The 112,683-nt window shown below is 63.9% G+C and carries 102 protein-coding genes and 1 tRNA gene (2 of these 103 only partly in view); 61 read left to right on the top strand and 42 right to left on the bottom strand.

The genetic code is table 11. The features are described 5' to 3' along the window. Nucleotides 1-11, top strand: the final stretch of a protein-coding gene (locus ACEWPL_RS10795) for a DegQ family serine endoprotease (protein ID WP_393934307.1). 1,468 nt of this gene lie to the left of the window's left edge; 11 of the gene's 1,479 nt are visible here — the last part of the coding sequence; its start codon lies off the left edge, out of view; its stop codon occupies nucleotides 9-11. A 39-nt stretch (nucleotides 12-50) separates the two neighbouring features. Here ACEWPL_RS10795 and ACEWPL_RS10790 read toward each other — a convergent pair whose 3' ends face one another. Beyond that, entirely contained in the window at nucleotides 51-1,496 is a 1,446-nt protein-coding gene (locus ACEWPL_RS10790) for a dihydrolipoyl dehydrogenase (protein WP_393934309.1), read from the bottom strand. A 204-nt stretch (nucleotides 1,497-1,700) separates the two neighbouring features. On the opposite strand from ACEWPL_RS10790, the gene ACEWPL_RS10785 reads away from it, so the two are divergent. Beyond that, entirely contained in the window at nucleotides 1,701-2,303 is a 603-nt protein-coding gene (locus tag ACEWPL_RS10785; RefSeq protein WP_393934310.1) for a TetR/AcrR family transcriptional regulator, read from the top strand. Between the two features lie 6 nt (nucleotides 2,304-2,309). On the opposite strand, the gene ACEWPL_RS10780 is transcribed toward ACEWPL_RS10785, so the two are convergent. Next, nucleotides 2,310-3,188 (bottom strand): MurR/RpiR family transcriptional regulator, encoded by an 879-nt coding sequence (locus ACEWPL_RS10780; RefSeq protein ID WP_393934312.1) that lies wholly within the window; start codon nucleotides 3,186-3,188, stop codon nucleotides 2,310-2,312. Nucleotides 3,189-3,305: 117 nt separating this feature from the next. Between ACEWPL_RS10780 and ACEWPL_RS10775 the strand changes: the two genes are divergently transcribed. The 7 genes from ACEWPL_RS10775 to ACEWPL_RS10745 all read left to right on the top strand — a co-directional run bounded on the left by ACEWPL_RS10775 (nucleotide 3,306) and on the right by ACEWPL_RS10745 (nucleotide 11,198). Next, nucleotides 3,306-4,103: an N-formylglutamate amidohydrolase gene (locus ACEWPL_RS10775; protein WP_393934313.1), complete on the top strand. Its 798-nt coding sequence runs from the start codon at nucleotides 3,306-3,308 to the stop codon at nucleotides 4,101-4,103. Next, a complete protein-coding gene (locus ACEWPL_RS10770; protein WP_393934315.1) occupies nucleotides 4,096-4,692 on the top strand; it encodes a TRAP transporter small permease subunit in 597 nt (198 codons plus the stop codon). Before ACEWPL_RS10775 ends, ACEWPL_RS10770 begins: the two co-directional genes overlap by 8 nt. After that, entirely contained in the window at nucleotides 4,692-6,011 is a 1,320-nt protein-coding gene (locus tag ACEWPL_RS10765) for a TRAP transporter large permease (protein WP_393934317.1), read from the top strand. Before ACEWPL_RS10770 ends, ACEWPL_RS10765 begins: the two co-directional genes overlap by 1 nt. A gap of 58 nt (nucleotides 6,012-6,069) precedes the next feature. Beyond that, complete coding sequence (locus ACEWPL_RS10760) at nucleotides 6,070-7,110, top strand: TRAP transporter substrate-binding protein (protein WP_393934319.1); 1,041 nt, start codon at nucleotides 6,070-6,072, stop codon at nucleotides 7,108-7,110. Between the two features lie 81 nt (nucleotides 7,111-7,191). Further along, entirely contained in the window at nucleotides 7,192-8,574 is a 1,383-nt protein-coding gene (locus ACEWPL_RS10755) for a glutamine synthetase family protein (protein ID WP_393934321.1), read from the top strand. Nucleotides 8,575-8,673: 99 nt separating this feature from the next. Next, a complete protein-coding gene (locus ACEWPL_RS10750) occupies nucleotides 8,674-10,056 on the top strand; it encodes an aldehyde dehydrogenase family protein (RefSeq protein WP_393934323.1) in 1,383 nt (460 codons plus the stop codon). Further along, nucleotides 10,053-11,198: an iron-containing alcohol dehydrogenase gene (locus ACEWPL_RS10745; protein ID WP_393934324.1), complete on the top strand. Its 1,146-nt coding sequence runs from the start codon at nucleotides 10,053-10,055 to the stop codon at nucleotides 11,196-11,198. The genes ACEWPL_RS10750 and ACEWPL_RS10745 overlap by 4 nt, the downstream gene beginning before the upstream one ends. Nucleotides 11,199-11,280: 82 nt before the next feature. On the opposite strand, the gene gltB is transcribed toward ACEWPL_RS10745, so the two are convergent. The 5 genes from gltB to ACEWPL_RS10720 form a co-directional block, all read right to left on the bottom strand. Further along, on the bottom strand, nucleotides 11,281-15,810 hold the full coding sequence (gene gltB, locus ACEWPL_RS10740; RefSeq protein WP_393934326.1) for a glutamate synthase large subunit: 4,530 nt from the start codon (nucleotides 15,808-15,810) through the stop codon (nucleotides 11,281-11,283). Continuing rightward, nucleotides 15,807-16,241 (bottom strand): GFA family protein, encoded by a 435-nt coding sequence (locus ACEWPL_RS10735; RefSeq protein WP_393934328.1) that lies wholly within the window; start codon nucleotides 16,239-16,241, stop codon nucleotides 15,807-15,809. Before ACEWPL_RS10735 ends, gltB begins: the two co-directional genes overlap by 4 nt. After that, a complete protein-coding gene (locus ACEWPL_RS10730; RefSeq protein ID WP_393934330.1) occupies nucleotides 16,238-17,671 on the bottom strand; it encodes an NAD(P)-dependent oxidoreductase in 1,434 nt (477 codons plus the stop codon). The genes ACEWPL_RS10735 and ACEWPL_RS10730 overlap by 4 nt, the downstream gene beginning before the upstream one ends. 155 nt (nucleotides 17,672-17,826) lie before the next feature. Continuing rightward, nucleotides 17,827-18,627: an undecaprenyl-diphosphate phosphatase gene (locus ACEWPL_RS10725; RefSeq protein ID WP_393934331.1), complete on the bottom strand. Its 801-nt coding sequence runs from the start codon at nucleotides 18,625-18,627 to the stop codon at nucleotides 17,827-17,829. Between the two features lie 90 nt (nucleotides 18,628-18,717). Further along, nucleotides 18,718-19,713, bottom strand: coding sequence for a complex I NDUFA9 subunit family protein (locus ACEWPL_RS10720; RefSeq protein WP_393934332.1), 996 nt, complete (start codon nucleotides 19,711-19,713; stop codon nucleotides 18,718-18,720). Between the two features lie 149 nt (nucleotides 19,714-19,862). On the opposite strand from ACEWPL_RS10720, the gene ACEWPL_RS10715 reads away from it, so the two are divergent. Continuing rightward, nucleotides 19,863-19,948 (top strand) — tRNA-Leu (locus tag ACEWPL_RS10715). A 341-nt stretch (nucleotides 19,949-20,289) separates the two neighbouring features. Here the strand turns inward: ACEWPL_RS10715 and ACEWPL_RS10710 are convergent. After that, nucleotides 20,290-21,693, bottom strand: coding sequence for a sensor histidine kinase (locus ACEWPL_RS10710; protein ID WP_393934333.1), 1,404 nt, complete (start codon nucleotides 21,691-21,693; stop codon nucleotides 20,290-20,292). After that, entirely contained in the window at nucleotides 21,680-22,357 is a 678-nt protein-coding gene (locus ACEWPL_RS10705) for a response regulator transcription factor (RefSeq protein WP_393934334.1), read from the bottom strand. Before ACEWPL_RS10705 ends, ACEWPL_RS10710 begins: the two co-directional genes overlap by 14 nt. A gap of 189 nt (nucleotides 22,358-22,546) precedes the next feature. On the opposite strand from ACEWPL_RS10705, the gene ACEWPL_RS10700 reads away from it, so the two are divergent. Further along, complete coding sequence (locus ACEWPL_RS10700; RefSeq protein WP_393934335.1) at nucleotides 22,547-23,104, top strand: DUF308 domain-containing protein; 558 nt, start codon at nucleotides 22,547-22,549, stop codon at nucleotides 23,102-23,104. A gap of 48 nt (nucleotides 23,105-23,152) precedes the next feature. Here the strand turns inward: ACEWPL_RS10700 and ACEWPL_RS10695 are convergent, their stop codons facing one another. Beyond that, complete coding sequence (locus tag ACEWPL_RS10695) at nucleotides 23,153-24,421, bottom strand: NAD(P)/FAD-dependent oxidoreductase (protein WP_393934336.1); 1,269 nt, start codon at nucleotides 24,419-24,421, stop codon at nucleotides 23,153-23,155. Nucleotides 24,422-24,733: 312 nt separating this feature from the next. Between ACEWPL_RS10695 and ACEWPL_RS10690 the strand changes: the two genes are divergently transcribed. The 9 genes from ACEWPL_RS10690 (at nucleotide 24,734) to cyoD (ending at nucleotide 33,115) form a co-directional block, all read left to right on the top strand. Then, complete coding sequence (locus ACEWPL_RS10690; protein ID WP_393934337.1) at nucleotides 24,734-25,873, top strand: patatin-like phospholipase family protein; 1,140 nt, start codon at nucleotides 24,734-24,736, stop codon at nucleotides 25,871-25,873. Further along, the gene (locus ACEWPL_RS10685; RefSeq protein WP_393934338.1) at nucleotides 25,860-26,603 is read left to right on the top strand and encodes an acetoacetate decarboxylase; all 744 of its coding nucleotides are present in this window, start codon (nucleotides 25,860-25,862) and stop codon (nucleotides 26,601-26,603) included. Before ACEWPL_RS10690 ends, ACEWPL_RS10685 begins: the two co-directional genes overlap by 14 nt. A 35-nt stretch (nucleotides 26,604-26,638) precedes the next feature. Beyond that, complete coding sequence (locus ACEWPL_RS10680; protein ID WP_393934339.1) at nucleotides 26,639-27,421, top strand: 3-hydroxybutyrate dehydrogenase; 783 nt, start codon at nucleotides 26,639-26,641, stop codon at nucleotides 27,419-27,421. A 45-nt stretch (nucleotides 27,422-27,466) separates the two neighbouring features. Further along, a complete protein-coding gene (locus tag ACEWPL_RS10675) occupies nucleotides 27,467-28,693 on the top strand; it encodes an NAD(P)/FAD-dependent oxidoreductase (RefSeq protein ID WP_393934340.1) in 1,227 nt (408 codons plus the stop codon). Between the two features lie 86 nt (nucleotides 28,694-28,779). Continuing rightward, nucleotides 28,780-29,100 (top strand): YidH family protein, encoded by a 321-nt coding sequence (locus ACEWPL_RS10670; RefSeq protein ID WP_393934341.1) that lies wholly within the window; start codon nucleotides 28,780-28,782, stop codon nucleotides 29,098-29,100. Between the two features lie 58 nt (nucleotides 29,101-29,158). Further along, nucleotides 29,159-30,088 (top strand): cytochrome ubiquinol oxidase subunit II family protein, encoded by a 930-nt coding sequence (locus ACEWPL_RS10665; RefSeq protein WP_393934342.1) that lies wholly within the window; start codon nucleotides 29,159-29,161, stop codon nucleotides 30,086-30,088. After that, nucleotides 30,088-32,190 carry a cbb3-type cytochrome c oxidase subunit I gene (locus ACEWPL_RS10660; protein ID WP_393934472.1) on the top strand — a complete coding sequence of 701 codons (2,103 nt, stop codon included), beginning with the start codon at nucleotides 30,088-30,090 and terminating at the stop codon, nucleotides 32,188-32,190. The genes ACEWPL_RS10665 and ACEWPL_RS10660 overlap by 1 nt, the downstream gene beginning before the upstream one ends. After that, on the top strand, nucleotides 32,190-32,807 hold the full coding sequence (locus tag ACEWPL_RS10655; RefSeq protein ID WP_393934473.1) for a cytochrome c oxidase subunit 3: 618 nt from the start codon (nucleotides 32,190-32,192) through the stop codon (nucleotides 32,805-32,807). Before ACEWPL_RS10660 ends, ACEWPL_RS10655 begins: the two co-directional genes overlap by 1 nt. Continuing rightward, nucleotides 32,804-33,115 (top strand): cytochrome o ubiquinol oxidase subunit IV, encoded by a 312-nt coding sequence (gene cyoD, locus ACEWPL_RS10650; protein WP_393934343.1) that lies wholly within the window; start codon nucleotides 32,804-32,806, stop codon nucleotides 33,113-33,115. Before ACEWPL_RS10655 ends, cyoD begins: the two co-directional genes overlap by 4 nt. 47 nt (nucleotides 33,116-33,162) lie before the next feature. Here cyoD and ACEWPL_RS10645 read toward each other — a convergent pair whose 3' ends face one another. The 4 genes from ACEWPL_RS10645 to ACEWPL_RS10630 all read right to left on the bottom strand — a co-directional run bounded on the left by ACEWPL_RS10645 (nucleotide 33,163) and on the right by ACEWPL_RS10630 (nucleotide 35,655). Next, entirely contained in the window at nucleotides 33,163-33,630 is a 468-nt protein-coding gene (locus ACEWPL_RS10645; protein ID WP_393934344.1) for a hypothetical protein, read from the bottom strand. A gap of 84 nt (nucleotides 33,631-33,714) precedes the next feature. Next, the gene (locus ACEWPL_RS10640; RefSeq protein ID WP_393934345.1) at nucleotides 33,715-34,254 is read right to left on the bottom strand and encodes a YSC84-related protein; all 540 of its coding nucleotides are present in this window, start codon (nucleotides 34,252-34,254) and stop codon (nucleotides 33,715-33,717) included. A gap of 140 nt (nucleotides 34,255-34,394) precedes the next feature. Next, the gene (locus tag ACEWPL_RS10635) at nucleotides 34,395-34,715 is read right to left on the bottom strand and encodes a molybdate ABC transporter substrate-binding protein (protein WP_393934346.1); all 321 of its coding nucleotides are present in this window, start codon (nucleotides 34,713-34,715) and stop codon (nucleotides 34,395-34,397) included. A 262-nt stretch (nucleotides 34,716-34,977) separates the two neighbouring features. Further along, complete coding sequence (locus tag ACEWPL_RS10630) at nucleotides 34,978-35,655, bottom strand: hypothetical protein (RefSeq protein WP_393934347.1); 678 nt, start codon at nucleotides 35,653-35,655, stop codon at nucleotides 34,978-34,980. 334 nt (nucleotides 35,656-35,989) lie between these two features. On the opposite strand from ACEWPL_RS10630, the gene ACEWPL_RS10625 reads away from it, so the two are divergent. Then, a complete protein-coding gene (locus ACEWPL_RS10625; protein WP_393934348.1) occupies nucleotides 35,990-37,261 on the top strand; it encodes an MFS transporter in 1,272 nt (423 codons plus the stop codon). Here the strand turns inward: ACEWPL_RS10625 and bhcR are convergent. After that, nucleotides 37,249-38,103: an HTH-type transcriptional regulator BhcR gene (gene bhcR, locus ACEWPL_RS10620; protein WP_393934474.1), complete on the bottom strand. Its 855-nt coding sequence runs from the start codon at nucleotides 38,101-38,103 to the stop codon at nucleotides 37,249-37,251. The two genes, ACEWPL_RS10625 and bhcR, sit on opposite strands and share 13 nt — an antisense overlap. A 168-nt stretch (nucleotides 38,104-38,271) precedes the next feature. Here bhcR and bhcA point away from each other — a divergent pair, with 168 nt between their 5' ends. The 4 genes from bhcA to bhcD all read left to right on the top strand — a co-directional run bounded on the left by bhcA (nucleotide 38,272) and on the right by bhcD (nucleotide 42,661). Next, the gene (gene bhcA, locus ACEWPL_RS10615; RefSeq protein WP_393934349.1) at nucleotides 38,272-39,462 is read left to right on the top strand and encodes an L-aspartate--glyoxylate aminotransferase BhcA; all 1,191 of its coding nucleotides are present in this window, start codon (nucleotides 38,272-38,274) and stop codon (nucleotides 39,460-39,462) included. 11 nt (nucleotides 39,463-39,473) lie between these two features. Next, a complete protein-coding gene (gene bhcB / locus ACEWPL_RS10610) occupies nucleotides 39,474-40,424 on the top strand; it encodes a beta-hydroxyaspartate dehydratase BhcB (RefSeq protein ID WP_393934475.1) in 951 nt (316 codons plus the stop codon). A gap of 14 nt (nucleotides 40,425-40,438) precedes the next feature. Next, nucleotides 40,439-41,602, top strand: coding sequence for a 3-hydroxy-D-aspartate aldolase BhcC (gene bhcC, locus ACEWPL_RS10605; protein WP_393934350.1), 1,164 nt, complete (start codon nucleotides 40,439-40,441; stop codon nucleotides 41,600-41,602). A 93-nt stretch (nucleotides 41,603-41,695) separates the two neighbouring features. Next, the gene (gene bhcD / locus ACEWPL_RS10600) at nucleotides 41,696-42,661 is read left to right on the top strand and encodes an iminosuccinate reductase BhcD (protein ID WP_393934351.1); all 966 of its coding nucleotides are present in this window, start codon (nucleotides 41,696-41,698) and stop codon (nucleotides 42,659-42,661) included. A gap of 70 nt (nucleotides 42,662-42,731) precedes the next feature. Here the strand turns inward: bhcD and ACEWPL_RS10595 are convergent, their stop codons facing one another. After that, nucleotides 42,732-43,427 (bottom strand): GntR family transcriptional regulator, encoded by a 696-nt coding sequence (locus ACEWPL_RS10595; protein ID WP_393934352.1) that lies wholly within the window; start codon nucleotides 43,425-43,427, stop codon nucleotides 42,732-42,734. Further along, nucleotides 43,424-46,333, bottom strand: a complete 2,910-nt coding sequence (locus tag ACEWPL_RS10590; RefSeq protein WP_393934353.1) for an FAD-binding and (Fe-S)-binding domain-containing protein — start codon at nucleotides 46,331-46,333, stop codon at nucleotides 43,424-43,426. Before ACEWPL_RS10590 ends, ACEWPL_RS10595 begins: the two co-directional genes overlap by 4 nt. A 140-nt stretch (nucleotides 46,334-46,473) precedes the next feature. Here ACEWPL_RS10590 and ACEWPL_RS10585 point away from each other — a divergent pair, with 140 nt between their 5' ends. From ACEWPL_RS10585 to ACEWPL_RS10510, 16 genes are all read left to right on the top strand, one after another. Next, the gene (locus ACEWPL_RS10585; RefSeq protein WP_393934354.1) at nucleotides 46,474-47,631 is read left to right on the top strand and encodes a pyridoxal-phosphate-dependent aminotransferase family protein; all 1,158 of its coding nucleotides are present in this window, start codon (nucleotides 46,474-46,476) and stop codon (nucleotides 47,629-47,631) included. A 58-nt stretch (nucleotides 47,632-47,689) separates the two neighbouring features. Beyond that, entirely contained in the window at nucleotides 47,690-48,670 is a 981-nt protein-coding gene (locus ACEWPL_RS10580) for a TRAP transporter substrate-binding protein (protein ID WP_393934355.1), read from the top strand. Nucleotides 48,671-48,794: 124 nt separating this feature from the next. After that, nucleotides 48,795-49,361: a TRAP transporter small permease gene (locus tag ACEWPL_RS10575; RefSeq protein WP_393934356.1), complete on the top strand. Its 567-nt coding sequence runs from the start codon at nucleotides 48,795-48,797 to the stop codon at nucleotides 49,359-49,361. Beyond that, nucleotides 49,361-50,641, top strand: a complete 1,281-nt coding sequence (locus ACEWPL_RS10570) for a TRAP transporter large permease (RefSeq protein WP_393934357.1) — start codon at nucleotides 49,361-49,363, stop codon at nucleotides 50,639-50,641. Before ACEWPL_RS10575 ends, ACEWPL_RS10570 begins: the two co-directional genes overlap by 1 nt. After that, nucleotides 50,638-51,423 (top strand): enoyl-CoA hydratase/isomerase family protein, encoded by a 786-nt coding sequence (locus ACEWPL_RS10565; protein ID WP_393934358.1) that lies wholly within the window; start codon nucleotides 50,638-50,640, stop codon nucleotides 51,421-51,423. The genes ACEWPL_RS10570 and ACEWPL_RS10565 overlap by 4 nt, the downstream gene beginning before the upstream one ends. Further along, nucleotides 51,420-52,649 carry a CaiB/BaiF CoA transferase family protein gene (locus ACEWPL_RS10560; RefSeq protein WP_393934359.1) on the top strand — a complete coding sequence of 410 codons (1,230 nt, stop codon included), beginning with the start codon at nucleotides 51,420-51,422 and terminating at the stop codon, nucleotides 52,647-52,649. Before ACEWPL_RS10565 ends, ACEWPL_RS10560 begins: the two co-directional genes overlap by 4 nt. 16 nt (nucleotides 52,650-52,665) lie before the next feature. Beyond that, the gene (locus ACEWPL_RS10555; RefSeq protein WP_393934360.1) at nucleotides 52,666-53,091 is read left to right on the top strand and encodes a GlcG/HbpS family heme-binding protein; all 426 of its coding nucleotides are present in this window, start codon (nucleotides 52,666-52,668) and stop codon (nucleotides 53,089-53,091) included. Nucleotides 53,092-53,287: 196 nt separating this feature from the next. Beyond that, the gene (locus tag ACEWPL_RS10550) at nucleotides 53,288-53,929 is read left to right on the top strand and encodes a paraquat-inducible protein A (protein WP_393934361.1); all 642 of its coding nucleotides are present in this window, start codon (nucleotides 53,288-53,290) and stop codon (nucleotides 53,927-53,929) included. Further along, nucleotides 53,926-54,591 (top strand): paraquat-inducible protein A, encoded by a 666-nt coding sequence (locus ACEWPL_RS10545; protein WP_393934362.1) that lies wholly within the window; start codon nucleotides 53,926-53,928, stop codon nucleotides 54,589-54,591. Before ACEWPL_RS10550 ends, ACEWPL_RS10545 begins: the two co-directional genes overlap by 4 nt. Then, nucleotides 54,588-56,681 (top strand): PqiB family protein, encoded by a 2,094-nt coding sequence (locus ACEWPL_RS10540; RefSeq protein WP_393934363.1) that lies wholly within the window; start codon nucleotides 54,588-54,590, stop codon nucleotides 56,679-56,681. Before ACEWPL_RS10545 ends, ACEWPL_RS10540 begins: the two co-directional genes overlap by 4 nt. Before the next feature lie 4 nt (nucleotides 56,682-56,685). Then, the gene (locus tag ACEWPL_RS10535) at nucleotides 56,686-57,249 is read left to right on the top strand and encodes a PqiC family protein (protein WP_393934364.1); all 564 of its coding nucleotides are present in this window, start codon (nucleotides 56,686-56,688) and stop codon (nucleotides 57,247-57,249) included. Between the two features lie 163 nt (nucleotides 57,250-57,412). Then, on the top strand, nucleotides 57,413-58,645 hold the full coding sequence (locus ACEWPL_RS10530) for an efflux RND transporter periplasmic adaptor subunit (RefSeq protein WP_393934365.1): 1,233 nt from the start codon (nucleotides 57,413-57,415) through the stop codon (nucleotides 58,643-58,645). Nucleotides 58,646-58,699: 54 nt separating this feature from the next. Continuing rightward, nucleotides 58,700-61,804: an efflux RND transporter permease subunit gene (locus tag ACEWPL_RS10525; protein WP_393934366.1), complete on the top strand. Its 3,105-nt coding sequence runs from the start codon at nucleotides 58,700-58,702 to the stop codon at nucleotides 61,802-61,804. A gap of 114 nt (nucleotides 61,805-61,918) precedes the next feature. Then, on the top strand, nucleotides 61,919-62,368 hold the full coding sequence (locus ACEWPL_RS10520; protein ID WP_393934476.1) for a (2Fe-2S)-binding protein: 450 nt from the start codon (nucleotides 61,919-61,921) through the stop codon (nucleotides 62,366-62,368). Nucleotides 62,369-62,371: 3 nt separating this feature from the next. Then, nucleotides 62,372-64,534 carry a xanthine dehydrogenase family protein molybdopterin-binding subunit gene (locus ACEWPL_RS10515; RefSeq protein ID WP_393934367.1) on the top strand — a complete coding sequence of 721 codons (2,163 nt, stop codon included), beginning with the start codon at nucleotides 62,372-62,374 and terminating at the stop codon, nucleotides 64,532-64,534. Nucleotides 64,535-64,551: 17 nt separating this feature from the next. Then, nucleotides 64,552-65,142, top strand: a complete 591-nt coding sequence (locus tag ACEWPL_RS10510) for an Isoquinoline 1-oxidoreductase subunit (RefSeq protein ID WP_393934477.1) — start codon at nucleotides 64,552-64,554, stop codon at nucleotides 65,140-65,142. Here ACEWPL_RS10510 and ACEWPL_RS10505 read toward each other — a convergent pair. The 3 genes from ACEWPL_RS10505 to ACEWPL_RS10495 all read right to left on the bottom strand — a co-directional run bounded on the left by ACEWPL_RS10505 (nucleotide 65,139) and on the right by ACEWPL_RS10495 (nucleotide 67,942). Beyond that, nucleotides 65,139-66,137 (bottom strand): LLM class flavin-dependent oxidoreductase, encoded by a 999-nt coding sequence (locus ACEWPL_RS10505; RefSeq protein ID WP_393934368.1) that lies wholly within the window; start codon nucleotides 66,135-66,137, stop codon nucleotides 65,139-65,141. The two genes, ACEWPL_RS10510 and ACEWPL_RS10505, sit on opposite strands and share 4 nt — an antisense overlap. 69 nt (nucleotides 66,138-66,206) lie before the next feature. Further along, nucleotides 66,207-67,013 (bottom strand): metallophosphoesterase family protein, encoded by an 807-nt coding sequence (locus ACEWPL_RS10500; protein WP_393934369.1) that lies wholly within the window; start codon nucleotides 67,011-67,013, stop codon nucleotides 66,207-66,209. Further along, nucleotides 67,010-67,942, bottom strand: a complete 933-nt coding sequence (locus tag ACEWPL_RS10495; RefSeq protein ID WP_393934370.1) for a diacylglycerol/lipid kinase family protein — start codon at nucleotides 67,940-67,942, stop codon at nucleotides 67,010-67,012. Before ACEWPL_RS10495 ends, ACEWPL_RS10500 begins: the two co-directional genes overlap by 4 nt. Nucleotides 67,943-68,139: 197 nt before the next feature. On the opposite strand from ACEWPL_RS10495, the gene ACEWPL_RS10490 reads away from it, so the two are divergent. The 5 genes from ACEWPL_RS10490 to ACEWPL_RS10470 all read left to right on the top strand — a co-directional run bounded on the left by ACEWPL_RS10490 (nucleotide 68,140) and on the right by ACEWPL_RS10470 (nucleotide 73,371). After that, nucleotides 68,140-69,681, top strand: a complete 1,542-nt coding sequence (locus ACEWPL_RS10490; protein WP_393934371.1) for a bifunctional aminoglycoside phosphotransferase/ATP-binding protein — start codon at nucleotides 68,140-68,142, stop codon at nucleotides 69,679-69,681. Between the two features lie 67 nt (nucleotides 69,682-69,748). Beyond that, the gene (locus ACEWPL_RS10485) at nucleotides 69,749-70,084 is read left to right on the top strand and encodes a carboxymuconolactone decarboxylase family protein (protein ID WP_393934372.1); all 336 of its coding nucleotides are present in this window, start codon (nucleotides 69,749-69,751) and stop codon (nucleotides 70,082-70,084) included. Nucleotides 70,085-70,185: 101 nt separating this feature from the next. Beyond that, a complete protein-coding gene (locus ACEWPL_RS10480) occupies nucleotides 70,186-71,448 on the top strand; it encodes an efflux RND transporter periplasmic adaptor subunit (protein WP_393934373.1) in 1,263 nt (420 codons plus the stop codon). Then, a complete protein-coding gene (locus tag ACEWPL_RS10475) occupies nucleotides 71,445-72,170 on the top strand; it encodes an ABC transporter ATP-binding protein (RefSeq protein WP_393934374.1) in 726 nt (241 codons plus the stop codon). The genes ACEWPL_RS10480 and ACEWPL_RS10475 overlap by 4 nt, the downstream gene beginning before the upstream one ends. Next, complete coding sequence (locus tag ACEWPL_RS10470) at nucleotides 72,160-73,371, top strand: ABC transporter permease (protein ID WP_393934375.1); 1,212 nt, start codon at nucleotides 72,160-72,162, stop codon at nucleotides 73,369-73,371. The genes ACEWPL_RS10475 and ACEWPL_RS10470 overlap by 11 nt, the downstream gene beginning before the upstream one ends. A 5-nt stretch (nucleotides 73,372-73,376) precedes the next feature. On the opposite strand, the gene ACEWPL_RS10465 is transcribed toward ACEWPL_RS10470, so the two are convergent. The 11 genes from ACEWPL_RS10465 to ACEWPL_RS10415 form a co-directional block, all read right to left on the bottom strand. After that, on the bottom strand, nucleotides 73,377-74,228 hold the full coding sequence (locus ACEWPL_RS10465) for an ABC transporter permease (RefSeq protein WP_393934376.1): 852 nt from the start codon (nucleotides 74,226-74,228) through the stop codon (nucleotides 73,377-73,379). After that, the gene (locus ACEWPL_RS10460) at nucleotides 74,228-75,085 is read right to left on the bottom strand and encodes an ABC transporter permease (protein WP_393934377.1); all 858 of its coding nucleotides are present in this window, start codon (nucleotides 75,083-75,085) and stop codon (nucleotides 74,228-74,230) included. The genes ACEWPL_RS10465 and ACEWPL_RS10460 overlap by 1 nt, the downstream gene beginning before the upstream one ends. A 3-nt stretch (nucleotides 75,086-75,088) precedes the next feature. Further along, the gene (locus ACEWPL_RS10455) at nucleotides 75,089-76,189 is read right to left on the bottom strand and encodes an ABC transporter ATP-binding protein (RefSeq protein ID WP_393934378.1); all 1,101 of its coding nucleotides are present in this window, start codon (nucleotides 76,187-76,189) and stop codon (nucleotides 75,089-75,091) included. Between the two features lie 63 nt (nucleotides 76,190-76,252). Then, a complete protein-coding gene (locus ACEWPL_RS10450; RefSeq protein ID WP_393934379.1) occupies nucleotides 76,253-77,320 on the bottom strand; it encodes an extracellular solute-binding protein in 1,068 nt (355 codons plus the stop codon). A gap of 276 nt (nucleotides 77,321-77,596) precedes the next feature. Further along, a complete protein-coding gene (gene phoB / locus ACEWPL_RS10445) occupies nucleotides 77,597-78,286 on the bottom strand; it encodes a phosphate regulon transcriptional regulator PhoB (RefSeq protein WP_393934380.1) in 690 nt (229 codons plus the stop codon). Further along, a complete protein-coding gene (phoU, locus tag ACEWPL_RS10440; RefSeq protein WP_393934381.1) occupies nucleotides 78,283-79,005 on the bottom strand; it encodes a phosphate signaling complex protein PhoU in 723 nt (240 codons plus the stop codon). Before phoU (ACEWPL_RS10440) ends, phoB (ACEWPL_RS10445) begins: the two co-directional genes overlap by 4 nt. Nucleotides 79,006-79,015: 10 nt before the next feature. Next, entirely contained in the window at nucleotides 79,016-79,840 is an 825-nt protein-coding gene (pstB, locus tag ACEWPL_RS10435) for a phosphate ABC transporter ATP-binding protein PstB (RefSeq protein WP_393934382.1), read from the bottom strand. Continuing rightward, nucleotides 79,834-81,126: a phosphate ABC transporter permease PstA gene (gene pstA / locus ACEWPL_RS10430; protein ID WP_393934383.1), complete on the bottom strand. Its 1,293-nt coding sequence runs from the start codon at nucleotides 81,124-81,126 to the stop codon at nucleotides 79,834-79,836. Before pstA ends, pstB begins: the two co-directional genes overlap by 7 nt. A gap of 11 nt (nucleotides 81,127-81,137) precedes the next feature. Beyond that, complete coding sequence (gene pstC, locus ACEWPL_RS10425; protein WP_393934384.1) at nucleotides 81,138-82,514, bottom strand: phosphate ABC transporter permease subunit PstC; 1,377 nt, start codon at nucleotides 82,512-82,514, stop codon at nucleotides 81,138-81,140. 69 nt (nucleotides 82,515-82,583) lie between these two features. Further along, entirely contained in the window at nucleotides 82,584-83,636 is a 1,053-nt protein-coding gene (locus ACEWPL_RS10420) for a substrate-binding domain-containing protein (protein ID WP_393934385.1), read from the bottom strand. Between the two features lie 278 nt (nucleotides 83,637-83,914). Beyond that, a complete protein-coding gene (locus ACEWPL_RS10415) occupies nucleotides 83,915-84,643 on the bottom strand; it encodes a GntR family transcriptional regulator (protein WP_393934386.1) in 729 nt (242 codons plus the stop codon). A gap of 198 nt (nucleotides 84,644-84,841) precedes the next feature. Between ACEWPL_RS10415 and ACEWPL_RS10410 the strand changes: the two genes are divergently transcribed. The 12 genes from ACEWPL_RS10410 to ACEWPL_RS10355 all read left to right on the top strand — a co-directional run bounded on the left by ACEWPL_RS10410 (nucleotide 84,842) and on the right by ACEWPL_RS10355 (nucleotide 98,936). Next, the gene (locus ACEWPL_RS10410; RefSeq protein ID WP_393934387.1) at nucleotides 84,842-85,837 is read left to right on the top strand and encodes an NAD(P)H-quinone oxidoreductase; all 996 of its coding nucleotides are present in this window, start codon (nucleotides 84,842-84,844) and stop codon (nucleotides 85,835-85,837) included. Between the two features lie 71 nt (nucleotides 85,838-85,908). Continuing rightward, nucleotides 85,909-87,114 carry an ABC transporter substrate-binding protein gene (locus tag ACEWPL_RS10405; protein WP_393934388.1) on the top strand — a complete coding sequence of 402 codons (1,206 nt, stop codon included), beginning with the start codon at nucleotides 85,909-85,911 and terminating at the stop codon, nucleotides 87,112-87,114. Between the two features lie 87 nt (nucleotides 87,115-87,201). Further along, entirely contained in the window at nucleotides 87,202-88,086 is an 885-nt protein-coding gene (locus ACEWPL_RS10400; RefSeq protein WP_393934389.1) for a branched-chain amino acid ABC transporter permease, read from the top strand. Beyond that, nucleotides 88,083-89,888: a branched-chain amino acid ABC transporter ATP-binding protein/permease gene (locus ACEWPL_RS10395; protein ID WP_393934390.1), complete on the top strand. Its 1,806-nt coding sequence runs from the start codon at nucleotides 88,083-88,085 to the stop codon at nucleotides 89,886-89,888. The genes ACEWPL_RS10400 and ACEWPL_RS10395 overlap by 4 nt, the downstream gene beginning before the upstream one ends. Continuing rightward, nucleotides 89,881-90,585, top strand: coding sequence for an ABC transporter ATP-binding protein (locus ACEWPL_RS10390; protein ID WP_393934391.1), 705 nt, complete (start codon nucleotides 89,881-89,883; stop codon nucleotides 90,583-90,585). Before ACEWPL_RS10395 ends, ACEWPL_RS10390 begins: the two co-directional genes overlap by 8 nt. 1 nt (nucleotide 90,586) lies before the next feature. After that, nucleotides 90,587-91,393 carry a 3-oxoacyl-ACP reductase FabG gene (gene fabG, locus ACEWPL_RS10385; RefSeq protein ID WP_393934392.1) on the top strand — a complete coding sequence of 269 codons (807 nt, stop codon included), beginning with the start codon at nucleotides 90,587-90,589 and terminating at the stop codon, nucleotides 91,391-91,393. Nucleotides 91,394-91,423: 30 nt separating this feature from the next. Then, nucleotides 91,424-92,218 carry a shikimate dehydrogenase family protein gene (locus tag ACEWPL_RS10380; RefSeq protein ID WP_393934393.1) on the top strand — a complete coding sequence of 265 codons (795 nt, stop codon included), beginning with the start codon at nucleotides 91,424-91,426 and terminating at the stop codon, nucleotides 92,216-92,218. Then, a complete protein-coding gene (locus ACEWPL_RS10375) occupies nucleotides 92,218-93,606 on the top strand; it encodes an FAD-binding oxidoreductase (protein WP_393934394.1) in 1,389 nt (462 codons plus the stop codon). Before ACEWPL_RS10380 ends, ACEWPL_RS10375 begins: the two co-directional genes overlap by 1 nt. Continuing rightward, nucleotides 93,599-95,197 carry a GMC family oxidoreductase gene (locus ACEWPL_RS10370; protein ID WP_393934395.1) on the top strand — a complete coding sequence of 533 codons (1,599 nt, stop codon included), beginning with the start codon at nucleotides 93,599-93,601 and terminating at the stop codon, nucleotides 95,195-95,197. The genes ACEWPL_RS10375 and ACEWPL_RS10370 overlap by 8 nt, the downstream gene beginning before the upstream one ends. Before the next feature lie 6 nt (nucleotides 95,198-95,203). Continuing rightward, a complete protein-coding gene (locus ACEWPL_RS10365) occupies nucleotides 95,204-96,001 on the top strand; it encodes an SDR family NAD(P)-dependent oxidoreductase (RefSeq protein WP_393934396.1) in 798 nt (265 codons plus the stop codon). A gap of 1 nt (nucleotide 96,002) precedes the next feature. Next, nucleotides 96,003-96,746, top strand: a complete 744-nt coding sequence (locus ACEWPL_RS10360) for an SDR family NAD(P)-dependent oxidoreductase (RefSeq protein WP_393934397.1) — start codon at nucleotides 96,003-96,005, stop codon at nucleotides 96,744-96,746. A gap of 12 nt (nucleotides 96,747-96,758) precedes the next feature. Then, on the top strand, nucleotides 96,759-98,936 hold the full coding sequence (locus ACEWPL_RS10355; protein ID WP_393934398.1) for an alpha-ketoacid dehydrogenase subunit alpha/beta: 2,178 nt from the start codon (nucleotides 96,759-96,761) through the stop codon (nucleotides 98,934-98,936). A 1-nt stretch (nucleotide 98,937) separates the two neighbouring features. Here ACEWPL_RS10355 and phoB (ACEWPL_RS10350) read toward each other — a convergent pair whose 3' ends face one another. The 11 genes from phoB (ACEWPL_RS10350) to ACEWPL_RS10300 form a co-directional block, all read right to left on the bottom strand. Further along, the gene (gene phoB / locus ACEWPL_RS10350) at nucleotides 98,938-99,642 is read right to left on the bottom strand and encodes a phosphate regulon transcriptional regulator PhoB (protein WP_393934399.1); all 705 of its coding nucleotides are present in this window, start codon (nucleotides 99,640-99,642) and stop codon (nucleotides 98,938-98,940) included. Then, nucleotides 99,639-100,352: a phosphate signaling complex protein PhoU gene (gene phoU, locus ACEWPL_RS10345; RefSeq protein WP_393934400.1), complete on the bottom strand. Its 714-nt coding sequence runs from the start codon at nucleotides 100,350-100,352 to the stop codon at nucleotides 99,639-99,641. The genes phoB (ACEWPL_RS10350) and phoU (ACEWPL_RS10345) overlap by 4 nt, the downstream gene beginning before the upstream one ends. A 110-nt stretch (nucleotides 100,353-100,462) precedes the next feature. Beyond that, nucleotides 100,463-101,494, bottom strand: a complete 1,032-nt coding sequence (locus tag ACEWPL_RS10340; RefSeq protein WP_393934401.1) for a sensor histidine kinase — start codon at nucleotides 101,492-101,494, stop codon at nucleotides 100,463-100,465. Between the two features lie 69 nt (nucleotides 101,495-101,563). Continuing rightward, nucleotides 101,564-101,923, bottom strand: coding sequence for a cupin domain-containing protein (locus ACEWPL_RS10335; RefSeq protein ID WP_393934402.1), 360 nt, complete (start codon nucleotides 101,921-101,923; stop codon nucleotides 101,564-101,566). Nucleotides 101,924-101,950: 27 nt separating this feature from the next. After that, entirely contained in the window at nucleotides 101,951-103,051 is a 1,101-nt protein-coding gene (locus tag ACEWPL_RS10330) for a mandelate racemase/muconate lactonizing enzyme family protein (RefSeq protein ID WP_393934403.1), read from the bottom strand. A 6-nt stretch (nucleotides 103,052-103,057) separates the two neighbouring features. After that, the gene (locus ACEWPL_RS10325; RefSeq protein WP_393934404.1) at nucleotides 103,058-104,659 is read right to left on the bottom strand and encodes a GMC family oxidoreductase; all 1,602 of its coding nucleotides are present in this window, start codon (nucleotides 104,657-104,659) and stop codon (nucleotides 103,058-103,060) included. Between the two features lie 5 nt (nucleotides 104,660-104,664). Then, nucleotides 104,665-105,483, bottom strand: a complete 819-nt coding sequence (locus ACEWPL_RS10320; RefSeq protein WP_393934405.1) for an ABC transporter permease — start codon at nucleotides 105,481-105,483, stop codon at nucleotides 104,665-104,667. Further along, nucleotides 105,483-106,379 carry an ABC transporter permease gene (locus ACEWPL_RS10315; protein ID WP_393934406.1) on the bottom strand — a complete coding sequence of 299 codons (897 nt, stop codon included), beginning with the start codon at nucleotides 106,377-106,379 and terminating at the stop codon, nucleotides 105,483-105,485. Before ACEWPL_RS10315 ends, ACEWPL_RS10320 begins: the two co-directional genes overlap by 1 nt. Next, nucleotides 106,380-107,507, bottom strand: coding sequence for an ABC transporter ATP-binding protein (locus tag ACEWPL_RS10310; RefSeq protein ID WP_393934407.1), 1,128 nt, complete (start codon nucleotides 107,505-107,507; stop codon nucleotides 106,380-106,382). It lies immediately after the preceding gene. A gap of 26 nt (nucleotides 107,508-107,533) precedes the next feature. Further along, nucleotides 107,534-108,574: an ABC transporter substrate-binding protein gene (locus ACEWPL_RS10305; protein ID WP_393934408.1), complete on the bottom strand. Its 1,041-nt coding sequence runs from the start codon at nucleotides 108,572-108,574 to the stop codon at nucleotides 107,534-107,536. Between the two features lie 58 nt (nucleotides 108,575-108,632). Continuing rightward, nucleotides 108,633-109,955, bottom strand: a complete 1,323-nt coding sequence (locus ACEWPL_RS10300; protein ID WP_393934409.1) for an NAD(P)/FAD-dependent oxidoreductase — start codon at nucleotides 109,953-109,955, stop codon at nucleotides 108,633-108,635. A gap of 123 nt (nucleotides 109,956-110,078) precedes the next feature. On the opposite strand from ACEWPL_RS10300, the gene ACEWPL_RS10295 reads away from it, so the two are divergent. From ACEWPL_RS10295 to ACEWPL_RS10285, 3 genes are all read left to right on the top strand, one after another. Then, on the top strand, nucleotides 110,079-110,981 hold the full coding sequence (locus ACEWPL_RS10295) for a LysR family transcriptional regulator (RefSeq protein WP_393934410.1): 903 nt from the start codon (nucleotides 110,079-110,081) through the stop codon (nucleotides 110,979-110,981). A 213-nt stretch (nucleotides 110,982-111,194) separates the two neighbouring features. Further along, nucleotides 111,195-112,292: an LPS export ABC transporter permease LptG gene (gene lptG / locus ACEWPL_RS10290; protein ID WP_393934411.1), complete on the top strand. Its 1,098-nt coding sequence runs from the start codon at nucleotides 111,195-111,197 to the stop codon at nucleotides 112,290-112,292. Nucleotides 112,293-112,438: 146 nt separating this feature from the next. Then, nucleotides 112,439-112,683, top strand: partial view of a PepSY domain-containing protein gene (locus ACEWPL_RS10285; RefSeq protein WP_393934412.1) — the 5' portion only. The gene runs 7 nt beyond the window's last position; the window shows 245 of its 252 coding nt (coding positions 1-245); it begins with the start codon at nucleotides 112,439-112,441; its stop codon lies off the right edge, out of view.

Genomic DNA, 112,683 nt, shown 5'->3' with positions numbered 1-112,683 from the left:
AGGACGAGTGATCCAGATGCGCCCGGCCCCGTAAGGCCGGGCGCATTTCGCTAAGATCCGGGGCCGCAATCGATGCTGCGCAGCGGCGGCGGCGGTCCCATTCCCAGCGCCTCGGCCGTGTTGCGCAGCGCCGTGCGCAGCCCTTCCTCCAGCGTCGGATGGTAGAACGGGCGGGCCAGCATCTGGTCCACAGTCAGATCGCTCTCGATCGACCAGGCTAGCAGATGGCCGATATGCTCGGCCGCGGGACCGACCATTTCAGCCCCCAAAAGGCGACCGCTATCCATATCGGCATAGAGTCTCAGCAGACCCTGATTGACGCCCATCACCCGCGCGCGGCCCTGATCCGCAAAATCGACCGAGCCGGTGGCAAACTCCGCGCCGCAATCGGTCAGCTCCCTATGGCTGGCCCCGGCCATGGCGATCTGTGGCTCGCAAAAGATGATGCTCAGCGGCGTGCGCCGTGCATTGCGATATGGGTTGGGCATGAGCGCGGCGTTCTCGCCGGCAATGCGCCCCTCATCTGCAGCCTCATGCAGAAGGGGCAGATCGGCATTGGCATCTCCCGCCATGAAGACGTGGTTTTCGCCGACCCGCATCGACAATGAATCGAAGATCGGCGTGCCGCGCTCGTCCAGCGGCAGCGTTGTGTTTTCCAGCCCCAGCTTGTCGATGTTCGGCCGCCGTCCGGTGGCCGCGATCACATAGTGAAAGCGCTCCTCCTGCTGCGGTGCGTTCTTGTCATCTGCGTCGGACCAGCGAACGATGACACCGTCGCCATCCCGCTCAACCTTGCTGTCCGCGTGCCAATGCACGGGAAATTCCTCTTCAAAGGTTCGGGCGGCATAGCGACGCACCTCCGGATCGCTGATCGGACCAACCTCGTGATCGCGGCCGAACAGGCGGATGCGCACGCCAAGGCGGTGCAGGGCCTGTCCCAGTTCCAGCCCCACGATGCCCGCGCCAAAGACAGCCGCAGATCGGGGCAGATCGTGCCAGTCGAAGATATCCTCATTGGTATGAAGGCGGTCGCCCAGCCCCTCCAGTGGCCCCACGACATTCGGGCGCATGCCGGTGGCAATGACGATGGCCCGCGCCGTCAGGGTCCGGCCCGAGGACAGTTTCAGCGTGTGATCGTCCTCGAACGTGGCGTTCTCACGGATGACATGACGGTCGGGAAACCCTTCGATCGAGTCGAGCACGAATCCGACAAAGCGGTCCCTCTCGTCCCGTAGACGTTGCATGACCGCCGCGCCGTCGATGCGGGGCGGGTCGAGGTAGATGCCAAAGCGGTCAGTGCCACGCGCGGCCTGCGCCGTATTCGCCGCCGCGATCATCAGCTTGGACGGCATGCAGCCGACGCGCGCGCAGGTCGTTCCCAAAGGGCCACCGTCCAGAAGAGCGATGCTGTCGGTGCGTTTCGCGGCCTCGCGATAGGCCGCCATGCCCGCGGTTCCCGCGCCCAGAATGGCGACGTCCACTTCATATTTGCTCATCTCGGACTCCCGTCATGTTTTGCCGCCCAACGCGCGATGCGCCACAATCGTTGCCTGACCCCCGCGCAAGGCCCTCTGTTGCAGCACGTTATAGCACGCATCCGCGGCAGGTCAGGGACACCCTCAACGATTGGGATTCTGACTGGATGGTCTTGAACACGTTTCCGGAATGAATACCTTTCCTAAAGGTAAAGGAGGCATGGCATGGACAACCCGATCACCACGCGCTCCGCCCCCGGGAGGCCGCGCCAGTTCGACGAAGATCAGACCCTCGCCACCATCATGCAGCTCTTTTGGGAGCACGGATATGAGGCGACCGGCCTGAGCGATATCATCAAGGCGACCGGCCTAGGCAAGGCCAGCCTTTACGCGACGTTCGGCAACAAGCAGTCGATGTATCTGCGGGCGCTGGCCGCATTCGAGACTCAGATGGTGGATGCGGGTGCCGAGATGCTGCGATCCGGCGACGGCGCCCCGCTCGAGAGGGTGGCCGCCTTTCTGGACGCGCCCATCGCCGCGCGGCGCGATGCGGGCGACGCGCGCGGTTGTTTCCTGTGCAACGCCTCTGCCGACCGGGCCGCGCTGGACCCCGAGACCGCGCGGGTCGTGCAACGCTGTTACGCCAAGTTGGCGAGTGCGCTGGAGAATACTCTGGCTGAAATCATGCCGCGCAATGTCGCGCAGCGCCGGGCGCAGATGACGCTGGCCGTCTATGCGGGCCTTCGGGTCATGTCCCGCAGCGGCATGCCTATCGCCGCGCTCGAGCAGGCGCGCGACGATGCGCTGGACAATCTGCGCGCCGACTAGAACGAACTATTTCTCGAAGAGCCGCGCGGCGTCAAAAATGGCATCCAGACGCTCGTAACGGTCGCGCGTCTCGGGCCAGTTCGCCTCCTGGACCGCGGCAATCAGCGCCTCGAGCAGCATCATCGTCGACGTGTTGCTGTCCCAGGCCGAGGGGATCTGCGTCCAGCAATGGAAGGTGTGCGCGGCGTGGCTGGCCACCGGGCTGGTCCATTGATCTGTCATCAGGATGACCCGCACGCCCCGCGCACTGGCCAGCTGGGCGAGGCGCAAGAGGTTCGTCTCATAGCGGCGCATGTCGAACAGCAGCAGGACATCGCCCTCGCTCATATCCAGCACGTAGTGCGGCCATGTGGCCGAGCTGGAGGTCATGTGCGTGATGCGCCGGCGTACCGCCTGAAAATGGGTGAAGGCATAATCAGCCAGCGCGCGGCTGATGCGCCCACCAACCACATATAGCCGCCGGTCCGTATCGGCCAGCAATCGCGCGGCGGCATCGAATTGGCTGCTGTCGATATTGGCCAGCGTCTGCTGGATATTGTCGCCGACGGCGGTGGCAAAGCGGTTCAGCAGGTGCGATTCCGGCACGTCGCTCGCCCATTGGTCGCGCCGCTGCGTGGGGCCGGACGCCTTGGCCTCAAGCTCGGCCAGGAGGGCCTGCTGGAACTGCGGATAGCCCTTGAAGCCCAGCTTTTGCACGAGGCGCGCCAGCGTGGGGGTGGACACATCGGCATTGGCCGCGGCGATGGTGATCGAGGCAAGCCCGGCGGCGGGATAGTTGTCCAGAAGAGCCTGCGCGAATTTGCGCTCGGATGCCGTGAGGGCCGCATAGTGGGTGCGGATCGCTTCGCGGACGCTCTTGTGATGGATCGGGGCCGGATCGTTCATGTGCCGGGCCTTGCATAGAGAAGAGGCAAAAGGGGCGGGACGCAAATTTCTGACTGGAAAGATATTGACAGAAAATCTCGTGCGTGAAAACAATTTTTCAGACGCAAGGGGGATGTGATGACCGGCGATATATCAGGCCAGTCGCAGGATCAGGACGTGGTCGAAGTGATCGACGAGGGCGGGGCCGGTGCCGCGCTGATCCTTTGCGAGCATGCATCGCACCGTATCCCTGCAGAGTATGACGGCCTTGGCCTGTCAGACGAGGCGGCGATCAGCCATGCTGCGTGGGATCCAGGCGCGCGCGATCTGGCCCTGAACCTGATGCGCCAGTTAAACGGAACGCTTGTGGCCAGCACCGTGTCGCGGCTGGTCTATGACTGCAACCGCCCGCCCGAGGCCGCATCGGCCATGCCGGAGAAATCCGAAGTGATCGAAGTGCCCGGCAACGTTGGCCTCACACAGGCCCAGCGCGATGTGCGAACGGATGCGATCTACCGCCCCTTCTGCGAGGCCGTCACCGCGCAGATCGAGGAGCGCGCCGCGCGCGGCCAGCCCACGGCGCTGCTCACCGTGCACAGTTTCACGCCCGTCTATTACGGCGAGATGCGCGAGACCGAGATCGGCATCTTGCATGACACCGACACTGCGCTGGCCGATGCGATGCTGAAGGCCGCGGCCAAGCTTTCGCACCGTATCACACACCGCAACCGCCCCTACGGCCCCGAGGATGGCGTGACCCATTCACTGCAGATCCACGGGCTGGCCCATGGCCTGCCCAACGTGATGATCGAGGTGCGCAACGACCTGCTGCAGACACCCGCGCAAGTGGCCGCCATCGGCGACGAGCTTGCCGCCATGATCACGCCCGCGCTGATCCATCTGGGCCTGCAAACCCAAGGGGCCGCCCATGCCTAGCCTCATTCGCGGCTATGTCCGCGGGATCGACGCGATGAACCGCTTTGTCGGGCGCATCGCGATGTATCTGATCTTTGCGCTGGTCGGCGTGCTGATCTGGTCCTCGGTCTCCAAGACCTTCTTCGACCCGACGCTGTGGACGCTAGAGACGGCGCAATTCGTCATGGTCGCCTATTACGTTCTGGGCGGGCCTTACGCGATCCAGATGGGGTCGAACGTGCGGATGGACCTATTTTACGGCGACTGGACGGCCAAGCAGAAGGCGTGGATGGACGCGTTCACCGTGCTGTTCCTGATGTTCTATCTGGGCGTGCTTCTCTATGGCGCCATCGGATCAACCGCCTATTCGCTGGGCCATTTTCAGGGCGAGCCGTTCAGCTTCTTCTGGAACCTTCTCACTACCTTCGTCACGGAAGGGCCGGCCGCCGCCAAGGAGCAGATGGGCTTCATGGAGCGCAGCCCGACGGCGTGGCGGCCCTACATCTGGCCCGTCAAGGCGATCATGATCTTGGGTGTCACCCTGATGATCCTTCAGGTGCTGGCTGAATTTTTCCGCGATATCGGCCGTATCCGCGGGGTGGAACTCTGATGCCATACGAAATGATCGCCATCCTGATGTTCAGCACGATGATGCTGATGCTGCTGACCGGCCAGCGCGTCTTCGGCGCCATCGGCTTTGTCGCGGCGGCCGGGGGCATGCTGCTTTGGGGCACGGGCGGGGCGGATATGCCGTTCTCGGCCGCGATGAAGCTGATGAAGTGGTATCCGCTGCTGACGCTGCCGATGTTCATCTTCATGGGCTATGTGCTCAGCGAGAGCCGCATCGCCGATGACCTCTACAAGATGTTCCACGTGTGGATGGGGCCGGTGCGCGGGGGCCTTGCCATCGGCACGATCGGCCTGATGGTTCTCATCTCTGCCATGAACGGGCTGTCGGTGGCGGGCATGGCCATCGGGGCGACTATTGCGCTGCCCGAACTGCTGAAACGTGGCTATGACAAGATCATGGTGACGGGGGTCATCCAGGCGGGCTCGTCCCTCGGCATCCTCGTGCCGCCCTCGGTCGTGCTGGTCCTGTACGCAATGATCGCGCGCCAGCCCGTTGGGCAGTTGTGGCTGGCGGGTGTGATCCCCGGCCTGATGATGGCGACGATGTTCATCATCTACATCTATGTGCGCTGCCGGATGCAGCCACATCTGGGCCCGGTCCTGCCCGAGGAAGAGCGCAATGTCAGCACCCGCGAGAAACTGCGCCTCTTGCGCGCGGGCCTTCTGCCGCTGGTGATCTTCGCGGTGATGATGGTGCCTTTCGTCAAGGGCTGGACCAGCCTCGTGGAAAGCAGCGCCATCGGCGCGATGGCGGCCTTCCTTGCCGCCGTGCTGAAGGGTCGGATGACGCGCGAGGTCTTTGAGAACTCAGTGCGCAATACGCTGGGGATCTCCTGCATGTTCATGTGGATCATCCTCGCCGCGCTGGGCTTTGGCGCCATCTTCGACGGGCTGGGTGCGGTCAAGGCGATCTCGGACCTCTTTACCACGCAGTGGGGCCTGTCGCCTTGGGTGATCCTGATCCTGATGCAGCTCAGCTTCATCGTGATGGGCACGTTCCTCGATGATACGGCCATGCTGGTCATCGTGGCGCCGCTTTACGTGCCGCTGGTGGGCGAGCTGGGCTTTGATCTGATCTGGTACGGCGTGCTTTACACGATCACCTGCCAGATTGCCTACATGACGCCGCCCTTTGGCTATAACCTGTTCCTGATGCGCGCGATGGCCCCGCCCGAGATTTCGATTCGCGACATTTACCGGTCGATCATCCCGTTCGTGGCGGTCATGGTGGGCGCGCTGATCGCTGTGATGGCATTCCCGCAAATCGCGCTGTGGCTGCCCGATCTGGTCTATAACTAGGCCCAATCAGAATCCCGGCACACCGGGGCAAGACATGACCACAACAAGGAGAGAAAAAATGACGACACGCAGAAAGTTTCTGGCCTCCGCCGGTCTCGGCACTGCCGCGACCGCGCTGGGCGCCCCCAGCATCGTGCGCGCACAGGCGCCGATCAAATGGCGCTTTCAGACCTATGCCGGCGCCGCGCTGGGCGAGCATGTGACAAAGCCCGCCATCGACTACATCAACAACGCCGCCAATGGCGAGATGGAGATCGAGCTGTTCTACGCGGACCAGATCGTGCCCACCGGCGAGCTTTTCCAGGCCCTTCAGCGCGGCACCATCGACGGTGTGCATTCGGATGACGACTCGATGGCGTCGCCCACGCCGCTGCAGCGGTTCGGCGGGTACTTCCCGCTGGCAACCAAGCACATCCTGGACGTGCCTGTCCTCTTCAACCAGTATGGCCTCGCCGATATCTGGGACGCGGAATACGAGAAGGTCGGCGTCAAGTGGCTGTCCGCTGCCGGGCAGGATCCGTGCAACTTCAACACCACCAAGGAAATCACGTCGCTGGCCGACCTGGATGGCCTGCGTCTTTATACCTTCCCAACGGCGGGCCGGTTCCTGTCGCAGTTCGGCGTCGTGCCGGTCAGCATCCCCTACGAAGATGCCGAGGTTGCCGTGCAGACCGGCGAGCTCGATGGCATGGCCTGGTCGGGCATCACCGAGGATTACACGGTGGGCTGGGCGGACGTCACCGACTACTTCCTGACCAACAACATCTCGGGTGCGTGGATCGGCTCGTTCTTCGTCAATCCGCAGCAATGGGCGGATCTGCCCGACCACCTCAAGCAGATCGTCATGGCCGGGATCGAGGCCAGCCACACCTATCGCAACCAGTGGTATTGGGGCGGCGAGGCGCGCCTGCGCGCGCAGGGCGACAAGCTGCAGCTGCGCTCGATCCCGCAATCCGAGTGGAAGACGGTCGAAGAGGCCGCCGTCACCTTCTGGGATGAAATCGCCGAAGAAGGCGAAGTGCACCAGAAGGTCGTGCAGATCTTCCGCGACTACAACGACGTGATCAGCAAGGCAGGCCCTCCCTACACCTTCGAGTGATCCTGTACATACTGGCCGGCTCCGGAGTTTTCCGGGGCCGGTCCCTCTTTTTCAACCATCCGCCATTTTTTGAGGTTTCCCATGCCTGCCCAAACGACTGCCCAGACCCCGGCGCTCAGCTTTGACCAACTGAAGGAAGAGGTGGAGGCGGGCCGCGTCGATACCGTCCTCGTCGCCCTTGTCGACATGCAGGGCCGCCTGATGGGCAAACGCTTTCACGCGCGGCATTTCATCAATGGCGCCTACAAGGAAACCCATTGCTGCAATTACCTTCTGGCCACCGACCTCGAGATGTCGACACCCGAAGGCTTTGCCAGCACCTCGTGGGAATCTGGTTATGGCGATTACGTCATGCGCCCCGATCTGAACACGCTGCGCCCGATGCCATGGCTGGAGGGCACGGTTCTGGTCCTTTGCGACGTGCTGGATCACCACACGCAGGAGCCTGTCCCCCATTCGCCCCGCGCCATGCTGAAAAAGCAGCTGGCCCGGCTGGAAGAGATGGGCATGACGGCGATGATGGCGACCGAACTGGAATTCTTCCTGTTCGAGAAGAGCTTCGATCAGATCCGCAAGGAGGGCTACCGCGACCTCGCGCCGATCTCGGGCTATAATGAAGATTACAACCTTTTCCAGACCACCAAGGAAGAGCATGTGATGCGCCCCTTGCGCAATCACCTCTGGGACGCGGGCCTGCCCATCGAATGCACCAAGGGCGAGGCCGAAGCGGGCCAGGAAGAGCTGAACATCAAATATGCCGCGGCGCTCGACACCGCCGATTATCACTCGATCGCCAAGCATGCGGTCAAGGAGATCGCTTGGCAGCAAGGTCACGCGGTATCGTTCCTGCCGAAATGGAGCCGCGACCGCGTGGGCAGCTCGAGCCATGTGCACCAGTCGCTGTGGAAGGATGGCGAGAACGTCTTTTACGACAAATCCGATGATCTGGGCATGTCCCGGCTGATGAAGCATTACATGGCCGGAATGCTGAAATATGCGCCCGACTACACCTATTTCCTCGCGCCCTACATCAACAGCTACAAGCGGTTCATGAAGGGCACATTCGCGCCCACACGCACGATCTGGTCGGTGGACAACCGCACCGCCGGATTCCGCCTCTGCGGCGAAAGCACCAAGGCGGTGCGCGTCGAATGCCGCGTCGGCGGGTCGGACATCAATCCGTATCTGGCGATGGCCGTGCAACTGGCCGCCGGAATGGCGGGGATCGAGGAGAAGCTGGAGCTGGCCGCGCCATTCAAGGGCGATGCCTATTCCGGCGACGAGGGCATGATCCCGACCAATCTGCGCGATGCTTATGCCTCGCTGAAAGGGTCGAAGATGCTGCGCAAGACGCTGGGTGATGATGTGGTCGATCACTACGCCCGCGCCGCCGAGGTCGAGATCGAGGATTTCGAGGCCGCCGTCACCGATTACGAGATTGCGCGCGGGTTCGAGCGCTGCTGAAGCACGGGTAGCGACGGATTGAGAGCGCCGGAGCCTCCGGCGGGGATATTTGGGGCGAGAAGAAAGACTGGCCCCTGCGGATAACTGGATAGGTTTGCAATGAGCGAGACACTGACCTGCATATCACCGATCGACGGATCGGTTTTTGCCACGCGCGAGACGCTGGATATCGATGGCGCCAAGGCGGCGGCGGCGCGGGCCCGCAATGCGCAGGTGAACTGGGCGGCGCGGCCCCTGGCCGAGCGGATCCGGCTGGTCATGGCGGGGGTCGAGGCCGTAGGCGCGATGAATGACGATATCGTGCCCGAGCTGGCCCGCATGATGGGGCGGCCTGTGCGCTATGGCGGCGAGTTCGGCGGTTTCAACGAGCGCGCGTCGCATATGGCAGGGATTGCCGAGGACGCGCTGGCCGATATCGTCGTGAGCGAAGATGACACCTTCCTACGTTACATCAAGCGGTTGCCGCATGGTGTGGTGCTGGTCGTGGCGCCGTGGAACTACCCTTACATGACCGCCGTAAATACGGTCGCGCCCGCGCTGATTGCCGGGAACACCGTGCTGTTGAAACACGCGACGCAAACGCTTCTGGTGGGCGAGCGGATGGCGCAGGCGTTTCATGCGGCGGGCGTGCCAGAGGATGTGTTTCAGAACGTTTTCATGGGGCATGACACCACGTCGGGCCTGATCTCGGCCAGCGCCGTGGATTTCGTGAACTTCACCGGCTCCGTCGGTGGCGGGCGCGAGATGGAGCGCGCGGCGGCCGGAACATTCACTCCCGTGGCGACCGAGCTGGGTGGCAAGGATCCGGGTTATGTCATGGAGGATGCCGATTTGGATGCCGCGGTCGACACGCTGATCGACGGGGCGATGTTCAATTCGGGCCAGTGCTGCTGCGGGATCGAGCGGATCTATGTGCATGAGAGCCATTATGACGCCTTCGTCGAGAAGGCCGTGAAGATCGTCGAAGGCTACAGGCTGGGCGATCCGCTGGACCCCGAGACCACCCTCGGCCCGATGGCGCATGTGCGCTTTGCCAAGGAAGTGCGCGCACAGATCGACGAGGCGGTGGCCGCCGGTGCCAAGGCGCATATCGCCAAGATGGCCGCTGACGACGGCGGCGCCTATCTCACGCCCCAGATCCTGACGAATGTGACGCACGAGATGCGCGTGATGCGCGACGAGAGCTTTGGCCCCGTCGTCGGCATCATGAAAGTGTCGTCCGACGACGAGGCGATCGAGCTGATGAATGACAGCAATTTCGGCCTGACCGCCAGCCTCTGGACCGCCGATGTGAAACGCGCGCAGGCCATCGGTGACCGGATTGAGACAGGCACCGTCTTCATGAACCGCGCCGACTATCTGGACCCCGGCTTGTGCTGGACCGGCTGCAAGGATACGGGCCGGGGCGGCGGTCTGTCGATCATCGGCTATCACAACCTGACACGCCCCAAATCCTACCATCTCAAGAAGGTGACAAAATGAACCTGACTGGAAACTGGTCCTACCCGACCTCCGTAAAATTCGGCGCCGGCCGCATTGCCGAGCTGCCCGCCGCCTGCGCGCAGGCCGGCATGACGCGCCCCCTTCTGGTGACCGACAAAGGGCTGGCCGATCTGCCGATCACCGCGCAGGTGCTGGACATCATGGAGAAGGCGGGCTTTGGCCGCGGTATCTTCTCCGACGTCGATCCCAATCCGAACGAGATCAACCTCGCCGCCGGTGTCACCGCCTATCTCGAGGGCGGCCATGACGGCGTGATCGCTTTCGGCGGCGGCTCGGGGCTGGATCTCGGCAAGATGGTCGCCTTCATGGCCCACCAGACGCGCCCCGTTTGGGATTATGAGGATGTGGACGACTGGTGGACCCGCGCCGATGCAGATGCCATCGCGCCGATCATCGCCGTGCCGACCACCGCCGGCACCGGATCCGAGGTGGGGCGCGCCAGCGTCATCACCAATTCCGTGACGCATGTGAAGAAGATCATCTTTCACCCCAAGGTCATGCCCACGGTCGTCATCTGCGATCCGGAGTTGACCGCCGGCATGCCCAAGTTCATTACCGCAGGCACCGGCCTCGATGCTTTCGCCCATTGTGTCGAGGCGTATTCCAGCCCGCATTACCACCCGATGAGCCAGGGCATGGCGCTGGAGGGGATGCGCCTCGTCAAGGACTTCCTGCCGCGCGCCTACAAGGACGGCAATGACCTTGAGGCGCGCGCGCATATGATGAGCGCCGCGATGATGGGCGCGACCGCGTTCCAGAAGGGTCTTGGCGCGATCCACGCGATGAGCCACCCGGTCGGCGCTGTCTTCGGCACGCATCACGGGACCACCAACGCCGTCTGCATGCCCGCCGTGCTTCAGCTGAACGCGCCCGAGATCCGCGATCGTTTCCGCTCGGCCGCCGCCTATCTTGATATCGAGGGCGGGTTCGATGGCTTCTGCAGCTTCGTGCAGGAGTTCAACGACGCGCTCGGCATCCCGCGCAAACTCTCGGAAATGGGCGTCACCGCGGACCGCATCGACGATCTGGTGGACGAGGCGGTCAAGGATCCCAGCTGCGGCGGCAACCCCGTCAAGCTGACCAAGGACAACCTGCGCGCCCTCTACGAGGCGAGCATCTGACGCTTTCATCGTTCTGAAAATACTCGAAAAAGAACCCCGGGCATCAGAAGCGCCCGGGGTTTTTCATTGACTCGCGCTGCGCTTATTCGGCGGGCACCGCGATATCCTCATCGCTTAGCGGATGGGGCAGCTTGCCCAGCATCTCGCGCGGGCAGACCTGAATGAAATGCGCGCGCTCGGCGTCCCAATGCTGCAGGATGTCCAGCGCCTTGCGGCTGCCCGTCTCGTCGGCGTGACGCTGGACAAGGGTCTTCAGCTGCTCTTCCCAATGGGGATGTAGCACGCCCCCCGTCACGATGGTCTCGCGGTTCATCAGCGGGGCGGCAAGGCCGTCCGGGTCATAGAGATAGGCCATGCCCCCGGTCATACCCGCGCCGAAATTGGCGCCGATGCGGCCCAGGATCACGGCAACACCGCCGGTCATGTATTCGCACCCGTTGCTGCCGCACCCCTCGATCACCACCTGCGCGCCCGAGTTGCGCACGGCAAACCGCTCGCCCGCGCGGCCGGCGGCAAAAAGGTAGCCAGCAGTCGCGCCATAAAGGACGGTATTGCCGATGATGGTGTTCTCGCTGGCCTCCAGTGGGCTGGACATGGGCGGGCGGACCACGATGATACCGCCCGACAGGCCCTTGCCCACGTAGTCGTTGGCATCGCCCGACACTTCCAGTTTCAGGCCCGGCGCGGCGAAGGCGCCCAGCGACTGCCCGGCGCTGCCCGACAGTTTTACCGTCAGGTGATCGGGCTGCAGCGAGTTGCGCATGCCGAACTTGCGCACGATATGGCTGCTGAGGCGCGTGCCCACCGTGCGGTGCGTGTTCTGCACCGCGTAGTGCAGCTGCATCTTCTCGCCGTCGTCGAGGAAGCGGGCGGCGTCGCGCACGATCTCGGCATCCAGCGTGTCGGGCACCGGGTTGCGCGGACGGGCGCGATCATAGGGCGCACCGTGGCTGGCGACGGTGATCAGCATCGGGTTAAGGTCCAGATCGTCCAGATGCGCCGAGCCGCGGCTGACCTGAGTCAGCAGATCCGCGCGCCCGATCACTTCATCAAGGCTGCGCGCGCCGATGCTTGCCAGGATCTCGCGCACCTCCTGCGCATAGAAGGTGATGAGGTTGACGACCTTCTCGGCACTGCCGGTGAATTTCTCCCGCAGCGCGGGATCCTGCGTGCAGACGCCGACGGGGCAGGTATTGCTCTGGCACTGGCGCACCATGATGCAGCCCATGGCGATCAGCGCCGCGGTGCCGATGCCGTATTCCTCGGCGCCCAGCATGGCGGCCATGACGATGTCGCGCCCGGTGCGCAGCCCGCCATCGGTGCGCAGGGTCACGCGGCCGCGCAGGTTGTTCATCGACAGCACCTGATGCGCCTCGGTCAGGCCCATCTCCCAAGGGAGGCCCGCGTATTTGATCGAGGTCGCAGGGCTGGCGCCTGTGCCGCCGTTGTGCCCGGAGATGAGGATCACATCGGCCTTGGCCTTGGCCACGCCCGCCGCGATGGTGCCGACGCCCGATTGCGCCACCAGCTTGACCGTCACCTTGGCAATCGGGTTGATCTGCTTGAGGTCGTAGATCAGCTGCGCGAGGTCCTCGATGGAATAGATGTCGTGATGCGGCGGCGGCGAGATCAGCGTGACCCCCGGCGTCGAGTGGCGCAGCCGCGCGATCAGCTCGGTCACCTTCATGCCGGGTAGCTGGCCACCCTCGCCGGGCTTGGCGCCCTGGGCCACCTTGATCTCCAGCTCCTCGCATTGGTTGAGGTATTCGGCGGTTACGCCAAAGCGGCCCGAGGCGACCTGCTTGATCTTGGCCGAAGGATTGTCGCCATTGGATTCCGGCAGGAAATGCGCCGGATCCTCGCCGCCCTCGCCCGAGTCGCTGCGCGCGCCGATGCGGTTCATCGCGACGTTCAGCGTCTTGTGCGCCTCAGGGCTCAGCGCGCCCAGCGACATGCCGGGCGTGACAAAGCGCTTCCGGATCGCGGTCACGCTTTCGACTTCGTCCAGCGGGATGGCCTTGCCCATGGGCTTGATCGCCATCAGGTCGCGCAGGTGGATCGGCGCCGCCGCCTGCATCGTGGCCGAGTAGCGCTTCCATAGATCGAAGCTGGCCGTATTGCACGCGGTTTGCAACATATGCATGTTCTGCGCGCCCCATGCGTGGGTTTCGCCCGATCGGCGCGCCTTGTAGAAGCCGCCGATGGGCAGCACGTTTTCCGGCGTGCCATAGGCCTTGGCGTGGATCTCCTCCAGCTTGGTCTGGATGCCGCTGACGCCGATACCGCTGATGCGGCTGACGAGGCCGGGGAAATACTCGGCGCACATCGCGCGGGAAAGGCCGATCGCCTCGAAGTTCAGGCCGCCGCGGTAGGAGGAGATGACGGAAATTCCCATCTTGGACATGATCTTGAGCAGGCCCTGGTCGATGGCCTTGCGGTAGCGCGCGACCACCTCGGTCAGGCTGCCGTCCAGCAGGTTACGCTCGATCCGGTCGGCCAAGGAATCCTCTGCCAGATAGGCATTGACCACCGTCGCGCCCGCACCAATCAGCACGGCAAAGTAATGCGGGTCGATGCACTCGGCCGAACGCACGTTGAGCGAGCAGAAGGTGCGGAGCCCCTTGCGCGTCAGGTGGCTGTGCACGGCCGAGGTGGCCAGGATCATCGGCATGCCGATGCGGTCCTCGCCGACGGCCTCGTCGGTCAGCACGATATGGCCCGCACCGCTGCGCACGGCATCCTCGGCCTCGGCGCGGATCCGCTCCAGCCCCTCCTGAAGGGCGCCGGGACCGGCGGCAAAGGTGCAGTCGATATGCCCCACAGTCGAGCTGAACTGCTGCATGAGCACGTTCCACTGGGCGTTGCCCACGAAGGGGCTGTCCAGCACGATGATCTGCGTCTGCGCGCCGCTCTCGTCCAGCACGTTGCGCAGGTTGCCAAAGCGGGTCTTGAGGCTCATCACGCGGTATTCGCGCAAGCTGTCGATGGGCGGGTTCGTCACTTGGCTGAAATTCTGCCGGAAATAGTGGCTGAGCGGGCGATACTGGTTGCTCAGCACCGCACTGGGCGTGTCGTCCCCCATCGAGGCGATCGCCTCCTTGCCGTCCTCACCCATCGGGGCAAGGATCTGTTCCAGCTCTTCGATGGTATAGCCTGCCGCGATCTGGCGGCGGCGCAAGGCATCGCCGCTGTTCAGGGGCGCCTCGCTGACCACGGCCAGCGCCTCGTCCATTTCGTTGATCTTGCCCACCCATTCACCAAAGGGCAGCGCGGCGGCAAGGCGGTCCTTGATCTCGACATCGCCGTAAAGCTTGCCCTCTTTCATGTCGACGGCCAGCATCTGGCCCGGGCCCAGCGCGCCCTTTTCGCGCACGGTGGATTCGTCGATGGGCACCATACCCGCCTCGCTGCCCGCGATGACAAGGCCATCGCCGGTGACGACATAGCGCATCGGGCGCAGGCCGTTGCGGTCAAGGCCCGCACAGACCCAGCGGCCATCGGTCATGGCCAGCGCGGCGGGGCCGTCCCACGGCTCCATCACCGAGTTGCAGTAAGAATACATGTCGCGCCACGGCTGTGGCAAATCCTGCGCAAGGTTCGACCACGACTCCGGCACCAGCATGGTTTTCGCCATCGGGGCCGAGCGGCCCGCGCGCACCAGCACCTCGAAAACCGAGTCGAGCGCGGCAGAGTCGGACGCGCCGCCGGGGATGATCGGCTTGATGTCCTCGGCCAGATCGCCAAAGGCGGACGAGGCCATGCGGATCTCGTGGCTTTTCATCCAGTTGCGGTTGCCCTTGAGCGTGTTGACCTCGCCGTTGTGGGCCAGCATGCGGAAGGGCTGCGCCAGCCACCATTGCGGGAAGGTGTTGGTCGAATAGCGCTGGTGATAAATGGCGAAGGCCGACTTGAACCGCTCGTCCATCAGGTCGGGGTAGAAGACCGCAACCTCCTCGGCCAGCATCATACCCTTGTAGATGATGCTGCGGCACGACAGCGACGCGATGTAGAAATTGGCGATGCCGGCGGCGATCACCGCCTTTTCGATGCGGCGGCGGATGACGTACAGCTCGCGCTCGAAATCCTCTTCCTCGATACCCTTGGCGTTCGAGATCAGGATCTGCTCGATCTCGGGGCGCGTGGCGTTGGCCTTTTCACCAAGGCAGGTGATGTCGACGGGCACATGCCGCCAGCCATAGATCGTGTGGCCCATGCGCAGCACTTCGGTTTCCACGATGGTCCGGCAGGCCTCCTGCGCGCCGAAATCGGTGCGCGGCAGGAAAACCTGGCCAACGGCGATCAGCTGATCCTGACGCGGCTCGTGGCCGGTGCGCCGAATCTGGTCGTAGAAGAACGGCACCGGGATCTGCAGGTGGATGCCCGCGCCATCGCCGGTCTTGCCATCTGCATCCACCGCACCCCGATGCCAGATCGCCTTCAGAGCGTTGATGCCCGCCTGCACCACGCGGCGCGAGCGTTTGCCGCTGACCGCGACGACAAGGCCGACACCGCAGGAAGAATGCTCTTCGTCATGCGCGTAGAGGCCATTCTCGGCCATCCAGTCGCGCTTGGCCTGCTCTGCGGAGGCCCAGTTGGCGTCAAGTGTGGTCATTCGATGTCTCCCTCGACATGGGTGTATTCGGCTTCATACTGCGCGGCCGTCTGGCGCGGGTGGTCGCCGACAAGCCGGGTCGCTGCCATCGCCTGATCGCAATAGATCTCGGATCGAAGCGGCCAATCCGCCGCTGCCTCGAACAAACCCGGCATCAGGTCATAGGGCGCGTCCGCACGGTCCGTATCGCGCATCCATAGATGCGAGCCACAGGTCGCGCAGAAGGCGCGTTCTGCGAAGGATGACGATGCGTGCCGCGTGATCGGGCCGGTGACTGTAACGGCCTCCGCCCCTGCCGAAAAACAAGCGAACAGCCCGCCGGACCATTGCTGGCACATGCGGCAGTGGCACGCGCCGATCGCAGGATCATACACGCCGGTAACGGTGACCCTTACCGCGCCGCAGAGACACTGACCCTGCAGCCCGCTCATTCGGCTGCCACTGCCTGGCTGGCGGCCAGATCGCTCAGGATCGCATCGGCGCAGTCGCGCCCGTCGCGGATGGCCCAGACAACGAGGGACGCACCGCGCACGATGTCGCCGATGGCATAAACCCCAGGCAGCGACGTGCGGCCGGTCGTGAACTCGGCCTTGACGGTGCCCCAGCGGGTAACCTCCAGCTCGGGCTGGTCCCAGAGGGTCGGCAATTCCTCGGCCTCGAAGCCGAGGGCCTTGATCACCAGATCCGCAGGTTCGTCATGAACGGCGCCTTCGATCTCCTCGGGCGACTGGCGTCCCGTCGCGTCGGGCGCACCGAGGCGCATCTGCTGGACCCGCACCGAGGTAACGGGATCGCCCGAGAAGCCCTTGGGCAGGCTGAGCCATTCGAAGACGACGCCCTCCTCCTCGGCATTGGCGACCTCGCGCTGGCTGCCGGGCATGTTGGTGCGGTCGCGGCGGTAGAGGCATTTGACCGATGTCGCGCCCTGACGGATGGCGGTGCGCACGCAGTCCATCGCCGTATCGCCGCCGCCGATCACGACGACGCGCTTGCCCGAGGCATTGAGCGTGCCGTCATCGAATTCGGGCACTGCATCGCCAAAGGATTGCCGATTGCTGGTGGTCAGGAAGTCGATGGCGCGCACGATGCCCTTGGCGCCCGATCCGGGGCCAGTCAGCTCGCGCGATTTGTAGACGCCGGTGGCGATGATCAGCGCGTCATGTTTGCTGCGCATCTCGGCGAAAGTGATGTCCGTGCCGACGTTGCAGTTGAGCCGGAAGGTCACGCCGCCCGCCTCCAGTTGCTCCATCCGGCGCATGACCACGTCCTTTTCCAGCTTGAAGCCGGGGATACCGTAGGTCATCAGGCCGCCGCCCCGGTCATAGCGGTCATAGACGGTCACCTGCACGCCCGCGCGGCGCAGCATGTCGGCCGCGGCCAGCCCGCCGGGGCCTGCGCCGATGATGCCGACGCTTTCGCTGCGTTCCTGCGCCGGTTTGGCGGGGATGACCCAGCCTTCGTCCCACGCGGTGTCGGTGATGTATTTCTCAACCGCGCCGATGGTGACTGTGCCGTGGCCCGACTGCTCGATCACGCAGTTCCCTTCGCAGAGACGATCCTGCGGGCAGATGCGGCCACAGATCTCGGGGAAGGTGTTGGTGGCCTGGCTGATCTCGTAGGCCTCCTTGAGGCGGCCCTCGGCGGTCAGGCGCAGCCAGTCGGGGATGTTGTTGTGCAGCGGGCAATGGCTCTGGCAGTAAGGCACGCCGCATTGGCTGCACCGGCTGGCCTGTTCGCGCGCCTTGTCGGCGGCGTATTCGGCGTAGATCTCGTGGAAATCATGGGCCCGCAGATCCGGCGCACGCTTTTCGGGCATGTCGCGCATCACGGTCGTAAATTTCAGCATCGGGTTGTCGGCCATCGGCGCACCTATCTATTCAGCCGTTGATGCATAGACCGGGCGCAAAAGAGATAAAAGACAGTAATACTGACGCATATATCAGAAAACTGGTGAGCGGGCGAAATTCTGTTGCTCGGCTTCGTGTTAATGTGACAGCAGTTATTACCTAAACGACTTCACCCTACCAGCAGAAACCCAAAGGCGATCGTTCCGACTATGATTCGCCACCAGCCAAACGGCGCGTATCCGTTGCGCGAAACGAAGCCGAGCAACCACTTGACGACGAGAAGTCCACTGACGAACGCCATTGCAAAGCCGATCGCGATGTCGCCCATCGCGCTCAGGTCCAGAACGTCCCAATTCTTGTAGAGGTCATAGGTGACCGCCCCCACCATCGTCGGGATCGAGAGAAAGAACGAGAATTCCGCCGCCGCCCGTTTATCCACCCCCATCAAAAGCGCGCCGACAATTGTCGCACCTGACCGGCTGGTCCCGGGAACCATCGCAAGGCACTGGAAGAGACCGATGCGCAGGGTGACCCAAATGGGCAGATGGGTCGCATCATCATACCGGGGTGGCGGCGCAAAGCGATCCGTAAAGATCAGGATGATACCGCCAAGGATCAGCATGACCGCCACCAGAATGGGCGTCTCGAAGAGCACCTGCTTGATGAAGGAATGCGCGAGCATGCCCACCACCACCGCCGGAAGGAACGCGATGATCACCGAGGCCAGAAAGCGCCGCGCGCCGGGCTTGTAAGGCGCGTCGATCAGCACCTGCGCCAGCCGTGTGAAATAGACACTGAGCAGCGCCAGAACCGCTCCCAGCTGGATCACCACCTCGAAACTGCGGCCCGGGCTGTGGAACCCCATGAAATGCCCGACCAGAAGCAGGTGGCCGGTGGAGGAGACTGGAATGAACTCGGTCAGGCCCTCGATCAGCCCGAGGGCGGCCGCGACCAGCGTGGTATCCGACATAGTTGCACCGCTCTTGCCTGTTGCGACTGCCCGTGCACGGGCGGGCGAGGTGGGACAGCCGCTCTGCGTCGGCCTGGCCCTAAGCCTTGATTACTGCGCGCCCAGCTTGCCGGATGCATCCTTGGCCGATTCCGTCATCGCGGCATACTGCCCCGAGGGACGGAAGCGCCACAGGTAGTCGGGCAGAACCGCGTCCATCGCCGTCGGCGTGATGCCCAGATCGGCAAAGCCCTTGGCGCCGTCCTGCACCACGTTATCGGATTTCAGCGAGGTCACCTGGTCACGCGTGATCTGCGCAGGCGCAAGGCCCAGTGTCAGACTCTGACCCAGCTCCATCACCGCGCCAAGGATGCGGGCCGGCAGGAAGGGGATGTTCACGATCAGGCGGCGGCGGCGAATGACCGCCAGCATGTCCTGCATCAGCTCGCGGAAGGTCTGCACTTCGGGACCGCCCAGCTCGTAGATGCCCGGCGCGGCGCGGCCCTGCGCGCCCATCGCGGCGGCATCGGCCACGTCGCCGACATAGACCGGCTGGAACCTGGTGCTTGCGCCGACGACAGGCAGGATCGGACCCATCTTGGTCATCCCGGCAAAGCGGTTGAAAAAGGAATCCTCGGGCCCGAAGACGATGGAGGGGCGCAGGATCACCGCATTCGGGAAATGCTCGAGCACGCCCTTTTCGCCCCGGCCCTTGCTTTTGGCATAGAGGCTGGCACCGTCGACATCCGCGCCGATTGCAGAGATGTGGACGAGATGGGAGATACCCTCTTCCGCCGCCATGCGGGCGATGCGCGTTGCGCCGTCATCCTGCACCGCACCGAAATTGTTCTTGCCCTTGCGATCGAAGGTGCCGACGCAGTTGACCACCGCATCCGCGCCGCGCGTGACCGCGCGCACGCTTTCATCATTGCGAATGTTGCAAATGACAGGCTCGACCTGGCCGACAACACCGTAGGTGCGCACGAAACCGGCCGTTTCGGGACGGCGGCAGGCGACACGGACACGCCAGCCAGCCTGCGCCATGCGATAGGCGACATAGCGGCCGACAAAGCCCGATCCGCCAAAGATTGTGACCAGTTTCGACATAAGAGCAGCCTCCGGCGCGCTGTGCTGAGTTTCGTGCGCCTACTGTCCTACCTGCGCACGGCCCTGCGGGCAAGGCGGCATGTCAGCTCACGCGAAAAAGGCCGTTGACACGCCCAGCGCCGGGGTCTAAACGCCCCCTCACGTGACCTGCCCAGGTGGCGGAATGGTAGACGCGCTAGCTTCAGGTGCTAGTACTGGCAACGGTGTGGAGGTTCGAGTCCTCTCCTGGGCACCATCTCCTCAGCTAACACATTGGTAACACTTCAGCTTTTAAATCGAGCTGGGAGACGTAGATCATGTCGGCTCACGTTACTGCCTTTATCCAGACGAACGATCAGGCGTGATTAAGCGTCGCAGACGTTTTCCGCGCAGGCTTCGATTGGCTATGGGAAAATTCGAGAGCATCGTTCCGCTCAAGACGAAAGATCTCACGGTCGCGTTGGAGAAATATGTCAAGGTTTACGCGGCGGCTGAGGCTGAACTGACGAGAGCTGAGGATCAGTCCCCCGAGAGCGCGCGATACGATTCCACACGAAAGGATCTGCTGGAGGTGAGGTTGATCGCGCCCCGCGAGGATCAACTTGCGCCGTTCACCTGGCCCCCCTCCGCAACTGGGAAGCGCAGGGTGACCTTCAGACCCGGCGCGTTGTCCGTCAGCATGATCTGCGCGCCGTGTCGACCCGCGATAGCCTTGACCAGCGACAGGCCCAGGCCGTTTCCGGGTTTGGTACGGCTGCCATCGACGCGGTAGAATGGGTCCAGCACGTGGCTGCGATCTTCGGCGGGAATGCCGGGGCCGTCATCGGCGACGGACAGGATGATCCCGGACCCATCTCGCGCCAGCGAGACGGTAACCGTCGATCCGGCGGGGCAGTAGTTCATTGAATTCTGAACCAGGTTCATCACCAGTTGCCGCATCATCCCGGCATCGCATCTGGTGTTGAACGCGCCTTCATCCTCAATATCCAGAACGAAGTTCTGCCCGTTATCCTCCATGATCGCCTTCAGCGTTTCAGCGAGGCCCTCGAGGTTTTCACGCATGTCGCAGACGTGAAACTCCCCCTGAGCGCTTTGCGACTCGAGGCGGGCGATCCGCAGGATCGTGTCGAAGATGCTGTTGAGGCGCGTCAACTCCTCCTGCGAGGCTTCGATCATCTGCCTCGGGTCCTTCTTCCTCTCGACCTCTCTCAATGCCTTGTCGAGACTGAGGAACGCGCGAGAAAGCGGCGTTTTCAGATCATGCGCGACCGCGGCAGCCGCCGTGCGCGTGCTGACCATCAACTGGTCGAGCCGGTCGAGATGGACATTCACGCGCCGCGATATGCGGTCGATCTGATCGTTGCGGGATGACACCTCCAGCCGCTCCGACGTGGCCCCCTGGGACACCCGATCAAGCGTGCCTTCCAGCCGCTCCAGCTTGCCCAGGCTGGCGCGGCTGGTCGTGAAACCGATCCTGAGGATCAATAGCACGATGATGAGGCCCAGTACGATCAGGACGCGGATCATCGTCATCTCGGCCTTGCGCACCAGATCGAGCCCGCGGCCCAGAACGAAGGTTTGATCGCCGATTACATAGGTATGGTGGTAATAATCATACTCGGGGATGGACCCCGCCGCGAATTCCGGCACCATCTCCAGCGATCCCCGCGCCCATCCGAGCCGATCGGGCGCCGTTGCGACATTGCCCGCCAGTCTGGCCCCCTCATCGTCGAAAATACCGATCGCGCGCCCGTTAAGCTCGACGGGCGAGTCGAGCGCCTGGACTGTGGTGACAACGCCGTCCAGCCCGCTTTCGTTGGAATAGACCTCGTTGAGCAGGAACTTCTCCTGCAGGACCTGCTGCTCGATCTCACCCAGCATCGTTTTCTGAACATAGAAATAGGCCGCGATCCCTGCGGCCCCCAGGACAAAGACAAACACCGACGCCGAGTAGATCGCCGTGCGAAACGCGTCTCCCGAGAGGACACTACCGCGGTCCATGGATGGAATAGCCGGAATTGCGGACCGTGTGGATCAAGGGGATGTCGAAGGGTTTGTCGATCTTGCTGCGCAGCCGGCTGATATGCGTCTCGACCACCGTCGTGTTCGGATCGAAGTTGAAATTCCACACGCGCTCCAGCAGCATCGTTCTGGTGATGATGCGCCCTGCATTGCGCATCAGAACCTCCAGAAGGGCGAACTCCTTGGACTGCAGCTCGATCAGCTGGCCTTGCCGCTGGGCCGTGCGCGTCAGAAGGTCCAGAGCAAGATCATGAACCTCAAGGGTATTGGTCACCGACATGTCGTTCTGCCGGCGGGTGATCGAGGAAATCCTGGCAAGCAGTTCGGAAAAATGAAACGGCTTGGACAGATAGTCATCAGCGCCGGCCGTCAGCCCGTCAACACGGTCATCGACATCCCCCAGCGCGGTCAGAAAGATCGTGGGGGTTTCATTGCGTGCCGCGCGCATTGCCTTGAGTACAGATAGCCCATCCATTCCGGGCATCATCCTGTCGAGGATCGCAAGATCGCACGAGTTGTAGAGACAATAGCTGAGCGCATCGCGGCCATCTTCGACACGGTCGACGCTGTGGCCATGCTCTTCAAGCCCTGACGAGATGAAATCGGCCATCTTCGGGTCGTCTTCTGCAAGCAGGATCTTCATGGCAATCTCCACACCGGGTCCGCGCCGGGTCTGGCGCTACAGTCGCACTAACCGGCGGAAAGGTCACCTTCATCACCCGAAGTTTACAGATTTGTAAAACTGCCTCCAAGCGGAGGACGACAAGGCCCGCTATTGAGCGCGAAATGGGCAAATATGATGTGCGCCACCTGCGCGCGGAACATGTGAAAAATGACATCCAGATCTTGCTTTCAAGGACATCGGGGAAAACTGGTAACCGCGCTTTGGGGCGCGGGCGCGATGCTTCTTGCCCTCGGCCTCGTCGCCGCGGCAGACGCATCGGTGCCGATGCTTGGCTACAACGCCTTGCTGGCGCTGGGACTGATCGTCTGGGGGGCGGCTGGCCTCTGGATGTCGATCAGCTTGCGTCCCGCACCGGAATGGCGGTTCTTCGGCGCGCTCTACACAACCATGCCGCTATTCGGATGCGTGATCGCGCTGTTGCCGCACGCCGGGGCGACCATCCCGACAGTGGTTCTGACGATTGCCCTTTTCCTTGACGGGATCGTGTTCGTCCTGCTTGGGATGCGTCTGGGTGAACACCTCGGCGGTGCCGGATGGATGATCCTGAGCGGGATGACCGGGTTGGTTGCCGGAGGCCTCATCCTTGTCCTCTGGCCGCGCGCGCTGACGCTGGGGGTTGGGTCGATCCTCGCGGTGAAATTTCTGAGCGCTGGCATCTCATTGTTCCTGGCCGCCCGATCCGCGCGCCAAGATGCACCGCGGTGAGGCTCACAAAGCGCCTGCCGGTGCCACTCACCCGGCACGTGATCCGCGTCAGCCATGCACCTTGAGCCGTGGGCCGACGGCGCGCTCGAACATATCGGCCAGCACTTCTTCCGTTCCCTTAACCACGCCCAGTATCCTGAACTGGTGCTGGCGATAGAGCCCTTGATACGCGGCGCGGGCCATCCGGCCATTGATGAAAATATCGTCGTCGAACCACGACTTCACGCCGCCCACGGCCCCTGCATCGCCCAGTGACAACAAGGTGCCCTTGTTGTGAAACTCGAAATCTGCCGGCGCATCCCCGTTCAGCCAGCGGGGCAAGTTCTCGGCCAGATGCGCAGCCTGCTCGCTTGCTGCCTGCGCTGTAGTCGGGGCGGGGCTGCCCTGGACCGCGCAGCAATCTCCGATCGCGAACACTGCGTCCGATGCCGTGGTTTGCAGCGTGGGCCGGACGATCCACTGGTTCTTCTCATTCGTGTCCAGCGCTTCGATACGCTTGGACACTGCCGGGCCGGCGGTGCCCGTGGCCCAGACGGTCAGATCGGCGACATAGGTATTGCCGCTGGTCGTCTGCACTTCGCCTGGCGCCACCTTGCAGATCTGCTCGCCAGTCTCGACCACAACGCCCGCCTCTGCCAGCCGCGCCTGCACCCCGCTGCGCACCTCGCTGTCCACGCCAGGCAGGATCTGGTCCGCGCCTTCCAGAATGGTCACCTCGATATCCGGAAGGGTCGATTGCGGAGCCAGCGCATCGCATTGAAACCCGTCCTTGAGATGCGCCGCAAGCTCGACGCCCGTCGCACCGGACCCCGCGATCACGATCTTCAGCGGCCGGTCGCGGGCGACGGTCCTGTGCGCCAACATCTGCCGCGAGATGCGGGACTGAAGCGCCTTGGCATCGCGCCCATGGTCGAGCATTGTGGCATGCTCGCGCGCACCCTCGACGCCGAAATCCGGAGTGGCACCCCCGATCGCCAGCACCAGCGCCCGATAGCCGATCCGGCGTTCCGGCACGATCTCGCGCCCTTTTGAGTCATGCATCGGCGCCAGGATCACCGCGCGCTCATCCGGCGCCACATCGGCCAGCTCACCCAACTGGAACGAGAAGCCCCATTTGTCCGCCAGCGCCGCGTAGGCGATCTCATCGACGTCGCCCGCCTTACGGCCCACCGCCATTTCATGCAGGCGCGGCTTCCAGACATGGGTGGGGCTTTTATCCACCAAGAGAACATCGGAGTGGCCGTCCCGCGCCAGCGCCACCGCCAGTTCCAACCCTCCGGCGCCGCCACCGATGATAACAATTGAATATGATGACATTCGACATCTCCCGTGGGGCCCGTCGCCCACCCGGAATGAAGATAGGCCGGAACGGGGGTAGGCAAGGCAGCTCCCGCCATGTTTGCCGCCAGTTTACAAAACTGCAAACGGACGCACGCGCGCCATATCGGAAGCTCCTGAAATTCAGGCTCAAAAGCCACCCTCGCCGCGCCATCCTTGGCACATCCTAACCCACGCGCTGACGACCTTGCACCGATTTAAGGTTGAGGCAAAGTCAGGCTCATCGGCCATGCCTACCTTCCCTCCATGGACGCCAGAACACGCGGCGTCCGCTGATGCAAGGAACGGCTCATGTCCAAATCCGAAACCACAGTACTGGTTCTGCAGGGTGGTGGCGCCCTTGGGGCCTATCAGGCCGGGGCCTACCAGCAACTCGCCGAGGAACGGTTCGAGCCGGATTGGGTCGCAGGCATTTCGATCGGCGCGATCAACGCGGCGATCATCTGCGGCAACCCGCCGGAGCTGCGCCGCGACCGGCTTGAGGCGTTCTGGGATGCTGTCGTGACAGATCCCTGGCCCGCCTCATGGCTGCTTGGCGCCGTGTTCCGACAGACCTATAGGGAAGTCGCCGCCGCGACCGTCATGGCCACAGGGGTGCCCGGCTTCTTCCGGCCGAGGAATCCCGCCCAATTCCTGCTGGTGGGCTGCCCCCAGCCGCTAAGCGTCTACGACACGCAGCCGCTGCACGATACGCTGCAGGCGCTGGTCGATTTCGACTATCTCAATGAAAAGGGCCCGCGGCTGAGCGTCGGGGCCGTCGATGTCCTGACCGGCAACTTCGCCTATTTCGACAGCGCCAAGCAGCGGATCGGGCCCGAGCACATCATGGCCAGCGGCGCGCTGCCGCCGGGCTTTCCCCCCGTCGAGATCGACGGCCGTTTCTATTGGGATGGCGGCATGGTGTCGAACACGCCCTTGCAGTTCGTAATGGAAAACGCGCAGGCCGATCCGCTTTGCATTTTTCAGATCGACCTTTTCAGCGCGCGCGGCGCCCTGCCCGGCAACCTTGCGGATGTGCAGCAGCGTGAAAAGGACATTCGCTATTCCAGCCGGACCCGGCTGACGACCGACCGCTATCGGCAGCTCCACGATATCAGCAGGGCGGCCGAGCGGTTGGCGCAGAAGCTGCCCAAGGAATTCCAATCCGACGCTGACCTCGCGCTCCTGCGCGAGGCCGGGCCCCGATGCGCGGTCGCTCTGGTGCATCTGATCCACCGCAGGGAGGGCTTCGAGACGAATTCGAAAGACTACGAATTCTCGCGCCTCTCGAAGAGGCAGCACTGGAGCGCCGGTGTGGATGACGTCGGCCGAACATTTGCCCACGAGGACTGGCGATCCCGGAAAATCGGCAAGGACGGATTGCAGGTTTTCGACCTGGCCTCGGAGCGGAGCAAGAACAACAAGAAGGAACTGGAGCATGAAAATCGATGACGTCGTCTCGCGCGCATTCTCGATGCCGCTGACCAACCCGTCCTACCCGCGCGGGCCCTACAGGTTCGTCGACCGCGAATTCATGACCATAACCTACCGGACAGATATGGATGCCTTGCGCGCCGTCGTGCCCGAGCCGCTTGAAGTGGACGAGCCGCTCGTGAAATTCGAGTTCATCCGGATGCCGGATTCGACGGGATTCGGCGACTATACAGAATCCGGTCAGATCATCCCCGTCAGCTACCGGGGAAAGCGCGGCGGATATTCCCACGCGATGTATCTAAACGACGACGCCCCGATTGCGGGCGGGCGCGAGATCTGGGGTTTTCCCAAGAAGCTGGCCGACCCCGCGCTTCGGGTCGAGAAGGATACGCTGGTCGGCACTCTGGATGTGGGGTCGGTGCGGGTGGCGACCGGAACGATGGGATACAAGCACCGGACGCTCGATCACGACGCGGTTCTTGGCACATTGCGGGCCCCAAACTACCTGCTCAAGATCATTCCCCATGTGGATTGCAGCCCGCGGATCTGCGAGCTGGTCAGCTACGATATCACCGACATCACCCTGAAGGGCGCATGGGAGGCTCCGGCCGGGCTGGAGCTTCATTCCCACGCATTGGCCCCCGCCGCGCAGCTTCCGGTTCTGGAGGTCATATCGGCTGTTCACCTCATTGCCGATCTGACGCTGGGACTGGGCGAGGTGGTTCACGACTATCTGGCCGATGCATGACGCGCGGCCCGGCACTGCAGCAAAGGAGAGACACCATGAACCTCAAGGACAAAGTGTGCATCATCACAGGCTCGGCGCGCGGTATCGGCAAGGCCATCGCCGGGCGGTATATCGCGGACGGCGCATCAGTGGTCATCGCCGATATGCGTCTGGACGCAGCCGAGAAGACTGCCTCCGAACTGACCGCGAAGGGTCCGGGCAAGGCCATCGGCGTCGAAATGGACGTGACCGACGAAAAGGCGGTCAATGCCGGTGTCGAAAAGGTCATCGACAAATGGGGCCGCATCGATGTGCTGGTTTCGAACGCGGGCATCCAGACGGTGCACAAGCTGGAGAATTTTCCGTTCGAGGATTGGAAGAAACTGCTGTCCATCCATCTCGATGGCGCGTTCCTGACCACCAAGGCGTGCCTTCCGCACATGTACAAGGCGGGCTCCGGCTCGGTCATCTTCATGGGCTCGGTCCATTCCAAGGAAGCCTCACCGCTCAAGTCCGCCTATGTCACGGCCAAGCACGGGCTTTTAGGCCTCGCCCGCGTCATCTCGAAAGAGGGGGCCGAACACGGGGTCCGGGCGAATGTCATCTGCCCCGGCTTCGTCAAGACCGAGCTGGTCGAGAAGCAGATCCCGGAGCAGGCCAAGGATCTGGGCATTTCCGAAGAGGAAGTCGTGAACCGCGTGATGCTGGGCGAGACTGTCGATCAGGAATTCACCACAGTCGAGGATGTCGCCGAAGTCGCCTGGCTTTTCGCCGCATTCCCGACCAACGCGCTGACCGGTCAGTCGATGGTCGTCAGCCATGGCTGGTACATGAATTAATCTCGAAAACCAGCCCATCAAGACATTGATATAAGGACGTCCATCATGGCACAGAAACCCAAAGTTCTCATCCTTGGAGGCAATTTTGCAGGCCTTGGCGCGGCGCAAAAGATCCGCGATCACGCCAAGGATCGCGTGGAAATTACCGTGGTCGATCGCAAGGCGTATCTGGACTACATCCCGAACATTCCGCTGGAAATCTTCGAGGGCCGCGATCCGGCCGTCACCATGCACATGCCACTGGTCGAGACACTGGCGCGCGATGACATATCCTTCGATCAGGCCGAAATCCTCGGTATCGACGTGAAGGCCCGCAAGGTCACGCTGCGCCCCAATGAGCGGCCCGGCGCGCCGGAATACAAGGTGGGGTATGACTATCTGGTGATCGCCTTGGGCGCGGAGCTGGCCCTGCATGACATCGAAGGCTTTGCCGAGCATGGCCACACGGTCTGCGACGCGTTCCACGCCAACCGCCTGATCCGCTACCTCGAGAACGACTACAAGGGCGGCGCCATCGCCGTCGGCTCGGCCAGGTTCGAGCAAGGGACCAAGGGCCGCCCCGACTGGTTGCCGACCGCCGCCGCGGCCTGCGAAGGCCCCCCGGTCGAGGTGTCCCTGGCGCTGGCGCATTGGCTGGATGAACACGGCAAGGGCGGCGCCGGGAACATCACCCTCTTCACGCCCGGCGCGCTGATTGCCGAGGATGCGGGGGAAAAGGTCGTCGCACAGTTGCTCGATGCCGCGGCGTCGATGGGCTTCAACTACATCAACAACGTTCAGAACATCAAACGCCTCACCGCCAAGGGGATCGAGTTTGCCGACGGGCGCAGCCTTGAGACCGAGCTGAACATCGTCTTTCCCAACTGGAAACCGCACGCCTTCCTCAAAGGCCTGCCGATCTGCGACGAGGTGGGCTTTGTCATCACCGGCATGACAATGCGCAACCCCGATTACCCCGAGGTCTTTGCCTGCGGCGATGCCGCCGCAATCACCGTTCCCAAACTGGGGGCCATCGGCCATCAGGAGGCTGACATCGTCGGCCGCCAGATCGCCAAGGAGGTAGGCGCGATGCCCGCGAGCGAGGCCGACAAGCACTGGATGCCCGAAGTGATCTGCATCGGCGACATGGGCGGCGGCAAGGCCTTCTACATCCACGCGACGTCATGGTTCGGCGGAGATATCCAGGAGCTTCGGATGGGCCGCCTGCCCTACGCGCAAAAGATGGCCTACAAGGAGGTTTTCTTTCGCAACCACGGGCGGGTCCCGAACTGAGGTCTGCCGTTGGCCGAATGGGGCGCCGAGCATCTCAGCGCCTAGACGGCGTCCTCCCTTTTCCCAGCGCCAAGGAAAGAGGCAACATGATTGAGCGATACAGTGATCATTCAGCGAACGAGCGGACCTTTCTGGCCTGGGTCAGGACCGCGGTCGCGATTGTCGGCTTTTGCCTGGTCGTGGCACGGCTAAGCGCGCCGCCAGCGCCTTTGTGGTCGGAAGCGCTGGTTCTGTTGGTCGGGATGCTGGTCATCTTTCTGGCCTATCTGCGGATGCGCCACATTCGCAAACGCATCGACAGCGACACGGCCATGGATGACGAGCAGGTGCCGGCGGATACCCTGCTTCTGCTTCTGACGACGGCGCTTTTCATCCTTCTGATAGCGTTCGCCGTTCATGTCGGGTGAAGCGCGCATCAGGATCAGGCCGGGCTGCTGCAGCCCATCGGGATGTCTGCGTGCCTGTATGGCCGCGCTGCTCCTGACGCTTCTGTCGGGCTGCGCCGGCGACATCTCCTCTTTCATGGATCCTGCCGGCCCGATCGCTTCGGCGCAGCGGACCCATCTGATCCGGGTCGTGGCAATCACCATGGTTGCCATCTTGCCCGTGCTCCTCTTGGTTCCCCTGCTGATCTGGCGCTACAGATACCGCAATACGGCGCGCTATGCCCCCGATTGGGGCTTCTCGAGGCCGCTGGAATTCCTCATGTGGGGCGTTCCGGTTGCCATCGTCGCCGTTCTGGCCGTTCAGCTATGGGCCAGCACGCGCGCTCTTGACCCTTACAAACCGATCGATCTGGCGCAGGCTCAGCTAAAGGTGCAGGTCATCGGGCTCGATTGGAAATGGCTCTTCATCTATCCCGACCTCGGCATCGCCAGCGTGGGCGAGATGGCCTTTCCTGCAGAGCAACCCGTGGCGCTGGAGCTGACCACTGACACCGTCATGCAATCCTTCATGATCGGCGCGCTGGCCGGCCAGGTCTATACGATGCCCGGCATGGAGACACAGTTGCACATCCTGGCGCATCAGCCCGGCACGTTCCAAGGGCAGAACATGCAGTATAATGGCGATGGGTTTGCCCAGCAGAAATTCGACGCGGTCGCGATGATCCCTGCCGATTTTGCGGACTGGGTGGCACGGGTTCGGGCGGACGGTGTGCCGCTTGATACCGGAAGCTATGCCACCCTTGCCCAGCGCACGACCAAGGCCGCGGCGCATGCCGCGCTTGGCACAGACGCAATGCCCGGGGATACGCTTTACTTCCATCCGGTCAATGCCGGGCTGTTTGAGACGGTGATCGGCCGCTACCATCAGGGCCAGAAGCTGGGCCCCGCCGAGCAGCCCGGCGCCCCCGGATATGCCCCGCCCGCGTCAGCCGACGGAGGCCCCGAGTGATGCAGGATCAGGCGACAAGCTGGCTATTGGGGCGGCTCGAGCCGTCGTCATTCTCGATCTGGGAGGCTGTCCAGCATCCCTCCCTGAACCATGCGATCGCGGCGGGCGCCGCAGCGGCCGCGATCATCGGCGCCATCGCCGCGGCGCTTTTCATCATCTGGCTACGCGCATGGAAGCCGCTCTGGCGCGATTGGCTGACCAGCACGGATCACAAGCGCATCGGCATCATGTATATCGTGCTGGCGCTGGTGATGCTGACGCGCGGCGTGATCGAGGGCGTGATCATGCGCGCGCAGCAGGCCCACGGGCTGGGCGGCGGCTTCGTTCAGCCCGAGCATTTCGCCCAACTCTTCAGCACTCATGGCACGATCATGATCTTCTTCATGGGCATGCCGTTTCTGACGGGCATCATCAACTACGTGATGCCGCTGCAGATCGGTGCGCGGGACGTGTCCTTTCCGATGCTGAACCAGATCAGTCTGGGCCTGACCGCCGCTGGCGCTGCGCTGATCATGATTTCACTGGTGGCGGGGGAGTTTTCCACTGGCGGGTGGACGGCCTATCCGCCCTATACCGGCATGGCGTTCAACCCCGGGACCGGGCCGGATTACTGGATCTGGTCGGTCGCCATCGCGGGGCTGGGCTCGACCCTGACGGGCATCAACTTCGCGGTGACGATCTACAAGGAACGCGCGCCCGGAATGCACCTTTTTCGCATGCCGCTTTTTACATGGACGGCGCTTTGCACCGCTATCATCATGGTCTTTGCGATGCCGCCCCTGACCGTTGCGTCGCTGACCCTGGCGCTGGATCGCTACCTAGATTTCCACTTCTTCACCAATGACCTGGGCGGCAACATGATGAACTATGCCAACCTCTTCTGGCTGTTCGGTCACCCTGAGGTCTATATCCTCGTGCTTCCCGCTTTCGGCATCTATTCCGAGGTGATCTCGACCTTTTCGGGCAAGCGGCTTTATGGCTACACGTCGCTGGTCTATGCGACGATGGCCATTGCGGTGCTCAGCTTCACCGTCTGGCTGCATCATTTCTTTACCATGGGCCAAACCGCCAATGTGAATGCCGCCTTCGGCATCGCGACGATGCTCATCGGCATTCCCACCGGGGTCAAGATCTACGACTGGATGGCCACCATGTTCCGCGGGCGGGTGCGGATGACGGTGCCGATGTTCTATGCCACCGGGTTTCTTATCCTCTTCGCGCTTGGCGGGCTGACCGGCATCATCCTGGCAAATCCGACGGTGGATTATCAGGTGCACAACACGGTGTTTCTGGTAGCGCATTTCCACAATGTTCTGATTCCCGGCCTGCTGTTCGGGATGCTTGCCGGGTATACCTACTGGTTCCCCAAGGCTTTCGGATTTCGCCTGCACGAGGGGTGGGGCCGCGCCTCGGCCCTCTTGTGGATCTTCGGCTTCGCGATCACCTTCTTTCCGCTCTACATGCTTGGCCTGATGGGAATGCCGCGCCGCATGGCGAGCTATTCGAACCCGGCATTCGAGCCTTATACGCTGATCTCCGTTATCGGCGCGGCCCTTCTCTTCGCTGCGCTCTGCGCGCTGCTGATCCAGCTTTGGGTCAGCATCCGGTGGCGCGCGGAAATGGCCGCTCCGGTCGGCGATCCCTGGGACGGGCGCACATTGGAGTGGTTCTCGCCCTCGCCGCCGCCCGGCTACAATTTTGCCGTCATTCCGACCGTCGAGGCGCTGGACGCGTTCGCCGTCGAGAAGGCCGGCGGGAAGGCATATCCCATGCCCGCCGCCTTCGAGGATATCGAAATGCCGCGCAACACGGCGCTGGGCATGATCCTGTGCATCGCCGCCACCGGCCTCGGGCTGGCGCTTGTCTGGTATATCTGGTGGCTTGCGATCCTCTGCGCGGCGGCGATCGTCGTCGCCTTCATCGCCCGGACCTTCATCCTCGATACGTCGCGGATCATTCCCGCGGCGCAGGTCGCCAAAGAATACCACGCCTGGCGGGCCGAGATTGACCGGGCGACCGTCACACCGCGCGACGATGAGGTCACGCCCACCAATCGCGGGCGTGCATGGGGCGCGACGACGCAGGCAGGAGGAGCATCGTGATGCAGCATCCGGGCATAAATCTGGGCGCGCATCACGGCGAAGCCCATGAGCAGGCAGAGGTGCCGCTCTTCGGCTTCTGGGTCTTCCTGATGAGCGATTTCATCATCTTCGGATTGATGTTCGCCACCTATGTGACGATGCTGAACCCGATGTCGATGGCGGGCGGACCGGGGCCGAAAGACGTCTTCGATCTGACCAGCGTGCTGATCCAGACGCTGATCCTGCTGACCAGCAGCCTGACCTACGGAATGGCATCGCTTGCGATGCGGCACCAGATACCCCAATCCAAGGTGGCCTTCTGGCTGATCGTCACGCTGATCCTTGGTCTGCTTTTCCTGGCGTTCGAGCTGCGCGATTTTGCCAAGATGTTCGCGATGGACGCCTTGCCTTCGCGCAGCGGCTTCCTATCGGCGTTCTTCGGTCTGGTGCCGCTTCACGGCCTGCATGTTGCCGCCGGGTGCCTGTGGCTGGTCGTGATGCTGGTCCAAATGCGAATGTTCGGGATGATCCCAGCCGTCAAGACGCGGCTGCTCCGGCTGGGCCTCTTCTGGCATTTCCTGGATGTCATCTGGGTCGGGATCTTCTCGATCGTCTATCTTGGGGGGCTGACGCCATGAAAGACGAGGTGGACTACGGGCGCGAACTGCGCGGCTACCTGACCGGTTTCGGTCTGTCCCTGGCGCTCACGCTCGGGCCCTTTGCGTTGGTGGCATGGGGAGCTTTGCCCCGGGCCATCGTGCTGACCCTCATCGGTCTTGCGGCTATTGCGCAGGTTATCCTGCAGTTCCGGTTTTTCCTGCATATCAACCTGTCGCGCCAAAAGCGTGAGGACCTGCATCTGATCCTCTTCTCGGTGCTGCTGCTGGCCATCATGGCGGGCGGGACCATCTGGATCATCGCGAACCAGATGGCGCGCATGGGCTAGGCGCTGTTTGACCGGACCGATGCACGGGGCATCGGACCGGATTGGTTTCAGTCGTTCGAATAAAGCCAGCCCCTCTTCTTGGGCTCGCCAACCGCGTTTGGATAGACGGCATTATACGCCTTGTCTTCGAATGCGGCGAGCTCCCGGTCCACCTGCTCCTGCGCCATGCGCTCATTCGTGAGATGCACGCAATAGGCGGCGATCAGGGCATTCGCCAATTCCGGATCCGTCGCAATCGGAAAGCGCGCGCGAAGGCCAGACACGATGTCCCCAAGGCCCTGATCCGCCGCAACGGTCGTCGCGATGACGTCTCCCAGCTCCGCTAGATCGAGGGTCTCGGAGCTGGCGCCGATTTCGCCATAGACGGGCGCCAGTTTGGGACAGTCTGCGCGGGCTGCGAAAGGCGCCGCCGAGGCGACCACCAGGATCAGGAAACCAGTACCCGCGATCATCGGCCTTAGCGGATCCCGAGCTTCATCGCGGCAGGCTGTGGCGGCGATGTGACAGGTCGACATGAGCCATTCTCCTTTGTTCGAGGTAAATAATTCGCCCCCGCCCCGGCGAAGATGCCGGGAGCGGAACGATGCCAGAGGCGCGGTTCAGCCCTCTTGATCGGGCCAGATACGAAGCACATCCACCGCGATATTGGCATCGAGGCCCCGGCTACCGACGACATAGGTGTAGACGTCCGCCGTGCTCTCGGCCTTCGCGGTCGCGCCATCGACGACGGTGATGCCGGCATCTGCCCCGACGCTCCACTTGCCACTCTCGATTTTCTCAAGCGCTTCGGGAGTTTCGATGACAAAAATGTAGCTCGCCACATCGATGCCCGCCTCAAGGCCCGCCGTCGCCTCGCCAAGGCTATAGTGCCCCGTGACCGCGCCATTCTGGACCAGGGCCCCATGTCCGCCCGCCCCGCCGACACCAAGCTCGACGCTCAGCACATCGGGAAAGACGAGCACGCCCTCGGCATCGAGCTGACGTTCGGCGCAGGACTCGGAAACGTCGATGCAGTTGTTGAGCGCAGCGATCACCTCCTCGTCCAGCTTGGCCATGTCGGCGGCTGACGCGACCGAAGGAGCGGCCAAGGCGAGCGCTAGAAGGACGGGAGCCGATAATTTGGATTTCAGGCTTTGCATGATAGTCTCCTTGCAGGATTTTTCATTTCAGAAGGGTCTGACCCTCATCCCCACTGAAGCATCCCAATTTGCCCCCACGCCGACCCGAAGTTTAAATTTCCGTGAGGTGGCGGCGGTCCGCGCCATGCCCGGATTTGCAGTTAGTCTGCCGGTGCCGGTTCAAATCCATAGTGCGTTATGACCGCCTGACCGGACTCGCTCATCATGTACCCGATGAAAGCCTTGGCCGCTTCGGGATGCGAGGCATCCTTCGTCAATCTTGCGGTATAGGTCACATGCTGGTTCTGGCCCTCCGGCAGTTTCCCCATGCCGATCTTGTCACCGTTCCGCTTTGACTGATATTCAGCCTCGGTCACCCAGACCGGCCCTACATTCGACAGACCAGACATGATCCGCATAGGTGTCTGGCGGTGATGAATATGGGCCAGATAGGTTGTGCCATCCGGTTTTTTCTTGTCCATGATGGCCGCTCTCACACTATCGCCGCCCGCCTAGACATTTCCCTTCTGGATGGGGGTCGCGATCCCTTCCCAGTTCAGATTTCTGACAGACTCGCAGGCTTGATCGGTTTCCCGCCGAACCTTTGGGTGCATGCTCGGAAAGGCAGCGGCTTGGCCGCTCCGCGACATCAAAGGTCAGCGCATAAGGCGCGCGGGCGGATGATCACCACCAAATGAGGGCGGCAGCATGTGGCTCCCGCCCCCTCCGTCCGTGTTAAGGATTCTACATTCCCAGGATCTTGCGCACCTGCGTTGCACGCGCACCTTGATCACGTTGTTCCTGGAAAACCTTCGAAATCGCGGTCAACTGGCCGATTGTCATGTTTTGCGGGTGCCTCGCTTCGATGCCAACGCTTTTAATATCCCGGATCACGGCCATTTCCAGATCGCCATTGGCAGGAACGTCCGTAACGCTGGTCATCTGCGCGGCCGTCCGGGGCGACGCGTCAAGGATCGCCATCGCTTCGGCTTTGTGACGACTCTGATCGCCCGAAGCGAAAACCTTGGACAGTTTCTCGACCGTGCCGAGGCGCAGATCATTGGGGGTCACACCCTCAATTCCGGCAGCTTTCAGGTCCGCACCAACATTGACCCGAACACCTGAAATCACTTGTGCAGGGCTGATCGGTTTGGCCGGCGACCCTGCGATGATCCTTTCTGCAGCCAGTTTCTGGTCGGTCGGGTTGCCTTTCTGCGCGAACACTGCCGACAGCTTGCCGACCTGCTCATAAGTCAGATGCCCAATGTCGGCGTCAGTGACGCCCACCTCCGTCAGCTCATGGCGCAGGGTGTCATTCAAATTATCATAGGCAGCCGTGTCAGCAAAACCCGAGGTAGCGGTCATGATCGACACCAGGGCGGTCGCCATCAATAGCCGGGACAAGCGGGAAAAACGTGTCATTTTCAAACTCCGTGTTTGTATCAAAGCAGGTCTTCCTGCTGCGCAGAGGAGCTTGGCACCGAATGCTCGCAAGCAGTTTGTGCGGGTTTTACAATATCGCAAGGTCGGTCCCGGCACCCGCCCGCACCCATTGCGAAATCAATGCCCAGCCCGACAGGCCACCCCACCGCCCCGGCGCAAGCCCGATCTGCGACCCTGCCGTTGGTCCAGACCTGGAACACTCATGCCATTGATGTGACGTATGCAGCACCATATGAAAGGATCATGCTTCGGCCTAAATGGCCTTCCATGTGGCTGTTCAGCGCAGGGAACAGCAAAAGGCGGATCGCGCAACATGACCATGAAGGATCTCTTCTCTGCCCTTACGGGTGCTGACCGTGACGACATCCGCGAGGGTGAAGCGCACAACGGGGCTGTCCATGTCGTCGCGCTGACGCTGTCCAAGACGGCGGATGCGCTGATCGACCCCAAGCTCGTGCTGTCATGGTTGCTGACGGCGCTGTCGGCGCCGGGGGCGATGATCGGGCTGCTGGTTCCCGTGCGAGAGGCCGGCGCGCTCCTGCCACAGCTCGCCTTCGCACGGAGGGTTGAGGCCAGCCCGCATCGCAAGCGGTTCTGGGCCGCGGGCAGCGCGGTGCAGGGGATCGCGGCGCTCTGCATAGCGGCGGCAGCGCTTTTGCTGTCGAATGCCGCGGCGGGCGCCGTCATCCTGGCCTGCCTCGCGGTTCTGGCGATAGCTCGCTCGGCCTCCTCGGTCAGCTACAAGGACGCGCTCGCGCGGACCATCGTCAAGCGGCGGCGCGGTGCCATCACCGGGCTTGCCGCCTCGCTCGCCGCGGTCTCGGTCTTTGGGGTGGGTGGCCTTATGGCCTCGGGCTTCTTCGAGGTTGCGGTCGCGCCGCTGGCGGCGATCATTGCGATCGGCGGTGCGGCGCTATTGCTTGCCTCGATCATTTTCATGACCTTGCACGAGCCAGACGCGGAGACCAAAAACGAGGACGACGACGGATCGTTCGCGGCATTGGTCAGGCCGATCGTGACCGATGGCCAACTCCGCCTGTTCGTGGCCTCGCGCGCGGCGCTGGCCGTCACGGCGCTGGCGCCGCCCTTTATCGTCATGCTGTCGGCGGCCTCGGGCCGCACGGCGCTGGATCAGCTGGGGCCGCTGGTGATGGCCTCGACGGCGGCTTCGGTGCTGGGCTCTTACGTTTGGGGGCGGCTGTCCGACCGCTCCAGCCGGCAGACGCTGATGGCCGCAGGCGCGCTGGGGGCGGCTGTCTTTGCTATGGTTGGCGGCGTGGGACTCGCGTTTGGCGGTCTCGGTGGAACGCTTGGCGCGGCGGCCGCGATCTTTGCCGCACAGATCGCCTACGAGGGGGTCCGCGCGGGGCGCAAACTGCACCTGACCGACATGGCCGAGGATGCGTTCCGCGCCAGATACACGGCGCTCTCGAACACGCTGATCGGCATCGCCCTTCTGACGGGCGGGCTGTTCGGGCTGGCGGCGGATCACTTCGGTCCGGCGCCGGTGTTGATCGTCTTCGCCCCCATCGCGGCGCTTGGCGCGGTTTTGGCGCGGGGCCTTGAGGAAGTTCAGACGGACTGACGCCCAAGCGCGCTATCGCCGCCGATTGCCGCAGATACCTGTTTTGCCGCAGCGACCACTGACACGCTGAGCGCGTCCACCATTGCCACGCCGATCCGGGAGGTCGGGCCGGACACCGAAATGCCCGCAATAGCCTCGCCGTGAATGTCGAATATCGGTGCAGCGATGCACCGCATCCCCAGATTGCGCTCCTGCTCGTCGATGGCATAGCCGCGTTCCCGAATGGCGGTCAGGTCTGCAAGAAGGGCGTCGCGGTCAGTCAGGGTAAATTCGGTGAACCTCTCCAACGGGGCCTTGGCCAGCAGCTCGCCCAGCCGGGCGGCATCCATTTCAGCCATCAGCGCCTTGCCGATCCCGGATGCATGCATCCGCGACAATGTGCCGGGCGGAAAGAAGGCGCGGATGCTGGCATGGGTTTCGACCTGGCTGACGAAAAGCACGTGATTGCTCTGCTCGATCCCCAGATTTGCGGTTTCGCCCGTTTCTTCCATTAGCCGCCGCAGAAATGGGCGCGCGCGCTCCACGAGGCTGGTGCGCTTGAGAAACCGCGCCCCGATGACGAAGGCACGGGGCCCGACATGCCAGACCTGTTCGGACTTGTCGAATTCCACCAGCCCCCTGCCCTCCAACGTGACGAGGATGCGATAGACGGTTGCCGGCGACTGGACCAGATCGCTAGCCAGTTCCGACAGCGCCTTGCCCTGAGCCTCGCTCAGATACTCGAACAGCTCCATCGCGCGGTCGAGCGATTTGATGGTGTTCTGGGCGGTTTTGTCATCCCAGTCGCGCGGACGGCCGCGAGATCTCCGCCCGCCCCGACCTTCACTGTTTTTCAAAACCATAAGACGCATTCTACTTTGCTTGAAAGACCGGTCCACATTATGAAAAATGTAACGCACTGACAATGTTTGATTTTGCTGACTTTTTCAAAAATGAAAAACGATTTCAAAAAAGTTTCGTAATGCGCGCCGTTCGCCTAGATTGCCTCCAACCTCAAGAAGGAGACCATCATGCGCTTCCAGAACCCAGTCTTCATTCCCGGCCCGACCAACATGCCCGAAGCGATCCGGCAGGCCTGCCAGATGCCGACGATCGACCACCGGTCACCGATTTTCGGGAAAATCCTGCACCCATGCCTTGAGGGCGTCCGCAAGGTGCTGAAATCGGAGAGCGCCCGGATCTTCATTTATCCATCCACCGGCACTGGCGGCTGGGAGACGGCGATTTCCAATACGCTGAGCAAAGGGGACAAGGTTCTGGCGGCCCGCAACGGGATGTTCAGTCACCGCTGGATCGACATGTGTCAGCGCCACGGTCTGGATGTGCAGATCGTCGAGACGCCTTGGGGTGAGGGCATCCCGGCCGACACTTACGAGGAGATCCTGACGGCCGACAAGACTCACGAGATCAAGGCCGTGCTGGTGACGCATAATGAAACCGCGACCGGCGTGACATCCGACATCCGCGGTATCCGCAAGGCCATGGATGCGGCAAACCACCCTGCCATGCTTTTCGTGGATGGCGTCAGTTCCATCGCGTCGATGGATTTCCGGTTTGACGAGTGGGGCGTCGATGTCGCTGTAACCGGTAGCCAAAAGGGCTTCATGTTGCCTGCCGGCCTCGCCATCCTCGGGTTTTCGGAGAGGGCGATCAAGGCAAGCGAGACAGCCACGTTGCCGCGCACGTTCTTTGATATCGAGGACATGCAGAAGAGCTACGACAATAACGGATTTCCCTACACGCCCCCGGTCGGTTTGATGAACGGCCTGAAGCTGTCGCTGGAGATGCTGCTGGACGAAGGGCTGGACAACGTGTTTGCCCGCCACCACCGCATCGCCGAAGGTGTGCGCCGCGCCATTGGTGCATGGGGGTTGGAGCTGTGTGCCGCGTCGCCTGATGTCTATTCCGACACGGTTTCAGCCATCCGCACACCCGAGGGGTTCAATGCAACAGATATCGTGACCGTCGCCGCGAACGACTATGACATGGCATTTGGTGTTGGTCTGGGCGAGGTTGCGGGCAAAGTGTTTCGCATCGGCCATCTGGGATCGCTGACGGACGCGATGATGTTGTCGGGCCTCAGTGTCGCGGAAATGGTGATGGTCGATCTGGGCCTGGACGTGACGCTTGGCTCGGGCGTCGCCGCTGCGCAGGACTTCTATCGCCACGGGTCGAGATCCGGCAAGCGGGCCGCAGCGTGATGTCGGATGCTATGTATATCCCGTCCTTCGAGGATATGGAGGCCGCGCATGAGCGAATAAGGCCGCATATCCGGCGCACTCCGATCCGCACGTCCGCCTATTTGAATGAGCTTACGGGTGCCGAGTTGTTCTTCAAATGCGAGAACTTTCAGGAACCGGGCGCTTTCAAGGTGCGCGGTGCCTGCAACGCCGTCTTCGGTCTGGATGATGAACAGGCGAAACTGGGCGTTGCCACCCATTCCTCCGGCAACCATGCATCCTGCCTGAGCTATGCGGCGATGCTGCGCGGCATTCCGTGCAACGTCGTGATGCCGCGCACGGCACCGCAGGCCAAGAAAGACACCGTGCGGCGGTATGGCGGCAAGATCACCGGATGCGAGCCGTCGACGTCTTCGCGCGAAGAGACCTTTGCCAAGGTGCAGGCCCAAACAGGCGGCGATTTCGTCCACCCCTACAACGATCCGCGTGTCATTGCGGGTCAGGGCACCTGCGCGCGGGAGTTCATCGAGCAGACCGACGGGCTGGACGTGATCATGGCCCCGATCGGTGGTGGCGGGATGATTTCGGGGACGTGCCTGACACTCTCCAACATCGCGCCTGAAACCCGGATCATCGCGGCCGAGCCCGAACAGGCGGACGATGCCTATCGCAGTTTCAAGGCAGGATACATCATCGCCGATGACGCGCCTCAGACCATCGCTGACGGTCTGCTCGTACCGCTGAAGGATCTGACCTGGCATTTCGTGTCGACCTACGTGAGCGACATCCTGACCGCGTCGGAGGAAGAGATCATCGACGCGATGAAACTGACATGGAAACACCTGCGCATCGTGATGGAGGCCAGCTCATCCGTGCCGCTTGCGACCATTCTGAAGAACAAGGAACGATTTGCCGGCAAGCGTGTCGGCGTCATCATCACAGGCGGCAATGTCGATCTCGACCTGCTGCCATGGCTTGAGTGAAAGGACCATATCCTATGAACACGCATGTAAACCTCGAAGATTACGAAGTCGGCTTTGACATTCCGGCCCTGCCCGGCATGGACGAGGCAGACATCCAGACACCTTGCCTGATCCTCGATCTTGACGCGCTTGAGCGGAACATCACCAAGATGGGCGACTACGCAAAGAAGCACGGCATGCGTCACCGCGCGCACGGCAAGATGCACAAATCCGTCGATGTGCTGAAGCTGCAGCAAGCCATGGGCGACGCCATTGGCGTGTGCTGCCAGAAAGTTTCCGAAGCCGAAGTTTTCGTGCGCGGCGGCATCAAGGACGTGATGGTCTCCAATCAGGTCACCGACCCGGCCAAGATCGACCGTCTGGCGCAACTTCCCAAATCAGGTGCGCGTATTCTGGTTTGTGTGGACGACCCCGATAACGTCAAGGCGCTGTCCGAAGCTGCGGTCAGGCACGGCACGCAAATCGAGGCACTCGTTGAAATCGACTGCGGCGCGGGTCGGTGCGGGGTGAGCACGACACAGGATGTCGTGCACATCGCCAAGCTCATCGATGCGGCCGAGGGTCTGAAGTTCGCAGGCATTCAGGCCTATCAGGGGGCGATGCAGCACCTGGACCTCTATTCGGACCGCAAGGAAAAGATGGACGCGGCCATCGCTCAGGTGACGGATGCCGTGAACGGGCTGAAAAGCAACGGTCTGGAATGCGACATCGTCGGCGGCGGCGGTACCGGCTCCTACTATTTCGAGAGTGCTTCGGACGTCTATAATGAGTTGCAGTGCGGCTCCTATGCTTTCATGGATGCCGATTATGGCCGCATCCTCGACAAGGACGGCAACCGGATCGACGCCGGCGAATGGGAGAATGCGCTCTTCATCCTGACCACCGTGATGAGCCATGCCAAAGCCGACAAGGCCATCGTGGACGCAGGGCTGAAGGCGCAATCGGTCGATAGCGGCCTGCCGTTCATCTTTGGCCGCGACGATGTCGAATATCTGAAATGTTCCGACGAACACGGTGTCGTCGCCGATCCGGGTGCCAATCTCAAGGTCAACGACAAGTTGAAACTGGTGCCCGGCCACTGTGACCCGACCTGCAACGTGCATGACTGGTATGTCGGCGTGCGCAACGGCAAGGTCGAGACCGTCTGGCCCGTATCGGCCCGCGGCAAGGCCTTTTGATTCAGCCCTTCCGGCGGCACGTCCCCGCCGGATGCAAAGACCTCTGCGCGCCCGCCGCCCCTGGCGGGGCGCGCACTCAAAAGGATATCCCCCATGTTGATCGTTCCCGAACGTGAAATCGCCGACCTGATGACCCGAGAGGCCGCATTCAGCGCTGTCGAAGGCGTCTTTGCCGCAATGGCCTCGAAAGAGGCCTATAATTTCCCCGTCATCCGCGAGGCGATCGGGCACGAGGATGCACTTTACGGCTTCAAGGGCGGCTTTGATCGACAGGGCATGGCACTGGGCCTAAAGGCGGGTGGCTACTGGCCCCACAACCTTGAAAAGCACAAGTTGATCAACCATCAGTCGACGGTGTTTCTGTTCGACCCCGACACCGGCAAAGTCAGGGCGATTATGGGGGGCAACCTGCTGACCGCTCTGCGCACGGCCGCGGCCTCTTCGGTGTCGATCAAACATCTCGCACGCAAGGACGCCAAGGTCATGGGCATGGTCGGTGCCGGCCATCAGGCCACGTTCCAGTTACGCGCCGCTCTTGAGCAGCGCGACTTCGAGAAAGTCATCGGCTGGAACTATCACCCCGAAATGCTGCCCAACATCGAGAAGATCGCTCAAGAGGCGGGCCTTCCGTTCGAAGCCGTCCCGCTTGAGCGCATGGTCGAGGCGGATGTGGTCATTTCAATCACGTCGACATTCACCCCCAGCATCATGGCCCACCATATCTCTCCCGGCACGCATATCGCCTGCATGGGCACCGATACGAAAGGCAAGCAGGAGGTTGAGGCCGCGCTGCTGGGCCGTGCCACCGTCTTCACCGACGAAGTCGCGCAATCCATCACCATCGGCGAAGCGCAGCACGCGGTCGACGCTGGCGTCATCCGGGCAGAGCAAATCGTTCAGATCGGGGACGTCATCAACGGCACCCACAACGGGCGCAGCTCGGATGATGAAATCACGCTGTTCGACGGCACTGGCGTCGGCCTGCAGGACCTTGCCGTTGCGGCGAGCGTCGTCGATCTGGCCGTGAAGAATGGGGGCGCCATCGAAGTCGATTTCTGATGGGGCCCGGTCGTCGTCGCCGGACGTTGAGGCGATGGCAAGGCCCTGATGTCAGCAAGATCAGGGCAGATCACAAAGGGTCGGATGGCACGTCCTGTGTCTCCAGCCATTGCACTACGGACGCGCGCTTGGCATCCATGTGATCCAGCAGCGTGCGTGCCAGATTCTTGCCGTTTCTGTCGGTGAGGTATTTCAGGATGTTCTCATGCTCTTGCACCGCCGCAGACCAGCGGTCTTCGCTTAGGTTGGCGAGGTAGCGGGCGCGCTGCATCCGCAAGGACAGTGCCTGACAGGAGGTCGTCAGCGTGTCGTTGCGCGCCGCCAGAAGGATCGCGCGGTGGATCTTCTGGTTGATCGCGAAATACGTGTCCAGATCCCGGGCCTCATAGCTGTCGAGCATCTGGGCATGAAGGTCGCGCACGGTGGCGATTTCGTCATCGGAAATGGCCTTGCAGGCCAGCTCGCCCGACAGCGCCTCCAATGCGCCCAGAACCGGAAACACCTCGTCCACCTCGCCGATGGTCACCGATGTGATCCAGGCCCCCCGGTTCGGCTCCAGCCTGACCAGACCCGCTGATGCCAGAACCTTCAGCGCCTCTCTGAGAGGTGTCCGCGACACGCCGAACTGTGTACACAGCGTTTTCTCCGGCACCTTCGCGCCCGGCGTCAACTCTCCGCTGATGATCAGCGGTTGCAGGCGATCCACCAACTCCTCATGCAGGGACTTGCGTGCAATGGGTTGGTGGGGGGCCAGATCGTTCGTCATCGGGTGCCTCTCTGTTTCAGGGCCATTTCGAGAAGCCGCGCGACATGAATAGGTTTGCGCCCCGTCGTGTCCGTGACCTGATGCCGGCACGACGTGCCATCGGCCACGATCAGCGTCGTGTCCGCTGCGTTGCGCACGGCCGGGGCAAGGTCGGCCTCTGCCATCTTGCGCGACACGTCATGTGTGTCCAGCCCATAGCCGAAAGACCCGGCCATGCCGCAGCAGCTTGTTTCGACGGTTTCGATTTCGGTATCGGGAATGCGCGACAGGGTCTTTTCGATGCTGGACATCACGCCCATGGCCTTCTGGTGGCAATGCCCGTGCAGCAGAATTTTCGGCGCTGGCGATCTCAGTTCAAGCGTGAAGTCGGGGTTGCCGTCCTGATCCGCGATGTATTCTTCCAGCATCCGCGCCTGCCGCGCCAGCAGCGCGGTGTCCTCGCCGGGCAGAAGGCCGGGGATTTCATCGCGCAGGGTCAGCAGACAGCTCGGCTCAAGACCGACGATCGGCAGGCCTTCTTTCGCAAAGGGCAGCAGGGCATCGACCAGCCGCCGCGCTTCGGCCTTGGCTTCCTCCACAAGGCCGACGGACAAGAAGGTGCGCCCGCAGCAGAGTGGGCGCTCGCCGCTCGGGGCCGCGGCCACATGAACGGAGACATCAGCCGCGCCCAAAACCTTGACCGCCGCACGCAGGTTTTCCGGCTCAAAGTAGCGATTGAAGCAATCCGCGAAGATCACGGCCTGCGGCGCGTCCTGCGGTGCCACCTCATCGTTTCTGAAGGGCTTCGCGCTCCACTTGGGCAGATCGCGCGTGGCGGTGAACCCGGTCAGGCGCTCGCTCGCGCGGGCAAGCCCCGGCACGGTGTTTCGCAGGTTCGCCAGAAAGGACAGGCGCGAGGCCCAGCGGGCATAACGCGGCAGATATCCGACAAGCCGGTCGTGAAGGCTGATCCCGTGTGCCTTGGCGCGGGCCGACATCACCTCGATCTTCATCCGGGCCATGTCCACCCCGGTCGGGCATTCGCGTTTGCAGCCTTTGCACGACACACACAGCTTCATCGTTTCGGCCATTTGGTCCGATGTCAGCGCATCGGGGCCGAGCTGTCCGGTGATCGCCAGACGCAGGGTGTTGGCGCGGCCGCGGGTCAGATCCCGTTCCTTGCGCGTCACCCGGAAGGACGGGCACATCACCCCGCCCTTGAGCTTCCGGCACGCGCCGTTGTTGTTGCACATCTCGATGGCGCCCTGAAAGCCGCCGCCGCTGCCGGTCCATTCGGACCAGTCCAGTTCCGTGCGGATCTCGGGCGCGGCATAATCGGGGCCGTAGCGGAACAGCCGCCGATCATCCATTTTCGGCGCATTCACGATCTTGCCGGGGTTGAACAGACCTTTCGGATCGAAGCGCTGTTTGACCTCGGCAAAATTGGCCGCCATGCGCGGGCCGAACATCTTTTCATGAAACTCGGACCGCACCAGCCCGTCGCCGTGTTCGCCCGAATGCGACCCCTTGTATTTGGCGACGAGGTCAAAGCACTCCTCGGCGATGGCGCGCATCGTCTTGACGTCCTTGTCCAGCTTTAGGTTCAGGACGGGCCGCACATGGAGGCACCCTACGGACGCATGGGCGTACCATGTGCCTTTGGTGCCGTATTTCTCGAAGATATCGGTCAGGCCGGCGGTGTACTCCGCAAGATCGGGCAACTCGACGGCGCAATCCTCGACAAAGGACACCGGTTTTCCGTCGTCCTTCATGGACATCATGATGTTCAGGCCGGAACTGCGCAGATCGGCAATGCGGCCCTGCATCGCCGCATCGGTGACCGCCGTGACGCCGCCCCAGTTCTTGCCGGTTCCGGACCAGGAAAAGCCCAGGTTCCCCATCATCTCTTCCAGTTCCTTCAGCTTCTGGGGATGCCGGGTCGGATCCTCTTCCGCGAACTCCGCCAGCAGCAGCGCCTCCGGCGCGCCGGTCACGACCTCCTCGATCGTCTTGCGGAACATCGGAATGTCGCGGGCCAATGCGATCATGGTCGAATCCACCAGCTCGACTCCTTGCGGCTTCAGCGTCACCAGATGCTGCGCGGCGTCCATCGCCTGATGGAACGTGGCAAAGTGGCAGACCCCCAGAACCTTTTGCGAAAGGATCGGCCAGAGCTTGAGCTCGATCGCGGTGGAGTAGGCGAGCGTGCCTTCGGACCCGACGAGAAGTTGCGCGAGGTTGACCGGCGCCTGCGCGGGCGTCAGTGCGTCGATATTGTAGCCGCCCACGCGCCGCATGACCTTGGGAAACCGGGCGTCGATCTCTTCGGCCTCGCGGGTTCCCAGCCGGATCATATCGTCCGACAGGGCCTTATAGGCGGGCGAGCCGTCAGAGCCGGGCAGGCCAAAGTGGTGATGACTGCCATCTGCTAGGAAGGCCTTTATGGAGATGACGTTATCGCGCATCATGCCATAGCGCAGCGATTTGCCGCCGCAGGAATTGTTCCCAGTCATCCCGCCGATGGTGGCGCGCGATGCCGTGGACACATCCACCGGAAACCACAGCCCATGCGGTTTGAGCGCGCGATTAAGCTCGTCCAGCACGATGCCGGGCCGCACCACGCATCTTTGGTTTTCGACATCAAGTTCGAGGATATCGTTGAAGTATTGGGTGTTATCCAGAACCAGCGCTTCGTTCACCGTCTGGCCGCATTGTGACGTGCCGCCCCCACGCGCCAGAATCGGCACACCCTGTTCGGATGCGATGTCGATAGCCGCTCGGATGTCGTCCTCGGATTTCGGCGACAGGATGCCGAGCGGGAACATCTGGTAGAGCGAGGCATCCGTTGCGTAGCGTCCTCTTGAAAAGCTGTCGAAGAGGACGTCGCCCTGAACACGGGTCTGCAGGAGGTCCGAGAGCTGAGGCATATTCGATCCAGTTACTTGGGGTGGGAGCTATGATAATTTGATTGACATAATTTTGAATTCAAAATTATGGTAAAGCAACGAAAAAGCAAATCTGGGCCGCCACAGACACCGGTCCTTTCGGAAATTCAGGGTCCTTTGTCATGAGAAAAGCCGGACGTCATTTCTTGCAGATCCCGGGGCCGAGCGCTGTGCCCGACCGAATCCTGAGCGCGATTTCGCAGCAAACCATCGATCACCGGGGGCCGGACTTTGCCAAGGTCGGCCTGAAGGCGCTGGACGGTCTCAAGACAATCTTCAAGACGGACGAAAACGTGTTCATCTACCCGGCTTCGGGCACGGGTGCTTGGGAGGCGGCGCTCGTCAACACACTGTCGCCCGGGGACCGCGTCCTGATGTTCGAGACGGGGCATTTTGCGACCCTGTGGAAGAAGCTGGCCGAAAAACTGGGCCTCAAGGCTGAATTCATCGAGGGTGATTGGCGCGGCGGGGCCGATCCCGACAAGATCGAAGCGTATCTGGCCGAGGACAAGGACCATCAGATCAAGGCCGTCTGCGTGGTGCACAACGAAACCTCGACAGGCTCGGTTTCGCCTGTCGCCGCCGTGCGCAAGGCAATCGACAACGCAAACCATCCGGCGCTGTTCATGGTGGATACCATCTCGGGGTTAGCCTCGCTCGACTATCAGCACGATGCTTGGGGTGTGGACGTAACGGTGTCCGGATCGCAAAAAGGTCTGATGCTGCCCCCCGGCCTGTCGTTCAATGCCGCAAGCGCCAAGGCGCTGGCCGCGAACAAGACGGCAACGCTGCAACGGTCCTACTGGGACTGGGCCGAGATGCTGGGGCCGAACAAGACCGGCTATTTCCCTTACACGCCCGCGACCAACCTGCTCTATGGTCTGAATGAGGCTGTCGACATGCTGCACGAGGAAGGGCTGGACAATGTGTTTGACCGCCATGCCCGCCACGGTGCCGCCGCCCGCGCAGCCGTGCGCCACTGGGGGCTTGAGGTGCTTTGTTCAACGCAGGGACAGGAAAGCGGCGTCCTGACCGCCGTGATGATGCCCGAGGGACATAGCGCCGATGCGTTCCGCGCCAGCACGCTGGAGCATTTCGACATATCGCTCGGCAACGGGCTGTCCAAAGTGGCCGACAAGGTGTTTCGCATCGGCCATCTGGGCGATTTCAACGACCTGATGCTGGTCGCAACATTGGCCGGCGTCGAAATGGGACTGAAAAAGGCGGACGTTCCCCACAAGCAAGGTGGGGTCCAAGCCGCAATGCAGATGCTGGCCTGAGGAGAGCAGCACACGCGAGCCGGCCTGAAAGAGCCGCAAATCTCTGGGAGGAGAAACCATGAAAATACTCAACAGACTACTGACCGCCACCGCCCTTGCCGGATTGGCAACCGGCGTCTCGGCAGCGGACATGACGATGAAATTCGGTCATGTCGGCGCGCCCGGATCGCTTTTCGAGGCGACGGCCAACAACTTTGCGGAATGCGTCAACGGCGCGATGCCCGACAAGGTCGAGATGCAGACCTTCGGGTCGTCGCAGCTCGGCAATGACAAGGAGATGCTGCAAAAGCTCAAGCTGGCGCAGATCGACTTTTCGCTGCCGTCGTCGATCATGTCTTCGGTCGACGATTCCTTTGGCATTTTCGAAATGCCCTACATCATCACCAGCCGCGACCACATGCGCCGCGTGCAGGATGAGATGATGGACGTGTTTCAGAATGCCGCGCATGAAAATGGCTATCACATCGTCGGTCTGGCCGAGAACGGGTTTCGCCACATCACCAACAACGTGCGCCCCATCAACGTGCCCGCCGATCTCGAAGGCGTCAAGCTGCGCACGCCGAATGGCGTCTGGCGTCTGAAGATGTTCCAGGAATACGGTGCCAACCCGACGCCGATGGCCTTCTCCGACGTGTTCACCGCACTGCAGACCGGTGTGATCGACGGCCAGGAAAACCCCTATGCCCAGATCGCCTCGGCCAAGTTCCAGGAAGTGCAGAAGTACCTGTCGATCACCGGGCATGTCTACACCCCTGCCTATATCCTCACGTCGAAGAAAAAGTTTGATGGCCTGCCCGAGGATATCCAGGCCGGTCTGACCGACTGCGCCAACCAGACGCAGGACTTCACCTACGAGACGGCCGCCGAAATGGAAGAGGCGCTGCTGAAGGAGATCGAGGATGCCGGTGTGGAAGTGAACACCGCCGACAAGGACGCCTTCATCGAAGCGTCGAAGCCGATCTACAAGCAGTTCGCCGAGGAAGTCGACGGCGCGCAGGAGATGATCGACACCGTCCTTGGCCTAGGTCAGTCGGGCTGACATCTGAACGGGCGGCAGGATGATCCTGCCGCCCGATTTTCGTTTTCGAAACGCTCATCGATCGCCCTGGCGCGCGCATGTGATGCGCGCGGGCTGTGCACGATGTCCAACTGGCCGGACCTAAATGGAACATGCTTCGTACCCCACGCTGTCGCGCATCAACCGAACGATCAGCCGGATCCTCGAATGGATCACGATCGGTCTGATGATCCTGCTGACGGTCACCGTCAGCCTTGCCGTGATCGCGCGCCTGATGGGCGAAAGCTTCTCATGGTATGACGAGGTCGCGGCGATCATGCTGGCGTGGATCACCTATTACGGCAGCGCGCTTGCCGCGCTTCATCGGCGTCATATCGGATTCGACACCGTGTTGCTGGCGATGCCCCAAAAGCTGCGCATCGCGGCGCTCTTGGTGGGTGAGTTGATCGTGCTGACGTTCTTCTTCCTGATGGCGCGCGCCGGGCTTCAGGTACTCGACGTGCTGGCAGGCGATACACTGGTCTCGCTCACCTGGGTGCCCGTTCAGTTTACGCAGTCCGTCATTCCCATTGGGGCCGCGCTCTTCATGCTGGGCCAGATCCTCAGCCTGCCTGCCTATCTCAAGCTGACATCTGCGGGAATTTCGCTGGAACATGCGGAAATCGAAGAAGAGGTCGAAACCGAACTTGAAAAGAACAAGGATCGCACCTGATGCTGATTGGAGCCATTTTCGTCGCAATGCTGTTTATGATCTGCATAAACATCCCCATTGCAGTGGCGCTTGCGATGTGCGGAGTGCTGGGCCTCCTGGCGACCGAAGGCGCGGGCAGCCTGGTGACCATCGCGCTCGACATGTATGACGGGTCGACCAAGTTTTCGCTGATCGCGATCCCGATGTTTGTCCTGGCGGGCGCCATCATGAACGCGGGCGGGATCACGGACAAGCTGATCAACTTCGTTTCGGCCATCATCGGCTTCATCCGGGGTGGCCTTGCGATGGTCAATATCGGCGTGTCGCTGTTCTTTGCCGAGATCTCGGGCTCTGCCGTGGCCGACGTGGCTGCGATGGGGTCGATCCTGATCCCGCAGATGAAAAAGCGCGGCTACAGCAAGGAGTTCTCGGCGGCCGTCACCTCGTCCTCGGCGTCCCTTGCCATCATCATTCCGCCCTCGATCCCGATGATCCTCTATGCCGCATCGGCCAACACATCGGTCGAGCAGCTCTTTGTCGCGGGCCTGGTGCCGGGCCTCCTGGGCGCGATCGGGCTGATGGCCGTCGCCTATTTCTTTGCCAAGCGCTATAACTTCCCGACCGAAGCGGCGTTCAATCTGCCCCGGTTGCGGGAAACCTTCGTCGCGGCCCTGCCGGCCTTCACCCTGCCGGTCATCATCCTTGGCGGCATCTTCGGCGGCTATGTCACAGCGACCGAAGCGGCTGGCCTCGCCGTTCTCGCCTCGCTGGCCGTATCCGCATGGTATGGCAACCTCGATCTGGGCCATCTGCGCCGCGCCATGCTCGACGGTGGCATCCAGACCGCGGTCGTCATGCTTCTGGTCGCGGCGTCGGTGCTGATGGGCGGCTTTTTGACCCGCGCGCAGATCCCGCAGCAACTGGCCGAAAGCATCCTGTCGATCACCACCCAGCAATGGGCGATCCTGCTGATCCTCAACTTCTTCTTTCTGATCGTCGGCTTTTTCCTGCACTCCGCCGCAGCGATCATTCTGGTGATCCCGATCGTCATTCCGCTGATCACCGCCGCGGGAATCGACCCGGTGCATTTCGGGCTGGTCGTGACGCTGAACCTGGCCATCGGACAACAGACGCCGCCCGTGGCCTCGGTGCTGATTACCGCGTGCTCTGTCGCCCGGGCCAATATCTGGGAGGTGTCCAAGGTCAACATCTGGTTCGTCGGCGTTCTGCTGGCGGTTCTGATGCTGTGCACCTACCTGCCCGCCATCCCGATGTTCCTTGTGGAGTATTTCTACAGATGACCCAGCCCTCCCCCGATATATCGGACGAATTGCGCGACGGCATTCTGTGGGTCACGTTCCAGCGACCCCAATCCCGCAACGCGATGACGTTCGGGATGTATGAACGGCTTGCCTCCCTCTGCTGCGAAATGCCGACGGACGGGTCTGTACGGGCCATGGTGATTTCAGGCGCGGGGGGCAAAGCCTTTGCTGCCGGCACGGACATGACGCAGTTCCGCGCCTTCGAGACAGCGCAGGACGCATTGGATTACGAACACCGGATCGACGCCGTTCTGGAGGCTGTGGAGCGCTGCCCGGTTCCCACCATTGCCGCGATCAACGGCGCCTGCACGGGCGGCGGTGCCTCGATCGCCGCGGCCTGCGATCTTCGTATCGCGTCGGCCAGCCTCAAGTTCGGATTTCCCATCGCGCGCACGCTGGGCAACTGCCTTGCGGCGGGCAATCTGGCGCGGCTGTCGGACCTCATCGGGGCCGGGCGCGTGCGAGAGATGATCTTTACCGCGCGCCTGATCGAGGCGGAAGAGGCGCTGCGCATCGGGCTTGTCAGCGAGGTTTTGCCGGATGAGGACGCACTGATGGCACGGGCGGCGGAGCTGGCCGATCATGTCGGCTCGATGGCCCCGTTGACCCTACGCGCCACGAAGGAGGCGATGCGGCGCACGCGCGCTGCGACGGCAGTGGACGATTCCGATCTTATCGTCTCTTGCTACATGAGCGACGATTTCCGCACCGGCATGGAGGCATTTTTGAGCAAACGCAAACCGGATTGGTCAGGCAAATGAGCGGGCGGACAGGTCCGCTCGCGGGGCTTCGCGTCATCGAATTGGCTCATATCATGGCCGGGCCGGTCTGCGGCCTGATGCTGGCCGATATGGGGGCCGACGTCATCAAGGTGGAAAAACCCACCGGCGACGACAGTCGCCGTTTCGTGCCCCCCGAAATCGAGGGCGAGGCGGCCGCCTACATGATGATGAACCGCAATAAGCGCGGCATTGCCCTCAATCTGAAGGATTCCGATGCGCTGAACATCCTGCGTCGGCTTCTGGCCGACGCCGATGTCGTGATCGAGAATTACCGCAAGGGAACGATGGAAAAGCTGGGCCTCGCCTATGAGGATCTCGCCAGGGCCAATCCGCGCCTGATCTATTGCGAGATTTCGGGGTTCGGGCGCACCGGTCCCTATGCCGACAGGGGCGGCTTCGATCTGATCGCGCAAGGCATGTCGGGATTGATGTCGATCACCGGCGAGGGGCCGGGCCGTCCGCCGGTAAAGGTCGCGGCGCCGATTTCCGATATCAACGCGGGCATTCTGGCGGCGATGGGCATCTGCGCGGCACATTCCAACGTGCTGCGGACCGGCCAGGGGCAAAAGGTCGATACCTCCCTGTTCGAAGCGGCCATCGTGCAGACATACTGGCAATCCGCCATTGCCTTCGCCACCGGCGACAAGCCCGAACCGCTTGGTTCGGCACATCCCCTCAACGCGCCCTATCAATCGTTTCAGACCCGCGATGGCTGGATAAACGTGGGCGCCGCCAACCAGAGCAATTGGCTGCGATTTCTCGAGGTGATCGCGGCACCGGAGTTGAATGACGACCAACGGTTCGCGTCCAATGCCGAGCGCATGCGCAACCTGCCGGCGCTGGTCGAAATCCTGAACGAATACATGGCCCAGGAGACTACCGCGACCTGGCTGGATCGCATGGACAAGGCGGCATTGCCTGCCGGGCCAGTCAATGACATCCTGCAAATGCACGACGACCCTCAGGCGCGCGCCCGCGACATGATCGTTGCGGTGGACCACCCTAGCGCGGGCAAGGTGGAAACGCTTGGGCATCCGGTGAAGTTCAGCCGAACTCCCGCAAGTGTCGAGAGTGCGGCCCCGCTTCTGGGGCAACACACACGGGAGGTTCTGTCCGAACTCGGGTGCGAGGATGCGCAGATAGAGGCCTTGATCGAGGCCGAGGCCGTGATCGCGAGCTCTGCCCCAGGCGACGAAACGTCCTGAATACGGGAGATTGGATATGACCCTCGGCCTCGATCAGGCGCAAGCCATCATCGACGATTGTCTGCAATGGCGCAAAGAGAACGGGCTGAAGCCTTTGACGATAGCCGTGTTGGACAGCGGCGGGTATCTGCTGGCCCTCGCGCGGGAGGACGGGACCAGCAATCTGAGGCCGGAGATCGCCCAGGGCAAGGCGCGCGGCGCCGTGGCAATGGGGCTGGGCTCGCGCGCCCTTTTCGAGAGGGCCAAGGTCGAGCCGTTCTTCATTCAGGCCATGAATTCCCTCTCGCAAGGCTCCCTCGTTCCGGTCGCGGGCGGCGTCTTGATCAAAAAGGATGGCGTCATTGTGGGAGCGGTCGGAATCACCGGCGACAATTCCACCAATGACGAGGCTTGCGCGATCGCGGCGATTGAAAAGGCGGGTTTTGTCGCTGACGGAGGCTGACATATCTGTTCCATCAATCGGGCATCCCTAGCTCCGTTGCATTTACGGTGCCGGCTGCGATCAAAATGGTCGGCGCAGGTCGGTCACCTCAAATCACCGCTAAAAACCACCGCGCGCAGCCCCTCACGACATTGGGAGGGCCGCCACAGCCCCAACCGCTTGCGGTCTGCGCCCAGTGCGACGACAATGGGCCGCTATGACGCAAACCGACCATATGGCCCAGGCAGGCCCGACCGATCCGCTCGAGAGGCTGATTGCCTGCCCGCATTGTGACCTCGTCTACTCGGTCCCGCAGGTGCAAAAGGACGAACGCGCCTATTGCCAGCGCTGCCATACCGTTCTGATCGCGCCGCGCAACAAGGCAGGCAAGTGGCTGATCGCCATGGCGGCCAGCATCCTGATCCTGATCACCGGGGCGATGTTCTTTCCATTCCTGTCGATCGGGGCGGGTGGTCTGACCCATGGCACCTCGATCATCCAGACCAGCTTTGCGTTTACCGGGCCTCTGGCGGTTCTGGCGCCGACCATCCTGGCCTTCATCGTCATCATCCCGATGATCCGCCTGTCGCTGCTGATCTACGTGCTCGTGCCCGTGATTCAGGACAAGCCGCCCGCGCCCTTCGCGCGCCATGCCTTCCGGCTGGCCGAGGATCTGACACCCTGGTCCATGGCCGAGATCTTTGCCATCGGCTGCGCCGTGGCCCTGGTAAAACTTGCCGATATGGCCGAGGTCAGCCTTGGCCCCGCCGCCTGGATGTTCGCGATCCTGATGATCGTCGTCGTGGCCACCGACGTGCTGATGTGCCGCTATTCGATCTGGAAGTCGCTCGAACCATGAAAACAGCCAAGGAGATGAACTTGATCGGGTGCAAACGCTGCACCCGCGTGTCGCCTGCCGGCACCGAGATCTGCCCCCGCTGCGGCGGCAAGATCCAGTCGCGCGATCCGATGTCGCTGCAAAAGGTGATGGCGTGGTGGCTCTTGGGCGTGGCCTGCTACATCCCCGGCAACCTTTACCCGATGCTGGAGACCAAGACGCTGGTCAGCACGCAGAGCAATACGATCATCGGCGGTGCGGTCGACCTGGCACATCATGGGGCGTGGGGCGTGGCCTTCATCATCCTCTTGGCCAGTGCCGTCATTCCGGTGGGCAAGTTCGTCATCATTCTGGGCCTGGTGATCGGCGTGCGGCAGGGGCCGCAGATTTCGGACGGTCTGCGACAGAAGCTGTATGAGATCGTGGAATATATCGGCCGCTGGTCGATGATCGACGTTTTCGTCGTGGCGGTCCTCTCCTCACTGGTGCAGCTTCAGACGCTGGTGAATATCACACCCGGACGGGCAAGTATATTTTTCGCCTTGTCGGTTATCTTTACCATGATATCTGCTCAGAACTTCGACAGTCGCCTGATATGGGACACAGGGCGCCGGCCCGTGCCGCCCCATCCCGCCCCATCCGGTGCGGACCGGACCGGCGCAGAAAAGGAACATACGGCGTGACACAGACCGACAGCACACCGCCCCCCCCTCCGGTCAAATCGGCGGGCAAGAGCCCGTTCCGGCGGGTCTCGATCATCTGGGTCGTGCCCCTGATCGCGCTGGTCGCGGTGCTGGGCGTCGCGGTCAAGACCTATATGGACCGCGGCCCGCTGATCGAGATCTCGTTCGAGAACGCCTCGGGTATCGCGGCAGGCTCGACCGAGCTGCACTACCGCGACGTGACCGTCGGCATGGTCGAAGAGGTCGGATTTTCCCAAGGGCTGGGCAGCGTGCTGGTTTCGGTGCGGCTGAATGCGGATGTGGCCGAATATGTCGATGATCAGGCGCAATTCTGGGTCGTGCGCCCCGAGGTGACGGCGCAGGGAGTGTCGGGCCTCGATACCGTACTGTCGGGCGTCTTCATCGAGGGTATCTGGGACAGCGAGCCGGGCGGGCTGGTCGACCAATTCGAGGGTCTGGCGGATGCGCCGCTGAAGCGCATGAACAAGGAGGGCGTTCTGCTGACGCTGCGGGCGGGACAGGGTGTGTCGCTGACCGAAGGCGCGCCGATCCTCTATCAGGGGATCAATGTCGGCCAGGTGGGCAAGACGGCGATCAGCCAGGATGGCAGCACCGCCGAGGCCGAGGCGATCATCTTTTCCCCGCATGACCGGCTGATCGACACTGCAACGCGGTTCTGGGACACCTCCGGCTTCTCATTCACGCTGGGCCCTGGCGGCGCGGCGCTGGATTTCTCGTCCATCGCCTCGCTGATTTCGGGCGGTGTGACCTTCGGCACCATGGTATCGGGCGGCGAGCCGCTGCAGCCGGGGGCGAGGGTCACGGTCCATCCCGACGAGGCGACGGCGCGGGCCAGCATTTTCGCCGGCGACGAGGGCGAGACGCTGAACCTCTCGGCCGTCTTCGAGGAAAACATCGCGGGCCTCGCGGTCGACGCGCCGGTCGAACTGGCCGGTCTGAAGATCGGCCGCGTCAGCGCGCTGAACGGTCTGGTCGATCCCGAGCGTTTTGGCGACAACCGGGTGCGTCTGCTGGCGACGCTGGCGATCCAGCCGGGCAAGCTGGGCCTCGAGGGTGACCAGAACGCCGAGACGGCGCTGGCCTTCCTGTCCGAGCGGGTGCAGGCCGGGCTGCGCGCGCGGCTGGCGACCACGTCGATCCTGACGGGCGGCCTCAAGGTGGAGCTGACCGAAGTCGAGGGCGCCGAGCCTGCCGAGCTGCAGGAGATGGACGATGGCGGCCCGCGCATCCCCACGACGCAAAGCGATATCGCCGATGTCTCGGCCACCGCCGAGGGCGTGTTCCAGCGGATCAACGACCTGCCGGTCGAAGAGGTAATGAACCAGGCGATCAACCTTCTGGGCAATATCAACGCGCTGATCACCAGCGAGGGGGTGCGCGACGCGCCCGAGAACCTCAACGGCCTGCTGACCGATGCGCGCGGTGTCATCAATTCCGACGATGTGCGCGCCCTGCCCGGGCAGATGAACGCCGCGATCGACCAGCTTGCCACGCTGATCGAAGGCTTCAACCAGGCGGCCCTGTCCGAGCGTCTGGGCAAGGCGCTGGATGATGCCGCCGAGGCGGCACAAGGCGTCAATTCGGCGGTCGAGGGCGTGCCCGATCTAATCGCGCGGATCGAAGGCGTGGCCACCAATATCGAGGAGGTCGCCATCGACCAGATGGCCGATCAGGTGACCGAGTTGTTGACGACGGTCGACAGTTTTCTCAACCAGCAAAGCACGCGCGAATTGCCCGATAGCCTGAACGGCGCGCTGGACGAGCTGAGCTCGGTTCTGGTGCAGCTGCGCGAGGCGGGCGTGGTCGAGACGGCCAAGGATACGCTGAACTCGGCCAGCAATGCCGCCGATACCTTTGCCGAGGCCAGCCGCGATCTGCCCCGCCTGATCGAGCAGGCGCGCCTTGTCCTGGCGCAGGCGGGCACCACCATAGAAGGCTACCAGGCCAATAACGGTCTGGGACGCGACGCGCGCAACGCGCTGCGCGAGGTCGAGCGCGCGGCGCAGGCGGTATCGTCTCTGGCGCGGGCGATTGAACGTAATCCCAATTCCTTGCTGACAGGACGGTAACGACATGATGAAAACTGCACCCATCGCCATGCTGGCCGCGCTTGCCACTCTTGCCGGATGCGGCGGCACCGAAGAGCGCGTGGCCGTGCCGCGCGCGGATGCGGGCGCGACGCAGCGCATCTCCTACGGCTCGGTCTCGCTGCGCGAGGTGTCCCTGCCCACCTATGCCGCCTCCGAGGAAATCTGGGTGTCAGGCCCCGAGGGTAAGATCGTGGCGGGCGATGGCCTGCTCTGGGCCGATGATCCGGGCCGTGCCATCACGCTGGAGCTGACACGCTATCTGGCGCAGATCACCGGCGCGCGGGTGGCGAGCGAGCCCTGGCCGTTCCTTGACCGCCCTGACGCCGAGGTCGAGCTGCGCATCGAAGAGATGCTGGCCTATGCCGATGGCACGTTCCGCATGTCGGGTCAGTATTTCGTCGCGCCCGACAATGGCCGCGACCGCGCGCGCCTCTTCTCGCTGGCGGTGCCGATCACGGGCGAATTCAGCGCGGGGGATATCGCGGCGGCGCGCGGGGCCGTAATGCGCCAGCTGGCGCGCGAGATCGCGGCGAACGGCCTGCGCTGAGGGCGCGCGGCCTTGGCCCGCCGGGTCTTTGCCTCTTTTGTCGTCACCTGTCGCGCCGGGGGGCGGGCAGGGCGCATGCGCCGCTGCCGCCCCCTTGTGAACCGGGAGGTTTAGACTATTCTCCGGCTCGATCCCGCCTGTTGCCGATTGGACCCGTGATTTGATGCTGCATTTCAGACCCATCCTGCCCCTGATCCTGATCGCCGCGGGGCTGGCCGCGCCGGCCATCGCCCAGCAGGGGGACCGCCCGCCGCCTGCCGTGACGGTGGTAACGGTCAAGACTGGCGATGTGGACCTGACCTCGACCCTGCCGGGCCGCGTCGTCGCCTCGGCCGAGGCGGAGGTGCGCCCGCAGGTGGCGGGCATCATCACCGAGCGGCTTTTTGACGAGGGCGGGCGCGTCGAGGCGGGCGATGTGCTCTACAAGATCGACCCGGCCACATATGACGCCGCCGTAGCGCAGGCCCGTGCCGCCGTCGCGCAGGCGCAGGCGCAAGTCAAGGCGACCGAGCGCGAGGCGGGCCGACTGGAAACGCTGAGCGAGCGCAACGTGGTGAGCGAGCAGGCGCTGGATAGCGCGATTGCCGCCCGCGACGGCGCGGTGGCAAGCCTGCAGGCCGCCGAGGCGCAGCTGAAATCGGCCGAGATCGAGCTGGACCGCACCGAGATCCGCGCGCGTCTGTCGGGCGAGATCGGACGCTCGATGGTCAGCCCGGGCGCGCTGGTCACCGCCAGCCAGCAGACGCCGCTGGCCACGGTGCGCAATATCGACCCGGTTTATGTGGACGTGACGCAATCTGCCGCCGAGCTCTTGGATTTCCGGCGCGGCAATATGGGTGCGCGGGTGGGCGAGGGCGCGCAGGAGGTGCGCCTGACGCTGGCCGATGGCACGGTTTTTGAGCAGACCGGGATGCTGACCGCCGCCGAGCCGGTGGTCAATCCGCTGACCGGCGTCGTCGTGCTGCGCATGGAGTTTGCCAATCCCGACAAGCTGCTGTTGCCCGGCATGTATGTGCAGGCCGAGATGCCCAACGGGATCGCCCGTGGCGGCATACTGGTCCCGCAGGAAGGGATCAGCCGCAACCGGCGCGGCCAGCCCACCGCGCTGGTGGTGAATGCCGATGGTGTGGTCGAACAGCGCGTTCTGACGGTGCTGCAGGATCGCGGACAGGACTGGGTGGTCAGCGAGGGTCTGGAGGATGGCGACCGCGTCGTCGTGACCGGCCTGCAAAAGGCCGTACCCGGCGCGACCGTCGTCGCCGAAGAGCGCGCCGCGCCAGAGGCTGAGACTGAGGGCGAGGCAGAGGCCAGCGCCGAGCCTGCGGCAGAGCCGGATACCGAGCCAAGCGCCGTGCCCGGAGATGCCGAAGACGCCGCAGAACAGCCCGCCGAATGATGCGGCCCCGCGCCGCATTCCACCCGACCCGATCCTGACCGGAGCGCCCCACGCATGGCCCGTTTCTTTATCGACCGCCCGATTTTCGCCTGGGTCATCTCGATCTTCATCATGGGGATCGGTGTTCTGTCCATTCTGACGCTGCCGGTTGCGCAATATCCCCAGATCGCGCCGCCCACGGTGTCGGTCAGTGCCGCCTATCCTGGTGCCAGCGCCGATACGGTGGCCAATACCGTGACGCAGGTGATCGAGCAGCAGATGACCGGCCTCGACGGGCTGCGCTATATCTCGTCCAGTTCCACCAGTGCCGGCGGGGCCAGTATCACCCTGACCTTCGAGACGGGGACCGATCCCGACATCGCGCAGGTGCAGGTGCAGAACAAGCTGGCGCAGGCCACTGCCCTTCTGCCCGAAACGGTGCAGCGGCAGGGCGTGACGGTTGAGAAATCCTCGGCCGGGTTCCTGATGGTCATCGCGCTGATCTCGGAAAGCGGCGGCTATGACGCGACCGATCTGGGCGACTACCTTGAGACCAACATGGTGAACGAGCTGAGCCGCGTGGACGGTGTCGGCAATGTGCGCGTCTTCGGCGCGCAATACGCCATGCGCATCTGGCTGGACCCGTCCAAGCTGGCCGCGTTTGAGCTGACGCCGGCGGACGTGGTGCGCGCGGTTCAGGCGCAGAATGCGCAGATCTCGGCCGGTGAGTTCGGCTCGCGGCCCGCGGTCGAGGGGCAAGTACTGAACGCCACGATCACCGCGCAATCGCTGCTGACCACGCCCGAGGACTTTCGCCAGATCGTGATCCGGGCCGAGACGGATGGCGGACTCGTTCTGGTCAATGACGTGGCGCGGGTAGAGATCGGGGCGGAGAATTACGGCACCATCTCGCGCTTCAACCAGCAGGCGGCCTCGGGTCTGGCGATCAGCCTGGCGCCGGGCGCCAACGCCCTGGACACGGCGGCAGCGGTGGAAAGCCGCGTCGAGGAGCTGGCCCAGTTCTTTCCCGAGGGAATCGAATACGTGATCCCCTATGACACAACGCCCTTCGTCGAGATCTCGATCGAGGAGGTGGTCAAGACGCTGGTCGAGGCGATCATCCTCGTCTTCCTCGTGATGTATCTTTTCCTGCAGAACCTGCGCGCGACGCTGGTCCCGACGCTGGCGGTGCCTGTGGTCCTCTTGGGCACGTTCGGGGTGCTGTCGTTGATGGGGTATTCCATCAACACGCTGACCATGCTGGCCATGGTTCTTGCCATCGGCCTTCTGGTCGATGACGCCATCGTGGTGGTCGAGAACGTCGAGCGGATCATGGAGCAGGAGGGCCTCGGCCCCAAGGAGGCGACGCGCAAGTCGATGGACCAGATCACCGGGGCGCTGATCGGCATCGGCGTGGTGCTGTCGGCGGTCTTTGTGCCGATGGCGTTCTTTCCCGGCTCGACCGGGGTGATCTATCAGCAATTCTCGGTCACGATTATCTCGGCCATGGCGCTATCGGTCCTGGTAGCGCTGACGCTGACCCCGGCGCTCTGCGCGACACTGCTGAAGTCCAAGGATCATGGCGGGCACAAGCGCGGCCCCCTTGCCTGGTTCAACACCGGCTTCGACAAACTGCTGGGCGGCTATACCGCCAGCGTGGGCGGCATCGTCAAGCGGCCCGTGCGGCTGGCCATCGTCTATCTGGCTATTGTTGCGGTGATGGTGGGCCTTTTCATGCGCACGCCGCAGGGTTTCCTGCCCGAAGAGGATCAGGGCATCCTCTTTACGCTGATTCAGGGGCCAACCGGCACCACGACCGAGCAGACGCTGGACGTGGTCAAGCAGGTCGAGGATTATTTCCTGACGCAGGAAAGCGATGTCGTGCAGAGCGTGTTCGGCGTGGCGGGGTTCAGCTTCTCGGGGCAGGGGCAGAACCTGGGTCTGGCTTTCGTGCGGCTCAAGGATTGGAAAGAACGCGAGGAGGCGGCGCAAAGCGTGCAGGCGCTGGCGGGCCGGGCCTTCGGCGCGTTCAGCCAGATACAGGGGGCGATGGTCTTTCCCATTGTGCCGCCCTCGGTGATTGAGCTGGGCAACGTGTCGGGCTTTGACTTCTACATTCAGGCGCGCGGCGGGCAGAGCCATGAGCAGCTCCTGGAGGCGCGCAACCAGATGCTGGGCATGGCGGCGGAAAGCCCGCTGATCGCCAGCGCGCGGCCCAACGGGCTGGAGGATGCGGCGCAGTTCAACCTTGATATCGACTGGCGGCGCGCCGGGGCGATGGGCGTTTCGGCGACCGATGTGGGCAGTTTGCTGAGCACCGCCTGGGCCGGGCAATATGTCAACGATTTCGTCGATGAGGGCCGGATCAAGCGGGTCTATGTGCAGGGCGAGGCGGATGCGCGCGCGGTGCCGTCGGATATCGAGAAATGGCGCGTGCGCAACGCAAATGGCGGGTTGGTGCCGTTTTCCAACTTTGTCGATGCGGCGTGGACCTACGGGCCGCAGGGTGTGAACCGCTATAACGGCGTGCCCGCGATGCAGATTCAAGGCTCGCCCGCGCCGGGGGTGTCGACCGGCGACGCGATTGCCGAGATCGAGCGGCTGGCCGGGCAACTGCCGCCCGGCTTCCAGATCTCGCTGACGGGTCTGTCACTGGAAGAGCAGGAATCGGGCAGTCAGGCGCCGCTGCTTTACGGGCTGTCGCTGGCCGCGATCTTCCTTGCGCTGGCGGCGCTTTACGAGTCGTGGTCTATCCCTTTTGCGGTGATGCTGGCCATGCCTGTGGGCATTGTCGGCGCGTTGGGGGGCGCGTGGCTGGGCGGGTTCGAGAATGGCGTTTTCTTTCAGGTCGGCCTGCTGACGGTGATTGGCCTGACGGGCAAGAACGCGATTCTGATCGTGGAATTCGCGCGGGATAAACGCGAGGCGGGCGAGAGTATATACGAGGCCGCCGTCGATGCCGCACGCCAGCGGTTCCGCCCCATCCTGATGACCTCGATGGCCTTCAGCCTCGGGGTTCTGCCGCTGGTCCTCAGCTCCGGGGCAGGCTCGGGCGGGCGGACGGCCATCGGGTCGGGCGTGCTGTCGGGGACGATCACCGGCACCGTGCTGGGCGTTCTCTTCGTGCCGCTCTTCTTTGCGATGATCGCCCGGCTGGGACGCCGCAAAAAAACGGCTTGAGATCAGGGGGTAGCTAACCGAGCTCCCTGATTTACCCCGCGTCGCCCTCGTCATCCCTTGGCTGTGTGCTACATCCTGTCGCACCCGCCAAAGGAGAGCCCCGTGGCCATATCAATGACCGTCAACGGCGCGCCGGTGACATTGGACGCCGACCCCGAGACACCCCTGCTGTGGGCGCTGCGCGATGAGCTGCGCCTGACCGGCACGAAATTCGGCTGCGGCATCGCGCAATGCGGCGCCTGCACCGTGCTGCTGGACGGCATGACGCGCCGGTCCTGCGTGACGCCCATCGGCACGCTGGAGGGCGCGGATGTGCGCACCATAGAGGCGCTGGAAGGCCCCGAGGCCGAGGCGGTTCAGGCCGCCTGGGTAGAGATCAACGTGCCGCAATGCGGGTATTGCCAATCGGGCCAGGTGGTGGCCGCGACAGCCCTGCTGCAGGAGCTGCCCAAGCCCACTGATGAGGATATCGACAACGCGATGGCCGGCAATATCTGCCGCTGCGCGACCTATGCCCGTATCCGCCAGGCGATCCGCCAGGCCTCAGACAGTCTGGAAGGGTAAGCCATGCATCCGAGTATCAAGTCAATCGCCGCCCCCCGCCCCACAAGGCGCGGATTTCTGGCCGGCTCTGCCGGTCTGGTTCTGGGCCTCTACCTCGCGCCCAAGGCGCGGGCAAGCGCCGCTGAAGAGGGGTTTGCCCCCAATGCCTTCGTGCGGATCGCGCCCGATGACAGTGTGACCGTGCTGGTCAAGCATATCGAGATCGGCCAGGGCGCCAATACCGGCCTGCCGATCCTCGTGGCCGAGGAAATGGATGCCGACTGGTCCCAGATGCGGGCCGAGCAGGCGCCGGTGAACCCCGAGCTATATGTGAACACCGCATTCGGCGTGCAGGGCACAGGCGGCTCGACCGGCCTGTCCAACAGTTACATGACGATGCGGCAGGCGGGCGCGGCGGCGCGCGCGATGCTGGTCGCGGCGGCGGCCGAGCAGTGGGGCGTACCAGCGGGCGAGATCACCGTGACCAAGGGCGTGGTGGCGCATGACGGCAGCGGCAAATCCTCGGGCTTTGGCGCGCTGGCCGAGGCGGCGGCGGGTATGCCGGTGCCGGAGAACCCCACGCTCAAGGACCCGGCGGAGTTTACGCTTATCGGCGGCGAGAGCGTGACGCGCCTCGATTCAGAGGCCAAGACCAACGGCAGTGCGCAGTTCTCCATCGACGTCTACCGCGAGAGGATGCAGGTGGTCGCCATGGTCCACCCGCCGAAATTCGGCGCCGTGGTGGCATCCTTGGACGGCAGCGCGGCGATGGAAATTGCCGGTGTCAGCGCCGTGCGGCAGGTGCCGTCGGGCATCGCCGTTTATGCGGCGAACACCTTTGCCGCCTTCAAGGGCCGCGATGCGGTGAGCGTCGAGTGGGACGAGAGCGGCGCCGAGACGCGGTCGTCGGACGAGATCGCCCGCGTCTTTGCCGAAGCGGCGCGCGGCACGGCCAAGGTGGCCGAGGCGGCGGGCGACGTCGATACGGCGCTGCAAAACGCCGCCGAGGTGATCGAGGCCGATTACCTCTTTCCCTACCTCGCCCATGCCGCGCTGGAGCCGCTGGACGGCGTGATCGAGCTGAGGGGCGACGGCGCCGAGGTCTGGGCCGGGGAGCAGATCCCGACGATCAGCCGCCAGACGATGGGCGGCGTTCTGGGCATGGAGCCCGGCAAAATCGATATGCACACGATGTTCGCGGGTGGCAGCTTTGGCCGCCGGGCAACGCCGGACAGCCATTTCGCCGCCGAGCTGGCCAATGTCGCCAAGGCGGCCGGGCCAGGCACCTACAAGCTGGTCTATACGCGCGAGAACGACATGCAGGCGGGCTATTACCGGCCCCTGACGGCGCATCACCTCAAGGCGGGGCTGGACGCCGATGGCAACATCACCGCCTGGCTCAACACGGTGGCGAACCAGTCGATCATCGCCGATACGCCCTTTGCCATGATGATGAAGGACGGGCTGGACCCCACATCTTACGAGGGATCGAACGATCTGGCCTATGATCTGCCCAACACCCGGCTCAGCTGGGCGCAGATGGATGCGGGGGTGCCCACGCTCTGGTGGCGCTCGGTCGGGCATACGCATACGGCTTACGCGGTCGAGACATTTCTGGACCGGGTGCTGGAGGCCGGGGGCAATGATCCGGTCGAGGGCCGCCTTGCCCTGATGCGCGAGGACCGGCCCCGTGATGCCGCCGTGCTGAGCCGGGTGGCCGAGATGGCCGGATGGTCCGGCCCCGGCATGGGCGACAAGCGCATGGGCGTCGCCGTGGTGCGCAGTTTCGGCAGCTATGTCGCGCAGATCGCCGAGGTCGAGGACCGGGACGGCAGCCCGCATGTCACCCGCGTCTGGTGCGCCGTGGATTGCGGGCTGGCGGTGACGCCTGACGTGGTGCGCGCCCAGATGGAAGGCGGCATAGGCTTTGGCCTTGGCAGTATCCTCCATGACGAGATCACGCTGGATGAGGGGGGCCGCGTGCGGCAGTCCAACTATGACGGCTACCCCATGCTGCGCATCGGCGAGATGCCGCAAATAGAGGTGTCGATCATCCAGAGTGAGGAGGACCCGACGGGCGTGGGTGAGCCAGGCACGCCGCCCATCGCGCCCGCCGTGGCCAATGCGTGGCGCGCGCTCACGGGGGATATGCCCTATCAGTTGCCCTTTGCGCGGGGGGCGGTGTGATGAGGATGTTTGCCATGATGAAACCCGCATGGATCGCCCTGTCCTTCCTGGCCCTGCCCGCGCTGGCCGAGGATCTGGCCGCGCCCGAAAGCTTTGCCGCGATCGAGGACGAGGCCGAGCGCGCCGCCGCGATCTTTACCGAAATGGGCAAGGTGCTGCAGCATCCGCGCTGTCTGAATTGCCACCCGGTCGATGGCACGCCGCGGCAGGGGGATGATCTGGCGTTGCATCAGCCGCCGGTCGTGCGCGGCGGGGAAAGCGGCTTTGGCGCGCCGGGGATGCGCTGCACCACCTGCCACGGGGCCGAGAACGTGGAATATGTGGGCGCCGAAGGGTCGGTGCCGGGGCATCAGCCGTGGCACCTTGCGCCGCTGTCGATGGGGTGGATTGGGTTGACGCTGCCCGAGATCTGCGCGCAGATCAAAGACCCCGAGCGCAATGGCGGCAAAAGCCTGGCCGAGTTGCAGGACCATAACGCCAATGACGGATTGGTCGGCTGGGGCTGGGCGCCAGGCGAGGGTCGCGAGCCTGCCCCAGGCAGTCAGGAGCGTTTTGGCGCGCTGACGCAGGCCTGGATTGATGCCGGGGCAGGATGCCCCAGCGGCTAGGCGGCTTTTTCTTCGGCCATGTCCGATAGAACCTCGGCGGCGATCTGGAAGGATCTCTGCCGCGCGTCCGGGTCATGGATCTGGCCGGTCAGGATCATCTCATCCGGCGCATAGCGCGCTTGCATCTCCTCAAGGGCGGCGCGCACCGATGCCTTGCTGCCGGTCGCGGTAACGCGCAGGGCATGGCCCACGGCGCGCGTCATGTCAGCGCCAATGGCGGCCTCGATATCGTCCACCGGCGCGGGTAGCTTGCCAGGCTTGCCGGTCCGGAGGCGGGCGAAGGCCTGCTGCATGGAGGTGCGCAGGTAAGCGCCCTCGGCATCGCTCTCGGCGGCAAAGATATTGGCGGCCAGCATGAAATAGGGCCGCTCCAGATGCTCGGACGGCTGGAACCGTTCGCGGTAGATCTCCAGCGCCTGATCCAGCGCGTCGGGTGCGAAATGCGAAGCGAAGGCGTAGGGCAGGCCCAAATGAGCGGCCAGCTGCGCGCCATAGAGGCTGCTGCCGAGGATCCAGACAGGGACATGGGTGCCCTGGCCGGGATGGGCGGCGACGGGCGCGCCGGGGGGCGCATCGCCCAGATACTGGATCAGCTCCATCACATCCTCGGGAAAGCGGTCCTGCTCAAGCCCCCGGCGCAGAGCGCGGGCGACCGCCATGTCGCCGCCGGGCGCACGGCCAAGGCCCAGATCGATCCGGCCGGGATGGATTGTCGCCAGCGTGCCGAATTGCTCGGCAATCGCCAGCGGCGCGTGATTGGGCAACATGATGCCCCCTGCCCCGATGCGCATGGAGCGTGTCGCATCCGCGATATGGCCGATCAGCACCGAGGTCGCGGCGCTGGCGATGCCGGGCATGTTGTGATGCTCGGCCAGCCAATAGCGGTGATAGCCCCAGCCCTCGGCCTTTTGCGCGAGGGCGACGGAATTCGCGATGGCGGTGCAGGTATCGCTGCCCTCGGGGACGGGGGCGAGATCGAGAACGGAGTAGCGCATGGCGGCCCTCTTTTGCGGATGGGTTGGATTCTATCTGGGGGCAGGACGGGCGCGGTGCAAGGCTGCGGCTCAGTCCGTGGAGATCAGCGCCCAGCCTGAATGGTCGGCCTCGAACCGGCGGGACTCGACGATGGCAAACACCTCGTTGCCCATCCCAGCGGCGTAGCGCGTGACGGTGATGGCCTCGGGCGCGGTCTCGATCAGGTTGAAATCGTTTTCCTCGCCGCGCAGCCGCGTGGACAGGCCGGTGCCCGCATGGACCTGCAGGACCGAGCGCCGCCCGTCCCGATGCGCGAAGGGCGCGGCGCGCCAACTGTGCAGATGCCCGGTCAGGATCAGATCGGCCCCCAGCTCGGCCAGGCGGTTCGCGGCGCGGTCTGCCCCGCGCATCGGTTTCTTAGTATCGGTTGCGCGATGTTCCAGCGGGTGATGCGCGACGATGACGCGGGTGCGCGGGCCGGCCTCATCAAACGCGCGTTCGATGCGGGCCAGCGCCGAACGGGAGAACCGCCCGCTTTGATGGGCAAACCGGTTGACCGTGTTGACGCCCAGAACGACCATGCGGTCGTCGAAATGCTCGGGCTCCAGATCCTGCGAGATGACGCGGCGATAGTTGCGCCAGGGGTGCAGGATGCGGCTGATCGGATCATGCAGGGGGATGTCGTGATTGCCGGGCACGACCAGCGCCGGCGCGTCCAGCGCGTCGATGAAGGCCTGCGCCTCGCGGAACTGGGCCGAGCGGGCGCGCTGGGTCAGATCGCCCGAAATGGCGACCAGATTGGGCGCGAGATCATTGATCTGCGCGATCAGCGGGTCCAGTAATTCGGGGCGGGCGCGGCCGAAATGCAGATCGGAAAGGTGCAGGATTCGGCTCATCTGGTGCCGTCCTGCCGGTCCTCGGGGACGATCACGGTCAGCTCATCCTCGATTGCGCGCAGACCGAAGGGGGCGCGCATCCGCGCCCGCTCGCCATCGCAGGCGACGTCGCATCCGCGCCGGTCCGTTTGAATGTCGATGTGGTCGGCGGCGATCAGGTGAAACTCGACATCGCGCTGCGCGCGGCCCATCGCCAGCGCAAACGCGTTGCGCAGCATCCCCCAGCGGCCCGTATCGGGCGCAACGAAGAGCGCGATTTGCCCCCTTGCGATATTCTCGCGGCCCTCCAGCCCCATCTGCTCGAGTTGGAAGGCGTTGTTGACGGCGAAGGCCAGAGGCGTCCGGTGGGAGGTGGTCTGCCCACTTGCCTCGATCCTGAGTTTCAGCGGACGGCGCAGCGTGACCAGCGTGATCAGCACCGACCAATAGGCCGCCACGCGGCTGCGGCCCCATTTGCGATACGTCTCCTCGCGGGTGCGCAGGATGGCGGGATAGGCACCAAGGCTGGCATTGTTCAGGAAGGTGCGGCCATTGATCGTGCCGATGCGCACGGGCCGCCGCGCGCCAGTGGCAATGAGCTGGACGGCCTCTTCGACCTCCTGCGGGATGTCGAGCGAGCGGGCGAAATAGTTGAATGTGCCCAAAGGGATGATGCCCATCGGCGTCCCCTGCCCGCGCAGCACGCCCGCGATGCCCGCGATGGTGCCGTCACCGCCCGCCGCGACGATGATGTCAAAGCCATCCTTGAGCGCGGTTTGCGCCGTTTCCTCAATCTGGTCGCCCTTGGCCATCAGGCGTATTTCGGCGGGCCGGCCCACGTCGCGGAACGCGTCGCCGATCCGGCTCCTGGCGCGGTCTGCATCCTTCTTGCCCGAGCCGGCATTCATCAGCACGCAGATACGCGGCTGTTTTTTGGTCTGGTCATTCATCTGGGCGGCGTCCCTCTTGCAGCGGATCAACTGCGCCGGGGCCGGGATGTTCCACGGCGATAGCGAGAAAGGCGTGTCTCGCAGCGGCCCTTCCCGTGGCGATGCGGCCCCGCGATTGCGCGAGGTCAAGGCGCGGGGGGGTGCGCGACGTTTATGCTGCCGACCAAATATGATCCGGCAACGGGGGGTTGAGGGAAATGGCGCAGGACGGCAAGTCGCAGGCCGAGGTGACGGCGTTCCTGTCCTCGCGGGGGGCGCTGGAGGCGGGCGCTGTGGCGGAGGTGATCGAGACGCATGGCGCGCTGGTCTTTCTGACGCAGGACACGGCCTACAAGATGAAGCGGGCGGTCAGGTATGATTACCTCGATTACTCCACGCCCGATCTGCGCCGCCAGATGCTGGCGCGCGAGCTGGAGCTGAACAAGGGGTTTGCGCCCAGCATCTACCGAGATCTGGTGCCGGTGACGCGGGACAGCGCGGGCGCGCTGGCCGTGGGCGGCGATGGCGCGCCGGTCGACTGGCTGTTGCGAATGCGGCGGTTTCCGGCCTCGGACGAGATGTCGAATGTCGCCGCACGGGGCGATCTGACGGGGGAGATGGCGCGCGAGATGGGCGCAGCCATCGCCCGCTATCACGCCGCCAGCCCGCAGCGCGAGGTGGATGGCGCCGGCCTGATCGAAGGGGTCATGCGACAGATGCAGGCGGCCTTTGCCGACATGAAGGTCGAGTTTGGCGCGGCGCGGATTTCCGCGCTGGATGCGGGGCTGCGGCGCCAGTTCGAGGCCGCCGCGCCCATTCTGCGCGCCCGCGCCGAGGCGGGGCATGTCCGACGCTGCCACGGCGATCTGCACCTGCGCAATATCGTGCTGATGGACGGTGTGCCGACGCCCTTCGATGCGCTGGAATTCGACGAGCAATTGGGCACTTGCGACACGCTTTATGATCTGGCGTTTCTGCTGATGGACATGATGCAGCGCGGGTTGATGCAGGCGGCCAATCAGACCCTGAACAGCTATATAGACACTGATTCCGCCTTCGATCCGGCGGGCCTGCGGGCGTTGCCCTTGTTCCTGGGGCTGCGGGCGGCAATCCGCGCGATGGTGGGTATTCAGGCCTACCGGCTGCACCCCGAGGACCGGGCGGCCCATTCTGCGGCGGAAGCGTACTTGGATCTGGCGCTCTCGTGCCTTGACCCCGTGCCGCCCCGGCTGGTGGCGATCGGCGGGCTGTCGGGCACCGGCAAGACGACGATCGCGCGCGCGGTGACGCATCGGCTGGCCCCGCCGCCCGGCGCGCGGCACCTGCGCAGCGATGTGGAGCGCAAGCGCATGTTCGGCGTGCCGGCCCTGGAGCCGCTGCCGGATGAGGCCTACGCGCCAGAGGTCGGCGCACGCGTCTACGCGCGGCTGCGCGCCGAGGCGGAGAACTACCTGGCTGCCGGGATGTCCGTCATCATGGACGCCACGCATCTGAACCCTGAGGACCGCGCCGCCTACGAAGCCGTGGCGGCAGGCCTGTGCTTTGACGGAATCTGGCTGGAGGGCGGGCTGGACACTCTGAGGGGCCGCGTCGAGGCGCGCCGGAATGACGCGTCGGACGCGGATGCCAGGGTGCTGGCGGAAATGGCGACGCGCGATGTGGGCGCGGTCACCTGGGTGCGGGTGCGCTGCGATGGCCCGGCGGCAAAAGTGGCCGAGCGCGTCTGGGACCGGCTGGCCCCCGAGCGGTCCGCAAATTGACGAAAATCAAACCCGGCCCAACGGGACGCCGTAGGCGTCGGGCAAATCCATCGAAAGGACCATTTCCATGAAGAACTACACCGAGATCGCCAGCGAATATCACGACGGATACCGCAAGCTGAAAGGCGACATTCCCGAGCAGATGAAGGCCTTTGGCGAGCTTGTGGGCGCGGCGACCAAGGACGGCGCTCTGTCCCGTAAGGTGAAGGAGCTGATTGCCATGGGCATCGCCATCGCCGCGCGCTGTGACGGGTGCATCGCCGCCCATGTCGCCGCGCTGCGCAAGGCCGGCGCCACGCGCGAGGAGGTGGCCGAGATGGTCGGCGTCGCGATCATGATGGGGGGCGGGCCGTCCACCGTCTATGGCGTCGAGGCGATGCGCGCCTTTGACGAGCTGGATTGATTGCGCGGGCCTGAGCAGATGGCCCGTTGGATTTGCATCATGGCCGGCGCCGCGCGCATCCGGCAGACCGAGGCGGAAGGCTTGATACAAGGAGGCGCGCCATGGCCGCGCGGCAAAAGACCGGCATAGACCAGATCGTCGCCCAAGGGGGCGGCGGTCATTCCGCGCGCCGCTGGCTTATCGGGCTGGCCCTGGCCGCAGCTGTCCTGGGTGGCGGCTGGCTGTGGCTGGTGGGCGGCGCGGCGGAGGATGGCGCGCTTTATAGCGCGCAGCCGGTGGTGCGCAGCCCGATCACGGTGACGGTCACCGCCACCGGCACGGTCGAGCCGACCAATCTGGTCGAGATATCCAGCGAGCTGAGCGGCACGATCCGCAGCGTTGCGGTGGATTACAACAGCCCCGTCAGCAACGGTCAGGTACTGGCCGAGCTGGACACCGATAAGCTGGAGGCGCAGCTGGAGCATAGCCGCGCCACGCTGGCCGCGCGCGAGGCCCGCATCAAGGAGGCGCAGGCGACGCTGACCGAATCGCGCGACGATTACGACCGCGCGGTCGAGCTGGACCGGCGCGGCGTGACCACGGCGCAGACGGTTCTGGCCGCGCGGGCCAAGCTGACCCGCGCCGAGGCCGCGCTGACCAGTGCCGAGGCCGATATGCGCGTCGCCGCCGCCGATCTGAAGGTGGACGAGGCGAACCTGGCCAAGGCCTGCATCTGCTCGCCCATCGACGGGGTGGTGCTTGAGCGCAACGTGGATGTCGGGCAGATCGTGGCGTCGTCGCTGCAGGCGCCGGTGCTCTTCTCGATCGCCGAGGATCTGACGCGCATGGAGCTGCAGGTGGATATCGACGAGGCCGATATCGGCAAGGTCAAGGTGGGCGATGTGGCCGAGTTCACCGTCGAGGCCTATCAGGACCTCAGCTTTCCGGCGGAAATCTCGGAATTGCGCTATGCCTCGCAGACGATTGACGGGGTGGTGACCTATACGGGCATCCTGACCATCGACAATGCCGATCTGCTGCTGCGCCCCGGCATGACGGCGACCGCCGAGATCACCGTGGCGCAGATCGAGGATGCGTTGGCCCTGCCCAACGCCGCGCTGCGCTTTGCCCCGCCCGCCGAACCCGAGGAGGACGAGGAGGCGAGCGGGGGCGGTCTGCTGGGCATGGTGCTGCGCCGTCCGTCGAACGCCCCGGCCAGCACGGCCGAGAATACCGGCGGTGTGCGCACGGTCTGGGTGCTTAAGGCGGGCGGGATCGCCCCTGCCGAGATCACCGTGGGCGCATCGGACGGGATGCTGACCCAGATCACCGGCGGACCCCTCAGCGAGGGCGACCGGCTGGTCGTGGACTTGGCAACCGAATGAGGGACGCGCCGCTGATTGCCCTGAAGGGCATCACCAAGACCTATGGCGCGGGCGATGCCGAGGTCCATGCGCTGCGCGATGTGCACATGACGATTGAAAGCGGCGAGTTCGTCGCCATCATGGGCCCCAGCGGGTCGGGCAAATCGACGGCGATGAACGTGATCGGCTGCCTCGATGCGCCGACCAGCGGCAGCTACCGGTTTCTGGGTCATGAGGTGGGCGATCTGGGGCGCGATCAGCGGGCGCTGCTGAGGCGCAACTATCTGGGCTTTGTCTTTCAGGGATACAACCTGCTGGCGCGCACCTCGGCGCTGGACAATGTCGAGCTAACGTTGATCTATCAGGGCATGGCCCGCGCCGAGCGGGGCGCGCTGGCGCGCGAGGCGCTGGCCCGTGTCGGGCTGGACGGGCGCGAGGGGCATGATCCGTCGCAGCTGTCGGGCGGGCAGCAACAGCGCGTCGCCATCGCGCGCGCCATTGTGACGCGGCCCGATGTTCTGTTGGCGGATGAGCCGACGGGCAACCTGGACACGGCGCGCAGCGGCGAGATCATGGACCTGCTGACCCGGCTGAACCGCGATGATGGCATCACCATCGTCATGGTCACGCACGAGCCGGACATGGCCACATACGCGCAGCGCCTGATCCATTTCGTCGACGGGCAGATCGAATCCGATACCGTCCTGCCGGACAGGGCGCGGGAGGCGGCGCATGTTTCTTGAGACGGTCCGACTGGCCCTGCAAGCGATCCTGCGTAACGCGATGCGGTCCTTTCTGACGGTGCTGGGCATCGTCATCGGCGTGGCGGCGGTGATCGCGATGGTGACGGTGGGCCAAGGCTCGACCGCGCAGGTGCAATCGGACGTGTCCAAGCTGGGGACCAACCTGCTGATGATCCGGCCCGGGCAGGCGCAATCGGGGCCGGGCGGCGCGCCGGTCAGCGCGCCCAGCCTGACGCTGAAGGACGTGGAGGCCATCGAGACGCAGATCGGCAGCGTCAATGTGGCGACGCCCGCCGTGTCGTCCGTGATGACGGCGATCTACGGCAACACGAATTACTCGACCACCGTCACCGGAACCGACAACCGCTATCTGGTTGCCACGCAATCGCCGGTGTCGGAGGGGCGCGAATTCTATGACAGCGAATTGCGCAGCGGCACGGCGGCCTGCATCCTGGGCGAGACGGTGCGAAAGGAGCTCTTCGGTGCCGCCAGCCCCTTGGGCGCGGTGATCCGGCTGAACCAGATTTCCTGCCGCGTGATCGGCGTGCTGGAGGCCAAGGGGGCATCGAGTTTCGGCAGCGATCAGGATGACCGGCTGTTGATGCCGATCCGCGCCTTTCACCGCCGGGTGGCGGGCAATCAGGACGTGTCGATGATCTTTGCTGCGGTCAAGGACGGCATTTCCACCGAAAAGGCGCAGGCCGATATCGAGCGGCTGATGCGCGAGCGGCGGCGCATTTCCTATGGCGAGGAGGATAATTTCAACGTCTTCGACATGAAGCAGATCTCCTCGATGCTGACCGGCATCACCAGCGTTCTTACGGGGCTTTTATCCGCCGTCGCGGCGGTCAGCCTGCTGGTGGGCGGGATTGGGATCATGAACATCATGCTGGTGTCGGTGACCGAGCGCACGCGCGAGATTGGCATTCGCCTGGCCGTGGGCGCGACCGAGCCGCAGGTGCTGACGCAGTTCCTGGTGGAGGCGACGGTGCTGTCGCTCTTGGGTGGGCTGATCGGGATCCTGCTGGGCCTGACACTGGGCCTGATCGGGGCCAACCTGCTGAACATTCCGTTTTCGCCCGACCCGGTCATCACCTTGCTGGCCTTCGGGTTTTCAGCGGTGATCGGCGTGATCTTCGGCTATTTCCCCGCGCGCCGCGCCGCCCGGATGAACCCGATCGACGCGCTGCGCCACCAATAGCCGCCTCAACCGCGCCGCTGAAAGGCGATCATCACAAGCGCCAGGAACGACGAGCCGATCATCAGAAGCAGCGACACGGCGTTGAGAAGCGGGGTCGAGCCTTCTTTCAGGCGGTCGAACATCGCGATGGTCAGCGGCGCGTCCGAGCCGACGAGCATGAGCGTGGTGTTGAAATTCTCGAAACTCATCAGAAAGGCGACCACCGCCGCGCCGACGATGGCGGGCATCAGGAAGGGGATGGTAATGGTGCGCACCGCCGTCAGCCGATTGGCGCCAAGGTTCAGTGCCGCCTCTTCCAGCGATTTGTCGAATTTCTGCAGCCGGGCCGAGATGACCAGCGTGGCGATGGTGGTGATGAACGAAAACTGGCCGAGGATGACCAGCACGAGGCCGGGCCGCAGGACCTGCGCGTCGATTTTGGCGGAGTCCCAGAGGCCATTGGCCACCGTCGACGAAAAGACCAGGATCGAGATGCCCAGAACGATCCCCGGCACGACCAGCGGCAGGAGCATCAGCACGTAAAGAAGGCCCCGCAGGCGGAACCTGTAGCGGTTGAAAAGGAAGGCGTTGGACGTGCCGACGGCGACCGAGAGGACCGCGACGCAAACGCCGACAAGGGCCGAGGTGCCGATGGCGCCAAGGATGCTGCGCTCGTGAAAGACGCCGATCTTGGGGTCTGACTGTCCAAAGAACCAATCCAGCGTGAACCCCTCCCACGGCAGGGACGGGAACTGGCTGTCGTTGAAGGCAAAGATGGCGACGACCAGCAGCGGGAGCGTCAGGTAGATGAAGAAGAGCGTGACATAGCCGGTCCAGATCACGTTCAGCGCGCGGGGGGTGGGAATGGTGGGGATCATCAGCCCATCGTCCTTTCCAGCGTCTGGCCCGTCAGCCGCAGCATCGCCCAGATGATGAAGGACGACGCAGCCAGCAGCATGAAGCCGAAGGCGGCGCCCAGCTCCCAGTTGAAGCGCACGATGAACTGCGAATAGATCATTTCCGTGAACCAGAGGCTGTCCTTGCCGCCCAGCATGGTGGGGGTGAGGTAGTTGCCGAGCGATAGCATGAAGACGACGATGCAGCCCGAAACGATGCCGGGCACCGCGTGGGGAATGACGATCTCGCGCATCACCGACCAGCTGGAGCCGCCGAGGTCATAGCCCGCCTCGATAATGGCATCGTCGAGGCTGTCGAGCGTGGTGACGAGCGGCACGACCATGAAAAGCATCGACGTATAGACGAGGCCGGTCATTATGGCCGCGTCGTTGTAGAGCATTTCCACCGGGCCGCTCACGATACCGGACCATTGCAGGAATTGCGAGATCACGCCGGTTTCCCGCAAGAGGATCATCCAGCCGAAGGTACGGACAAGTTCCGACACCCAGAACGGCACGAGGCACAGAAGGAAGAGGACCGAGCGGGCGCGGCCGCGCACCATCTTGGCGATGTAGTAGGAGACCGGGAAGGCGATCAGCAGCGTGATGAGCGTGGCGAGGATCGACATGACGGCGGTGCGCAGGAAGGTGCGCATGTAGAGCGGCTCGGTCAGGATGGTGGTGTATTGCGCGATGCTGGGTGCGTATTCGCCGACGCCCACACGCTCGCGCAGGGACAGCATCAGCATGTCGACATGCGGGATGATGATCAGGAGGCTGAGCCACAGCAGAAGCGGGGTCAGCAGCAGGATGAAACCGAGGCGCGCGCTACTGGCCATCGGCTATGCCTCGCCCGCCGCAAAGCAAATGGCCTGCTCGGCGGACCAGCCGATATGAATGGGCGCGCCGCGCTGCAAATCCGCGAATTCACCGGATTGCGGCAGGGTCACTTCGACCTCGCTGCCCGCCTCACCGGCGACGATGATGCGGCTGGCCGCACCGTTGAAAAGGAGGCTGCCGACCTTGCCGGAAAGCTGATTGTCGAACTGCGCCAAAGCCGCCGTGTCGCGGCCGATCCGGATCGCCTCGGGGCGCACGAAGATGTCGACCGGCGCACCTTTGGAGACGCCATCCTTGGCGGCGGCGCGCATGGTCAGGCCGCTCTCGGTGCGCAGCTGCGCGACGCCGCCCTCGACGCGCTCGACCGTGGCGCGCCAGCGGTTGCTGTCACCGACAAAGCCCGCAACGAAGGCGGTTTCGGGCCGGTAATAGAGATCCTGACCCGTGCCGACCTGCTCGAACCTGCCGTGGTTCATCACGGCGATGCGGTCGGACATCACCAGCGCCTCGGACTGGTCATGGGTGATATAGACGAAGGTGGTGTCGAACGCGGCCTGCAGAGATTTCAGCTCGACCTTCATGCGCTCGCGCAGCTTGAGGTCCAGCGCGCCGAGCGGTTCGTCCAGCAGCAGCACGTCAGGCTCCAGCACCATGCAGCGGGCGATGGCGACGCGCTGTTTTTGGCCGCCCGACAGCTCGTCGGTCTTGCGTTTGCCGATGCCGGGCAGGCCGATGCGGTCCAGCACCTCGTCCACCTTGCGGGCGATTTCGGCCTTGGAATTGCCGGCGCGGCGCAGGCCGTACCCGATGTTGTCCTCGATATTCATCATCGGGAAAAGGGCCAGATGCTGGAACACCATGTTCACCGGGCGCTTGTTGGGCGGCACGTCCAGGACCGAGCGGCCCTTGATTTCGATGTCGCCCGAGGTGGGCTCCAGAAAGCCCGCGATCATCCGCATGATGGTGGTCTTGCCACAACCCGAAGGGCCGAGGATCGAAAAGAACGACCCCGCAGGCACCGAGAAGGAGACGTCATCGACCGCCAGCGTCTCGCCGAAACGGCGGGTGAGATGGGTGCATTCCAGATCGGGGACAGCGGTCATATAGGTCTTTCCAAACTTAAAAAACGGGCGGCCCAAATCAGGGGCCGCCCGCGAGTGTGGTGGTTACTGAGCGGCCTTCACCCGGTCCAGCACACCGCCCTCGATGGCCTCAAGGCCGGCGGGGACGGGCGGATACCACTTGATGTTGTCCACGGCCTCGGGCGGGAAGCTGGCCTGATACTGCGCCTTCAGCGCATCCGAGGCGAACTCGTCCGCGCCCGCGGAGGCGGTGAAGTTGCCGGCGGATTCGGTGATCATCGCGGCCACTTCGGGCTGCATCACGAAGTTGATCCAGTCATAGGCGGCCTGATCGGCCTGGCCCTTGGCCGGGAGGACAAAGGTGTCGATCCAGCCCAGCGCACCGGCGGCAGGCGCGACGAAGTTGATATCGGCATTGTCGCTGTTCAGCTTCCAGCCGCCGGTATCCCATGCCATCGCGGCGACAACTTCGCCCGAGCGCACGAGGTTCAAGAGCTCATCCCCGCCGGACCAGTAGGTTTTCACGACGGGCTTGCACTCGACCAGCTTGGCCTCGACCTGTTCCATGATGTCCGTATAGGCCGCCTCGTCACCATAGGCGGCAAAGGGATCTAGGCCCATCGAGTAGGCGAAACCGATCAGCGTCGGGCGCTTGAGACGGTAGGACACTTTGCCCTCCAGCGCGGGATCGCACAGGTCGGTGTAATCGGCGACGCCCTCGGCCTCGGCGCTGTTCACGATCAGGCCGCTGGTACCCCAAATATGCGGGACGCCGTAAACTTCGCCATCGACCGTGGTGTTGGTCTTGGTCGCGTCCAGCATCGAGGGGATGAAGAGATCGGCATTGATCTGGCTCAGATCCATCGGCTTGTAGATGCCGAACTCGGCCTGCGGGCCTGCGATGCGGTCCTGGCTGGGCTGGGCAAGGTCGAAGCCGCCGCCGCCGGTGGCGCGCAGCTTGGCGATCATTTCCTCGTTGTTGGACATGGTGACTTCAACGGTGTGGCCCGTCTCGGCCTCAAATTTCTCGATGACGTTCTCCGGGGCGTAGCCACCCCATGTCAGCAGGCGCAGCGTGTCGGCCGAGGCCGCCGAGGCCAGCAGCGCGGTGGTGGCAACACTGGCGGTCAGTGTGAGCAGATGGTTTTTCATGGGTCTCTCCCTAAGGGTTTTCCGGTTGGTCGCGCCGCGCATATGTGCATGTCTTTGCAACAGATTCGTGACGCGCGCCGGCCCTTGGTTAATTCGGGTGAGGCCGGGTCCGGTGCGCATCAATAGGCAGCACTGCGGCATAGGCGTCAACCATTCCCGCGCCGCCGCCCCAGATTTTTTAACGTTCGGTAAAAAATTTCCCGCGTGAATGCGCGGAAAAGTGGTAACGGGCATGACCAAACTACGCGGCGATTGCGATGAGGCTTGGCTGAGCTATCAACCGAGCGCGTAGCCCGCGCCGCGCACCGTGCGGATGGGATCGGCGCCGCCATGCGAGCAGATGGATTTGCGCAGTCGCCCGATGTGCACATCGACGGTGCGCGTCTCGATATAGATGTCGCGGCCCCAGACCCGGTCCAGCAATTGCTCGCGGCTCCAGACGCGGCCGGGCTTTTCCATCAGGGTCGACAGCAGGCGAAACTCGGTCGGGCCCAGCGGGACGTCGTGCCGCGCCCGCGAGACGCGGTGCGTTTCGCCGTCCAGCACGATATCCTCGTATTCCAGCCGCATGCCGGCCAGCGTCGGGCGGGTCCGGCGCAGTTGCGTGCGCACGCGGGCCAGGAATTCGGCAACCGAATAGGGCTTGGCCAGGTAGTCATCCGCGCCGGTATCCAGACCGCGCACACGGTCGCCCTCTTCGCTGCGCGCCGAGACCATCATCACGGGGATGCTGCGCGTCGCCACCTGCCCTTTGAGCTGGCGGCAGATCTCAATGCCCGACACGCCCGGCAGCATCCAGTCCAGCACGATCACATCGGGCGCATGTTCCTCGACGGCTAGAAGCGCCCCCTCGCCCGTATCCGAGGAGATCACGGTAAACCCCGCGCTTTCGAGGTTATAGACCAGAAGCTCGCGCTGCGCGGTCTCGTCCTCGAAGACGAGGATAGTGGGCTGGCCTGCCGTCATGCCCCGTCCGGTCCGTCCATGGCGGCCAGCGAGGTGCGGTCGCCCTTGGGCCGGTCCTCGTCAGGCAGATCGCCTGTGACGAGGTAGATCACCTGCTCACAGATCGAGGTAGTATGGTCGCCCATCCGCTCGATATTCTTGGCGATGAAATGCAGGTGCATGCAGGCGGTGATCTGATGGCTGTCCTCCATCATATGCGTCAGCAGCGAGCGGAAGACGAGGTTGTACATCTCGTCCACGTCGCAGTCGCGCGCGCGCACCTCCTCGGCCTTGTCCGCATCGCGCTGGATATAGGCGTCGATCGCGTCCCTGATCATGGCGCCGACCATCTTCTGCATCCGGCGCAGGGCGGATGAGATGCCCTCAACTGGCGTGCCGTCCGCCAGTATGATGGTGCGCTTGGCGATGTTCTTGGCGTAGTCGCCGCAGCGCTCCAGATTGGTGGCGATACTCATCACTGACAGCACAATACGCAGATCGCCCGCAGTGGGCGCGCGGGTGGCGAGGATACGGGCGCAGTCCAGCTTGATCGCCTCGTCCAGCTCATCGATGGCGCGGTCGCTCTTGCGGACCTGCTCGGCCTTCTCGACGTCCTGCTCAGCCAGCGCGTCCGCCGCGCGGCCCATTGCCTCTTCGACAAGGCCGGCCATCCGCATGACCATGGCCTGCGCGCCTTCAAGGTCGCGGTCGAAGGCGCTGGAGATGTGTTTGGTGTCCATGGCGTCTCTCCTATCCGATCCGGCCCGAGATATAGCTTTCGGTGCGGCTGTCCCTGGGGCTGGTAAAGATCTCGTCGGTATCGCCGTATTCGACGAGGCTGCCGAGATGGAAGAAGGCGGTCTTCTGGCTGACCCGCGCGGCCTGCTGCATCGAATGGGTGACGATGACCACAGTGTACTTCTCGCGCAGATTGTCGATCAGTTCCTCGACCTGCGAGGTTGCGATGGGATCTAGCGCCGAGCAAGGCTCGTCCATCAGCAGCACTTCGGGGTCGGTGGCGACGGCACGCGCGATGCAAAGGCGCTGTTGCTGACCGCCCGAAAGGCCGGTGCCGGGGGCGTGCAGGCGATCCTTCACCTCATCCCAGATGGCGCCGCGGCGCAGGGACCGCTCGACGATCTCGTCCATGTCGGCCTTTGACCTGGCAAGGCCGTGGATCTTGGGGCCGTAGGCGATGTTGTCATAGATAGATTTCGGAAACGGGTTCGGCTTTTGAAACACCATTCCGACGCGGGCGCGCAGCTGCACCGGGTCGATGCTGCGGTCATAGATGTCATCGCCGTCGATGCGGATATCGCCCTCGACCCGGCAGATGTCGATCGTGTCGTTCATCCGGTTGATGCAGCGCAGGAAGGTGGATTTGCCGCAGCCCGACGGGCCGATGAAGGCCGTGACCGAGCGTTCCTTGATATCCACCTCGACATCCTTGATCGCGTGGGTGTCGCCATAATAGACCTGCACGCCTCTGGCGCTGATCTTGGTGGCGTAGGTGTCTACATCGCGGGTGATGGCTCTGAGGTCGTTCACGGCCTCTCCTTTCGGGTGTTTTACCATTTGCGTTCAAACTTGCTGCGCAGGTAGATCGCGATGGCGTTCATCATGATGAGGAAGGTCAGCAGCACGAGAATGGCCGCCGATGTGCGGCTGACAAATCCCCGCTCGGGGCTGTCGGCCCAGATGAAGATCTGCGTCGGCAGGGCGGTCGCACTGTCAAAGGGTGTCGCGGGTGCCGAGGTGATGAAGGCGTTCATCCCGATCAGCAGGAGCGGCGCCGTCTCGCCCAGGGCCTGCGCCAGGCCGATGATGGTGCCCGTCAGGATGCCGGGCATCGCCAGCGGCACGACATGGCCAAAGACCACCTGCTGCTTGGACGCACCCACCCCCAACGCCGCCTCGCGGATCGAGGGCGGCACGGCCTTGAGCGCGGCGCGCGTGGCGATGATGATCGTCGGCATCGTCATCAGGGCCAGGGTCAGCCCGCCCACGAAGGGCGCCGAGCGCGGCATTCCGAACCAGCCGATGAAAACCGCCAGCGCCAGGAGGCCAAAGACGACCGACGGCACGGCGGCGAGATTGTTGATGTTGACCTCGATGAAATCGCTCAGCTTGTTCCTGGGCGCGAATTCCTCAAGGTAGATGGCCGCGCCGATGCCCAAGGGAAACGAGATCACAAAGCAGGTCAGCAGCGCCCAGAACGATCCCATGATCGCGCCCTTGAGGCCCGCCAGCTCGGGAAAGCGGCTGTCGGCATTGGTCAGAAGGCCGGTATTGAGGCTGGAGGTGATCGCGCCAATCTCGGTCAAATGGTCGTAATAGGCGATCTGCGTGTCATCGAGGCGGCGTAGGCTCTCGGGCGTGTCGCGGTCAAGCAGATCCTTGTAGAGCTGGTCATAGGGGTCCGAGACGGGAACGCCGAGGGTGATGGTCTGGCCGATCAGCAACGGGTCGGCGACAACGCGGTCGCGCAACTGAAACTGGGCGCCGTTCGAAAGGATGCCGCTCACCACGCGCATCGCCGCGCGGTCGCTAGGGTCGACCGAGGGCAGGTCCGCCGCCACCGCCGCAGCCAGCACATCATCGAAGTTGCCGCGCGGCAAGCGTTCCGCGCTGATCTCCTCGGGATCGATGAAGATGTCCAGCGTGATCTCGGTCTGGGTGAAGGCCTTGTAGCCGGTCGAGATCAGCGAGGCGAGCAGGATGAACAGCATCAGGAAGGCAAGGCTGATCGCCGTGATGCCGAGAGCCTGCAGAAACACCTGCTTGCGATGACGCCGCGCCAGGCTGCCGCGCACCTTGTCCATCGTGGTCCGGGGGAGGGAGCCAGAGGGGATATCGGTCATGAATCAGAGCCTCAATCGTAGGCTTCGCGGTATTTCCGGACGATCCGGAGCGCGAAGATATTGATGACAAGAGTGACGAGGAACAGCATCATCCCTAGGGCGAAGGCGGCCAGTGTCTTGGGGTTGTCAAAGGACGTGTCCCCGATCAGCAGCGTGACGATCTGCACGGTGACGGTGGTCACACTCTCCAGCGGGTTGAGCGTGAGATTGGCCATCAGGCCCGCCGCCATGACCACGATCATCGTCTCGCCGATGGCGCGGCTGACGGCCAAGAGGACACCGCCGACGATGCCGGGGATGGCCGCCGGAAACAGCACGTTCAGCACCGTCTCGGCGCGGGTGGCGCCAAGGGCCAGCGCGCCGTCGCGCATCGCCCGCGGCACCGCCGACAGCGCGTCATCGGCGAAGGACGAGATGAACGGGACCAGCATGATCCCCATCACCCCGCCCGCCGCCAGCGCCGTATTGGGCGCGACGGGAATGCCCATGGACGCCCCGAAACTGCGGATCGCTGGGGCCACCACGAGGATCGCGAAAAAGCCGTAGACGACTGTGGGCACCCCGGCGAGGATTTCCAGCAGCGGCTTGGCCACGCCGCGAATGCGCTTTGGCGCGAATTCAAAAAGATATATGGCCGATAGCAGGCCGATGGGCACGGCGATGACGATGGCGACGATGGTAATGACGATCGTGCCGACGATCACCGGGATCCAGCCAAAGGCGCCGGCAGCGGCGATCTGGTCGGCGCGGATCGGGATCTGCGGCTCCCAGTTGAGCCCAAAGAGGAATTCGGTCAGCGGCACCAGCCGCAGGAACTTGTAGGTCTCGAAGGCCAGCGAGGCGACGATGCCCACGGTGGTAAAGATGGCGACGACCGAGCAGAAGATCATCAGCCCCGAGACGATCCGCTCGACCCCCTGGCGCGCGCGGAACTCGGCCGAGACCTTCTTGCGGGCAAAGACCATGATGGCGAGGCACAGAAGCGCCGTCACCAGCACAAGGCCAAGCGCGGCCAACTGGCGCAGCTCGGTCAGGCGCTCGGCGGCGGCCAGTTTCCACGGCTCGGGCTCGCCAAATACACGGCCCCGGGCGATGGACTGGATCTCGGCAAGGATCAGATCGACCTGGCCCTTTTCCAGCTCCTCCAGCGTGCCCGCGGGCAGCCCGCCCATCACCATCGCGTTGACCGCCGGCCCCTGCAGCACCAGCCACGCCAGGATCACGACCATCACCGGCACCAGCATCAGCAGCAGCGCGAAAAGGCCGTGGTAATTCGACACCGAATGCAGCCTTGCGCCGCCATCGCGGATGCCTGTCGCGGCGCGCCGGTTCAGGGCATAGGCCGCAAGGCTGGCAACAAGGAGAATAGCGAAGGCCAAGGTCGTCATCTGATACACCCGCTCTTGGTAAAGTGCCTGGGCCGGATGGCACCGGCCCGGGCAGGATCACGATGCGGCTCAGCCTGCGGGGGCTTCCATCGACTGACCGTTCAGGACGTTGTCCTGCAGGGTCTGCATGCGGTCCTCGGCCAGCGGCACGAGGCCACGCTCGGACAGGTAGCCGCCGGGTGCCAGCGCGTCGCCCGACATGTATTCCTCGATGAAGGCGTCGAGGTTGGGGATGACCCCGCGATGCGCGTTCTTGATGTAGAAATAAAGCGGGCGCGACACGGGATAGGATTTGTCGGCAATGGTCTCGATCGACGGCTCGACGCCTTCGATCTGCACGCCCTTCAGCTTGTCCATGTTCTCGTAGAGGAAGGAGTAGCCGAAGATGCCCATGGCGTTCGGATCGGCCTCGATGCGCTGAACGATCAGGTTGTCATTCTCGCCGGCCTCGACGAACGGCCCGTCGGTGCGCATGCGCGAGCAGTTTTCTTCGACCCAGTCGCCCTTGTCCTCGACTTCCAGGTTGGCGACATAGTCCAGCTCTTCGCAGCCCGCATGCATCGCCAGCTCGACAAAGGCGTCGCGCGTGCCGGAAGTGGGCGGGGGGCCATAGGCCAGAATGTCGGTATCGGGCAGGTCGGGGTTGATTTCCGACCACTTTGTGTAGGGGTTGTCGATCCACTCGCCATCGATGGGCACCTGCGCCCCAAGCGCCTGGTAGATTTCACCTAGGGTCAGGTTCCACTCGGTGTCATTCGCGCGCGAAATGGCCAGCGACAGGCCGTCAAAGCCGATCAGCGCCTCGGTGATGTCGGTGACGCCGTTTTCCTGGCATAGATTGTATTCCGAGGCCTTCATGGCGCGCGATGCGCCAGTGATGTCCGCATGCGATTCGCCGATGCCGCCGCAGAAGATCTGCATGCCGCCGCCGGTGCCGGTGGATTCGACAATGGGCGACGGGGCGCCGGTGTTGTTCGCGAATTGCTCGGCAACCGCTTGAGTGTAGGGAAATACGGTCGACGAGCCGACGATGCGGATGGCGTCCCGGCTCTGGGCGACAGCGGCGCTGGTGGAAATGGCGGCGACGGCGCAGGCCGTGGCGGTGAGTTTCAAATAAGACATGTTTGCTCCCATGATCATCGGCCGCCAGCGCGACCTCATGGGCCGTATACGCCGCGTTTGTGATGGTTATGTAAGACGCATGTTACAGTTTGATGACAAAGCACCTTTGTTCTGGGGCGCCGTCCCGGCCCGGCCAGCAGGTTACCTGTATCTAATTGATATAAATCAGTTTTACGTGGAAATTTCGTACTAAAAGAAGGCGCAGGTTTTTACACCGCGCCCCCAAGGCCCCTGTTTCCCGGCGCCATGGCCGTGCCTTTTGTAACGTCTCTGTCGGCTCAGCCCTCGGGCGCGGCCGAGTCGGAGCTGGGGCGCGCGTGGCGCAACAGGCCCTGCCCGCCATGTTCGATATCATGGCAGATCGCGCGGCGCGTCATTTCGGGATCGCGCGCGCGCAGACCCTCTATCACCGTCACATGCGGGTGGATGTCACCAAAGGGATTGCCCCCGTCATAGAGATGCGACAGCAGCGGGCCGCAGCGCACCCACAGCGTCTCGACAATCTCCAGCAGGATCGGCATGCGCCCCGCGCGGCACAGATGCAGGTGAAATTGCGTGTTCAAATCGATCGCCTGCGCATGATCGCCCGCCTCGAAGGCGCGTGACAGCTCGATATGCATCGCCTCCAGCGCGTCGATTTGCGCGTCGGTGGCATGAGTGGCGGCGGCGGCAGCAGCGCGCCCTTCGAGGTCGAGGCGAATGTTGCGAATCTCGATCAGCTCGTCCCGCGTCAGCTCGGGCACCATCGCCGTGCCGCGCGCGTCCAGCGCCAGCGCATCCAGCGACACGAGACGCAGAAATGCCTCACGCATCGGGGTCGCGCTGATTCCGAATCGCTTGGACATGGGCCGCAGGCGAAGTTTTTCGCCGGGCTTGAGCTGCCCGCCCATCAGCGCCGCACGCAGGGCCAAGTATGCGCGATCGCCCAGGTTTTCCTTGGTGATCGGGCTGGCCCAGGCATGGACATCGGACGCCTCCGAGACGTTTTTCAAACTCCGCGTTGACAAGTGCGCGTCTCCCCTGCTTATTCTTGTTATAACAAATAACGCATTCGCGCCCATAGCCAGATCTTACGCACAGACAGCTTTCAAAGCGAGGTCCAAGCGCGAGCCGAGGTAAAGGGCACGAGGGGAGTCTGCCGTTCCGGGGAGGGAATGGGCAGGCGCAAAAGCCCTTACGCGAATGCCCCATGGGAGGACATAGCGATGAGCGAGACCATGAAGGCCGTCACGGCCAGCGGTGCAGGCGGCCCCGAGGTTCTGGACGTGGTGGATCTTCCGCGCCCCACACCCGGCCCCGGCCAGGTTCTGGTGCGGGTTCACGCCGCGGGCATCAACCGCCCAGACGTGATGCAGCGCGAGGGCAACTACCCCCCGCCCCCCGGCGCCTCCGATATCCTCGGCCTTGAGATGGCCGGTGTCGTAGAAGAGCTGGGCGAGGGCGCCAGCCGCTTTGCCATCGGCGACCGCGTCATGGCGCTGGTGCCCAGCGGCGGCTACGGCGAATGGTGCGCGGTGCATGAGACGAACGCGCTACCCGTTCCGGATAGCCTCAGCATGATCGAGGCAGGCGGCATCCCCGAGACTTATTTCACCGTCTGGTCCAACGTGTTTCAGCGCGCGGGCCTGAAAAAGGGCGAGACGATCCTCATTCACGGCGGCACGTCGGGCATCGGCACGACAACGATCCTGCTGGCCAAGGCGCTGGGGTGCCGGGTGATCGTGACCTGTGGCAGTGACGAGAAATGCGAGGCCGCCAAGGGCAATGGCGCCGATGTGGCGATCAACTACAAGACCTCGGATTTCGTCGAGGAGGCCAAGAAGGCCACGGATGGAAAAGGCCCCGAGGTTATCCTCGACATGGTCGGCGGCGACTACATGCAGCGTAATATCGAGGCGGTAGCCATCGACGGGCGCATCGCGCAAATCGCCTTTCAAAAGCCGCCCAAGGCCGAGCTGAACATGCTGCAGCTGCTGACCAAGCGCCTGACCTGGACCGGCTCGACCCTGCGCGCGCGCCCGGTCGAGATGAAGGCCGAGTTGGCCGCCGCGCTGGAGGAACATGTGCTGCCCCTGCTGGCCAAGGGTATCGCCAAGCCGGTGATCGACAGCACTTTTCGGCTGAGCGACGTCCGCGGCGCCCATGCCCGCATGGATAGCGGCGGGCATGTCGGCAAGATCGTGTTGACCATGACGGATTGACCAAGGGCCGGGCGGCGCGGAGGAGCGCGCCGCAGGGCCAGACGAAAACCACCAATGGGGAGGAGAACCCAATGAAACTGAGCAATATCCTGAAGACCACCGTCGCCGCGGGCGCCATTCTGGGCGCGCAGGCGGCCTCTGCCGAGGTCACGTTCGGCGCGCTTTATCCGTTCAGCGGGCAACTGGCCCTTCTGGGCGAGGAATCCGCGCGCGGTCTGGAACTGGCCGTGGACGAGATGAACGCCGCGGGCGGCGTGCAGGGCGAGCAGATCGTGCTGGAGCGCGGCGATGCCGTCGATAACAATCAGGCCATCGGTGAAGCCCGCCGCCTGATTTCGCGCGAGGGCGTCAAGGCGATCTTCGGCACCTATTCATCCAGCCGCTCCATCGCCGCCAGCCAGGTGGCCGAGCTGTCGGGCATCCCCTATTTCGAGCTGGGCGCCGTGGCCGACGAAGTCACCGGGCGCGGCCTCAACTACCTCTTCCGCGTCAACCCCACCGCCGAGGACATGGCCCGCACGATCATCGACATGATCGTCGACAAGGTCGCGCCCGCAGCTGGCGTCGAGCCGGGCGATCTGAAGATCGGCATCATCCACGAAGACAGCAGCTATGGCACATCCGTTTCGGGCCACGAAGCACGCTTTGCCGAAGAGGCGGGACTTGAGGTGGTGACGACGCAGGCCTATCCCGCCTCGACGGTCGACATGTCCTCGATCGTGTTGGACCTGAAACAGCGCGAAGTCGACGTGGTGCTGCAGACCTCCTACCAGAACGACTCGGTCCTGTTCCTGCAGCAGGCCAACGAGGCGGGTTATCAGCCGCTCGCGGTGATCGGTGGCGGCGGCGGATACTCCACCCAGGCGACGGCGGACGCGGTCGGGCATGACATCATCGACGGCGTGCTGAACACCGATTTCACGCAGTATATCGTGAACAAGGAGTTCACCCCCGGCATCGATGATTTCCTTGCCGCCTACGAGGAGAAATACGGCGGCGAGCCGCTGTCGGGCCACTCGCTGACCAACTATGTCGGCGCGATGGCGATCCTGCAGGCCCTGAATGAGGCCGACGGGTTTGAGGCGGACACGATCATCGAGGCGGTCTCGGCCATCGACATCCCCGAGGGCACGACTGCGGCAGGCTATGGCGTCAAGTTCGGTGAGAACAACCAGAACGAACGCGCCCGGATGATGGGCCTGCAGTGGCAGGACGGCAAGCTGGTCACGGTTTATCCCGACGATGCCGCCGCCGCCGAGATGCGCACCAAGAACTGATCTTGGCACTCTGATCCCTCTCATGGGATCGACCGGGGCGGGCCATGTCGGGCCCGCCCCCTTTTCCGGACAAGGTGGGATCGGTCGATGGACGTTTTTCTTCAAGTCGTGGTGAACGGACTGCTTCTGGGCGGTCTCTTTGCCATCACCAGCGTCGGCCTGACGCTTATCTTCGGCATCGTGAAGGTGGTGAATTTCGCCCATGGCGAATTCCTGATGATCGGCATGTATGCCACCTTCCTGGTCAGCACGCAGCTGGGCCTGCATCCCTATGCCGCCGTCGCCGCCATCGTGCCGCTGCTTTTCGTGCTGGGGATGCTGACGCAAAAGCTGCTGATCGAGCCGCTGATGTCCGCGCGCAACCATGACATCCAGATCTTCGCGACCGTCGGCCTTTCGACCGCGCTGATCAACCTCGCGCTGCTAATCTTCGGCGCCGATATCTACACCACGCCCAGCTATGGCCTGCGCACCGCGATCGAGATCGGGCCCATCCGCCTGCTGACCGGACAGCTCGTCATGTTCGCCGTCGCCACCTTGCTGGTGATCGGCCTGCACCTTTTCCTGCAGCGCACGCAGGCGGGCCGGGGCATCCGGGCCGTCGCGCAAAACCGCGCCGCCGCGCAGCTGATGGGCATCAATGTCAGCCGCGTCTACATGATCACCTTCGGCCTCGGTGCCGCCTGCGTGGGCCTTGCCGCCTGCCTTGTGGCACCGCTCTACCCGACCTCACCGGGGATCGGGACGTATTTCGTACTGACCGCCTTCGTGGTCGTTGTTCTGGGCGGGCTGGGCTCGATCGGGGGCGCGTTCCTCGGGGCCATGATCATTGGCCTTATCGACAGCCTCGCGGGCTTCTACATCGGCTCTGACATGCGCGAAGTCGCGGTGTTCAGCGTCTTTCTTCTCATCCTGATCCTGCGTCCGCAGGGCCTGTTCGGAGGGCGACTGAACCTGTCGCATGTGTCATGACAGACCAGACCAGCACCCAGACCGCCACGATCAGCCCCACGGCGAAACGCAGCACCGGCGCGGTCATCGCCCTGGCCGTCCTTCTGGCCGCAATCTTCATCACGCCCGTCGCGCTGGATGATCAGTTCATCTATCACATCTTCATCACGATCTGCATCTTCGCGGGCCTCTCGACCGCGTGGAACATTGTCGGCGGTTTCGCCGGGCAGCTGTCGCTGGGCCACGCGATCTTCTACGGAATCGGCGCCTATGCGGGCATCATGCTGACCAATATGGGCGTCACGCCCTGGTTGGGCATGTTTGCGGGAGCGGGCGTCGCCGCCGTGGTCGCTGTCATCATCAGCTATCCGTGCTTTCGCCTGCACGGGCCGTTCTTTGCCCTCGCGACCATCGCCTTCCTCGAGGTGTTCCACCAGCTTGCCCTGCATTTCCGCGACTTCACCGGCGGCGCGACGGGCATGATGATCCCGCTCAATATCGGCTGGGAATGGATGGTCTTCCGCGAGCGTCTGCCGGCCCTCATCATCGCCTTCGGCATGATGTGCTTCATCTTGGCGGTCGCATGGTGGATCCGCTCGCATCGCCTTGGCTTTCAACTGGTCGCCACGCGCGAGCGCGAATCGGCGGCGCGCGCTGCCGGCGTCGGCACGGTCAAGGTGCGTCTGATCGCGGTTGCCATCTCTGCCGCGCTGACGGCCATGATGGGCACGTTCCACGGCATGTACCTGACCTTCATCGAGCCTGAGTCGGCCTTCTCGCTCGCCTTCTCGATCCAGATCGCGATGTTCGCGCTGATCGGGGGGCTCGGCACCGTCTTTGGGCCCCTGCTGGGCGCGGTCCTGTTGGTGCCGATCACCGAGTTTGCGCGCGGCGCGCTGGGGGCTGAGGCGGTTGGCCTGCATGGCTTCGTCTATGGCGCGGTGCTGGTGCTGGTCGTGATCTTCATTCCCAACGGTCTGATGGGCGTTGTCGGGCGCTGGTTCAAACCCAAGGACGAGACCGGCAAACAGGCCGCCGAGGTCGCCGCGCCCGAGGTCGCGCGCGAGTTCACTCCGCCCGAGCCGGGCGAGGAAGTCGTCCGCGTGCGGAACCTCAACAAGCATTTCGGCGGTCTGCATGTGACCAACGACGTCTCCTTCACCCTGCGTGAGGGCGAGATCCTGGGCCTCATCGGACCCAACGGGGCCGGCAAGACCACGCTTTTCAACATGATCTCGGGCTTTCTGGATGCCGATAGCGGCACGGTCGAGATCAAGGGGCCGGACGGCGAATGGCATTCGCCAAAGTCCCCTGCCGATTTCGCCACGCTGGGCGTTGGCCGCACCTTCCAGATCGTGCAGCCCTTTGCAGCCATGACCGTCGAGGAAAACATCATGGTCGGCGCCTTCCACCGCTATCCGCATGTGGAAGAGGCCCGCGCCGCCGCGCGCCGCACGGCCGAAAAGATGGGCCTCGCGCCCTACCTCAATGCGGAGGCGTCATCGCTGACCATCGGCGGGCTGAAACGGCTGGAGGTCGCCCGTGTCATGGCGATGGAGCCGCGCGTTCTGCTGCTGGACGAGGTGATGGCCGGCATCAACCAGGCCGATGTGCGCCGCGCCATCGACCTGATGCTGTCCATCCGCGACGAGGGCGTGTCGATCATCGCGATCGAGCATGTGATGCAGGCGGTCATGTCCCTGTCGGACCATGTCATCGTGCTGAGCTCGGGCGAGGTCATCGCCGAGGGCAAGCCGAAGGCCGTGGTCGAGGATCCCCAAGTGATCGAGGCCTATCTGGGCAAGGAGTTCACCCATGCTTGAGCTGAAGGGCATCCATTCGGGCTATGACAGCACCACCATCCTGCACGATGTGTCACTGACCGTGGCCGAGGGCGAGGTCGTCACCATCGTCGGCGCCAACGGCGCGGGCAAGACGACGACTTTGCGCACCATCTCGGGCCTCATCAAGCCGACGGCGGGCAGCATCCATTTCGACGGGCAGGATATCACCCGGCTCTCATCGCATGAGACGGTCGAGCTAGGCATCACCCTGATCCCCGAGGGGCGGCAGCTCTTCCCGGACATGACGGTGCGCGAAAACCTGCAAATGGGCGCCTACCGCAAGGGCGCGCGGGCCAGCCAGTCGCAATTGATGGACGAGGTGCTGGACCTCTTTCCGCGCGTCAAGGAGCGGCTGGAGCAAAAGGCCAACTCCCTCTCGGGCGGCGAGCAACAGATGGTCGCCATCGCGCGCGGCCTCATGGCCAAGCCGCGCCTGCTGATGTTCGACGAGCCATCCTTGGGCCTTGCCCCGATCATCGTGTCACAGGTGTTCGAGGTGATCGACAGCATCGTCAAGACAGGTGCGACCGTGCTGATCGTCGAACAGAACGTCTTTCACACGCTGAAGGCCGCCGACCGGGGCTATGTGCTGGAAAACGGCGAGATCGTGCTGAGCGACGATGCCGACGCGCTGCTGGAGAACCCCCATGTGCGCAAAGCTTACTTGGGGATCTGACATGGACCGTACCGAAATCACCCCCGAAGAGATCGACACCCGCCCCAGCCATGCAGGCCGCCACGTGCTGGTCACCGGCGCCGGGAACGGCATCGGGCGCGCCATCGCGCTTGGATTTGCCCGGCGCGGCGCGACCGTGGGCGTCGCGGACATGAACGAAGACGCAATTGCCGAGACGGCGGCGCTGATCGCGCAGCTGGGCCTTGGCCATGCGGTGCCGCTCGCGCTGGACGTCGCCGATTGGGACGCAGTGGAGCAGACATGCGCCCGGTTCGCCACCGATCATGCGCCCTTCGATACGGTCGTCAACAATGCCGGCATCTCGCCCAAGCATGAGGGCAAACCGCATGGCGTCTGGGAAATGGACCCCGCCGAATGGCGGCGCGTCGTGGATGTGAACCTGACGGGCAGCTTCAACACGATCCGCGCGCTGACGCCCGCCATGCGGGAGGCGGGGCGCGGCTGGATCGTCAATATGAGCTCTGTCGCGGGCAAGACCCATTCACCCATCGTAGCCAGCCACTATGCCGCAACGAAATCCGCCATCGTCGGCTTTACCATACATCTGGCGGCGGAGCTTGGCCCGCATGGCATCCGCGTCAACGCGCTGGCGCCGGGCCGGATCGAAACGCCCATGGTCGCGGGCGCAGGCAAGGCCGCCAATGACGCGCAGATCGCGCTAACCCCGATGGCGCGCCTCGGCCAGCCCGCCGAGGTGGCCGATACTGCACTCTGGCTCACCTCCAGCGAGGCCAGCTTTGTCACCGGCCAGACCATCGACGTGGCCGGCGGGCTCTATATGACGTGAGCCACTCGGCTCAAAACTGAAGGCAAAGACATGACCCAGATCACTGGCAATACAAAGCTCTACGGCATCCTCGCCGACCCCATTCACCACGTCAAAACACCGCAGGTGATGAACCGTCTCTTTGGCGAGATCGGCCATGACGGCGTGCTGGTGCCACTGCATGTGAGCGCCGAAGGGCTGACGGACGCCGTGCGCGGGTTGCGCGCCATCCAGAGCCTTGCGGGCGTCATCGTGACCGTCCCGCACAAGACGGTGATCCCCGCGCTTTGCGACGATCTGACCGATCAGGCCCGCATGGTGGGCGCAGTCAACTGCATCCGCCGCGATGCGGATGGCAAGCTGACCGGCGCCATCCTCGACGGTGTCGGCTTTGTCGAGGGGCTTCGCGGTGCGGGACATGATCCCAAGGGTCTCAAGGTCATCCTTGCCGGTGCGGGCGGCGCGGCCAGTGCCATCGCCTTTGCACTGGCCGAGGCGGGTGTGAGCGCGCTGACCATCGCCAACCGCACCGAGGCGCGCGCACAGGATCTGGCGAATCGCGTCAGCGCCGCCTACCCGGATGTGACGCTCTCCACCGATGCCAGTGCGGTCGCGCAGGCGGATCTGGTGGTCAACGCTACCTCGCTCGGGATGCGCGAGGGCGATGCGCTGCCGCTGGACACGTCTCAACTTCACAAGGACCAGATCGTCGCCGAGGCGATCATGGACCCTGCCGTCACTCCCCTTTTGGCCGCTGCGGAAAAGGTGGGCGCGCGCACCCATCCAGGCCTGCCGATGCTGCAATCTCAGGCGCGCCTCATGGCCGAGTTCATGGGCGCACTCTGATGAACGACGCGGCGCCCCTGCTGAAAATGCTGCGCAGCATTTGCGGCGACGCCGCGGTGCTGACCGGCGCCGATACCGAGGGCTATGCCACCGACTGGCGGGGCATGTTCCATGGCAAGCCGCTTTGCGTGGTGCGCCCCGCCTCGACGAATGAAGTGGCGAAATGTGTCACCGCCTGCGCTGAGGCCAATACTGCCATCGTCCCGCAAGGCGGCAATACCGGTCTCGCGGGGGGCGCCACGCCAGATGCCAGCGGCACTCAGGTCATCCTCGCGCTTGACCGCATGACCGCCATCCACCGGATCGATCCGGTAGGCATGACCATCGAGGTTGAGGCGGGCGCGATCCTGAAGATCGTCAAGGACGCGGCAGAAGAGCAAAACCGCCTTCTGCCCATCAGCCTTGGCGCCGAAGGCTCGGCCCGGATCGGCGGGCTGATTTCCACCAACGCGGGCGGTGTCGATGTTCTGCGCTACGGCATGACACGCGCGCTGGTTTTGGGGCTGGAGGTGGTGCTGCCGGACGGCCAGATCCTCAGCCGCCTGCGCCACTTGCGCAAGGACAATGCGGGCTACGACCTGAAACAGCTCTTCATCGGCACCGAGGGCACGCTCGGCATCGTCACCGCCGCCGTGCTGCGCCTTGTGCCCCTGCCCCGCCACCGCGCGACCGCACTCATTGCCGTCCCGGACATCGCCAGCGCCATCCGCCTCTACGCCCGCGCGCAGGACGAGATCGGCGAGGCGCTCTCGGCCTTCGAGCTGATCTCGGGCGACGGCCTGAAACTGGTGGCCGAGCATATGGGGCAAGACGCCCCGGTGAGCGCCGACTGGGTACTGCTGATCGAGGCAGGCTCGTCCCTGCCCGGCCTGCGCGAGGCGGCGGAAACCCTGCTCGAGACCGCATTTGAGGAAGGCTGGGCCACCGACGGCGTGCTGGCCGAGTCCGAGGCGCAGGCCGATGCGCTCTGGCAGCTTCGCGAGAGCCTGACCGAGGCCGAGGGCAAGGCGGGCGGCGCGATCAAGCATGACATTTCGGTGCCGATCCCCGGAATGGATGCGTTTCTCCAAGAGGCCGGCGACATGCTGCGCAGCATCGCGCCGGATGCCCGGCTCAACATCTTCGGCCATCTGGGCGACGGGAACCTGCATTACAACGTGATGAACGTGGCGAAAGAGGACGCGGCGCGTGTCAATGCCGCCGTTCATGACATGGTCACGCAGCACGATGGCTCGATCTCGGCCGAGCATGGGCTGGGGCAGTATCGCGTGGCCGAATGGGCGCGGCTGGCGAGCCCGGCCGAGCGCGACCTGACGCAGCGCATCAAACATGCGGTCGATCCGCAGGGCCTTATGAACCCCGGCAAGGTGGTGCCGCCGCATGAGTGACAGCTTTGATTACATCATCGTCGGCGGCGGCAACGCGGGCTGCGTTCTGGCCAACCGCCTCAGCGCCAGCGGCAAGCATACGATCCTGCTGATCGAGGCCGGGGAGGAAGGGCAAAGCCACTGGGTCGATATCCCCGCCGGATTTTCCAAACTCCTGACCAACCCGCGCCACAACTGGCGCCTGACCAGCGAGCCCGAAGAGGCAACGATGAATCGCGTGATCTCGATCCCCAAGGGCAAGGGGCTGGGCGGCTCGACCCTGATCAACGGCATGATCTATGTGCGCGGCCAGCCACAGGATTTCGACGGCTGGGCGCAGCGCGGCTGCACCGGTTGGGGCTTTGACGATGTGCTGCCCTATTTCAAGCGGATCGAGGATTACGACGAAGCAGGCGGCGCCTTGCGCGCGCAAGGCGGCCCCCTGCCCCTGACCACCGTCAAGGAGCGCCCCGAGATCGGGCGCGCCTTCATCCGCGCCGCCAAGGCCGCGGGCCATCCCGAGAATGAGGACTATAACGGCGCGTCGCAGGACGGTTTCGGCTATTACCAGGTCAACCAGAAGGATGGCCGCCGCGTCAGCGCCGCCGCCGCCTATCTGGACCCGGTGCGCAAGCGCGCAAACCTCACCATCTGGACCGGCGCGCAGGCGCGGCGCATCCTGCTGGACGGGCGGCGCGCCAGGGGCGTCGAGGTGCTGCAGGGCGGCCAGATCCGGCAGGCCCATGCGCAGGGCGAGGTGATCCTCGCCGCCGGAGCCTTCCACACGCCGCAACTGCTCGAGCTGTCGGGCATCGGCGATCCCGAGATCCTGCGCGCGGCGGGCATCGACGTGGCGCATGAGGCACCGGGCGTCGGCGCGAACTATATCGATCATTACTGCACGCGGATGAACTGGCGCGTGACCCAGCCCGTGACGCTGAACGAGATGACGCGCGGGCTCAGCCTCGTGAAATCGGTCCTGCAATACGCCCTCACGCGCAAGGGCATCCTGACCTATGGCACCGGCCTCGTGCATGGCTTCATGCGCACGCGGCCCGACATTGAAGGTCCGGATGTGCAGCTGTTCTTCCTTCACGCCAGCTATGCCAACGCGGCCGAGCGCAAGCTGGACAAGCTGCCCGGCATGACCATCGGCGTCACGCAACTGCGTCCTGAGTCGCGCGGCACGGTTCATATCGGCAGCGCCGATCCCGGCGCGCCGCCGGTCATCCGCCCCAACTTCCTCGCCACGCCCGAGGATTGCCGCGCGATGGTGGACGGGATGAAGATGACGCGGGACATCGTGGCGCAATCCCCGATGGACGCCTTTCGCGGCCCCGAGATCAGCCCCGGCGAGAGCTGCCAGAGCGATGGCGACTGGCTGCAATTCGCGCGCGACAACGGCCAGACGATCTACCACGCCAGCGGCACCTGCCGGATGGGCACGGATGCGGGCGCCGTGGTCGATGCTTCGCTGCGTCTGAATGGCATCGAGGGCCTGCGCGTCGTCGATGCGTCGATCATGCCGACGATCGTGTCGGGCAACACGCAGGCCGCCGTTTTCATGATCGCGGAAAAGGGCGCCGACCTGATCCTGCAAGACGCCCGCTAGGAGGACATGATGACGCGAGAGTTTGCCCCCGCCACCTATCCCGGCCTTAAGGGCCGCGCCGTGCTGAACACCGGCGGCGCGCGCGGCATCGGCTATGCGATGGCCCACGCCTTTGCCCGCCACGGCGCGCATCTGATGCTGATGGATCTGGACGGAGAGGCGCTGGATAAGGCCGCCGAGACCTTGCGCGCCGCCTACCCCGATGCCCGAATCGAGACGCATCAAGGCTCGGTCACGGATGAGGCCGATGTCGCCGCCGCTTGCACAGCCTGCACGGATAGCTACGGCAGCCTTGATATCCTCTTGACCAATGCGGGCATCTCGATGAACCGGCCCAGTATGGAGCTGAGCCTAGCCGACTGGCGCCGCGCCATCGACGTCAACCTCACGGGCACGTTTATCTGTGCGCAAGCAGCGGCAAAGCACATGATCCCGCAGGATGGCGGCGTCATCCTCAACACCGCGTCGATGTGGGGCCTGTCGGCCTCGGCCAATCGCGCGGCCTATTGCGCGTCAAAGGCTGGAGTGATTTCCCTGACCGAGGTGCTGGCGGACGAGTGGGCGCCGCACGGCATCCGCGTCAACGCCATCTGCCCCGGCTATATCCGAACCGCCCTGACCGATGAGCTGATCGCCGAAGGCAAGCTGGACCTCGCCAAGATCGAGGCGCGCACGCCGCAGGGCCGCATGGGCACGCCCGAGGAAGTGGCCGAAATGGCGGTCTATCTCGCCAGCGATGCGGCGGTTTTCATCAACGGGCATGCGCATCTGTCGGATGGCGGCTTTCGCGCGCGGGGGTTTTGAGATGAACGCGAGTTTCGATTTCAGCGGGCGCACGCTCTTACTGACCGGCGCCGCGGGCGGCATCGGGCGCTGCATAGCCGAGCTTTTTCACCGTTCGGGCGCGAACCTTGTATTGGGCGACCGCGACGAAGCGGCACTAAACGCGCTGGCCGAGGACCTCGGCGGCAACCGCATCACCACGCTGGCCGGGGACGCCGCCAGCCCCGAGGATGCGCAGGCGCTGGCCGATCTCGCCGTCTCCCGCTTCGGCGGTATCGACTTTCTCATCCCCGGCGCGGGCATCTATCCCGCGCAGCCCTTCGCCCAAATGTCGGACGAGGATTGGCGCCGCCTCATGGCGATCAACCTAGACGGCGTTTTCTATATCTGCCGCCGCGCGCAGCCGCATCTGAAACCGGGCGGGGCCATCGTGTTTCTAACCTCGCTGGCCCCCCATCGCGGCGCGCAGAGCAACGCCCACTACGCCGCCGCCAAGGGTGCGGTCGGCGCGCTGATGCGCAGTCTGACCCGCGAGCTGGCGCCTGACATTCGCTGCAACGCCATCGCGCCCGGCATCATCGACACCGCCATGATCGGCGATTTCAAGAAAACGCGCGCCGAGGAAACGCTGAAACTCACCCCGCTCGCCCGGCTTGGCCTGCCGCAGGAGGTGGCCAGCGTCGCGGCCTTCCTCGCGTCAGACGCCGCCAGCTTTGTCACCGGCGAGACGATACAGGTCAATGGCGGCCTCTACATGGTCGCCTGAGAGGATCCCAGAATGCCCGAATACCGCGACCTTACCCCCCTCGCGCCTTGGCGCGAGATCACCGTAACGGACGATGACCGAAACGCCATCGACCCCGAGACGGGCTGCACGATCCTCGCGCAGCTGCACCTCATCCGCGCCTTCGAGGAGAAGGTGCTGGACCTCGCTGGCAAGCAGCTGGTCCACGGCCCCGCGCATTCGGCCATCGGGCAGGAGGGCGGCGCGGTCGGCTCGGCCATGACGCTGGGGGATGGCGATCAGGTCAACGGCTCGCACCGGGCGCATCACCAGTTCTTGGCAAAATCGCTGCGCCATGTGGCGGCCAGCATTTCCGCGACCGAGGAGTTTCCAAGCGACATCCGCGAGCTGTCGAAACGCACCATGGCCGAGATCATGGGCCTCGCTCAAGGCTTTTGCCGGGGGCGCGGCGGCTCGATGCATCTGCGCTGGGAGGAGGCCGGGAACCTTGGTACCAACGCCATCGTCGGCGGCGGCGTCCCGATGGCGGCGGGCGCGGCCTGGGCGCATCGCAATGCCGGCACCGACCGCGTCGTCTACAGCTATTTCGGCGATGGCGCGACGAATATCGGATCGGTCCTGGAGACGATGAACATCGCGGCAGCGTGGAAGCTGCCGATCTGCTTCTTCATCGAGAATAACCGCTATGCCGTCTCCACTACGGTCGAGGAATCCACCGCCGAGCCGCGCCTCTCGTCACGTGGCCTTGCCTTCGGCATACCCGCCTTCAAGGTCGACGGGATGGACCCGGTGGCCGTCTATCACGCGTCGCTCGCGGCGAACGATATCATGCGCGGCGGGAACGGCCCGACCATCATCGAGGCCGATCTCTACCGCTTCTTCCACCAGAACGGCCCCCTGCCCGGCAGCGCCTTCGGCTATCGCAGCAAGGAAGAAGAGGCGGACTGGCGCGCGCGCGATCCGCTGGACGCGATGGCGCGCAATCTGATGGAGCGTCAGGTGCTGGGCGAGGATGACATCGCGGCGCTGCGGGGCCGCTCCGTGGCACTGATGGAGGACGTCGCGGGCGAGCTGACCGAGATGCACGAGGGCCGCCCCCGCATCGTCCCAAGCCTCTGGCCAGAGGAAAACTTCCGCGACGCCGGCCTGCGCGGCGATCTGTCGGAATTCAAGGGCGTGCGCACCGCCGAGGAGGCCGGTTTCGACGGCAAGCTCCACGAGGCGAAGTTCGTCGATACCGTCGCCGACGTGATGCAGCGCCGGATGGAGCAGGACGAGCGGATCGTTGTGCTGGGCGAGGATGTCCACCGCCTCAAGGGCGGCACCAACGGCGCGACGCGCGGGTTGGCCGATGCCTTCCCCGCCCGCATCCTCGGCACCCCGATCAGCGAGAATGCCTTTACCGGCATCGCGGCGGGCATGGCGGCGGACGGCCGCGTGCGGCCGGTCATCGAATTCATGTATCCCGATTTCATGTGGGTCGCCGCCGATCAGGTGTTCAACCAGATCGGCAAGTTCCGCCATATGTTCGGCGGCGACGCCGACATGCCGCTGGTCCTGCGGACGAAAGTGGCCATCGGCACCGGCTATGGCTCGCAACATTCAATGGATCCAGCAGGCATCTTTGCCACCGCCCCCGGCTGGCGCATCGTCGCGCCCGCGACGCCCTTCGATTACGTGGGCCTGATGAACGCGGCCCTTCTCTGCCGCGATCCGGTTCTGGTGCTGGAGCATGTGGAACTTTACGGCAGCAAAGGCACCGCGCCGGTCGATGATTTCGACTATATCATCCCGCTTGGCCGCGCGCGTATCGTGCGGACCGGCGCCAAGCTGACCGTGCTGACCTACCTCGCTATGGTGGAAAAAACGCGGCAAGTGGTGGAGGAACTGGGCATCGACGCCGAAATCATCGACCTGCGCAGCCTTGATCGCGCCTCTCTCGATTGGGACACCGTTGAGGCGTCGATCCGCAAGACCAACAACGTGCTGATTGTCGAGCAGGGCGCGCAAGGCACCTCCTATGGCGGATGGCTGGCCGATGCGCTGCAGCGCCGCGTCTTTGATTGGCTCGATCAGCCAATCCAGCGCGTGACTGGCGCCGAGGCCTCGCCCAGCATCTCGAAAGTGCTTGAGACCGCCGCCAGCGCGGGCAAGCGCGAGATCGAGGCGGGGCTGCGACAGATGATGGCCGATATGGGGCAGCCGCTATAGGCTATCCAAGCGCGTAGCCTGCGCCCCGCACCGTGCGGATCACGTCAGGCACCAGCGCGCCGCCCTCTCCGCCCGGTCCCAGCGCCTTGCGGAGCCGACCCACATGCACGTCCACCGTGCGGCTGTCGACATGGATGTCGCGGCCCCAGACCCGGTCCAACAGCTGCTCACGGCTCAGCACGCGGCCCGGCTTTTCCATGAAGGTGGCCAGCAGGCGAAACTCGGTCGGGCCCAGCTTGACCTCATTGCCCGCGCGGGTCACGCGGTGCGTCTCGCCATCCAACACAATGTCCGAAAACTCCAGCCGCGCGCCCGCGGCGGCAGGGCGCGAGCGGCGCAGCTGTGCCTGCACACGCGCCATCAGTTCGGCCAGCGAATAGGGCTTGGTCATGTAATCGTCTGCGCCGGTATCAAGCCCGCGCAGCATGTCCACCTCTTCGCTGCGCGCCGAAAGCATGATGATCGGCACCGTCCGCGTCGCGCTGCGCGCCTTGATCTGGCGGCACACCTCGATTCCCGAGACATGCGGCAGCATCCAGTCCAGCAGAATCAGGTCCGGCGCAGTCTCGGCCACCAGCAGTAGCGCCTCCTCGCCATCCGAGGCGCGCACGACCTCCAGACCGGCCGCTTCGAGGTTATAGGCCAGCACCTCGCGCTGCGCCGCCTCATCCTCGACCACGAGGACGGTGGGACGTGCCGCGCTCATGCCGGGGCCACGCTACTGTCGACAGAGGTCCGGTCGCCTTTCGGGCGGTCCTCGTCGGGGTGGGTGCCGGTGACAATGTAGATCACCTGCTCGGCAATGGCGGTGGCATGGTCGCCCATCCGCTCGGTATTCTTGGCGATGAAGTGCAGATGCATGCAAGGTGTGATGTTGCGCGCATCCTCCAGCATGAAGGTCAGGAATTCGCGGAAGATGGCATTGTACATCTGGTCAATCTCCTGATCGCGCCGCAGCACGTCGCGCGCCAGGTCGACGTCGCTGCGCACATAGGCGTCCAGCGCGTCCTTGAGCAGCCGCCCCACCTCGCGCGCCATGCGGCGCAGCGCGGATGTGCCGCCCTCGACCTGCGGCAACCCGGCCAGCACGGTGGTCCGCTTGGCCATGTTCTTGGCGTAGTCGCCAATCCGCTCGAGATTGCCGGAAATCTTGATCACCGACAGGATGTTGCGCAGATCGCGCGCGGTGGGCGCGCGCAGGGCGATGATGCGGGCGGCCTCGTCGTTCAGCTGATCCTCCAGCGCGTCGATGGCGCGGTCAGCGCGGCGCACCTCTTCGGCGGCCTCCTCATCCTGCGCCTCGAGGGCGGAGGCGGCGTTGAGGATCGCCTCTTCGACCAGTCCGCCCATTCGGGTGATCAGCACCTCGATGGACTCCAGCTCGCGATCATAGGCGGATGATATGTGCTCGCTCACGTTGGGTCTCCCTCGGGGTGGCTCAGCGGGGGCTGCGGAACCGGCGCCATCCTACCAGATGGGCCGGGCGGGACAACGCGCAATTCCGCAGTGCGGCATTTGGGGGCGACCTATTCGGGCGGGGCCAGCGGAAGGGCCACCTGAAACGTGCAGCCCTCGCCCGGCTGACTATCGATGCTGAGGCGCCCACGATGGCGCTGCGCCACATGCTTTACGATGGCAAGGCCCAGCCCCGTGCCGCCCATCTGGCGCGAGCGGTGGCTGTCGATGCGGTAGAACCGCTCGGTCAGGCGCGGGATATGCACGGGGTCGATCCCCTGCCCGTGATCGCGCACCGTCAGGATGGCGGCGGGCCCGCGCAGCGCGCCGTTCTGCTCCTCGGCGCTCAGCGAGATATCGATACGGCCGCCCTGCCCGCCATATTTGATCGCGTTTTCGACCAGGTTGAGGCAGACCTGCCGCAGCTGATCGGCATCGCCCAGCACGATTACTGGCGCATCAGGCAGGGCCTGGTTCAGCGTGATCCCCGATTTCTCGGCCACCCCGCGCAGGCCCTCCAACGCCGCCTGTACCACGGCGCGCAGATCGACCCGCGCGGTGGGGCGCTGGCGCTGCTGCGCCTCGACCCGGCTCAGCGACAGCAGATCCTGCACAAGGCGCTCCATCCGGCCCGCCTCGTCCTGCATGATGCCAAGGAAGCGATCGGTCGCCGCCGCATCGCCCTTGGCCGGGCCGCGCAGCGTCTCGATAAAGCCCGTCAGGGCAGTCAGCGGTGTGCGCAGTTCGTGACTGACATTGGCGACGAAATCGCTGCGCATCCGGTCAGCCTGCATCGCCGGGCTAACATCCGACAGGCACAGCAGCACCGCCCCGTCGACCGGCGCGCAGCTGACATCGTAAAGCGCGTCCTGCCCCGCGTCATCGGCCAGGAACTGCGCCTCGGTGCGGGTATCGGTGTTGCGGCATTCCTCGATCGCGTTCAGCACGGCGGGATAGCGCAGCACCCGCGCTACATGCCCGCCCACACCAGAGGTGCCCAGAACCTGCACCGCCCCCGCATTGGCCGCGCGCACCCGCATGTCGCGCGCGATCAGCAGCGCTGGCAAGGGGATGGCGGCCACCAGCGCCTCGTTTGAAATCATGCCCACAGCCTTTCCGAATCGTCCTGCCACCGCAATAGCACGGCAACGCGTCCGCTTTGTGAAGGCCGACTAGCCGGACGGGCTGATGATGTAGAGCTTGCGCATATGCTCGTGGATCTCCCACTCGCCCTTCCAGCCCTGCGGCAGCACCAGCAGATCCCCCGGCCCGATCTCGCGGGGATTCCTGCCATCCTCGTTGCGCACCGTCGCGCGGCCCGCAATGATGTGGCAATATTCGCCCGCCGACGTACGGTCTGCGGTAAAACGCCCTTCGGTGCATTCCCAGACGCCGATATTCGTCAGCCCGTCAGGCGAGGACCAGAGGTTCTGCGCCGATTCCTCCTGACCTTCGGTGAGGGTGGTCGGCTTGGGCTTGAAGGGGCCCAGCTCGACCCCGGCAAGATCCTTGAAACTGTCGAGGCTGATCATTTTCGCTTCTCCCTGATGTCATCTCTGTTATGCGGCCGAGACACTGTAATGCGCGCGCGCCAGCCAGTCGGGGCTGATCTCGATCCCCCAGCCGGGCGCGTCCGTCACCGTGGCGTGGCCATCTTCGATGGTGTAGGGATTCGAGGTGAAAAGCCCCTCCTGCCACGGGTAATAATCGGCGCCCTCGATGCTGAACTCGAGGTATTTCCCGGCATTCGGGATGGCGCGCAGAAGGTGCATGGTAAAGAGCGTGACCAGCGACAGGTTGGCGCAATGGGGCGTGACCGGAAGGCCAGCGGCCTCGGCCATCTTCACCACGCGCAGGGTGCGGGCGATGCCGCCGAGATAGAGAATGTCCGGCTGCACGATATCGACCGCGCGCATGTCGATCATCCGCTTCCATGTCGGCAGATCGCAATCCTGTTCGCCGCCGGTCACGTCGATATCGAGCGTATCGGTCACCTCTTTGGTCTGCTCCAGTTCCCAATAGGGGCAGGGCTCCTCAAAATGGGTGAATCCATGATCCTCCAGCATCCGGCCCACTTCTATGGCCTGCTTGGGGGAATAGCAGCTGTTCGCGTCGATCAGGAGGGCGGCATCATCCCCAAGCTCGCGGCGCATCGTCGGGATGATCTCCTCGGTGCGGCCCGGCCATTCATCGCGGCCGCGCCCCACCTCGGCCCCGGCGCGCACCTTGAAGGCGTCAAAGCCATGCGCATCCCGCAGCCGCTTCATCCGCTCGGCCTCTTCCTTTGGCGTGATGTCGCGCTTCATCGAGCTGGCATAGGCACGCAGCTTGCCTGGCGTGCCGCCCAAAAGCTCGGCCACCGATTTGCCCTCGCGCCGCCCGCGCAGATCCCAGATCGCGGTATCGACGCCCGCCATCGCGCGGCGCAGGTAGGAGCCTGGAAATTTATGCTCGCGCTCGACCACGAGGTCCATCAGGTCATCCAGATCCGCGATATCGCGGCCCATGATATGCGGTGCGACCTGCCGGTGCAGCACCTTGCAGGTGATATCCGAGTGATAGGTCGACACCTGCCCCCAGCCGGTACTGCCATCCTCCACCATCAGCCGCACGAAACCGACGAATTCGGTGGTGAACGTCTCGATCCTTGTGATTTTCATCAGTCTCTATCCTTGGGTAATGAGGTCAAACGCACGCTCGCCCACCATAACGGCGGGGGCGTTGGTATTGCCTGTGGGGATGGTGGGAAAGATCGACGCATCGGCGACCCGCAGGCCGGAAATGCCATGCACCCGCAGCTTGGGATCGACGACCGACGTCGCGGCGTCCTGCCCCATTCGGCAGGTGCCGCATTGATGGAACACGGTCCAGGAGTCGCGGCGCGCAAAATCGAGGATCTCGTCATCGGTTTGGCACTCCGGGCCGGGATCGAGTTCCGTCTCTATCACGCGGGCCAGAGACGGCATCGACGCGATGCGCCGCACCTCGCGCGTGCCGCGGATCATCAGATCGCGGTCATGCTCGGTCGCCAGGTATCCGCCACGCATGACGGGCGGCGCCATCGGGTCTGGCGAACGCAGGGTAATGCTCCCCCGGCTGGTCGGCTTGGCCGGGTTGAAGCCGATGCGCACCGCCGGAAAGGGATCGGGACTCATCAGCGGGCGCTTGCCGGTGGGCGCGCTGGAATAACTGAGCGGCGAGAAATAAAGCTGCGTGTCGGGCGGCCCGTCACCCTCCCCCAGCCGGACAAAGCCGCCGCCCTGATTGAGGCTCATCGCCAGCGGGCCGGATTGGCGCAGCACGTATTGCATCCCCGCCAGCGCCTTGCCCCACCAGGGCCGCAGCACCTGATTGAGGCTGGCGCTATTCGTGCGGAAGAGATGATCGCTGCCAAGGTGATCCATCAGGTTCTGCCCGACATGTGGACTGTCCTGCACCACCTCGATGCCATGCTCGCGCAGATGCGCGGCGGGGCCAATCCCGGACAGCATCATGAGTTGCGGCGTGTTGATGGCCCCGCCGCTGAGAATGACCTCGGTGCCATAAGCGGTCTTCGTCTTGCCGCGCTGGACATATTCGATGCCGGTCGCGCGCTTGCCCTCCATCAGCACGCGCGTCGCCATCGCGCCCGTCTCGATGCGCAGGTTCTTCAGCTTGCGTGCCGCCAGGAGGTAAGCTTGCGCGGTCGAGGCGCGGCGGCCGCCGGCGGTTGAAATCTGGTAGAAACACGCGCCCTCAAGGGCGGCGCCATTATAGTCGGTGTTGGTCGGAATCCCCGCCTCTTCCGCGGCCTTCACATAGGCACGCGTCAGCGGGTGCATCCAGCCGTCCATGCCGGTCACGCTCAGCGGTCCGTCGCCGCCGCGATGCTCGCAGGCGCCGCCCGAGAATTTCTCGAGCCGCCGGAACACGGGCGCCACATCCTCCCAGCCCCAGCCCGGCGCGGCGGCACCCCACTCGGCATAGTCATTCGGGTGCCCGCGCACCCAGACCATCGCGTTGATCGCCGAGGAGCCGCCCAGCACCTTGCCGCGCGGCCAGTAGATGGGCCGCCCGTTCAGTTCAGGCTCGGCCTCGGTCGTGTATTTCCAGTTGAAGCGCGCGTCGTAGAAGACCTTGCCATAGCTTAGAGGGATGTTGACCCACGGATGCCGCCCTGTGCCGCCCGCCTCCAGCAGCAGCACCGATTTGCCGATGCCCGCCAGCCGCGCGGCCAGCACCGCGCCTGCCGATCCTGCGCCAACGATGATATAGTCATGACGTGTCATAGTCGTCAGGACTTATCACGCCCGAATAGCGAGGCAAGGACCATCATCACCGTCGTCACGAGGATCATGATCGTCGAGATTGCGGCGATCGTCGGGTCGATTTGATCGCGCAGCGCGTTGAACATGTTGCGCGTCAGCGTCGGGTTGTCCCCGCCCGAGATGAACATGGCGATCACCACCTCGTCGAAGGACGCAAGGAACGACAGCAGCATCGACGTGACCACCGCGAATCGGATCTGCGGCAGCGTGATCGTCAGAAACGCCTTCCAGCGCGGCGCGCCAAGGGCCCGCGCGGCATTCTCAAGGTTCATGTCAAACCCCTTGAGCGCCGATCCGGTCACGATGACGACCAGTGGGGTCGCCAAAAGGCTATGCGCCAGTACGAGGCCGGTGATCGTGTAAAGGATCTGCAATTTGACATAGGCATAGAAGGCGCCGATGGCGATCAGCACCACGGGGACCATCATCGGCGTGATGAAAAGGACAAAAGCCGCGCGGATATAAGGCAGCTTGGATGCGTGCAGCGCATAGGCCGCCAGCACGCCGATGGGCGTCGCCACCAGCATCGTCAAAACGGCGGTTTTCAGTGAGGTGCGCGTCGCCAGCATCCATTCCTCGGATCCGAAATAGTGCCGATACCAGCGCAGCGACCATGTCTCGGGCGGGAATTCCAGGTATTGCGAATCCGAGAAGGACATCGGGATCACGATCAGCGTCGGCAACACCAGAAGCGTCATCGCGATCACGGCAAAGACATAGAGCCAGAGGCGCTGGCCATGAGTCACTTGCGTCTCTGACGCGGGGGATTTGAGCCAGGTCAGCATCAGTGACCTCCCCCCGCCATCTGCTCGAGCCTCAGGAAACGCGATGCGATCCAGAGGATGATCCCCGTCATCACCAGAAGGACCACGCCGAGGGCGCTGGCCGCCCCCCAGTTCACGAAAAGCTCAATGTTCGAGACGATCTTCATCGACACCATGATGACGCGCCCACCCCCCAGCACGGCAGGCGTCACGAAGAAGCCAAGGCAAAGCACGAAGACCATGAGGGATCCGGCGAAAAGGCCGGGTGTCGAAAGCGGAAAGAACACCGTCCAGAAGGCGCGCTTGGGACTGGCGCCAAGGTTGGACGCTGCCTTGAGGTAGTCGGCATCTATAGCCCGCATCGCACCATAGACCGGTAGGATCAGGAACGGCAGCATGATATGCACCATGCCGATCAGCGTGCCGGTCATGTTATGCACGAATTTCAGCGGCTCGTCCCAGAGGCCCAGACTGATCGCCCACTGGTTCACCAGACCCTGCTTTTGCAGCAGCACCAGCCACGCATAGGTGCGCACCAGAAGCGAGGTCCAGAAGGGCAGAAGCACGGTGACAAGGCACAGCCCCGCCCATTTGGCCGGAAGCTGCGACATGAAATAGGCCAGCGGATAGCCGATCAGGATACAGAGCGCGGTGGTAAAAATGCTGACCTGAAAGGTGGTGATAAAGATGCGCATGTAGGATTTGCGCGACACCATCCGCTCGTAATTCTCCAGCGAGAAGTTCCCGTCGGCGCCGACGAAGGACACATAGAAGAGCCAGCCCACCGGGATGACGAGTATCACCAGCACCAGCAGCAAGGCGGGCGAGCCGAGGCCGAAGAGCTTCCACCGCTCCATCCGCTCGTCGCGGCGCAGCCCGGCTGCATGCATGTCGCTGGGGATATCGGTGACGGCCATCTAGCTGCCCCCATCCGCGATGACGACCGTATCGGCCTTGTGAAGACCCAATTTCACGGTGTCTCCGGCGCGCGGCAATCCTGCGAAGGTGCCCTCGCGGATCGCGCCGCGCACGGCGATCTCGCTGCTGTCCTTCAGCCGCGCATACAGCAGGTAACTCTCGCCCTGATAGACCAGCTCGGTCACGGTGGCGTCAAAGACATTCGTGTCTTCAGGCACCTCGCCCACCAGCAGGCGTGCCCGCTCGGGGCGCACCATCAGGAGGAGCGATTGAGCATCAGGCACGGCGCCATCCATCTGCAAGGCCATGTCCCCAAACTTGACCCCCGCCCCATCCCGCGTGACGGGCAGGAAGCTGGAATCGCCGATGAAATCCGCAACGAACTTGTTTTCGGGTCGGTCATAGAGTTTTTGAGGCTCGGCCAGTTGCATGATCTTGCCGTGGTTCACCACGGCGATCCGGTCGGACATGGTCAGCGCCTCGCGCTGGTCATGGGTCACATAGACGGTGGTCATACCCAACTGTTCATGCAGGTGGCGCAGCTCGATCTGCATGCGGTCGCGCAGTTTTTTATCCAGCGCCGACAGCGGCTCGTCCATCAGCAGAATCCGCGGCTCGAACACGATGGAGCGCGCCAGCGCCACGCGCTGTTTCTGCCCGCCCGACAGCTGCTCGATCCCGCGGTTGCCATAACCGCCCAACTGGACCAGCTCCAGCGCGCGTTCGATCCGCTCGGCCTGCTCGGATTTGGAAACACCGCGCAGGCGCAGCGGATAGCCGACATTCCCGGCCACGGTCATATGCGGGAAAAGCGCGTAGTTCTGAAACACCATGCCCACGCCGCGCAGATGCGGCGCGGTGCGGATCATCTCATCCTCGCCGAACCGCAGACTGCCCTTGTCGGGCCGGGTAAAGCCCGCCAGCACCATCAGCAGCGTCGTCTTGCCCGAGCCTGAAGGGCCAAGCAGGGTCAAGAACTCGCCACTTTTCACGTCCAACGACACATCGTCCAGCGCATGCACGCGGCCATAGGTCTTGGTCACGCCGCGCACGGTGATGGGCAGGGCTTCAGCTTGGCTGGTCAATATCTTGCTCCCTCTTTTTATCGTTGGGTGCGCGGGCAGCATGCACCGCCCGCGCGCCGGACCGTCGCTTACTCGGTCAGCATCTCTTGATACATCTCAGCCGCGATCTGCTCCCATTCGGCATACCATTCCAGCGAAATGGCCAGCTGCTTGTCCATGTTCTCGGGCGCCGACGGCAGGGTCGCCGCAACTTCGGCGCTGATCTCGCCGGTATCATAGGCGTCCGAGTTGGTCGGGCCGTAGGTGATGTATTTGGGCAGATCGTCCTGATACTCGGCCTTCGAGATCTCGGCGATGAACTCCATCGCCAGGTCCTTGTTGGGCGCGCCCTTGGGAATGGCGAAGCAGTCGTAATCAAGCAGACCCTGATCATAGAAATAGGACACCTCGGCGCCATCCGCCTTGGCATTGTCGAACCGCCCGTTCCAGCCGGTCGACATATCCACCTCGCCATCCTTCATCAGCTGCGCATGCTGCGCGCCCGAGGTCCAGAAAACGGCGATATTCGGCTTCAGCTCGCGGATCTTGTCCAGCGCGCGCTCGATGCCCTCCTCGCTGCTCAGCTCGGCATAGACATCCTCGGGGGCCACGCCCAGCGCCAGCATCGCAGGCTCCAAAGCGCCCGAAACGGTGCCGCGATAGGCACGGGAGCCGGGGAATTTCTCGGTATCCCAGAAATCGGCCCAGCCGCGCGGGCCGTCCTCGCCGAACTTCGCTGTCGAGAACGCGGGCACGACCGAGAAGACGTCACCGCCCACGCAGTACTCGCTATAGAATTCCTCGGGGAAACTGCTGACGTCGATCACGTCATAATCCAGCGGCTCCAGCAGGCCCTCGGCCCCGGCGCGCGCCGCCGATCCCGATCCGCTGGCGACGACATCCAGCGTCACCTGCCCCGAGGAGACCTGCAGGCGCACGTCGGACATGCCGCCATAGGTCTCTTGTTTGACGGTGTTGCCGGTCGCCGCCTCATAGGGCTCAAAGAGGGCCTTGCTCTGCGCCTCCTGGTAGGAGCCGCCCCAGCTGGCCACGGTCAGCTCCTTGCCTTGCGCCAATGCGGTCGTGGCCATCAGGCCCGCCGCCACGGTCAATGCGATCTTGAGTTTCATCTTTCTCTCCTCTGTTGGTTGAATGGCCCCGGTATTCCGGTGGCCTTTGGGGTTCGTTTTATCCTGCCATGGCGCGGTCCCTTTGTCGCGCGTCGTTCCAGCGATACCAGGCCACGGCAGCAGGCAGGAACCAGGGCCGCCCGGTATAGAAGGGCCGCGTCGGAAAGGGCAGATCGTCAAAGGCCGTGCGCCCGTCGGCCAGGCCCAGCACCTTTTGCCCCAGGCGCATGCCCAGATAGCTGGCCATCGACACGCCCGAGCCGCAATAGCCCATCGCGTAGTGCACGCCGTCATGGGTGCCGGTATGGGCCAGCTCGTCAAAGGTATAGGCAACGGTGCCCATCCAGCTATGGCTGATGCGGGTGCCGCTCAACTCGGGGAAGATTCGGCACATATCCTTGTGCAGGCGCGGGCCGCTGACCGTCGTATCCGTCTCGCCAGCCGAGACCCGGCCTCCGAAAAGGATACGCGTGCGATCCGGCGAGGCGCGGTAATAATAGACCACCTTGCAGGTGTCGCTGGCGATCCGGTCGGTCGGGAAGAGCCGATCCATCAGGTCCTTATCCAGCGGCTCGGTCGCGATGATGTAGCTGCCGATGGGAATGACGCGGCGCTGCTGCCAAGGCGTCACGCCCGTGGTATAGCCGTTGGTCGCCACGATCACGTCGCGCGCGCGCACTACGCCGCAGGGGGTGCGCACCTCATGCCCCGTGGGGCCCGAGGTGATGCCCGTTACCGGCGTCTGCCCCATGATTTGCGCGCCCGCGCCAGTCGCGCTACGGATCAGGCCATGGACGTAACGCGCCGGGTTCACCGCCGCATGGGCCGGGAAAAGCGCGGCGCCATGATAGGCGTCGGTGCCCAACTCGCGGCGCTGCTCGGCGCGGGGGATCATTTCGACCTCGATGCGTTCCGTGCGGCGCAGCACCTCGGCATCGCGGGCAAGCTCCTCATAGGCAGCCGGCGTGTGTGCCGCGTGAAACCGCCCGGCCCGGCGGAAATCGCAATCGATGTTCTCGGCCTCGATGCGCTCGCCCATCCACTCGAGCGCCGAGCGTCCCTCGGCGCGGATCGCCCGCGCGCGCTCCATCCCGTGGCGCGCTGCCAGTTTTTCCAGCGTCGGCTTGATCGAGGTGCTGATCTGCCCCCCATTGCGACTGCTACAGCCCCAACCCGGCGTCTCGGCCTCCAGCACCAGCGTGCTGCGTCCGCCGCGCGCCGTCTCGATCGCGGCATTGAGGCCGGTGTAGCCCGACCCGACGATGACGACATCCACCTCGCGCGGCAGATCGCCCGCCGACACCTCGGGCGCGTTCAGCCCGTCCAGCCAGTAGGAGCTGGCGGACCAATTCGGCATCCACAGATTCTCAGTAGCATTCATGCTGTGTCGTTCCTTGGGCCCGTCGATCCGACCAACGTTAGGAACAGCCGTTGAATTTAGCAATTTAATATGCGAAATATTTAATTTCGATTTACTTATATTAGGCGAGGCACCGTACCGCTCATGGCCCTTAAAATTCGCCATCTCGAAGTCTTCAACGCCATGTTCGAAGCCGGGTCCGTCAGCAACGCTGCGCAACGTCTTAACCTGACCCAGCCCGCCGTCAGCATCGCGCTCGGCAATCTGGAGGAGGAGTTGGGCTTTCGCCTCTTTCACCGCAACCGCGGGTTCTTTGCCCCGACCGGAGAGGCCATGCAGTTGCGCGACGAAATCAGCCAGGGCCTGATGGCTTTGGCCCGCGTCGAGCAGCGCGCCGATGACATCCGCCAGGGCTGGGCAGGCGGGCTGAGCATTGCAACCAATGGCGCGCTGGCGATGAATTTCCTGCCCCAGATCATCGCGGATTTTCAGGCCAAGCATCCCGGCACCCATGTCGCGCTGCGTGTACACTCCTCGCGCCAGATCGCCGACTGGACGGCCAGTGGCCAGGTCGATATCGGGCTGATCGACACGCCGGTGCCGGTCGCCGGGCTTCAGGCTGAGGTATTCGGCATGGAATGTGTGTGCATCATGCAAGAGGGCGACGAGTTGACCGCACAGAAGGTCATCAGTCCCGCGCATCTGGCAGGGCGCGGCATGGTCGGGGTCAATGGCGATCACGTTACGGACCGTCAGCTGAAACGCCTGATGGTCGAGGCGGGCATGCCCCTGCGCTACCGCGCCTTCAGCTACTACTACGCTATTGCGCGCGGCATGGTTGCGGCGGGGGGCGGGCTGGCCATAGTCGACCCGATCAACGCGCGCGCGCCGTTGAATGACGGTGTTGTCTGGCGCCCCTTCGCGCCACTGGTCCGGCACGAAACGGCGATGATCACCTCGCGCGATCACCCGCTCGCGCAGGGGGGTGTCCGGATGCAGGATTTCCTGCGCAAGCGCATCGCATCCTACTGCCTGCCTGGCGGCTAGGCGATAACCTTCCTCGCTGAGCCCATAAAATCAGGCCCAGAATTGCTTCTGCGCGCATACGGCCCGCGATATTGCCAAATGGTATAGGTGCCGCCACGTTCGAGTCAGTCGCGGGGCCTCAAGCATCATCTCAAAACTCTATGAGGTGGGCATGTTTCCAACATCCAGCGCGCGGTCGATGCGCGGCCATTGCGAACAGCGGGCGCGGCCGAAATGAGGTTGCATCGCTACTTTGCCCGCAGGTTTCTAACGACCTTTCTGGGGGTGTTGGTCACCATTGCCGCGATTCTGGCGCTGATCGACCTGATGAACCAGGTCGGGCGCTATACCGGCACGGGCTTGGGGTTTGGCGGCATGCTCGAGCTTGTCCTGCTGAGCACGCCGGAGACGCTTTATGAGTTCATGCCGCTGATCATGATCCTGTCGTCGCTTGCGCTGTTCCTCCGGCTGGCGCGGTCCTCCGAGCTGGTAGTCACGCGCGCGCTGGGCTGGTCCGCGCTGCGGGTGCTGATCGCACCGATCGCGATATCGCTGCTGATCGGCGCGCTGGTCGTGACGGTGATCAACCCGCTCGTGACCGGCGCATCCGGCCGGTATGACAAGCTGAGCGCGCGGTATCGCAGCGGCGAGCAAAACAGCTTTTCGCTCAGCGCGGATGGCCTCTGGTTGCGGCAGGGCACCGAAGAGGGGCAGGCGGTGATCCACGCGGACTCGGCCAATTCCGACGGGACCGAATTCGAGACCGTCACGTTCCTGATGTTCGACAGAAACGGCAAGCCGGTCGAGCGGATCGGCGCGCGCACGGCCCGGCTGGGCGCAGGGTATTGGGAGCTGAGCGGCGCCAAGGACTGGCCCTTGGCCGACACGGTCAACCCCGAAGCCGCCTATCGCCGATATGACGTGATGCGCATTCCGACCACCTTGACCAAAGAGCGTATTGCCGCCTCGCTGGGCACGCCGGCCTCGGTCTCGTTCTGGAACATGCCGGCCTATATCGCACAGCTCAGCCGCGCGGGATTTTCGACGCGCCGCGCCCTCGTCTGGCTGCAGACCGAACTGGCGCGCCCCCTTTTCCTTGCCACGATGGTGCTGATCGGGGCCGCGTTCACGATGCGCCATGCCCGGTCGGGCCATACCGGCCTGATGGTGCTCTTCGCGGTGCTATCCGGCTTTGCGCTCTATTTCATCCGGAACTTTGCGCTGGTTCTGGGCGAGAATGGGCAGTTGCCCATCCTGATCGCTGCATGGGCGCCGCCCGCCGCCGGTGCGATGCTGGCGCTAGGGCTGATCCTGCATCTGGAGGACGGATAATGCCGTTCCAAAAAGGCCCCGAAAGGCTGCATACGCCCGCGCTTATCCCGCCGGGCATAAGCCCCCGGCCACTACACGCGGCCCAAGTCGGCGCGCACATAACCAGCACCGCCATGATGGCACATTAACCCCGAAAGGACTATCCAATGCGTAAATTTCTGATCGCTCTCACCATGATCATCGCCGCCCCCGTTCTGGCCGAAGAGGTCACCCAAGGCGCCACTTTGGGCACCACGATGGACGAGGTGAAAGCCAGCCTCACCGAGATGGGCTATGACGTCCGCAAGGTAGAGATGGAGGACGGCAAGATCGAAGCCTATGCCGTCATGGGCAGCAAGATGAGCGAGATCTACGTCGATGCTGCATCCGGCGAAGTCACCAAGATCGACGA

Source organism: Roseovarius roseus (assembly GCF_043355935.2).
Classification (GTDB): Bacteria; Pseudomonadota; Alphaproteobacteria; order Rhodobacterales; family Rhodobacteraceae; genus Roseovarius; species Roseovarius roseus.
Note: the sequence above shows the minus strand (reverse complement) of the source record. Positions and strands in the feature narration are given on the sequence as shown.

What these genes read in the sequence shown, in the direction of transcription:
- ACEWPL_RS10790 (WP_393934309.1), bottom strand. Translation starts at nt 1,496, where the DNA reads ATGAGCAAATATGAAGTGGACGTCGCCATTCTGGGCGCGGGAACCGCG.
- ACEWPL_RS10785 (WP_393934310.1), top strand. Translation starts at nt 1,701, where the DNA reads ATGGACAACCCGATCACCACGCGCTCCGCCCCCGGGAGGCCGCGCCAG.
- ACEWPL_RS10780 (WP_393934312.1), bottom strand. Translation starts at nt 3,188, where the DNA reads ATGAACGATCCGGCCCCGATCCATCACAAGAGCGTCCGCGAAGCGATC.
- ACEWPL_RS10775 (WP_393934313.1), top strand. Translation starts at nt 3,306, where the DNA reads ATGACCGGCGATATATCAGGCCAGTCGCAGGATCAGGACGTGGTCGAA.
- ACEWPL_RS10770 (WP_393934315.1), top strand. Translation starts at nt 4,096, where the DNA reads ATGCCTAGCCTCATTCGCGGCTATGTCCGCGGGATCGACGCGATGAAC.
- ACEWPL_RS10765 (WP_393934317.1), top strand. Translation starts at nt 4,692, where the DNA reads ATGCCATACGAAATGATCGCCATCCTGATGTTCAGCACGATGATGCTG.
- ACEWPL_RS10760 (WP_393934319.1), top strand. Translation starts at nt 6,070, where the DNA reads ATGACGACACGCAGAAAGTTTCTGGCCTCCGCCGGTCTCGGCACTGCC.
- ACEWPL_RS10755 (WP_393934321.1), top strand. Translation starts at nt 7,192, where the DNA reads ATGCCTGCCCAAACGACTGCCCAGACCCCGGCGCTCAGCTTTGACCAA.
- ACEWPL_RS10750 (WP_393934323.1), top strand. Translation starts at nt 8,674, where the DNA reads ATGAGCGAGACACTGACCTGCATATCACCGATCGACGGATCGGTTTTT.
- ACEWPL_RS10745 (WP_393934324.1), top strand. Translation starts at nt 10,053, where the DNA reads ATGAACCTGACTGGAAACTGGTCCTACCCGACCTCCGTAAAATTCGGC.
- gltB (WP_393934326.1), bottom strand. Translation starts at nt 15,810, where the DNA reads ATGACCACACTTGACGCCAACTGGGCCTCCGCAGAGCAGGCCAAGCGC.
- ACEWPL_RS10735 (WP_393934328.1), bottom strand. Translation starts at nt 16,241, where the DNA reads ATGAGCGGGCTGCAGGGTCAGTGTCTCTGCGGCGCGGTAAGGGTCACC.
- ACEWPL_RS10730 (WP_393934330.1), bottom strand. Translation starts at nt 17,671, where the DNA reads ATGGCCGACAACCCGATGCTGAAATTTACGACCGTGATGCGCGACATG.
- ACEWPL_RS10725 (WP_393934331.1), bottom strand. Translation starts at nt 18,627, where the DNA reads ATGTCGGATACCACGCTGGTCGCGGCCGCCCTCGGGCTGATCGAGGGC.
- ACEWPL_RS10720 (WP_393934332.1), bottom strand. Translation starts at nt 19,713, where the DNA reads ATGTCGAAACTGGTCACAATCTTTGGCGGATCGGGCTTTGTCGGCCGC.
- ACEWPL_RS10710 (WP_393934333.1), bottom strand. Translation starts at nt 21,693, where the DNA reads ATGGACCGCGGTAGTGTCCTCTCGGGAGACGCGTTTCGCACGGCGATC.
- ACEWPL_RS10705 (WP_393934334.1), bottom strand. Translation starts at nt 22,357, where the DNA reads ATGAAGATCCTGCTTGCAGAAGACGACCCGAAGATGGCCGATTTCATC.
- ACEWPL_RS10700 (WP_393934335.1), top strand. Translation starts at nt 22,547, where the DNA reads ATGACATCCAGATCTTGCTTTCAAGGACATCGGGGAAAACTGGTAACC.
- ACEWPL_RS10695 (WP_393934336.1), bottom strand. Translation starts at nt 24,421, where the DNA reads ATGTCATCATATTCAATTGTTATCATCGGTGGCGGCGCCGGAGGGTTG.
- ACEWPL_RS10690 (WP_393934337.1), top strand. Translation starts at nt 24,734, where the DNA reads ATGTCCAAATCCGAAACCACAGTACTGGTTCTGCAGGGTGGTGGCGCC.
- ACEWPL_RS10685 (WP_393934338.1), top strand. Translation starts at nt 25,860, where the DNA reads ATGAAAATCGATGACGTCGTCTCGCGCGCATTCTCGATGCCGCTGACC.
- ACEWPL_RS10680 (WP_393934339.1), top strand. Translation starts at nt 26,639, where the DNA reads ATGAACCTCAAGGACAAAGTGTGCATCATCACAGGCTCGGCGCGCGGT.
- ACEWPL_RS10675 (WP_393934340.1), top strand. Translation starts at nt 27,467, where the DNA reads ATGGCACAGAAACCCAAAGTTCTCATCCTTGGAGGCAATTTTGCAGGC.
- ACEWPL_RS10670 (WP_393934341.1), top strand. Translation starts at nt 28,780, where the DNA reads ATGATTGAGCGATACAGTGATCATTCAGCGAACGAGCGGACCTTTCTG.
- ACEWPL_RS10665 (WP_393934342.1), top strand. Translation starts at nt 29,159, where the DNA reads ATGGCCGCGCTGCTCCTGACGCTTCTGTCGGGCTGCGCCGGCGACATC.
- ACEWPL_RS10660 (WP_393934472.1), top strand. Translation starts at nt 30,088, where the DNA reads ATGCAGGATCAGGCGACAAGCTGGCTATTGGGGCGGCTCGAGCCGTCG.
- ACEWPL_RS10655 (WP_393934473.1), top strand. Translation starts at nt 32,190, where the DNA reads ATGCAGCATCCGGGCATAAATCTGGGCGCGCATCACGGCGAAGCCCAT.
- cyoD (WP_393934343.1), top strand. Translation starts at nt 32,804, where the DNA reads ATGAAAGACGAGGTGGACTACGGGCGCGAACTGCGCGGCTACCTGACC.
- ACEWPL_RS10645 (WP_393934344.1), bottom strand. Translation starts at nt 33,630, where the DNA reads ATGTCGACCTGTCACATCGCCGCCACAGCCTGCCGCGATGAAGCTCGG.
- ACEWPL_RS10640 (WP_393934345.1), bottom strand. Translation starts at nt 34,254, where the DNA reads ATGCAAAGCCTGAAATCCAAATTATCGGCTCCCGTCCTTCTAGCGCTC.
- ACEWPL_RS10635 (WP_393934346.1), bottom strand. Translation starts at nt 34,715, where the DNA reads ATGGACAAGAAAAAACCGGATGGCACAACCTATCTGGCCCATATTCAT.
- ACEWPL_RS10630 (WP_393934347.1), bottom strand. Translation starts at nt 35,655, where the DNA reads ATGACACGTTTTTCCCGCTTGTCCCGGCTATTGATGGCGACCGCCCTG.
- ACEWPL_RS10625 (WP_393934348.1), top strand. Translation starts at nt 35,990, where the DNA reads ATGACCATGAAGGATCTCTTCTCTGCCCTTACGGGTGCTGACCGTGAC.
- bhcR (WP_393934474.1), bottom strand. Translation starts at nt 38,103, where the DNA reads ATGGTTTTGAAAAACAGTGAAGGTCGGGGCGGGCGGAGATCTCGCGGC.
- bhcA (WP_393934349.1), top strand. Translation starts at nt 38,272, where the DNA reads ATGCGCTTCCAGAACCCAGTCTTCATTCCCGGCCCGACCAACATGCCC.
- bhcB (WP_393934475.1), top strand. Translation starts at nt 39,474, where the DNA reads ATGTATATCCCGTCCTTCGAGGATATGGAGGCCGCGCATGAGCGAATA.
- bhcC (WP_393934350.1), top strand. Translation starts at nt 40,439, where the DNA reads ATGAACACGCATGTAAACCTCGAAGATTACGAAGTCGGCTTTGACATT.
- bhcD (WP_393934351.1), top strand. Translation starts at nt 41,696, where the DNA reads ATGTTGATCGTTCCCGAACGTGAAATCGCCGACCTGATGACCCGAGAG.
- ACEWPL_RS10595 (WP_393934352.1), bottom strand. Translation starts at nt 43,427, where the DNA reads ATGACGAACGATCTGGCCCCCCACCAACCCATTGCACGCAAGTCCCTG.
- ACEWPL_RS10590 (WP_393934353.1), bottom strand. Translation starts at nt 46,333, where the DNA reads ATGCCTCAGCTCTCGGACCTCCTGCAGACCCGTGTTCAGGGCGACGTC.
- ACEWPL_RS10585 (WP_393934354.1), top strand. Translation starts at nt 46,474, where the DNA reads ATGAGAAAAGCCGGACGTCATTTCTTGCAGATCCCGGGGCCGAGCGCT.
- ACEWPL_RS10580 (WP_393934355.1), top strand. Translation starts at nt 47,690, where the DNA reads ATGAAAATACTCAACAGACTACTGACCGCCACCGCCCTTGCCGGATTG.
- ACEWPL_RS10575 (WP_393934356.1), top strand. Translation starts at nt 48,795, where the DNA reads ATGGAACATGCTTCGTACCCCACGCTGTCGCGCATCAACCGAACGATC.
- ACEWPL_RS10570 (WP_393934357.1), top strand. Translation starts at nt 49,361, where the DNA reads ATGCTGATTGGAGCCATTTTCGTCGCAATGCTGTTTATGATCTGCATA.
- ACEWPL_RS10565 (WP_393934358.1), top strand. Translation starts at nt 50,638, where the DNA reads ATGACCCAGCCCTCCCCCGATATATCGGACGAATTGCGCGACGGCATT.
- ACEWPL_RS10560 (WP_393934359.1), top strand. Translation starts at nt 51,420, where the DNA reads ATGAGCGGGCGGACAGGTCCGCTCGCGGGGCTTCGCGTCATCGAATTG.
- ACEWPL_RS10555 (WP_393934360.1), top strand. Translation starts at nt 52,666, where the DNA reads ATGACCCTCGGCCTCGATCAGGCGCAAGCCATCATCGACGATTGTCTG.
- ACEWPL_RS10550 (WP_393934361.1), top strand. Translation starts at nt 53,288, where the DNA reads ATGACGCAAACCGACCATATGGCCCAGGCAGGCCCGACCGATCCGCTC.
- ACEWPL_RS10545 (WP_393934362.1), top strand. Translation starts at nt 53,926, where the DNA reads ATGAAAACAGCCAAGGAGATGAACTTGATCGGGTGCAAACGCTGCACC.
- ACEWPL_RS10535 (WP_393934364.1), top strand. Translation starts at nt 56,686, where the DNA reads ATGATGAAAACTGCACCCATCGCCATGCTGGCCGCGCTTGCCACTCTT.
- ACEWPL_RS10530 (WP_393934365.1), top strand. Translation starts at nt 57,413, where the DNA reads ATGCTGCATTTCAGACCCATCCTGCCCCTGATCCTGATCGCCGCGGGG.
- ACEWPL_RS10525 (WP_393934366.1), top strand. Translation starts at nt 58,700, where the DNA reads ATGGCCCGTTTCTTTATCGACCGCCCGATTTTCGCCTGGGTCATCTCG.
- ACEWPL_RS10520 (WP_393934476.1), top strand. Translation starts at nt 61,919, where the DNA reads ATGACCGTCAACGGCGCGCCGGTGACATTGGACGCCGACCCCGAGACA.
- ACEWPL_RS10515 (WP_393934367.1), top strand. Translation starts at nt 62,372, where the DNA reads ATGCATCCGAGTATCAAGTCAATCGCCGCCCCCCGCCCCACAAGGCGC.
- ACEWPL_RS10510 (WP_393934477.1), top strand. Translation starts at nt 64,552, where the DNA reads ATGAAACCCGCATGGATCGCCCTGTCCTTCCTGGCCCTGCCCGCGCTG.
- ACEWPL_RS10505 (WP_393934368.1), bottom strand. Translation starts at nt 66,137, where the DNA reads ATGCGCTACTCCGTTCTCGATCTCGCCCCCGTCCCCGAGGGCAGCGAT.
- ACEWPL_RS10500 (WP_393934369.1), bottom strand. Translation starts at nt 67,013, where the DNA reads ATGAGCCGAATCCTGCACCTTTCCGATCTGCATTTCGGCCGCGCCCGC.
- ACEWPL_RS10495 (WP_393934370.1), bottom strand. Translation starts at nt 67,942, where the DNA reads ATGAATGACCAGACCAAAAAACAGCCGCGTATCTGCGTGCTGATGAAT.
- ACEWPL_RS10490 (WP_393934371.1), top strand. Translation starts at nt 68,140, where the DNA reads ATGGCGCAGGACGGCAAGTCGCAGGCCGAGGTGACGGCGTTCCTGTCC.
- ACEWPL_RS10485 (WP_393934372.1), top strand. Translation starts at nt 69,749, where the DNA reads ATGAAGAACTACACCGAGATCGCCAGCGAATATCACGACGGATACCGC.
- ACEWPL_RS10480 (WP_393934373.1), top strand. Translation starts at nt 70,186, where the DNA reads ATGGCCGCGCGGCAAAAGACCGGCATAGACCAGATCGTCGCCCAAGGG.
- ACEWPL_RS10475 (WP_393934374.1), top strand. Translation starts at nt 71,445, where the DNA reads ATGAGGGACGCGCCGCTGATTGCCCTGAAGGGCATCACCAAGACCTAT.
- ACEWPL_RS10470 (WP_393934375.1), top strand. Translation starts at nt 72,160, where the DNA reads ATGTTTCTTGAGACGGTCCGACTGGCCCTGCAAGCGATCCTGCGTAAC.
- ACEWPL_RS10465 (WP_393934376.1), bottom strand. Translation starts at nt 74,228, where the DNA reads ATGATCCCCACCATTCCCACCCCCCGCGCGCTGAACGTGATCTGGACC.
- ACEWPL_RS10460 (WP_393934377.1), bottom strand. Translation starts at nt 75,085, where the DNA reads ATGGCCAGTAGCGCGCGCCTCGGTTTCATCCTGCTGCTGACCCCGCTT.
- ACEWPL_RS10455 (WP_393934378.1), bottom strand. Translation starts at nt 76,189, where the DNA reads ATGACCGCTGTCCCCGATCTGGAATGCACCCATCTCACCCGCCGTTTC.
- ACEWPL_RS10450 (WP_393934379.1), bottom strand. Translation starts at nt 77,320, where the DNA reads ATGAAAAACCATCTGCTCACACTGACCGCCAGTGTTGCCACCACCGCG.
- phoB (WP_393934380.1), bottom strand. Translation starts at nt 78,286, where the DNA reads ATGACGGCAGGCCAGCCCACTATCCTCGTCTTCGAGGACGAGACCGCG.
- phoU (WP_393934381.1), bottom strand. Translation starts at nt 79,005, where the DNA reads ATGGACACCAAACACATCTCCAGCGCCTTCGACCGCGACCTTGAAGGC.
- pstB (WP_393934382.1), bottom strand. Translation starts at nt 79,840, where the DNA reads ATGGTAAAACACCCGAAAGGAGAGGCCGTGAACGACCTCAGAGCCATC.
- pstA (WP_393934383.1), bottom strand. Translation starts at nt 81,126, where the DNA reads ATGACCGATATCCCCTCTGGCTCCCTCCCCCGGACCACGATGGACAAG.
- pstC (WP_393934384.1), bottom strand. Translation starts at nt 82,514, where the DNA reads ATGACGACCTTGGCCTTCGCTATTCTCCTTGTTGCCAGCCTTGCGGCC.
- ACEWPL_RS10420 (WP_393934385.1), bottom strand. Translation starts at nt 83,636, where the DNA reads ATGTCTTATTTGAAACTCACCGCCACGGCCTGCGCCGTCGCCGCCATT.
- ACEWPL_RS10410 (WP_393934387.1), top strand. Translation starts at nt 84,842, where the DNA reads ATGAGCGAGACCATGAAGGCCGTCACGGCCAGCGGTGCAGGCGGCCCC.
- ACEWPL_RS10405 (WP_393934388.1), top strand. Translation starts at nt 85,909, where the DNA reads ATGAAACTGAGCAATATCCTGAAGACCACCGTCGCCGCGGGCGCCATT.
- ACEWPL_RS10400 (WP_393934389.1), top strand. Translation starts at nt 87,202, where the DNA reads ATGGACGTTTTTCTTCAAGTCGTGGTGAACGGACTGCTTCTGGGCGGT.
- ACEWPL_RS10395 (WP_393934390.1), top strand. Translation starts at nt 88,083, where the DNA reads ATGACAGACCAGACCAGCACCCAGACCGCCACGATCAGCCCCACGGCG.
- ACEWPL_RS10390 (WP_393934391.1), top strand. Translation starts at nt 89,881, where the DNA reads ATGCTTGAGCTGAAGGGCATCCATTCGGGCTATGACAGCACCACCATC.
- fabG (WP_393934392.1), top strand. Translation starts at nt 90,587, where the DNA reads ATGGACCGTACCGAAATCACCCCCGAAGAGATCGACACCCGCCCCAGC.
- ACEWPL_RS10380 (WP_393934393.1), top strand. Translation starts at nt 91,424, where the DNA reads ATGACCCAGATCACTGGCAATACAAAGCTCTACGGCATCCTCGCCGAC.
- ACEWPL_RS10375 (WP_393934394.1), top strand. Translation starts at nt 92,218, where the DNA reads ATGAACGACGCGGCGCCCCTGCTGAAAATGCTGCGCAGCATTTGCGGC.
- ACEWPL_RS10370 (WP_393934395.1), top strand. Translation starts at nt 93,599, where the DNA reads ATGAGTGACAGCTTTGATTACATCATCGTCGGCGGCGGCAACGCGGGC.
- ACEWPL_RS10365 (WP_393934396.1), top strand. Translation starts at nt 95,204, where the DNA reads ATGATGACGCGAGAGTTTGCCCCCGCCACCTATCCCGGCCTTAAGGGC.
- ACEWPL_RS10360 (WP_393934397.1), top strand. Translation starts at nt 96,003, where the DNA reads ATGAACGCGAGTTTCGATTTCAGCGGGCGCACGCTCTTACTGACCGGC.
- ACEWPL_RS10355 (WP_393934398.1), top strand. Translation starts at nt 96,759, where the DNA reads ATGCCCGAATACCGCGACCTTACCCCCCTCGCGCCTTGGCGCGAGATC.
- phoB (WP_393934399.1), bottom strand. Translation starts at nt 99,642, where the DNA reads ATGAGCGCGGCACGTCCCACCGTCCTCGTGGTCGAGGATGAGGCGGCG.
- ACEWPL_RS10340 (WP_393934401.1), bottom strand. Translation starts at nt 101,494, where the DNA reads ATGATTTCAAACGAGGCGCTGGTGGCCGCCATCCCCTTGCCAGCGCTG.
- ACEWPL_RS10335 (WP_393934402.1), bottom strand. Translation starts at nt 101,923, where the DNA reads ATGATCAGCCTCGACAGTTTCAAGGATCTTGCCGGGGTCGAGCTGGGC.
- ACEWPL_RS10330 (WP_393934403.1), bottom strand. Translation starts at nt 103,051, where the DNA reads ATGAAAATCACAAGGATCGAGACGTTCACCACCGAATTCGTCGGTTTC.
- ACEWPL_RS10325 (WP_393934404.1), bottom strand. Translation starts at nt 104,659, where the DNA reads ATGACACGTCATGACTATATCATCGTTGGCGCAGGATCGGCAGGCGCG.
- ACEWPL_RS10320 (WP_393934405.1), bottom strand. Translation starts at nt 105,483, where the DNA reads ATGCTGACCTGGCTCAAATCCCCCGCGTCAGAGACGCAAGTGACTCAT.
- ACEWPL_RS10315 (WP_393934406.1), bottom strand. Translation starts at nt 106,379, where the DNA reads ATGGCCGTCACCGATATCCCCAGCGACATGCATGCAGCCGGGCTGCGC.
- ACEWPL_RS10310 (WP_393934407.1), bottom strand. Translation starts at nt 107,507, where the DNA reads ATGCTGCCCGCGCACCCAACGATAAAAAGAGGGAGCAAGATATTGACC.
- ACEWPL_RS10305 (WP_393934408.1), bottom strand. Translation starts at nt 108,574, where the DNA reads ATGAAACTCAAGATCGCATTGACCGTGGCGGCGGGCCTGATGGCCACG.
- ACEWPL_RS10300 (WP_393934409.1), bottom strand. Translation starts at nt 109,955, where the DNA reads ATGAATGCTACTGAGAATCTGTGGATGCCGAATTGGTCCGCCAGCTCC.
- ACEWPL_RS10295 (WP_393934410.1), top strand. Translation starts at nt 110,079, where the DNA reads ATGGCCCTTAAAATTCGCCATCTCGAAGTCTTCAACGCCATGTTCGAA.
- lptG (WP_393934411.1), top strand. Translation starts at nt 111,195, where the DNA reads ATGAGGTTGCATCGCTACTTTGCCCGCAGGTTTCTAACGACCTTTCTG.